The sequence below is a fragment of the Paenibacillus sp. PvR133 genome (assembly GCF_017833155.1).
Classification (GTDB): Bacteria; Bacillota; Bacilli; order Paenibacillales; family Paenibacillaceae; genus Paenibacillus; species Paenibacillus polymyxa_B.
On the sequence record NZ_JAFIBS010000001.1, the window covers coordinates 1470071 to 1585413 of the forward strand.

89 protein-coding genes, 11 tRNA genes, 3 rRNA genes and 2 other RNA genes are annotated in these 115343 nt (G+C 46.4%); 87 read left to right on the top strand and 18 right to left on the bottom strand.

The annotated features are described in order from the left end of the window. Window positions 1-294: 294 nt before the first annotated feature. The 52 genes from rpoE to JOE49_RS06765 all read left to right on the top strand — a co-directional run bounded on the left by rpoE (window position 295) and on the right by JOE49_RS06765 (window position 45204). Window positions 295-846: a DNA-directed RNA polymerase subunit delta gene (gene rpoE, locus JOE49_RS06510; RefSeq protein ID WP_013308216.1), complete on the top strand. Its 552-nt coding sequence runs from the start codon at window positions 295-297 to the stop codon at window positions 844-846. A gap of 403 nt (window positions 847-1249) precedes the next feature. Further along, a complete protein-coding gene (locus tag JOE49_RS06515; protein ID WP_028542570.1) occupies window positions 1250-2851 on the top strand; it encodes a CTP synthase in 1602 nt (533 codons plus the stop codon). A 213-nt stretch (window positions 2852-3064) separates the two neighbouring features. After that, on the top strand, window positions 3065-3433 hold the full coding sequence (locus JOE49_RS06520; protein WP_013308218.1) for a response regulator: 369 nt from the start codon (window positions 3065-3067) through the stop codon (window positions 3431-3433). A 247-nt stretch (window positions 3434-3680) separates the two neighbouring features. Beyond that, window positions 3681-4535, top strand: coding sequence for a class II fructose-1,6-bisphosphate aldolase (fba, locus tag JOE49_RS06525; RefSeq protein ID WP_013308219.1), 855 nt, complete (start codon window positions 3681-3683; stop codon window positions 4533-4535). Window positions 4536-4772: 237 nt separating this feature from the next. Beyond that, on the top strand, window positions 4773-6026 hold the full coding sequence (locus JOE49_RS06530) for a UDP-N-acetylglucosamine 1-carboxyvinyltransferase (RefSeq protein WP_013308220.1): 1254 nt from the start codon (window positions 4773-4775) through the stop codon (window positions 6024-6026). 258 nt (window positions 6027-6284) lie between these two features. Then, window positions 6285-7622, top strand: a complete 1338-nt coding sequence (gene rho / locus JOE49_RS06535; protein ID WP_028542569.1) for a transcription termination factor Rho — start codon at window positions 6285-6287, stop codon at window positions 7620-7622. Window positions 7623-7717: 95 nt separating this feature from the next. Beyond that, the gene (locus tag JOE49_RS06540; protein ID WP_076295929.1) at window positions 7718-8989 is read left to right on the top strand and encodes a radical SAM family protein; all 1272 of its coding nucleotides are present in this window, start codon (window positions 7718-7720) and stop codon (window positions 8987-8989) included. Window positions 8990-9145: 156 nt separating this feature from the next. Then, window positions 9146-9343, top strand: a complete 198-nt coding sequence (gene rpmE / locus JOE49_RS06545) for a 50S ribosomal protein L31 (RefSeq protein ID WP_025719104.1) — start codon at window positions 9146-9148, stop codon at window positions 9341-9343. 110 nt (window positions 9344-9453) lie between these two features. Beyond that, window positions 9454-9720, top strand: an RNA gene (gene ffs / locus JOE49_RS06550) — signal recognition particle sRNA large type. A 157-nt stretch (window positions 9721-9877) separates the two neighbouring features. Beyond that, window positions 9878-11629: a DNA polymerase III subunit gamma/tau gene (gene dnaX, locus JOE49_RS06555; RefSeq protein WP_209940761.1), complete on the top strand. Its 1752-nt coding sequence runs from the start codon at window positions 9878-9880 to the stop codon at window positions 11627-11629. A gap of 43 nt (window positions 11630-11672) precedes the next feature. Beyond that, entirely contained in the window at window positions 11673-11984 is a 312-nt protein-coding gene (locus JOE49_RS06560; RefSeq protein ID WP_013308226.1) for a YbaB/EbfC family nucleoid-associated protein, read from the top strand. Between the two features lie 27 nt (window positions 11985-12011). Beyond that, on the top strand, window positions 12012-12611 hold the full coding sequence (gene recR / locus JOE49_RS06565) for a recombination mediator RecR (protein WP_013308227.1): 600 nt from the start codon (window positions 12012-12014) through the stop codon (window positions 12609-12611). 214 nt (window positions 12612-12825) lie between these two features. Next, entirely contained in the window at window positions 12826-13137 is a 312-nt protein-coding gene (locus JOE49_RS06570; protein WP_025676300.1) for a DUF2508 family protein, read from the top strand. Further along, a complete protein-coding gene (locus tag JOE49_RS06575) occupies window positions 13134-13409 on the top strand; it encodes a pro-sigmaK processing inhibitor BofA family protein (RefSeq protein WP_209940762.1) in 276 nt (91 codons plus the stop codon). Before JOE49_RS06570 ends, JOE49_RS06575 begins: the two co-directional genes overlap by 4 nt. Before the next feature lie 360 nt (window positions 13410-13769). Further along, window positions 13770-15325, top strand: a 16S ribosomal RNA gene (locus tag JOE49_RS06580). 118 nt (window positions 15326-15443) lie between these two features. Then, window positions 15444-15560: ribosomal RNA gene (rrf, locus tag JOE49_RS06585) — 5S ribosomal RNA — on the top strand. A 38-nt stretch (window positions 15561-15598) separates the two neighbouring features. Beyond that, window positions 15599-15675, top strand: a tRNA-Ile gene (locus JOE49_RS06590). 21 nt (window positions 15676-15696) lie between these two features. Beyond that, a tRNA-Ala gene (locus JOE49_RS06595) sits at window positions 15697-15772 on the top strand. Window positions 15773-15960: 188 nt separating this feature from the next. Beyond that, a 23S ribosomal RNA gene (locus JOE49_RS06600) occupies window positions 15961-18885 on the top strand. The 16S, 23S and 5S rRNA genes sit together here with 10 tRNA genes alongside, the layout of an rRNA operon. Window positions 18886-19015: 130 nt before the next feature. Then, window positions 19016-19107 (top strand) — tRNA-Ser (locus JOE49_RS06605). A gap of 31 nt (window positions 19108-19138) precedes the next feature. Next, window positions 19139-19215: transfer RNA gene (locus JOE49_RS06610), tRNA-Met, on the top strand. Between the two features lie 10 nt (window positions 19216-19225). Beyond that, window positions 19226-19301, top strand: a tRNA-Val gene (locus JOE49_RS06615). 4 nt (window positions 19302-19305) lie between these two features. After that, window positions 19306-19381: transfer RNA gene (locus JOE49_RS06620), tRNA-Thr, on the top strand. Window positions 19382-19404: 23 nt separating this feature from the next. Continuing rightward, window positions 19405-19481: transfer RNA gene (locus tag JOE49_RS06625), tRNA-Asp, on the top strand. A 78-nt stretch (window positions 19482-19559) separates the two neighbouring features. Further along, window positions 19560-19632, top strand: a tRNA-Phe gene (locus tag JOE49_RS06630). A 9-nt stretch (window positions 19633-19641) separates the two neighbouring features. Beyond that, window positions 19642-19727, top strand: a tRNA-Tyr gene (locus JOE49_RS06635). Between the two features lie 7 nt (window positions 19728-19734). Further along, window positions 19735-19807 (top strand) — tRNA-Lys (locus JOE49_RS06640). A gap of 159 nt (window positions 19808-19966) precedes the next feature. Next, the gene (locus JOE49_RS06645; protein WP_160788563.1) at window positions 19967-21109 is read left to right on the top strand and encodes a helix-turn-helix domain-containing protein; all 1143 of its coding nucleotides are present in this window, start codon (window positions 19967-19969) and stop codon (window positions 21107-21109) included. Between the two features lie 102 nt (window positions 21110-21211). After that, entirely contained in the window at window positions 21212-22336 is a 1125-nt protein-coding gene (locus JOE49_RS06650) for an ABC transporter ATP-binding protein (RefSeq protein WP_028541867.1), read from the top strand. A gap of 349 nt (window positions 22337-22685) precedes the next feature. Further along, window positions 22686-23624 (top strand): HPr(Ser) kinase/phosphatase, encoded by a 939-nt coding sequence (gene hprK / locus JOE49_RS06655; protein WP_013308232.1) that lies wholly within the window; start codon window positions 22686-22688, stop codon window positions 23622-23624. 47 nt (window positions 23625-23671) lie between these two features. Continuing rightward, window positions 23672-24727 (top strand): prolipoprotein diacylglyceryl transferase, encoded by a 1056-nt coding sequence (gene lgt, locus JOE49_RS06660; RefSeq protein WP_209940763.1) that lies wholly within the window; start codon window positions 23672-23674, stop codon window positions 24725-24727. Further along, entirely contained in the window at window positions 24724-25377 is a 654-nt protein-coding gene (ppaX, locus tag JOE49_RS06665; RefSeq protein WP_028541868.1) for a pyrophosphatase PpaX, read from the top strand. Before lgt ends, ppaX begins: the two co-directional genes overlap by 4 nt. Beyond that, on the top strand, window positions 25374-25871 hold the full coding sequence (locus tag JOE49_RS06670; protein WP_028541869.1) for an acyltransferase: 498 nt from the start codon (window positions 25374-25376) through the stop codon (window positions 25869-25871). The genes ppaX and JOE49_RS06670 overlap by 4 nt, the downstream gene beginning before the upstream one ends. A 141-nt stretch (window positions 25872-26012) precedes the next feature. Continuing rightward, the gene (locus JOE49_RS06675) at window positions 26013-27164 is read left to right on the top strand and encodes an acyltransferase (protein WP_209940764.1); all 1152 of its coding nucleotides are present in this window, start codon (window positions 26013-26015) and stop codon (window positions 27162-27164) included. A gap of 339 nt (window positions 27165-27503) precedes the next feature. Continuing rightward, complete coding sequence (locus JOE49_RS06680) at window positions 27504-28709, top strand: ATP phosphoribosyltransferase regulatory subunit (RefSeq protein ID WP_053324368.1); 1206 nt, start codon at window positions 27504-27506, stop codon at window positions 28707-28709. Next, window positions 28706-29350 (top strand): ATP phosphoribosyltransferase, encoded by a 645-nt coding sequence (gene hisG, locus JOE49_RS06685; protein WP_023986475.1) that lies wholly within the window; start codon window positions 28706-28708, stop codon window positions 29348-29350. Before JOE49_RS06680 ends, hisG begins: the two co-directional genes overlap by 4 nt. 68 nt (window positions 29351-29418) lie before the next feature. After that, window positions 29419-30732: a histidinol dehydrogenase gene (gene hisD / locus JOE49_RS06690; protein WP_025720732.1), complete on the top strand. Its 1314-nt coding sequence runs from the start codon at window positions 29419-29421 to the stop codon at window positions 30730-30732. After that, entirely contained in the window at window positions 30716-31324 is a 609-nt protein-coding gene (gene hisB / locus JOE49_RS06695) for an imidazoleglycerol-phosphate dehydratase HisB (protein WP_013308245.1), read from the top strand. Before hisD ends, hisB begins: the two co-directional genes overlap by 17 nt. A 3-nt stretch (window positions 31325-31327) precedes the next feature. Further along, window positions 31328-31957 carry an imidazole glycerol phosphate synthase subunit HisH gene (gene hisH / locus JOE49_RS06700; protein WP_209940765.1) on the top strand — a complete coding sequence of 210 codons (630 nt, stop codon included), beginning with the start codon at window positions 31328-31330 and terminating at the stop codon, window positions 31955-31957. A 95-nt stretch (window positions 31958-32052) separates the two neighbouring features. Then, complete coding sequence (gene hisA, locus JOE49_RS06705) at window positions 32053-32784, top strand: 1-(5-phosphoribosyl)-5-[(5-phosphoribosylamino)methylideneamino]imidazole-4-carboxamide isomerase (protein ID WP_160788555.1); 732 nt, start codon at window positions 32053-32055, stop codon at window positions 32782-32784. Window positions 32785-32795: 11 nt separating this feature from the next. After that, window positions 32796-33554, top strand: coding sequence for an imidazole glycerol phosphate synthase subunit HisF (hisF, locus tag JOE49_RS06710; protein ID WP_023986479.1), 759 nt, complete (start codon window positions 32796-32798; stop codon window positions 33552-33554). Further along, on the top strand, window positions 33551-34282 hold the full coding sequence (hisIE, locus tag JOE49_RS06715; protein ID WP_209940766.1) for a bifunctional phosphoribosyl-AMP cyclohydrolase/phosphoribosyl-ATP diphosphatase HisIE: 732 nt from the start codon (window positions 33551-33553) through the stop codon (window positions 34280-34282). The genes hisF and hisIE overlap by 4 nt, the downstream gene beginning before the upstream one ends. 36 nt (window positions 34283-34318) lie before the next feature. Further along, window positions 34319-35143, top strand: a complete 825-nt coding sequence (hisJ, locus tag JOE49_RS06720) for a histidinol-phosphatase HisJ (protein WP_160788554.1) — start codon at window positions 34319-34321, stop codon at window positions 35141-35143. A 237-nt stretch (window positions 35144-35380) separates the two neighbouring features. Next, complete coding sequence (locus JOE49_RS06725; RefSeq protein ID WP_209940767.1) at window positions 35381-37150, top strand: tetratricopeptide repeat protein; 1770 nt, start codon at window positions 35381-35383, stop codon at window positions 37148-37150. A 39-nt stretch (window positions 37151-37189) separates the two neighbouring features. Next, window positions 37190-38143, top strand: a complete 954-nt coding sequence (gene trxB, locus JOE49_RS06730; RefSeq protein ID WP_013308252.1) for a thioredoxin-disulfide reductase — start codon at window positions 37190-37192, stop codon at window positions 38141-38143. Between the two features lie 406 nt (window positions 38144-38549). Next, window positions 38550-39500: an ROK family glucokinase gene (locus tag JOE49_RS06735; RefSeq protein ID WP_013308253.1), complete on the top strand. Its 951-nt coding sequence runs from the start codon at window positions 38550-38552 to the stop codon at window positions 39498-39500. 66 nt (window positions 39501-39566) lie between these two features. Then, window positions 39567-40466, top strand: a complete 900-nt coding sequence (rapZ, locus tag JOE49_RS06740; protein WP_013308254.1) for an RNase adapter RapZ — start codon at window positions 39567-39569, stop codon at window positions 40464-40466. 12 nt (window positions 40467-40478) lie between these two features. Further along, the gene (locus JOE49_RS06745) at window positions 40479-41465 is read left to right on the top strand and encodes a gluconeogenesis factor YvcK family protein (protein WP_023986485.1); all 987 of its coding nucleotides are present in this window, start codon (window positions 40479-40481) and stop codon (window positions 41463-41465) included. Window positions 41466-41470: 5 nt separating this feature from the next. Then, window positions 41471-42415: a DNA-binding protein WhiA gene (gene whiA / locus JOE49_RS06750; protein ID WP_013308256.1), complete on the top strand. Its 945-nt coding sequence runs from the start codon at window positions 41471-41473 to the stop codon at window positions 42413-42415. Between the two features lie 136 nt (window positions 42416-42551). Next, window positions 42552-42821 carry an HPr family phosphocarrier protein gene (locus JOE49_RS06755; RefSeq protein ID WP_013368811.1) on the top strand — a complete coding sequence of 90 codons (270 nt, stop codon included), beginning with the start codon at window positions 42552-42554 and terminating at the stop codon, window positions 42819-42821. A gap of 272 nt (window positions 42822-43093) precedes the next feature. Next, a complete protein-coding gene (locus JOE49_RS06760; protein ID WP_209940768.1) occupies window positions 43094-43855 on the top strand; it encodes an SIMPL domain-containing protein in 762 nt (253 codons plus the stop codon). Window positions 43856-44094: 239 nt separating this feature from the next. Continuing rightward, window positions 44095-45204, top strand: a complete 1110-nt coding sequence (locus JOE49_RS06765; RefSeq protein WP_069080714.1) for a PdaC/SigV domain-containing protein — start codon at window positions 44095-44097, stop codon at window positions 45202-45204. Between the two features lie 126 nt (window positions 45205-45330). On the opposite strand, the gene clpP is transcribed toward JOE49_RS06765, so the two are convergent. Together clpP and JOE49_RS06775 are read right to left on the bottom strand one after the other, a co-directional pair. After that, complete coding sequence (gene clpP / locus JOE49_RS06770; protein ID WP_013368815.1) at window positions 45331-45927, bottom strand: ATP-dependent Clp endopeptidase proteolytic subunit ClpP; 597 nt, start codon at window positions 45925-45927, stop codon at window positions 45331-45333. Window positions 45928-46137: 210 nt separating this feature from the next. Then, window positions 46138-46212, bottom strand: a tRNA-Arg gene (locus tag JOE49_RS06775). A 269-nt stretch (window positions 46213-46481) separates the two neighbouring features. On the opposite strand from JOE49_RS06775, the gene JOE49_RS06780 reads away from it, so the two are divergent. The 13 genes from JOE49_RS06780 to JOE49_RS06840 all read left to right on the top strand — a co-directional run bounded on the left by JOE49_RS06780 (window position 46482) and on the right by JOE49_RS06840 (window position 60378). Next, complete coding sequence (locus JOE49_RS06780; RefSeq protein WP_023986487.1) at window positions 46482-47519, top strand: sugar-binding transcriptional regulator; 1038 nt, start codon at window positions 46482-46484, stop codon at window positions 47517-47519. A gap of 94 nt (window positions 47520-47613) precedes the next feature. Next, window positions 47614-48624, top strand: a complete 1011-nt coding sequence (gap, locus tag JOE49_RS06785) for a type I glyceraldehyde-3-phosphate dehydrogenase (RefSeq protein ID WP_023986488.1) — start codon at window positions 47614-47616, stop codon at window positions 48622-48624. Window positions 48625-48744: 120 nt separating this feature from the next. Beyond that, a complete protein-coding gene (locus JOE49_RS06790) occupies window positions 48745-49926 on the top strand; it encodes a phosphoglycerate kinase (protein WP_023986489.1) in 1182 nt (393 codons plus the stop codon). 59 nt (window positions 49927-49985) lie between these two features. Next, complete coding sequence (gene tpiA, locus JOE49_RS06795) at window positions 49986-50738, top strand: triose-phosphate isomerase (RefSeq protein WP_023986490.1); 753 nt, start codon at window positions 49986-49988, stop codon at window positions 50736-50738. 1 nt (window position 50739) lies between these two features. After that, window positions 50740-52284, top strand: a complete 1545-nt coding sequence (gene gpmI, locus JOE49_RS06800) for a 2,3-bisphosphoglycerate-independent phosphoglycerate mutase (RefSeq protein WP_028541876.1) — start codon at window positions 50740-50742, stop codon at window positions 52282-52284. Between the two features lie 63 nt (window positions 52285-52347). After that, complete coding sequence (gene eno / locus JOE49_RS06805; RefSeq protein WP_013308266.1) at window positions 52348-53634, top strand: phosphopyruvate hydratase; 1287 nt, start codon at window positions 52348-52350, stop codon at window positions 53632-53634. Between the two features lie 339 nt (window positions 53635-53973). Further along, window positions 53974-54207 carry a preprotein translocase subunit SecG gene (gene secG / locus JOE49_RS06810; protein WP_013308268.1) on the top strand — a complete coding sequence of 78 codons (234 nt, stop codon included), beginning with the start codon at window positions 53974-53976 and terminating at the stop codon, window positions 54205-54207. A 188-nt stretch (window positions 54208-54395) separates the two neighbouring features. Next, window positions 54396-57020 (top strand): ribonuclease R, encoded by a 2625-nt coding sequence (gene rnr / locus JOE49_RS06815; RefSeq protein WP_209940769.1) that lies wholly within the window; start codon window positions 54396-54398, stop codon window positions 57018-57020. A gap of 279 nt (window positions 57021-57299) precedes the next feature. Further along, complete coding sequence (smpB, locus tag JOE49_RS06820) at window positions 57300-57779, top strand: SsrA-binding protein SmpB (RefSeq protein WP_013308270.1); 480 nt, start codon at window positions 57300-57302, stop codon at window positions 57777-57779. Between the two features lie 250 nt (window positions 57780-58029). Next, window positions 58030-58394: a transfer-messenger RNA gene (gene ssrA, locus JOE49_RS06825) on the top strand. A gap of 265 nt (window positions 58395-58659) precedes the next feature. Further along, on the top strand, window positions 58660-58887 hold the full coding sequence (locus tag JOE49_RS06830; protein ID WP_209940770.1) for a DUF896 domain-containing protein: 228 nt from the start codon (window positions 58660-58662) through the stop codon (window positions 58885-58887). Window positions 58888-58954: 67 nt separating this feature from the next. After that, window positions 58955-59353, top strand: coding sequence for a DoxX family protein (locus JOE49_RS06835; protein WP_209940771.1), 399 nt, complete (start codon window positions 58955-58957; stop codon window positions 59351-59353). A 74-nt stretch (window positions 59354-59427) separates the two neighbouring features. Next, on the top strand, window positions 59428-60378 hold the full coding sequence (locus JOE49_RS06840; RefSeq protein ID WP_209940772.1) for a ring-cleaving dioxygenase: 951 nt from the start codon (window positions 59428-59430) through the stop codon (window positions 60376-60378). 129 nt (window positions 60379-60507) lie between these two features. Here JOE49_RS06840 and JOE49_RS06845 read toward each other — a convergent pair whose 3' ends face one another. Beyond that, a complete protein-coding gene (locus JOE49_RS06845; RefSeq protein ID WP_209940773.1) occupies window positions 60508-61659 on the bottom strand; it encodes a glycosyltransferase in 1152 nt (383 codons plus the stop codon). 352 nt (window positions 61660-62011) lie between these two features. On the opposite strand from JOE49_RS06845, the gene JOE49_RS06850 reads away from it, so the two are divergent. From JOE49_RS06850 to JOE49_RS06885, 8 genes are all read left to right on the top strand, one after another. Continuing rightward, the gene (locus tag JOE49_RS06850) at window positions 62012-62734 is read left to right on the top strand and encodes a GntR family transcriptional regulator (protein ID WP_023986502.1); all 723 of its coding nucleotides are present in this window, start codon (window positions 62012-62014) and stop codon (window positions 62732-62734) included. Between the two features lie 294 nt (window positions 62735-63028). Further along, window positions 63029-65413: a phosphoketolase family protein gene (locus JOE49_RS06855; protein ID WP_209940774.1), complete on the top strand. Its 2385-nt coding sequence runs from the start codon at window positions 63029-63031 to the stop codon at window positions 65411-65413. Between the two features lie 278 nt (window positions 65414-65691). Beyond that, the gene (locus JOE49_RS06860; protein WP_209940775.1) at window positions 65692-66534 is read left to right on the top strand and encodes an aldo/keto reductase; all 843 of its coding nucleotides are present in this window, start codon (window positions 65692-65694) and stop codon (window positions 66532-66534) included. 183 nt (window positions 66535-66717) lie between these two features. After that, window positions 66718-67377 carry a PspA/IM30 family protein gene (locus JOE49_RS06865; protein ID WP_209940776.1) on the top strand — a complete coding sequence of 220 codons (660 nt, stop codon included), beginning with the start codon at window positions 66718-66720 and terminating at the stop codon, window positions 67375-67377. 26 nt (window positions 67378-67403) lie between these two features. After that, window positions 67404-68438: a TFIIB-type zinc ribbon-containing protein gene (locus JOE49_RS06870; protein WP_025718829.1), complete on the top strand. Its 1035-nt coding sequence runs from the start codon at window positions 67404-67406 to the stop codon at window positions 68436-68438. Further along, a complete protein-coding gene (locus JOE49_RS06875) occupies window positions 68435-69229 on the top strand; it encodes a TPM domain-containing protein (RefSeq protein WP_209940777.1) in 795 nt (264 codons plus the stop codon). Before JOE49_RS06870 ends, JOE49_RS06875 begins: the two co-directional genes overlap by 4 nt. Before the next feature lie 141 nt (window positions 69230-69370). Further along, a complete protein-coding gene (locus JOE49_RS06880; RefSeq protein WP_209940778.1) occupies window positions 69371-70363 on the top strand; it encodes an SPFH domain-containing protein in 993 nt (330 codons plus the stop codon). Window positions 70364-70621: 258 nt separating this feature from the next. After that, the gene (locus JOE49_RS06885) at window positions 70622-74371 is read left to right on the top strand and encodes an alpha-L-arabinofuranosidase C-terminal domain-containing protein (protein ID WP_209940779.1); all 3750 of its coding nucleotides are present in this window, start codon (window positions 70622-70624) and stop codon (window positions 74369-74371) included. A 102-nt stretch (window positions 74372-74473) separates the two neighbouring features. On the opposite strand, the gene JOE49_RS06890 is transcribed toward JOE49_RS06885, so the two are convergent. Both JOE49_RS06890 and JOE49_RS06895 read right to left on the bottom strand, forming a co-directional pair. After that, the gene (locus JOE49_RS06890; RefSeq protein ID WP_209940780.1) at window positions 74474-75871 is read right to left on the bottom strand and encodes a phytase; all 1398 of its coding nucleotides are present in this window, start codon (window positions 75869-75871) and stop codon (window positions 74474-74476) included. A gap of 110 nt (window positions 75872-75981) precedes the next feature. Continuing rightward, window positions 75982-76857, bottom strand: coding sequence for a helix-turn-helix transcriptional regulator (locus JOE49_RS06895; protein ID WP_023986520.1), 876 nt, complete (start codon window positions 76855-76857; stop codon window positions 75982-75984). A 192-nt stretch (window positions 76858-77049) separates the two neighbouring features. Here JOE49_RS06895 and JOE49_RS06900 point away from each other — a divergent pair, with 192 nt between their 5' ends. The 3 genes from JOE49_RS06900 to JOE49_RS06910 all read left to right on the top strand — a co-directional run bounded on the left by JOE49_RS06900 (window position 77050) and on the right by JOE49_RS06910 (window position 82058). Next, the gene (locus JOE49_RS06900) at window positions 77050-78993 is read left to right on the top strand and encodes a glycoside hydrolase family 127 protein (RefSeq protein WP_053324394.1); all 1944 of its coding nucleotides are present in this window, start codon (window positions 77050-77052) and stop codon (window positions 78991-78993) included. Window positions 78994-79020: 27 nt separating this feature from the next. Continuing rightward, window positions 79021-80391 carry a glycoside-pentoside-hexuronide (GPH):cation symporter gene (locus JOE49_RS06905; RefSeq protein WP_023986522.1) on the top strand — a complete coding sequence of 457 codons (1371 nt, stop codon included), beginning with the start codon at window positions 79021-79023 and terminating at the stop codon, window positions 80389-80391. 275 nt (window positions 80392-80666) lie between these two features. Then, window positions 80667-82058 (top strand): MATE family efflux transporter, encoded by a 1392-nt coding sequence (locus JOE49_RS06910; protein ID WP_209940781.1) that lies wholly within the window; start codon window positions 80667-80669, stop codon window positions 82056-82058. Window positions 82059-82146: 88 nt separating this feature from the next. Here JOE49_RS06910 and JOE49_RS06915 read toward each other — a convergent pair whose 3' ends face one another. Then, complete coding sequence (locus JOE49_RS06915; RefSeq protein WP_209940782.1) at window positions 82147-83136, bottom strand: zinc-binding dehydrogenase; 990 nt, start codon at window positions 83134-83136, stop codon at window positions 82147-82149. A gap of 135 nt (window positions 83137-83271) precedes the next feature. Between JOE49_RS06915 and JOE49_RS06920 the strand changes: the two genes are divergently transcribed. Both JOE49_RS06920 and JOE49_RS06925 read left to right on the top strand, forming a co-directional pair. After that, window positions 83272-84144 carry a LysR family transcriptional regulator gene (locus JOE49_RS06920; RefSeq protein WP_209940783.1) on the top strand — a complete coding sequence of 291 codons (873 nt, stop codon included), beginning with the start codon at window positions 83272-83274 and terminating at the stop codon, window positions 84142-84144. Next, a complete protein-coding gene (locus tag JOE49_RS06925; RefSeq protein ID WP_209940784.1) occupies window positions 84122-85270 on the top strand; it encodes an RDD family protein in 1149 nt (382 codons plus the stop codon). The genes JOE49_RS06920 and JOE49_RS06925 overlap by 23 nt, the downstream gene beginning before the upstream one ends. A gap of 160 nt (window positions 85271-85430) precedes the next feature. Here the strand turns inward: JOE49_RS06925 and JOE49_RS06930 are convergent, their stop codons facing one another. Then, complete coding sequence (locus tag JOE49_RS06930; RefSeq protein WP_209940785.1) at window positions 85431-87689, bottom strand: glycoside hydrolase family 127 protein; 2259 nt, start codon at window positions 87687-87689, stop codon at window positions 85431-85433. Window positions 87690-87819: 130 nt separating this feature from the next. On the opposite strand from JOE49_RS06930, the gene JOE49_RS06935 reads away from it, so the two are divergent. The 8 genes from JOE49_RS06935 (at window position 87820) to JOE49_RS06970 (ending at window position 97716) form a co-directional block, all read left to right on the top strand. After that, complete coding sequence (locus tag JOE49_RS06935; RefSeq protein WP_209940786.1) at window positions 87820-88713, top strand: AraC family transcriptional regulator; 894 nt, start codon at window positions 87820-87822, stop codon at window positions 88711-88713. A gap of 112 nt (window positions 88714-88825) precedes the next feature. Next, window positions 88826-89281, top strand: a complete 456-nt coding sequence (locus tag JOE49_RS06940) for a PTS sugar transporter subunit IIA (protein ID WP_071639109.1) — start codon at window positions 88826-88828, stop codon at window positions 89279-89281. Further along, window positions 89281-89598, top strand: coding sequence for a PTS fructose transporter subunit IIB (locus JOE49_RS06945; protein ID WP_023986530.1), 318 nt, complete (start codon window positions 89281-89283; stop codon window positions 89596-89598). Before JOE49_RS06940 ends, JOE49_RS06945 begins: the two co-directional genes overlap by 1 nt. Window positions 89599-89697: 99 nt before the next feature. Further along, window positions 89698-90813 (top strand): PTS fructose transporter subunit IIC, encoded by a 1116-nt coding sequence (locus tag JOE49_RS06950; RefSeq protein WP_209943552.1) that lies wholly within the window; start codon window positions 89698-89700, stop codon window positions 90811-90813. A 44-nt stretch (window positions 90814-90857) separates the two neighbouring features. Then, a complete protein-coding gene (gene mngB, locus JOE49_RS06955; protein ID WP_245248347.1) occupies window positions 90858-93533 on the top strand; it encodes a mannosylglycerate hydrolase in 2676 nt (891 codons plus the stop codon). A 46-nt stretch (window positions 93534-93579) separates the two neighbouring features. After that, window positions 93580-95547 (top strand): BglG family transcription antiterminator, encoded by a 1968-nt coding sequence (locus tag JOE49_RS06960; RefSeq protein ID WP_028541897.1) that lies wholly within the window; start codon window positions 93580-93582, stop codon window positions 95545-95547. A gap of 182 nt (window positions 95548-95729) precedes the next feature. Continuing rightward, window positions 95730-96668 (top strand): YwqG family protein, encoded by a 939-nt coding sequence (locus JOE49_RS06965; protein ID WP_209940788.1) that lies wholly within the window; start codon window positions 95730-95732, stop codon window positions 96666-96668. A gap of 229 nt (window positions 96669-96897) precedes the next feature. Beyond that, the gene (locus tag JOE49_RS06970; RefSeq protein ID WP_023986536.1) at window positions 96898-97716 is read left to right on the top strand and encodes an alpha/beta fold hydrolase; all 819 of its coding nucleotides are present in this window, start codon (window positions 96898-96900) and stop codon (window positions 97714-97716) included. Window positions 97717-97908: 192 nt separating this feature from the next. Here JOE49_RS06970 and lacZ read toward each other — a convergent pair whose 3' ends face one another. The 8 genes from lacZ to JOE49_RS07010 all read right to left on the bottom strand — a co-directional run bounded on the left by lacZ (window position 97909) and on the right by JOE49_RS07010 (window position 109423). Continuing rightward, the gene (lacZ, locus tag JOE49_RS06975; RefSeq protein ID WP_209940789.1) at window positions 97909-100953 is read right to left on the bottom strand and encodes a beta-galactosidase, LacZ type; all 3045 of its coding nucleotides are present in this window, start codon (window positions 100951-100953) and stop codon (window positions 97909-97911) included. Between the two features lie 52 nt (window positions 100954-101005). Then, complete coding sequence (locus JOE49_RS06980; RefSeq protein ID WP_023986538.1) at window positions 101006-101830, bottom strand: carbohydrate ABC transporter permease; 825 nt, start codon at window positions 101828-101830, stop codon at window positions 101006-101008. Continuing rightward, window positions 101827-102723, bottom strand: a complete 897-nt coding sequence (locus tag JOE49_RS06985) for a carbohydrate ABC transporter permease (RefSeq protein WP_013308301.1) — start codon at window positions 102721-102723, stop codon at window positions 101827-101829. Before JOE49_RS06985 ends, JOE49_RS06980 begins: the two co-directional genes overlap by 4 nt. Before the next feature lie 101 nt (window positions 102724-102824). Continuing rightward, entirely contained in the window at window positions 102825-104114 is a 1290-nt protein-coding gene (locus tag JOE49_RS06990; protein WP_053324404.1) for an ABC transporter substrate-binding protein, read from the bottom strand. Window positions 104115-104517: 403 nt separating this feature from the next. Then, entirely contained in the window at window positions 104518-106332 is a 1815-nt protein-coding gene (locus JOE49_RS06995) for a cache domain-containing sensor histidine kinase (protein ID WP_209940790.1), read from the bottom strand. Window positions 106333-106370: 38 nt separating this feature from the next. Continuing rightward, window positions 106371-107930, bottom strand: coding sequence for a response regulator transcription factor (locus JOE49_RS07000; protein ID WP_209940791.1), 1560 nt, complete (start codon window positions 107928-107930; stop codon window positions 106371-106373). Window positions 107931-108190: 260 nt separating this feature from the next. Then, complete coding sequence (gene udk / locus JOE49_RS07005; RefSeq protein ID WP_013308305.1) at window positions 108191-108826, bottom strand: uridine kinase; 636 nt, start codon at window positions 108824-108826, stop codon at window positions 108191-108193. A 75-nt stretch (window positions 108827-108901) separates the two neighbouring features. Next, window positions 108902-109423 (bottom strand): ClbS/DfsB family four-helix bundle protein, encoded by a 522-nt coding sequence (locus JOE49_RS07010; RefSeq protein ID WP_103744750.1) that lies wholly within the window; start codon window positions 109421-109423, stop codon window positions 108902-108904. A gap of 374 nt (window positions 109424-109797) precedes the next feature. Between JOE49_RS07010 and JOE49_RS07015 the strand changes: the two genes are divergently transcribed. Further along, complete coding sequence (locus JOE49_RS07015; protein ID WP_209940792.1) at window positions 109798-111891, top strand: pectate lyase family protein; 2094 nt, start codon at window positions 109798-109800, stop codon at window positions 111889-111891. A 91-nt stretch (window positions 111892-111982) separates the two neighbouring features. Here JOE49_RS07015 and JOE49_RS07020 read toward each other — a convergent pair whose 3' ends face one another. The 3 genes from JOE49_RS07020 to JOE49_RS26775 form a co-directional block, all read right to left on the bottom strand. Further along, a complete protein-coding gene (locus JOE49_RS07020; RefSeq protein ID WP_023986544.1) occupies window positions 111983-112327 on the bottom strand; it encodes a hypothetical protein in 345 nt (114 codons plus the stop codon). A gap of 147 nt (window positions 112328-112474) precedes the next feature. Beyond that, window positions 112475-114553 (bottom strand): DEAD/DEAH box helicase, encoded by a 2079-nt coding sequence (locus JOE49_RS07025; protein ID WP_226887850.1) that lies wholly within the window; start codon window positions 114551-114553, stop codon window positions 112475-112477. Window positions 114554-114677: 124 nt separating this feature from the next. After that, the gene (locus JOE49_RS26775; RefSeq protein ID WP_348635847.1) at window positions 114678-115061 is read right to left on the bottom strand and encodes a hypothetical protein; all 384 of its coding nucleotides are present in this window, start codon (window positions 115059-115061) and stop codon (window positions 114678-114680) included. Window positions 115062-115343 lie beyond the last annotated feature (282 nt).

The window sequence follows — 115343 nt, forward strand, 5'->3', positions numbered from 1 at the left end:
CAAAGTGACCGTGGACACATACGATACATGGAGGGCATAAGCTCTTGTGCAACAACTTTGGGGGGTTCTCCCGGAGCGGGTACAGTCGAAGACGGGGGGGACCCCGTCTTTTTATGTGTGCCGTCTTGTTTAGAGGGATATTACTGGAAATTATGACGATACCCATCTTTAACTTGCAATTTGCTTCCAAATAGGTTTTACTTAGTTTTGATAATGGATATGTTAGTATTGCATGTATCGTGTATGCTCTGAAACATGTTCTTGTGAATTACGTGTGAGAGGAAGTGTCCCTAGGTGAGTACCCCACTCAACTTGAAGATTGACCCGGAGAAAGTCCACGAGACTCCAATGGTGGATTTGGCATTTATGGTATTGAAAGCAGCCAATACTCCGTATTATTACCGTGACCTGATGAAGGAAGTCGCCAAATTGCGTGGCTTTTCCGACGAAGAAATTAATGACGTTATTGCTCAGCTATATACTGAAATCAACATTGACGGGCGTTTTGCCTGTGTCGGTACGAATCTGTGGGGCTTGAAACGTTGGTATCCGGTAGATAAATCCGAAGATGCCCTGACAGGAGCCAAGCGTCCTCGTATTATTAACGACGAAGACGATGACGATGAAGATGACTATCATGAGGAAGAAGAAACATACAACTCTGATGACGACTTCGATGCAGATAGCGAAGACGAGGATGGCGAAGATGAGCTGTTCGACGGAGAAGAAGATGATGATGATAGTGATGAAGACGTGGTTATAGACGATGAAGACCTCAGTGATGAGGAAGATTCAGAAGATGAAAATGACGATGAGTCGACGGAAGACGACGATTCGCTTCGTTAGGAAACAGGCTGTAAGGGGAGATGCGTTCTCCCCTTTTTCATGACCGTTTTCTTGAAAACCTCTTCTGATTTAAAGCTTTCAGGTGGATTCTCTCCAATCTGGTTCAATGGACAAATTAACACAGATAACTTCCTTGACAGCGGATTGGACACGGGGTAAACTATTGCTTGGGCTTATGATTGATTCACTTATATGTTTGCTTTTTGTATAAAAGTGCCCCGTACTACGGGAGTGCTTTTTTGTTTTTTATAGGGGTGTTTTCACTCATGAAAGAGGGCTAAGGGCGGCGGACATGGAAAATGATTCCGCTGCCTTCTTCATGGATGATAATCCGTGCAAACGGGTTACGATAACATCATAATGTCGCCTGAATTTTGCATCTTATCTAGGAGGGTTTTGAACAGTGACAAAGTATATTTTTGTGACAGGCGGGGTTGTGTCTTCCTTGGGCAAAGGGATTACGGCAGCTTCACTGGGGAGGCTTTTGAAGAACAGGGGACTGAAGGTAACGATTCAAAAATTTGATCCTTACCTGAATGTCGATCCGGGTACGATGAGTCCTTACCAGCACGGTGAAGTGTTTGTAACGGATGATGGTGCGGAAACGGACCTTGACTTGGGACACTATGAGCGCTTTATTGATATTAATCTGTCCAAGAACAGCAATGTCACAACAGGCAAGGTATATTCCAGCGTAATCAGCAAAGAACGTCGCGGAGAATATTTGGGCGGTACGGTGCAGGTTATCCCTCATATTACGAACGAAATCAAGGAGCGCGTGTACCGTGCAGGCCGTGAAGCAGGTTCGGACGTAATTATTACAGAAATCGGCGGTACTGTGGGCGATATTGAAAGCTTGCCATTTTTGGAAGCTATTCGTCAGCTCAAAAGCGAAGTTGGGCGCGAGAATGTAATGTACATTCACGTAACGCTCATTCCTTATATTAAAGCTGCTGGTGAGGTTAAAACCAAACCAACTCAGCACAGTGTAAAAGAATTGCGCAGCATCGGCATCCAACCGAATGTCATTGTTTGCCGTACAGAGCATGAACTGTCCTCCGATATGAAGGCAAAAATTGCATTATTCTGCGATATTGATGCGAATGCAGTGGTAGAATGCCGCGATGCATCAACCCTCTACGAGGTTCCGTTGAACCTGCGTGAAGAAGGCTTGGATGAAATCGTAGTTAACCACCTCAAGCTGACAACACCTGCACCAGATATGACCGAATGGGAAGGGTTAGTTGATCGAATCAGCAAGCTGGATAAAACGGTTGAGATTGCTATTGTTGGTAAATATGTTGCATTACATGATGCGTATTTAAGTGTGGTTGAATCACTTTCCCACGCTGGATTTGATGCGAATGCAGACGTAAAAATCCGTTGGGTGAACGCTGAAGAAGTGACGGACGAGAACGTAGCTGACATGCTGGGCGGCATTGGCGGCATTCTCGTACCGGGTGGCTTCGGCGATCGCGGAATTGAAGGCAAAATCAGTACCATCCGTTATGCACGGGAGCAAAAAATTCCGTTCTTCGGCATTTGTCTGGGTATGCAGGTATCTGTCATTGAGGTTGCCCGTTCCCTGGCTGGTCTCGAAGGAGCCAACAGTTCGGAAATTAACCCGGCTACGGATTATCCTGTCATCGACTTGCTTCCTGACCAAAAAGACATCGAAGATTTGGGCGGTACGATGCGTCTTGGCTTGTATCCATGCAAACTGGCGGAAGGTTCCTTGGCTTCGGCTTGTTACAACGACGAGCTGGTGTACGAAAGACACCGTCATCGGTACGAATTCAATAACGAATATCGTGAAGTTATTGAAAAAGCAGGTCTTCGTATTTCCGGTACTTCACCGGATGGACGCTTGGTGGAAATTGTGGAGCTCCCTGAGCATCCGTGGTTCCTGGCGGTACAGTTCCACCCAGAATTTACTTCCCGTCCGAATCGTCCGCAGCCTTTGTTCCGTGAATTTGTAAAGGCAGCATTGCAGCTTCAAGGTTAATGTTTGGGCTTGTAAGACCTCCTCAGGGAGGTCTTTTTTTATCCCATGCTTCCTGATTATGAAAGAATATTCCACAATTATGTATAAGAGCAGGATTTTCTTTTTGCAGGAGCGAATATAGTTTTAAGTATGGGACGGATATTGTACGTCATCGGACGCTGTTATGGCAATAGCTGCATGATCCTCGTTTTAAGATCTTAGGAGGTTAAAACATTGGAAAAGAAGAAAGTATTAATCGTCGATGACCAGAATGGAATACGGATTTTATTGATGGAAGTGTTCGGAAGTGAGGGTTATGAGACCTTTCAGGCGGCGAACGGAAAAATTGCACTTGAAATTGTTGAGAAGGAACCACCTGATCTGGTTCTGCTCGACATGAAAATTCCAGGTATGGACGGACTCGAAATTCTGAAGCATCTAAAAACCATGAATCCTGATATCAAGGTTATTATGATGACAGCATATGGAGAACTGGACATGATTAAAGAGGCGACGGAGCTAGGTGCGCTAATGCATTTTACCAAGCCCTTTGATATTGACGAAATGCGGATCGCTGTGAACAAACAACTCAGAGGTGATTAGGTGAGTCACTATGGTTGAGAACTCTGTTAACACAACAGGGTTTTTTGTTTGTGATTATGGGAAATACTGAAAGTAAATCCTCTCCTTATACAATTCTATGGAAAAACGGCGTCCTGGGCGTGATTTTTGTATGTGTTGATATGCAAAAGCTTGTTTAGTATTTAACATGGGTTGTGGTATAATAAGCCCGTATGTGATGTCGGCTAAAATATAGACAAACCCAAACACCTTTAGGAGGACTGTAACCATGCCATTGGTATCTATGAAAGACATGTTGAACAAAGCACTCGAAGGAAAATATGCAGTAGGTCAATACAACATTAATAACCTGGAGTGGACTCAAGCTATTTTGGGCGCTGCTGAAGAAGAAAAATCCCCAGTAATCTTGGGTGTTTCTGAAGGCGCAGCACGTCACATGGGCGGATTCTACACTGTTGTTAAAATGGTAGAAGGTCTTATTCATGACATGAAAATCACCGTTCCAGTTGCGATCCATTTGGACCACGGTTCCAGCTTTGAAAAATGTAAAGAAGCTATCGACGCTGGTTTCACATCCGTTATGATTGACGATTCCCACAGCCCGATCGACACAAACATTGCTACAACGAAAAAAGTGGTAGAATATGCTCATTCCAAAGGCGTTTCCGTTGAAGCTGAAGTTGGAATGGTTGGCGGTCAAGAGGATGATGTTGTCGGCGACGTAATGTACGCTAAGTTGGACGACTGTCTGCGTATCGTTAACGAAACAGGTATCGATACACTGGCACCTGCACTGGGTTCCGTACACGGACCTTACAAAGGCGAGCCAAACCTCGGGTTCAAAGAAATGGAAGAGATCTGCAATGCAATCAAACTTCCACTCGTTCTGCACGGTGGTACTGGTATCCCAACACATGACATTAAAAAAGCAATCTCCCTGGGAACTTCCAAAATCAATGTAAACACTGAGAACCAAATCGTATTTGCGAAAGTGGTTCGTGAAGTGCTTGCTGAGAAACCGGATGCTTATGACCCACGTACATTCATCGCTCCAGGTCGTGAAGCGATTAAACAAACCGTTATCGGTAAAATTCGTGAGTTCGGTTCCAACAACAAAGCGTAATAATGAATCAACTGGTCGTGCGTCTGCACAGGCTAGATGAATTTTTTAGTTGTAACTGTAGTTCTACTGCACAAAATATTTAAATCTGTACAGTTGAATAGTTTGGTATGGAAAGCACACCGCTTAGCCGGTGTCTTTCCATTTTCACCACTAAAAAAGTTAAAAGTTTATGATTTGAGATTATTGTGAGTTTATTGTTTGACCGACTGCAAAACACGTAGGGGGACCCTCAAGCTTATGGAAAAATTGATGATCACCGGTGGACGGCCGCTTCAAGGTACAGTTTCCATCAGCGGTGCCAAAAACAGTGCCATCGCCTTGATTCCCGCAGCCATTCTGGCAGAGTCGGAAGTCATTTTGGACAATTTGCCACTGTTGAGTGATGTGGCGGTGTATTCCGAAATACTAGAGGAACTTGGTGCAACGGTTACCTGGGAAGGTAGCCAGATGAAAATAGATCCTTCCTCTATTAAATCCATTCCTATGCCGAATGGGCCTGTTAAGAAATTACGAGCCTCTTATTATATGATGGGAGCCATGCTGGGCAGATTCAAGGAAGCGATCATCGGTTTGCCAGGAGGGTGCAATTTCGAACCCCGGCCCATTGATCAGCATATCAAAGGTTTTGAAGCGTTGGGTGCCACGGTTACGAACGAGCACGGTGCTATTCATTTGCACGCCAAAGAACTGCGCGGAACCAAAATTTATTTGGATGTTAGCAGCGTAGGCGCTACCATTAATATTATGCTGGCGGCAGCACGTGCCAAAGGCGCCACAATTATTGAAAATGCGGCTAAAGAGCCTGAGATTATAGATGTAGCAACCCTTTTAAACTCCATGGGGGCCATTATTAAAGGCGCCGGTACGGAAACGATTCGAATTGAAGGTGTGTCGGAGCTGCATGGCTGCCGTCATTCCATCATACCTGACCGTATACAAGCGGGCACATATATGATTGCCGCTGCGGCAACCCGTGGAAATGTATTGATTGACAACGTAATTCCCAAACATATGGAGGCTCTCACTGCAAAAATGCAGGAAATGGGCATCGGCATCGAGGAATATGATGAAAGTATTCGCGTACTGGGTGCACCTTCCTATGAACATGTCGACGTTAAAGCCTTGATATACCCCGGATTCGCCACAGATTTACAATCTCCCATGACCAGCTTGCTTACCCAAGCACAGGGTGTCAGTGTATTGAGCGATTTTGTGTACAGCAATCGTTTTAAGCACGTTCCTGAGCTGGTGCGAATGGGGGCTAAAATTCGCGTAGAGGGTCGGTCCGCCATTATAGAGGGTGGTCAACTGAATGCAGCTAAAGTAAAAGCAGCAGATCTGCGCGCCGGAGCGGCCCTTGTCATTGCTGGACTTACAGTAAGCGAAGGCGTAACCGAGGTGACGGGTGTCGAGTACATTGACCGTGGTTATGATCACCTTGTCTCCAACCTGCGTCTTTTGGGCGCGGATGTATGGCGGCAAACTGAATAATTAAACCGTGCAATTTTTTCGAACTCCCGGACGAAAGCAATAGAACGGGCAACACCTATGCAGCCGCTGCTTGATAAAAGATTGTGGTTCATACCTAACAATCTTTTATCGGAAAACCGGAATAATTCGGTATAATCCAGGCAGGTGGCTGCATAACTTTATTTGTTTTGGTTAAAATTATGTTAATGGTGTTTATGATATCATTGTCTATCATTTAGATGTATGAATGGACTTAATAATTGAATAGGTGGTTATTATATGGATCTGCAAATTTCCGATCTGGAAGAAATGAAGCTGACCGACCTGTACAAGCTGGCCAAGCAATACCAGATCCCGTACTACGGAACGCTCAAAAAGAAAGAATTAATTTTCGCCATCCTGCGCGCACAAGCTGAGAAGAGCGGATTGATGTTTATGCAGGGGGTTCTGGAAATCCTTCCCGAAGGTTACGGCTTTCTGAGGCCGATCAATTATCTCCCGAGTACCGAAGATATTTACATCTCTGCTTCACAAATCCGCAAGTTTGACTTGAGGACAGGCGATCTTGTTTCCGGTAAATGCCGAACGCCAAAAGAGAATGAACGATATTTTGGATTGCTTCAAGTTAACGCCGTCAATGGAAGAAGTCCTGAGCAAGCTGCTGAGCGGCTACATTTTCCTGCACTGACTCCACTGTATCCGCAAACCAAATTAGTCCTTGAAACTTCCCCCAACCATTTGTCTACGAGAATTATGGATGTACTGGCCCCTGTCGGACTTGGACAGCGCGGACTCATTGTAGCACCTCCCAAAGCTGGGAAGACGCTTCTCCTCAAAGAAATTGCCAATAGCATTTCTACCAACAATCCCGAGATCGAGCTTTTTGTCTTGTTGATTGATGAACGCCCCGAAGAAGTGACCGACATGCAGCGTTCTGTTAAAGGTGAAGTTGTGGCCTCTACATTTGACGAACTTCCTGAAAATCACATCAAAGTGGCAGAACTCGTGTTGGAGCGTGCACTTCGTCTCGTAGAACATAAAAAGGATGTTGTCATCCTGCTGGATAGCATCACACGTTTGGCTCGTGCGTACAATCTCGTTATCCCTCCTTCTGGTCGTACTTTGAGCGGGGGTATTGATCCGGCGGCATTTCACCGTCCAAAGCGCTTTTTTGGTGCGGCTCGGAATGTGGAGGAAGGCGGTAGCTTGACGATTCTTGCTACAGCGCTGATTGACACAGGATCACGCATGGACGATATCATCTATGAGGAGTTTAAAGGTACAGGCAACATGGAGCTGCATTTGGACCGCAAGCTGGCAGAACGTCGTATCTTTCCTGCGATTGATATTCGTCGTTCCGGCACACGCCGTGAGGAAGTGTTGTTGAATAAGGAAGAATTGGATACCATCTGGGCCATTCGTAAAAATATGACGGAAAGCCATGAATTTGTGGAAGGCTTCCTCAAAAAGCTGCGTAATAGCAAAACTAATGCTGAGTTTTTGGCTTCGTTTGATTTGACGGCACCTTCTTCCAGTGGCTCGCAAAGCAGTTCTGGTGGGCAACAACGGAGAACGGCGCGTTCTACCACAGCGTCAGTCCCGGCCACAACCAACTAAAACCCATCATGTATTTTATCTGTTCCGTAAGCACACAGTCGTTACCATTCATTTTGTTAATGGCGTAGGCTTAACGGAGCGAAAGGAGCTCCATAATGTATTTGGTGTATGCCGACGAAAAAGGCAATGTATATGATCATGCTTCTTTGTATGGGCTTGCCCGTAGTGCAGACATGATTGTTGAAATCATGGAGGATGAGCTTATTCCGTTACCGGAAGGAGCTACATTGGTAAGCCTACCCAGCACTCGCCCGGTCGGTATGAACCCTGAAACAGGGGAAATGGTTTCTCTTCCCGGAGATATGCAAGCAGTAGGGGCTTTATTGCCGCAAGGTTTTACACGCTTGTGCCTGCCGGGATATGTGAAGACCGATAAGGAGTACAAACTTCCCTTGTTCGGTTATTCGGCCGTAGTCTGGAAAGACGGGGCATTTTATGTAACGGCAGAGCAGAGTGACAGTCCATCCAAGTGGAATCCGGAAAACTGTGACCGTCATCAAGTTAAATTGGGTGTGCAGCGGATGACGGAGCAATATCCCGAAAATCGGCTGTACCAACATTTGTCTAACTGTGCGCTGGGCTACGAATGTCTTACTTCCTCGAACACATTCCTGAATCGCTGGGAAGGAGGAGTTCCGGTATCTTATTCTTGTAATGCGGGTTGCTTTGGGTGTATATCTGAACAGCCGGATGACAGTGGTTTCGTATCTCCGCAGACAAGAATGAACTTCCGTCCTCACGTCGAAGAAATTGTAGAAGTTATGCTGGAACATTTGAAGACACCGGAGTCCATCATCAGTTTTGGCCAAGGTTGCGAAGGTGAGCCTTCCACACAAGCCAAACTGATTATTGATTCGATCAAAGAGGTGCGTTCCATTACCGATATGGGATACATCAATATTAATACGAATGCGGGATTGAACGATCATATCCGGGGAATCGTGGATGCGGGTCTTGATCTGATGCGCGTCAGTACCATTAGTGCACTGGACGATCACTACAATGCGTATTACAAGCCGCGCGGCTACACGTTGGCTAATGTGGAAAAATCACTTCGTTATGCTTCTGAGCAGGGAGTGTATACGTCGATTAACTATTTAATTTTTCCGGGTGTAACTGACCGAGAGGAAGAAATTGAGGCAATGATTGAATTTGCCAAACGTACTAAGCTCAAGCTGATTCAAATGCGTAACTTGAATATCGATCCTGAAAGCTATCTGGAGTTGATTCCACCTGCTCAAGGTGAGATTCTTGGTATGAAGCAAATGCTTGAGATTTATCGTGAGGAGCTGCCTGATGTAGTCATCGGTTCTTACACTCATGTACCGCCACAAGGGCTGGCACGTCCCAAATTTGCCAAGGCCTAAAATGGTCGATGTAACTTGAAACACACCTATTTTATGCCATCTTTGAATGCAGAAAAGAGTTGTTGAAACGCTCATATTCAAGTGCTATAATGTGAACATGTGTTCATACAACTCTGGACTGATAGGACGTTCAGGGCGGAAAGAGGTGAAAGTTCAATGCAACAAGCTATTCAACCAAATTTTAACGTAACTAATGTCACTTGTGCTTGTGGAAATTCGTTTGAAACTGGTTCTGTGAAAGGATCTCTGCGTGTGGAGATTTGCTCCGCCTGCCATCCATTCTTCACAGGCAAGCAGAAATTTATTGATGCTGGTGGACGCGTGGATCGTTTCAAAAAGAAATACGGTATCTAATGGATTACCGCAGGTTATAAAGTTATTAGAGCCTTCTGCAACTGCAGAGGGCTCTTTTTGTAATAATGTGTATTTGCTTTTTATGCGGCCTTAAGATATACTTATTTTCACCGTGCTAGATGGGGAGGTAGCGGTGCCCTGTAACTCGCAATCCGCTATAGCGAGGTTGAATTCCTGTTAGAGGTGTTGTTGATGTGAGGCTGGTCCCTGCGCACAATGTTGACGGCTGGGTCCTCCGCAATGAGTACTTGTGAACCTGGTCAGGTCCGGAAGGAAGCAGCCATAAGCAGGTCCACTCTTGTGCCGGAGGGTTGCCTAGCCCGAGTTGCTGTTCAGGATTGCCGCTCGGATCACAACGATCAATAACAGGTGCACGGTATATATTGGTAATTAGAACATCTTGGCAATCATTGCGAAGATGTTTTTTTGTGTTTATAAATTGGAAGGTGTCTGGTTTAGATTCGGACGGGATTATAGTATAATGAAGTGACCATGAATGGTCATGAAAGTGAATGGGAAAGAGGGTAACGCGCATTGGAACATATAGCGTTGTACCGTGCTTGGCGGCCGCAGGCTTTCAAGGACATGGTAGGACAACAGCATATTATCCAGACATTGCAGAATGCCATCCGCGAAAATCGCACGTCCCATGCCTACCTGTTCAGCGGTCCACGAGGAACAGGTAAGACGAGTGCGGCCAAAATTTTGGCCAAGGCAATCAACTGTGAGCATGGACCTGCGCCGGAACCTTGCAACGAATGCGAAGCCTGTAAACGGATCACGGCCGGAGCGGTCATGGATGTACAGGAGATTGATGCAGCCTCCAACCGGGGCGTTGAAGAGATTCGTGATTTGCGCGATAAAGTCAAATATGCGCCCACAGAAGTGCGGCACAAGGTTTATATCATTGATGAAGTGCACATGCTGACGACGGAAGCGTTCAATGCGCTGCTCAAGACGCTGGAAGAGCCGCCGCCACACGTGATGTTCATATTGGCTACGACTGAACCACATCGGATTCCGGCGACAATTATTTCACGTTGCCAGCGGTTTGACTTCCGGCGGGTATCGCTGGAAGAACAGACAGAGCGGCTTGACCTGATATGTCAACAGGAGAACATACAGGCTGATTCGGATGCACTGCAGTACATTGCGCGTCTTTCAGATGGCGGGATGCGAGATGCGGTTAGCGTTTTGGATCAGATATCCTCGTTTACAGATGGTCGGGTTACTTATCAGCAGGTGCTGGATATGACAGGAGGTATTGCGTCCGAGCAATTCGGTAAGCTTGCCTTGGCATTGCTGAAAGAAGATGTGGGCACGGTGCTCCAAATGATCGAGAACTTTATGCAGGAAGGTAAAAGTGCAGATAAGTGCATGGAGAATCTTCTGTACTATTTCCGAGATCTGCTAATGATCAAGATGGTGCCTCAGGCGACCAAAATGACGGAGCGAGTGCTGGATCCAGAGCGATTTAAGGAAGTGGCAGATGCTTTTACCAAGGAGCAACTCTTTGCGATGATTGACACCCTTAATCGTTATCAGAGCGAGATGAAATATGCCGTACAGCCACAAACCTTGTTTGAGGTAGCTCTATTGAAGCTGTGCAGTATTCCGGGGGAAGCAGGAACTGTTGCTCAGCCGACCGCACAACGCTCTAGCGCTGCAGCTGATCAGGAAGATGTGGTAATGTTGAAGCGTCAGCTTGCTGAGCTGGAAAAGAAACTGGAGCGCGCGCTGCAAGGTGGATTGGGCGCTGGAGCGGGACAGGAAGCATCGTCGGGTGGTCGTCAGGCTTCCGGGGGGCGTGCCCCTGCTCCGCGGATTTCAGCGCCAGCCAAGCTTCCTTCTCAGTTGGATCGCTATATCGCTGAGAAGTCGAGCGAAGCATTCGCAGCAGCAGGACGTAAGTGGAGCCAGATTTTGCAAGGGGTAAAAGAGGCGAAAGTTACGGTTCATGCTTGGTTTATGGATGGTGAGCCAGTTTCTGTGTTAGAGGACAGTGTGCTGGTTGCATTTAAGAACAATATTCATCGTGAAACTACCGAAAAGCCTGCCAATAAGCAGGTCATCGAGAAGGTATTGCATGAGCAGTTGGGTCATCCTTATCGTTTAGTAACGATGATGCAAAAGGATTGGAATGCTGCGATTGAAGGAGTTTCCGACCAGCCTGCCGAAGAATTGCAACTGGAGCCGGAGCATGATGCGCCGGGAAAGTCCAAGGAGCCCTGGATTGATGAAGCTATTCAACTTTTCGGGGAAGACCTAGTAGTCATTAAAGATTGAATCAAGTTTCTAGATGTATACTTCATTAAAGGAGATGATTGAAATGAACAATATGAACCAAATGATGAAGCAAGTGAAAAAAATGCAGGAACAAATGCTGAAAGCCCAAGAGGAGCTTGGCGGAAAAGTAATCGAAGGAACTTCTGGCGGCGGTGTTGTGACGGTGGAGGTAAATGGACATAAAAAAGTGTTGTCCATCACGATCAAACCGGAAGCTGTAGATCCTGATGATGTAGAAATGCTGCAAGATCTTGTGCTGACTGCTGTCAATGATGCTTTGTCCAAAGCAGATGAACTGGCTAATGATGATATGGGTAAATTTACAGGCGGCATGAAAATTCCGGGCTTGTTCTAGTCTGCTGCATAAAGGAGAAACACGCTATTGTATTATCCGGAGCCGATTGCAAAGCTAATTGATGCTTTTACGCGCCTGCCGGGAGTAGGGCCGAAGACGGCTGCCCGGTTGGCTTTTCACGTACTGAAAATGAAGGAAGATGATGTGATTGACTTTGCCAAAGCGCTGGTCAATGTAAAACGCAATCTTCACTTCTGTTCAGTCTGCGGCAACATTACGGACACAGATCCTTGTCGGATCTGTCAGGATAAGACGAGGGATACCTCCGTCATTTGTGTTGTTCAGGATTCCAAGGATTTGGTGGCTATGGAGCGTACCAAAGAGTTTAATGGTTTTTACCATGTGCTTCATGGGGCGATATCTCCTATGGAGGGAATTGGTCCTGAGGATATCAAACTCAAGGAATTGCTGAACAGACTCAGTGATGAACGCGTCAAGGAGCTGATTTTAGCTACGAACCCGAACATTGAAGGAGAGGCCACGGCCATGTACATTTCTCGGCTAGTGCGTCCTTTTGAAATCAAGGTTACTCGTATTGCTCATGGATTGCCAGTGGGTGGAGATTTGGAGTATGCCGACGAGGTTACCCTGTCCAAAGCGTTGGAAGGCCGTAGAGAGCTCAATTAATAGGTGTATTTATACGTTATAAATAGGGAGTCTGAAATGTCCTTTGGGCATTCTCGACTTACTTGGGGGAGCCGCTATGGCTCCTTTTTTATTTGCGGTGATAGATGGCAGTATAGATCGTTCCTGGTTCTAAGTTTGTCCTTAGTTCAATAAGTATGAATAAGGTAGTCTTGCAGACTGTGCACATAATTCAGCTTGTGAGGAGGATGAACGGATGTGGGAACGGATGAAACAAAATTTCCGTCGTCAGGAGAATGGCAAATCAGAAGCGGAGTATCGGCAGGAGTTGTTTGCCCAGATTCGGGCTTCGCATGCGGAATGGCTAAGAGCGCATCGTTTATTTCATGAAGCTACGGGTAAAGATGAGATCGACTACGCTATATTTGTTCTAGAAGCTGCAGAACGTAAATATCAGATACATTTAAAAAGCGCGAAACAGCAAGGCCTGCATCGTTTCCATCTGCCTGCAGATGAACCTGGGTATGCCAATGATACGGATCGTGTTCACAAGCGGAGAGCTGAATGAAAGGGGCGGTCTGGCTTGTTCTGATTGCCTGTGTCGGGATGCTACTATTTCTAATCTTAAAAAAACGTTTGGGTATCGGCTGGCTTGTAGTATTCGGGGCGCATATGGGCCTGGCAGCCATCGCATTGTATGTTATCAATTATTCAGGGTGGATTACGCAGGTGTACATCCCGATCAATCCAGTGACAATGGGGGCGGTAACGATATTAGGTTTGCCTGGGATTATCCTTTTACTGGGATTGAAAATAGTATTATTCGGACAGGCCATATGAAAACTTTAATGTTATTGTTTCTATTTTTAAAATATAGTTGACGGCGAATTCAAAAATGTGATACATTAATTCTCGGCTCTTAAAGCCCGGGAATTTTTTGTGAGAACAACATTTGAATGAAATTAAAAAATAATTTTAAAAAAAGTGTTGACTTAAATCCCGAATGTGTGTTATATTAATCAAGTCGCCGCTGAGATGCGGTGGTGAAACAAAGTAAGACATAATGCAGGTTTGATCTTTGAAAACTGAACAACGAGTGAGTAAAACGATTTTGTTCGCAAAATCAAACAAGAGATATTTTATCTCGTCAGTTTCAAAATGAGCTCATCGCTCTTTCTATAAACCAACTTCGGTTGGTCTTTAATGGAGAGTTTGATCCTGGCTCAGGACGAACGCTGGCGGCGTGCCTAATACATGCAAGTCGAGCGGGGTTGATTAGAAGCTTGCTTCTAATCAACCTAGCGGCGGACGGGTGAGTAACACGTAGGCAACCTGCCCACAAGACAGGGATAACTACCGGAAACGGTAGCTAATACCCGATACATCCTTTTCCTGCATGGGAGAAGGAGGAAAGACGGAGCAATCTGTCACTTGTGGATGGGCCTGCGGCGCATTAGCTAGTTGGTGGGGTAAAGGCCTACCAAGGCGACGATGCGTAGCCGACCTGAGAGGGTGATCGGCCACACTGGGACTGAGACACGGCCCAGACTCCTACGGGAGGCAGCAGTAGGGAATCTTCCGCAATGGGCGAAAGCCTGACGGAGCAACGCCGCGTGAGTGATGAAGGTTTTCGGATCGTAAAGCTCTGTTGCCAGGGAAGAACGTCTTGTAGAGTAACTGCTACAAGAGTGACGGTACCTGAGAAGAAAGCCCCGGCTAACTACGTGCCAGCAGCCGCGGTAATACGTAGGGGGCAAGCGTTGTCCGGAATTATTGGGCGTAAAGCGCGCGCAGGCGGCTCTTTAAGTCTGGTGTTTAATCCCGAGGCTCAACTTCGGGTCGCACTGGAAACTGGGGAGCTTGAGTGCAGAAGAGGAGAGTGGAATTCCACGTGTAGCGGTGAAATGCGTAGATATGTGGAGGAACACCAGTGGCGAAGGCGACTCTCTGGGCTGTAACTGACGCTGAGGCGCGAAAGCGTGGGGAGCAAACAGGATTAGATACCCTGGTAGTCCACGCCGTAAACGATGAATGCTAGGTGTTAGGGGTTTCGATACCCTTGGTGCCGAAGTTAACACATTAAGCATTCCGCCTGGGGAGTACGGTCGCAAGACTGAAACTCAAAGGAATTGACGGGGACCCGCACAAGCAGTGGAGTATGTGGTTTAATTCGAAGCAACGCGAAGAACCTTACCAGGTCTTGACATCCCTCTGACCGGTCTAGAGATAGGCCTTTCCTTCGGGACAGAGGAGACAGGTGGTGCATGGTTGTCGTCAGCTCGTGTCGTGAGATGTTGGGTTAAGTCCCGCAACGAGCGCAACCCTTATGCTTAGTTGCCAGCAGGTCAAGCTGGGCACTCTAAGCAGACTGCCGGTGACAAACCGGAGGAAGGTGGGGATGACGTCAAATCATCATGCCCCTTATGACCTGGGCTACACACGTACTACAATGGCCGGTACAACGGGAAGCGAAATCGCGAGGTGGAGCCAATCCTAGAAAAGCCGGTCTCAGTTCGGATTGTAGGCTGCAACTCGCCTACATGAAGTCGGAATTGCTAGTAATCGCGGATCAGCATGCCGCGGTGAATACGTTCCCGGGTCTTGTACACACCGCCCGTCACACCACGAGAGTTTACAACACCCGAAGTCGGTGGGGTAACCCGCAAGGGAGCCAGCCGCCGAAGGTGGGGTAGATGATTGGGGTGAAGTCGTAACAAGGTAGCCGTATCGGAAGGTGCGGCTGGATCACCTCCTTTCTATGGAGAATCGTTTCCTGCAATGGAAACATTCAAATATGAAGCGTAAGCTTCAAAACTCAGGTTTAGGCCTGTTACTCACTCGTTGCTCAGTTTTGAGAGCTCAAACTCTCGAACGTTTGGTGGCGATAGCGGAGGGGTTCCACACGTACCCATCCCGAACACGACCGTTAAGCCCTCCAGCGCCGATGGTACTTGGACCGCAGGGTCCTGGGAGAGTAGGACGTCGCCAAGCGCAACCACTAAAGAAGAACTTCTTTGGTGGTTTATTATGGGCCCTTAGCTCAGCTGGTTAGAGCGCACCCCTGATAAGGGTGAGGTCGGTGGTTCGAGTCCACTAGGGCCCACCATATAATTTTATATTTACTTTTGGGGCCATAGCTCAGCTGGGAGAGCGCCTGCCTTGCAAGCAGGAGGTCAGCGGTTCGATCCCGCTTGGCTCCACCAAAAAGATTATTATCATTGCACCTTGAAAACTGGATACCGAAACGAAATTGCGTTTTAGAATATTCCTTTAAGCTGATCTTGTGTAAACAAGTGAAATAAAGGTAGCAGGTAAGGAAAGATCTTTTGCCTTTGGCAAAAATCATTCTTTATCGAACATCGACATTTTCTTTCTTTGAAAGAAAAGTCTAGGTTAAGCTACAAAGAGCACACGGAGGATGCCTAGGCGCCAGGAGCCGACGAAGGACGTGGCGAACAACGATAAAGCCTCGGGGAGCTGTAAGCAAGCTTTGATCCGGGGATGTCCGAATGGGGAAACCCGGCTGTCTTCATCGACAGTCACTTTCTGCTGAATACATAGGCAGAATAGAGGCAGACCAGGGGAACTGAAACATCTAAGTACCCTGAGGAAGAGAAAACAATAGTGATTCCGTCAGTAGCGGCGAGCGAACGCGGATTAGCCCAAACCAAGGAGCTTGCTCCTTGGGGTTGTGGGACGTCTCACATGGAGTTACAAAGGAACCGGTTAGATGAAGAGGTCTGGAAAGGCCCGCCAGAGAAGGTAAAAGCCCTGTAGTTCAAAACTTGTTCCCTCCGAGACGGATCCCGAGTAGTGCGGGGCACGTGAAACCCCGTATGAATCCGGCAGGACCATCTGCCAAGGCTAAATACTCCCTGGCGACCGATAGTGAAGCAGTACCGTGAGGGAAAGGTGAAAAGCACCCCGGAAGGGGAGTGAAATAGATCCTGAAACCGTGTGCTTACAAGAAGTCAGAGCCCTATTTATGGGTGATGGCGTGCCTTTTGTAGAATGAACCGGCGAGTTACGTTCCCGTGCAAGGTTAAGGTGAAGAGCTGAAGCCGCAGCGAAAGCGAGTCTGAATAGGGCGAATGAGTACGTGGACGTAGACCCGAAACCGGGTGATCTACCCCTGTCCAGGGTGAAGGTGCGGTAACACGCACTGGAGGCCCGAACCCACGCATGTTGAAAAATGCGGGGATGAGGTGGGGGTAGCGGAGAAATTCCAATCGAACCCGGAGATAGCTGGTTCTCCCCGAAATAGCTTTAGGGCTAGCCTCGGAAATAGAATCGTGGAGGTAGAGCACTGATTGGGTGCGGGGCCCGCAAGGGTTACCAAGCTCAGTCAAACTCCGAATGCCATAGATTTAGTTCCGGGAGTCAGACAGTGAGTGCTAAGATCCATTGTCGAAAGGGAAACAGCCCAGACCATCAGCTAAGGTCCCCAAGTGTGTGTTAAGTGGGAAAGGATGTGGAGTTGCACAGACAACCAGGATGTTGGCTTAGAAGCAGCCACCATTGAAAGAGTGCGTAATAGCTCACTGGTCGAGTGACTCTGCGCCGAAAATGTAACGGGGCTAAACACACCACCGAAGCTATGGCTTGATGCTTGCATCAGGGGTAGGGGAGCGTTGAATGCGGGTTGAAGGTGTACCGTAAGGAGCGCTGGACTGCATTCAAGTGAGAATGCCGGTATGAGTAACGAAAAGATCTGTGAGAATCAGATCCGCCGAAAGCCTAAGGGTTCCTGAGGAAGGTTCGTCCGCTCAGGGTAAGTCGGGACCTAAGGCGAGGCCGATAGGCGTAGTCGAAGGACAACAGGTCGAAATTCCTGTACCACCGTAATCCGTTATGAGCAATGGGGTGACGCAGTAGGGTAGTGACGCGGACTGATGGATGTCCGTCTAAGCAGTGAGGCTGGTGTGTAGGCAAATCCGCACATCGTTAAGGCTGGGCTGTGATGGGGAGCGAAAATTACAGTAGCGAAGGTCATGATCTCAGACTGCCAAGAAAAGCCTCTAGCCAGGAGAAGGTGCCCGTACCGCAAACCGACACAGGTAGGCGAGAAGAGAATTCTAAGGCGCGCGGAAGAACTCTCGTTAAGGAACTCGGCAAAATGACCCCGTAACTTCGGGAGAAGGGGTGCCTCGGTAGGGTGAATAGCCCGAGGGGGCCGCAGTGAAAAGGCCCAAGCGACTGTTTAGCAAAAACACAGGTCTGTGCGAAGCCGCAAGGCGAAGTATACGGGCTGACGCCTGCCCGGTGCTGGAAGGTTAAGGGGAGTGGTAAGCCTTCGGGCGAAGCTATGAACCGAAGCCCCAGTAAACGGCGGCCGTAACTATAACGGTCCTAAGGTAGCGAAATTCCTTGTCAGGTAAATTCTGACCCGCACGAATGGCGTAACGACTTGGGCGCTGTCTCAACGAGAGATCCGGTGAAATTTTAATACCTGTGAAGATGCAGGTTACCCGCGACAAGACGGAAAGACCCCATGGAGCTTTACTGCAGCTTGATATTGAATTTGGGTACGATCTGTACAGGATAGGTGGGAGCCGTTGAACTTTGAGCGCCAGCTTGAAGGGAGGCATCCTTGGGATACCACCCTGATCGTATCTAGGTTCTAACTTGGTACCGTAATCCGGTGCGAGGACAGTGTCAGGTGGGCAGTTTGACTGGGGCGGTCGCCTCCTAAAGAGTAACGGAGGCGCCCCAAGGTTCCCTCAGAATGGTTGGAAATCATTCGAAGAGTGCAAAGGCAGAAGGGAGCTTGACTGCGAGACCTACAAGTCGAGCAGGGACGAAAGTCGGGCTTAGTGATCCGGTGGTACCGCATGGAAGGGCCATCGCTCAACGGATAAAAGCTACCCTGGGGATAACAGGCTTATCTCCCCCAAGAGTCCACATCGACGGGGAGGTTTGGCACCTCGATGTCGGCTCATCGCATCCTGGGGCTGAAGTAGGTCCCAAGGGTTGGGCTGTTCGCCCATTAAAGCGGTACGCGAGCTGGGTTCAGAACGTCGTGAGACAGTTCGGTCCCTATCTGTCGTGGGCGTAGGAAATTTGAGAGGAGCTGTCCTTAGTACGAGAGGACCGGGATGGACGTACCGCTGGTGTACCAGTTGTTCCGCCAGGAGCACCGCTGGGTAGCTATGTACGGAAGGGATAAGCGCTGAAAGCATCTAAGCGTGAAGCCCCCCTCAAGATGAGATTTCCCAATTAGTAAGACCCCTTGAAGACGACGAGGTAGATAGGTTGGGGGTGGAAGTGCAGTAATGCATGGAGCTGACCAATACTAATCGGTCGAGGGCTTATCCTAAGAATAAAACGCAAATGAGTTTCGGATCCAGTTTTCAGGGTGTAACCTTGAAATTGCGCTTGATATTCCAAATCACTTTGTTGATTTAAAGAATAACTTGCGGAATTTTGCTAAGCGAGTCCATTTATATGGAGAGATACCCAAGTGGCTATAAGGGGACCCTCTGCTAAGGGGTTAGACTGCGAAAGTGGTGCGAGGGTTCGAATCCCTCTCTCTCCGCCATTTAGGACAAGCTAGCGAAATATTATGTTATGGCGGTGTAGCTCAGCTGGCTAGAGCGTACGGTTCATACCCGTGAGGTCGGGGGTTCGATCCCCTCCGCCGCTACCATACATATCCAGGAGGCTTAGCTCAGCTGGGAGAGCATCTGCCTTACAAGCAGAGGGTCGGGGGTTCGATCCCCTCAGCCTCCACCATTGTGCCGGTGTAGCTCAACTGGTAGAGCAACTGACTTGTAATCAGTAGGTTGGGGGTTCAAGTCCTCTCGCCGGCACCATTTTTGAATTTTGAAAAATCTAGGGAACTGTGGTGTAGAGGCCTAACATGCCTGCCTGTCACGCAGGAGATCGCGGGTTCGAATCCCGTCAGTTCCGCCATTTTTCAATTCAATAGTTTTTCCGTACTAAAGTGGGAAGGGGTATCCCTCCGCACTTTATTTTTTTGTTAATGGGTATGGCTCGGTAGCTCAGTCGGTAGAGCAGAGGACTGAAAATCCTCGTGTCGGCGGTTCGATTCCGTCCCGAGCCACCTTTATATGGAGGATTAGCGAAGTGGCCAAACGCATCAGACTGTAAATCTGCTCCCTTACGGGTTCGGTGGTTCGAATCCATCATCCTCCACCAGTTTTACGAGCCATTAGCTCAGTTGGTAGAGCACCTGACTTTTAATCAGGGTGTCGAAGGTTCGAGTCCTTCATGGCTCATCAGAAGTCATCAACTATAGGTTGATGGCTTTTTTTGTATTGTTTTAAGTTATGTTTTTATATAGCTTTTTTATTTTACGGTATCGACAGGTTATAATGAGTTCATTATGTTCGCTCAGTGCTTATTCTATATTCTAAAAAAAGTGAAGTGGTGATCGCGTGACTCTGGATACAGAATGGATTCAGCAACAGCTTCAGAATATTATTCAAGCGCCTTTTACCATAGTGCCTTGGTGCCCGGAAATGATGGCAGAGGGAGATACAGCCGATTCAGTTATTCCGGATAGATCGTTTGTCCGTGACAACAAGTTATATTTTCCGTTTCGTGCGTCGGCAGGTGAACTGGCTGCCTTTGTGGTAGAGGCCAGATATTTGACGGATCGAGAACGGAAACTGGTAGAAGCGCTATTGGGGAACATGGAGCAGGTCTGGCAGAACGGTCCACAATTGTCGGACAACCCGATTTATAGCGAGGAAGAGCGGATGAATCGTTTTGGACAATGGCTCATACAGCAGGCTGCCAATTTAAACAGGGAAGAAGAGGTTCCTGATGAATTGCAGCTTCGTGATTCGCTATCAGCGTGTATGGTTCCGATTTTACTGAATGGCGAGGGAACACAGGAGGGGGCTATTACTTATACGCAGCTTCATCGATTGTTCGCAAGCTATTTTGGAGGGGATGTGTTACTTACACCATTGGACGAACAGTCTTGGCTGATTATGGCTAAAAAGGAGCTTTTATTAGGAGCTGACGATGAACGGGATAAAGACACTGAGTCCAGGGATGCAGATTTTACGGAATCGCTGGAGGAGGTTCTTACGGCTTTTAGCTTGGGCCTATATGAGCTTATTGCGAATGAGTGGGTGGGTGTATTCCATTTGGCGGTTTCTAAGCCTTCGATCCCTTTGCAAAGTCTTCCCCAAGAGCTGAATTTGTTATGGGAGACGATACATCTGGGCAAGATTTTTCATGTAACAGAGCACATCCACTTTTCATGGGAGCTTCATTTAGAAAGGCTGTTAAACCGCATTCCCAAGGAACAACGCGTACTATTTTTAGAGCAGGTAATGAAATCATCTGTCATACTGGAAGACTCAGAAACGATGGCTACATTAGATATCTTTTTTCAATTGGATTGTAATGTGAGTGAGACAGCTAAGCGTCTGTATGTGCATCGAAATACGTTGATTTACCGTTTGGACAAGATCAAACAGGAGACCGGATTGGACGTGCGGACGTTTAATGATGCGGTTTTGGTCAAGCTCTATCTCCTATTGTACAAAGTGACAAAAAGGAAATAGCATCTTTGTGCAGTTTGCGAATAGCCACGCTACAAGGACTAGGGTAAGATACAAGTAAGAAATGTATTCGATTTCATAACTCGATCTTAGGAGGCAAAAGCTATGGCTGGTGTACGTTTAGAGCATATTTTCAAGCAATATCCGGGTGCAGATAAAGCTACGGTTGTTGATGTCAATTTGGACATTCGAGATAAAGAATTCCTCGTATTGGTTGGTCCCTCCGGTTGCGGGAAGTCTACTACACTTCGTATGATTGCTGGTCTGGAGGAAATTTCAGATGGTAAATTGTACATTGGGGATCGTGTTGTGAACGACGTGGCTCCAAAGGACCGCGATATCGCGATGGTATTCCAATCCTACGCCCTGTATCCGCACATGAGCGTGTACCAGAACATGGCGTTCGGTCTGAAACTGCGCAAAGTTAAGAAAGAAGAAATCGACAAGAAAGTACGCGAAGCTGCCAAAATACTCGATATCGAGCACTTGCTGGAACGTAAACCTAAGGCGCTGTCCGGTGGTCAACGCCAACGTGTCGCTCTGGGCCGTGCGATTGTCCGCGATCCTCAAGTCTTCCTGATGGATGAGCCGCTCTCCAACTTGGATGCTAAACTTCGTGGTCAAATGCGTGCTGAAATCACTAAACTGGTTAAACGCCTTGAAACCACTTGTATCTATGTAACACATGACCAAATTGAAGCTATGACGATGGGTGATCGGATTGTCGTTATGAAGGATGGTATCATTCAACAAGCTGCATCCCCGGATGAACTGTACAACCGTCCAGTGAATCTGTTCGTTGCTGGTTTTATCGGCTCTCCTACGATGAACTTTATCACAGGTCAGCTGGTTGAAAAAGAAGGTGCATTGCATTTTACTGCGCCGGGTCTGGATCTGTTCGTACCAGAAGGTAAAGGACAGATTTTAAAAGCGAAGGGATATATCGGCAAAGATGTGATCTTAGGTATCCGTCCTGAGGATATTCATGAAGAGCCTGTATTCTTGGAGGCTTCTCCGAATACAATCTTTACATCCACTGTGGATGTAACAGAAAATCTCGGTCATGAAATGCTGTTGTACCTGAGCGGTGCCGGAAATGATACGATTATTGCCCGTGTAGACGGACGTTCCAATACTCGTGATGGTGTCAAAGCGAAGTTGGCTGTTGATATGAACAAGGTTCATATTTTTGATAAGGAATCAGAATTGAGTATTCTGGTTGGCGAATAAAATTTGCCTCTGGAAGAGAGTCGCAGTTTTCCCCAAGCGGAGAACTGCGACTCTTTTTGTATATCGCATACGGCTACTAGCTTCGGCATTGCATTCATTGGAAAATTCCGATACGATGGGTACAATGGTACAGGTCTAGATGCAGGCAAGGTTCGTTGGCAAGGGTCCTAGATGGGATCAATCCAGCTGTCGGAATAGAGTTAGCCTGGAACCATAGTGTTAAATCAAATGGAGTGTGGATTGATGCAGTGCAGCATAGACTGGCGTTGGGCTGTATGGTTAATAGGGTAAAGCTACATAAATCAAATGACGTATAGAATCCGGTGTTGCAGATGAAGGGGAGAATACAATGGCTAAACAGGTAAAGGTATCCGAGCTTGTACAGCAGTTTCAAATGGAAGTTATTTCTGGTGAAAAAGGTCTGCGAAGACTGATCACAGTGGATGATTTGAATCGCCCAGGTCTGGAGATGGCCGGGTATTTTGAATATCATACACAGGAGCGGGTACAGCTTCTGGGAAGGTCTGAGTTGGCTTTTCTGGGGATGCTTCCTCCTGAGGAGCGTCGGGATCGGATGGAGCGTCTGTGTACAGAACTGACTCCATGCATTATCATCACACGTGGCCTGGAGGTACCGGCTGAGTTAGTGGAGGCGAGCGCAGAACGAGATATTCCTGTACTGCGCACTAATATGGCGACGACGATTTTATCAAGCCGCATCACAGGCTTTCTCGAAAGAAAGCTGGCTCCTACGGCGACTATTCATGGTGTACTGTGTGACGTGTATGGCGTGGGAATGCTTATCACAGGAAGTAGTGGAATTGGTAAAAGTGAAACAGCACTGGAACTGGTTAAACGTGGACATCGCTTGGTAGCAGATGATGCGGTAGAAATTCGGCAAACGTCCGATTTTCAGCTGCATGGTACAGCACCTGAGCTGATCCGTCACCTGTTGGAAATTCGTGGCGTGGGCATTATTAATGTGATGACGCTGTTTGGTGCTGGTGCAGTTCGTAATAACAAACGGATTACATTGGTTGTCCGTCTGGAGGCATGGCAGCAGGACAAGCAGTATGACCGTCTTGGTCTTGATGAGGAAACGACACGCATTATTGATACAGATGTTCCACTGGTTACGATCCCAGTTCGTCCGGGCCGAAACTTGGCTGTTATTATCGAGGTGGCGGCGATGAACTATCGTTTGAAACAAATGGGCGTTAATGCAGCCCTGCAATTTACAAACAAGCTGACTGCTACGATTTCTGAAGATATGGAAGAGATGGATTAAGGTTGGTTTGTTCGTTTGCAAGGAAGAACGAGGAGTGAGAGAAACATATGTCAACGGCAACATTACTGCTGAATCCGATCGCTTTTTCAATCGGGGCAATCAAGGTCCACTGGTATGGGCTTATTTTGGGGCTGGCGGCGCTTGTGGGTTTATATCTCGCCATCCGTGAAGGAAAAAGATTTGGTATTCCGCAGGACTTTTTTATGGATATGCTGCTTCTGGGTGTTCCATCAGCTATTATTGGAGCGCGTATTTATTATGTAGCCTTCAAATGGGAAGACTACCGAGATAATCTATGGGATGTTTTCAAAATTTGGAACGGCGGTATTGCGATATACGGTGCCTTGATCGGGGCCATTATATGTGCGGTCATTTATTTCCGGTATAAAGGGTATAACTTCTGGCGTATCGCTGATATTTGTGCACCAGGCCTACTGATCGGCCAAGCGATTGGACGCTGGGGTAATTTTGTCAATCAGGAAGCCTACGGTGGACCGACGGAAGAAACATTTTTGCGAAATCAGCTCCATCTGCCGGATTTCATTGTGAATCAGATGAACGTTAACGGGGTTTTCCATCACCCTACATTTTTATATGAATCACTGTGGAGTATTGTCGGTGTGATTTTGCTGCTCGTCATTCGTCGTATGAAATTTGTACGTGCAGGCGAAATGTTTGCGTTTTACTTCATTTGGTACTCGATTGGCCGTTTTTTCATCGAGCGTGTACGGACGGATAGTTTGGCTTTTCAGGGACCAGATTGGCTGGCTTCCTTTGTGAATGCTTTGTGGTCTCCTATGGTGTGGTTAGGGTTTGAACCAGGGCATCTGGACCCGAGTTACGGTAATGTACGGATCTCGCAATTGCTGCCTATTTTCATTGTGGTAGCCGCTGTGATTTTCATTGTGGTTCGACGCCGGAAGGGCACATCTGTTGCTCGGTATAGCGATCCGATTCTCTCCAGCAAAGCGGGGATTGATCAGGTACCTGACGTGATGCCAGAACAGGTATCCCGTCCAGGACAGGACGCGGTTCCTCCAACAGCTACGGCGGATAAGCTATCTAAGGAAGACACGGACGAGGACAAAAAGGAGCATCTATGATAAATACGATTTTGTTTGATTTAGACGGCACCATCATGGATACGAATGAGTTGATTATCAGTACATTTTTACACATTTTGAATCATCCGGATGCTGATCCGCTGACGCGGGAGCATATTATTCCTCATATGGGTGGAACGCTGGACGATCAACTCCGTACTTTTTCGGGATTAACGGATGTATCTGGGTTAGTTAAGGACTACCGTGCTTATAATCAGATTCATCATGATCAAATGGTGAAGCCATTTCCATATGTCATTGAGGTTATTCAGGAGTTGCGTGCGCGAGGAATTAAGCTGGGGGTTGTGACAACCAAAATACGACCATCCACGTTACGTGTACTTAACCTGTTCAATCTGACCTCCTCTATGGACTATATTGTGACGGTAGACGATGTGGAGCATCCAAAGCCACATGCTGAGCCAGTGCTCAAGGCATTGGCAGGTTTGAATGCTGAAGCAGAGCATACATTGATGGTCGGAGACAGTTCTTTTGATATTTTGTCAGCTCAGGCAGCAGGTGTGAAATCGGCTGGTGTAGCTTGGTCGCTCAAGGGTGAGGAAACTCTGCGCGGATATGGGCCAGACTACATGTTGCATGATATGCGGGATTTGCTGAAGCTGGAGCTTCAAGGTGTCAATGTATCGTGAGAAAGGTGAACCGCTATCCTGTAGAAGGTCCCAATGCGTTGTGGCAGATTTATCGGACGGTGAGCCGCTGGAAAGGCATCAAGAACTTTATTTTTATACAGATTGCCCGGTATTGTCCTGTGCTTTCTCTGAAAAACGTCATTTACCGCAGAATGCTGGGGATGAAGGTGGGGCAACATGCGGCCTTCGGCCTGATGGTGATGGTAGATGTTTTTTTTCCGGAGCATATTACGATAGGAAACAATTCGGTCATTGGATATAACACGACGATACTGGCTCACGAATACCTCATAGAGGAGTATCGTATCGGTAAAGTGGTGATTGGTGATCATGTGTTGATCGGCGCCAACACAACCATTTTGCCGGGTGTGACCATCGGTGACGGAGCTATCGTAGCGGCCGGAGCCGTCGTGCATAAAGACGTGCCCGCAGGTGCATTTGTGGGTGGCAATCCGTTACGTGATTTAAGACGCTCTGGTGTGAATGAGCAGTAAATAGCACAATAGAAAGGCCCCTTATGTATTAAGGGGTCTTTCTTGCATTGTTTTTCTGTATAATAAGTGGGTAATGCATGTTAATTATGTTTAAAAATTGATAACAGACATATTTGCAAGGCGATATGGGAGCGTGTTGATTTGATCAAAAAAGAACGTATACCAGAGCTTGATATTTACCGGGGAATATTAATTGCAGCCGTTGTTACCATTCATGCGACTTCAATGGCTTTAATTGATGCGCGTCATTCTCTATTGTTCTATCCTTTTTTATTTTTAAATGTGTTTAGTAGCTTTGCAGTGCCCGTATTTATTTTTGTGAGCGGGTTTGTTTTATTTTACAATTATGTCGATAGGCCGCTTCGTGGTAAGAATATGCTTATATTTTTCCGAAAAAGACTGATGTTTATTGTGTTACCGTACGTTTTGTTTTCTCTTGTGTATTATTTGACCTTGGTAACACGTGGGTTGATGCCGCTCAGTGATCTTCCGCTCGTGCTGTTAACGGGAAAGGCATACACGCATTTGTATTATGTCATCATCATCATCCAATTTTATTTGGTCTTTCCGCTGTTGCTGTGGGGAGTGCAGCGTTTACGCCATTCGATACCGAGTCCACGGAGAGTAGCCTTTGTCATTTTGATAGTAGGGTTAGTCATTCAATGGGGGTTTGTATTGCTGAACAAATACGTTTGGCAAGAGGAAAGAGGAAGTCTTGCGATTACGTATATCAGTTATTTTGCCTTGGGTGCAGCTGTAGCAATTGGATATGAAGGGTTTAAAAAGTGGCTTTTACCGGTGTCAGGTACGGCAATTAGTCGCAGTCAGTTGATCAGTTGGTGGGGCTTGTGGGTGGCTTGGCTACTCCTGGGTATAGCTTATGTGCAAATATGGTTTGTAGCATACCGCAAAGCCATCTATGCAGACTCGCTGATCTATGAACTGCTCCATAATGCATATGCCCTCGTCTCTGCGCTGGTGCTGTTTCAGTTCTCGGTCTTATTATATCGTCATACTAACGATAGGTTGCGAATGTTAATCAGTTGGCTGGGGGCATGCTCATTCGGCATTTATTTACTTCACCCAGCGTTATTGCGGGTGTATCGCAAGTTGGATTTCCAAGGAACGCCGGTAGAATATATCTTCTCTGTTGCGGGTGGATGGTTGTTGGCGCTGTTTGGCTCATGGCTGATTGTGACGTTGTGTTTTCGATATGTACCATTTGCATGGATCGGTTTGGGCACGGTTCCAAAGTTTCCTTCCCGGAGTAAAGATGAACAGATAAATAGCTAAATATTTTGATTTGGACTGTTAGCTTAAAGCTGGCAGTCTTTTTTTAGAGTATATAATTTATAAGTTTTCAGTGGAGCTGAACAACTCTATATGCACAAAAATTACCGTAAGCGCGGTCTTGCTCCGGAGAATACGTTGATAGATGTTTTTCATATAGGATTCATGTATTTTGCATTGGATAAAATATAGAGAGGGGCAGCCACTTGGCGAATCCGTAAAAAAAAGGGCTGCGCCGTTCGGTTGACGTTCACAAGTAGGGCATGATAATATATCGAATATACTTTAGTTTGTTAGCACTTTACCATGATAAAGATATTGTGAAATCATGAGGTGATAGAGATGTCTAAGCCAAAAGGATTTGAGATCCCTGTAGGGGTTCGAGATTATCTTCCGCGTGCAGTGTCGAAGCTGCGGGCCATTGAACTGAATGTACTCGAATGCATGGAGCGTTGGGGTTACCGCCAGATTATGACGCCTACGATGGAATACTACGATACGGTGGGAGTGGCTAGTTCTACTTCCGATCGGAAGCTGTTTAAATTGCTCAATAACCGGGGAACCACGTTGGTGCTGCGATCGGATATGACCGCTCCGATTGCACGGGTGGTATCTTCGTTGCTAAAGGAAGAGGAAGTACCACTCCGACTTTCCTATCACGCAAATGTATTTCGGGCAATTGAGGAAGAAGCAGGAAGAGAAGCGGAGTTTTTTCAGACGGGTGTGGAGCTGGTGGGTGATGATTCGCCTGAGGCTGATGCAGAAGTTGTAGCATTGGCAATTGCATCATTACAGGCAGCAGGGGTGACCTCTTTTAAAATTGCCATGGGGCATGTGGGATTCCTGAACGGCTTATTTGAGGAAATCATTCCCGGCCGTCAGGCTGAACAACAAGCGCTAAAGGAACTGTTGCTCAGTCGTGATGTAGTGGGCTACCGAACAGCGATTGAAGCTTTGGGCTTGGCTCCCGAACATCGGGATAAGCTGGAAGCTATTCTTCGGTTGCGCGGTGGAAAAGAAATTTGTGACCAGGCTACCCGTCTTAGTGTGGAGCAGCAGACGATTCGATCCATTGCACATTTGTGCGAGGTGTGGGAAGTGCTGGAGGCTTACGGCGTATCTGAGCATGTGTTAATCGACCTTACCATGATCGGGGATTTCTCATATTATACAGGAATGACTTTTGAGGGCTATGCAGCGGAGATTGGGTTCCCGGTATGCAACGGAGGCCGCTATGACAATCTGCTTCAGCAGTTTGGTCGATCCGTACCTGCAACGGGATTTGCATTGAAGACGAACCGGATCGTCGATGGTGTGGATGGTATCCAAATGGAGACGAAGCTTCCTGTACTTATCCGTTATGACGCACAGGGACGCCAAGAGGCGTTATCCGCAGCGGCACAGCTACGCGCAATAGGCCTTACTGTAGTGACAGGGCTCACGGGCGGAACGGAAGATCGACGTCGTGAACAGCATGGCCTGTACGCAGAGGTATACAGCTATACAGCCGAAGGAAGACAGCCAGTACAAAGGAGAGAATTGCCATGACGGAAACGTTGAAGGTAGCCATGCCAAAGGGACGGATTTATAAGCAGGCTTCCGAGCTGTTTCGCCAAGCGGGGGTTCCGATTCCACTGGATGTGGACGAAACGCGTAAACTGGTCATTCCACTGCCTGAGCTAGGCATGGAATTTATTATGGCGAAGCCCGTCGATGTTCCTACGTACGTAGAGTATGGGGCGGCGGACATCGGCATCGTGGGCAAGGATGTTTTGCTGGAAGAAAACAAGGATGTGTATGAACTGCTGGATCTCGGGATTGCTCGTTGCCGGATGTCGGTGATTGCTTTACCAGATTGGCAGCCAGGTATTCGTCAGCGGGTCGCTACAAAATATCCGAACGTGGCTTCCCAGTATTTTCGGGAGCAAGGTCAACAGGTGGAGGTTATTAAGCTGAATGGCTCCATTGAACTGGCGCCGTTAATTGGTCTGGCAGACCGTATTGTTGATATGGTGGAAACGGGGCAAACCTTGCGGGAGAACGGATTAGTCGAGCAGATCAGCATACTGGATATTACCAGTCGTCTGATTGCCAATCGGGTCAGCTACCGGATGAAAAACGGCCCGATTCAGGCGTTGTGTGACCGATTGCATCAGGTGATTCCAAATGCGGTGGCACCCCGTGAATAAATGAACTAAAGGAATAAGCCAATGGTTACAGGGCATTCTGCAAGCTGCAAGTAAGGGGGAATGGACAAATGAAGATCGTATCAGCCCGTGATTTCAGCCTCCAACGGGAGGTGGATTACGGCACACCTGAGCAAAATGAGGCTGTGCGTACCATTATTCAGTCGGTACGCCAAGAAGGGGATGAGGCTGTCCTGCGGTATACGCAATCGTTTGATGGTGTATCGCTGATAGCAGAGCAACTTCGTGTGACGGAGGAAGAATTGAAGGCGGCATATGACAAGGTAGAGCCTTCTTTTTTACAGGCGATTCGAGAGGCGGCGGATAATATCCGTGCTTTTCACATGAAGCAAAAACGTAATTCGTGGATGGATTTACAGCCGGATGGTAGCTTGCTCGGCCAAATTATCCGACCGTTGAAACGTGTAGGCGTGTATGTTCCGGGCGGTAAAGCCGCCTATCCATCCTCGGTGCTGATGAATGTCATTCCCGCTCAGGTAGCTGGTGTACCGGAGATTGTCATGGTGACACCCCCGGCGACAGGCGGCAAGGCAGGGATAGATCCATATACACTGGTAGCTGCGGCAGAGGCTGGTGTAACGGAAATATATAGGGTTGGCGGAGCGCAGGCGATTGCCTCTCTCGCTTACGGAACACATAGCATTGAACCAGTCGATAAAATTTGCGGTCCCGGCAACATTTATGTAGCGCTAGCGAAGCGAGAGGTGTACGGCGCGGTGGATATCGACAGTATAGCGGGACCAAGTGAAATTGTCGTGTTGGCTGACGACACGGCGAATGCCTCTTATGTAGCGGCCGACCTGCTTTCACAGGCGGAACATGATGAAATGGCCTCAGCCATACTGGTTACGCCCTCGCAACGCTTGGCCAAAGAAGTATCAGCTGAAGTACAGCGCCAATTGGCAGAGCTGCCGCGTAGAGATATTGCTGCTGCATCTGTGGAGGCATACGGGGCTATCATTGTCGTCGACACTTTGGAAGAGGGTATCCATATTGTAAACCAACTGGCGCCAGAACATTTGGAAATTATGACAGAGCAGCCGATGGAGCATGTGGGTCTGATCGAAAACGCGGGAGCTATTTTCCTGGGAGCGTACAGCTCGGAGCCGGTAGGCGATTATTTTGCTGGACCTAACCACATTATCCCGACGAATGGAACGGCGCGGTTTTCTTCGCCAGTGGATATTGATGATTTTATCAAGAAGTCGAGTATGATCTATTACAGCAAGGAAGCACTGCTGCGCAATGGAGAGACGATTATGCAGCTTGCCCGCCATGAAGGACTGGAAGGTCACGCACGGGCGATACAAGTTCGATTGGACAATGAAAAGAAGGCGGTGGATGGCGATGGGGAACGAAAATAACGTAACAGGACGTACAGGCAGCGTCAGCCGAAAGACGAACGAAACGGATATTCAGCTATCTTTTGCAGTAGACGGCACAGGGCAAGCTGAGATTGAAACGGATGTTCCTTTTCTGAATCACATGCTGGATTTGTTCACCAAGCACGGACAATTTGATCTTAATGTACAGGCCAGAGGGGATGTTGATATCGACGATCATCATACCGTGGAGGACATTGGTATTTGTTTGGGGCAAACCTTACTGGAAGCGTTGGGTGATAAAAAAGGAATTAAGCGCTATGCCAGCGTCTTTGTACCGATGGATGAGGCGCTCGCGCAAGTTGTCATTGATCTGAGTAACCGACCCCATTTTGAGTATCGTGCGGAGTATCCATCACAGCAGGTAGGGAGCTTTTCGACAGAGCTGGTGCATGAATTTCTGTGGAAATTTGCGTTGGAGGCTCGCATGACGCTACACGTCATCGTTCACTACGGGCAAAATACCCACCATATGATTGAGGCGGTGTTCAAAGCACTGGGACGTGCACTGGATGAAGCGACCTCCATTGATCCGCGAGTGACGGGAGTGCCTTCAACGAAGGGAGTGCTGTAGTCCATGTCCATTGCCATTGTGGATTACGGCAGAGGCAATCTGCATAGTGTGAGCAAGGCGGTTGAGCGTCTTGGCTATGAGGCTGTAGTAACGGGAGATGCCCAAGTGATTCGTTCCTCCAGCGGTGTGATTTTGCCGGGTGTAGGGGCATTCGGGGACGCTATGGAGCATTTGCGTTCCAGCGGATTGGATCGGGTGATTCAGGAGGTTGCAAGCGCTGGACAACCGCTGCTCGGTGTTTGTCTAGGAATGCAACTGTTGTTCACTCGTGGTGAAGAATACGGCAGTCACGAAGGACTTAATATTTTACCAGGCGAGGTCGTTCGGTTTGCTCCGGATCTGGGGGTTAAAGTGCCGCATATGGGCTGGAATCGTCTGCGTATGACTCAGCCGGATCACCCGTTGCTACAGGGCTTGGAGGAAGGACATGTGTATTTTGTGCATTCCTATCATGCGAAGCCGGAGGTCGAAAGTGACCTGCTGGCGGTGACCGACTACGGTGGGCCCGTAACGGCTATCGTGGGCAGAGCCCATGTATATGGCATGCAGTTCCACCCAGAGAAAAGCGGGGAAATGGGGATGCAACTGCTTCGTCAGTTTTTGGAACTAGCGGAAGCGGAAAAGCGAGCGTAACGATTCGTGAGTTTGCAGTTGGAGGTACGCCAACTTTGGTCGTTAATTGATGTAAAGGCATATAGATGTTGAATAGCTCACAAGGGGGTCATACTTTGTTCACGATATACCCGGCGATTGATATTCGCGATGGCAAATGTGTACGACTGGTACAAGGAGATTATAACCAGGAGACGATATACAACGAAAACCCGGTGGAGGTTGCCCAAGAATGGGAGCGTTTGGGCGGCTCCTACATTCACTTGGTTGATTTGGACGGTGCTAAAGCAGGTCAACCGGTGAACGATGAGCTCATTGGGCGCATCGCTTCTGCGGTGCAAGTGCCTGTACAAGTGGGTGGCGGCTTGCGTACACGAGAACATGTGGAGCGGCTGTTGTCGCTGGGCGTGAGCCGTGTGATCTTGGGTACGGCAGCGATTGAGGATCGTGCTTTTACGGAAGCGGTATTGGGTACCTACGGTGATCGGATCGCCATTGGTCTGGATGCACGTAATGGCTATGTGGCCACGCGCGGATGGCTTAAAACCTCGGAGGTTCGAGCGGACGAATTGGCTGCTGAGTTGGCCTCCAAGGGAGCGGAAACGTTCATTTTCACAGACATTTCCCGCGACGGAATGATGCAAGGCCCGAATGTTGAGGCTATCGTAGCCCTTGCGAAAAGCAGTGGACGAACCGTGATCGCTTCCGGTGGTGTCAGCAAGATGGACGATCTAATCACGCTGAGCACCTATGCGAAAGAGGGTGTAGGCGGTGCTATTGTGGGTAAGGCATTGTATACAGGCAGCATTGATTTACAGGTCGCCGTACAAGCTGTAGCAAAGGCATAGGGGGAGTAGGCATGCTGGCTAAACGTATTATTCCCTGCTTGGATGTAAAGGATGGCAGGGTAGTTAAGGGCGTTAATTTTGTGAACTTACGTGATGCAGGCGATCCGGTGGAATTGGCGGCGCTTTATGACCGAGAAGGGGCGGACGAAATCGTATTTCTGGATATTTCTGCTTCAGTTGAAGGGCGTGCCACCATGGAAGAAGTAGTGCGTCAGACAGCTGGGGAAATTGCCATTCCTTTCACCGTAGGTGGCGGGATATCTCATGTTGATGATATGAAACGCATTTTGCGTGCCGGAGCTGATAAAATCGGCGTAAATACGGCAGCTGTCCGTAACCCTCAGCTGATTGCGGAGGGTGCGCGCAGCTTTGGCTCACAATGTATCGTTGTTGCCATTGATGCCAAGTACAACAAGGCGTGGGGCGAGTGGGAAGTGTATACGCACGGAGGCCGCACGCCATCTGGTATCCGCGCCTTGGCCTGGGCCAAGGAAGCTGAGCAGTTGGGAGCCGGTGAGATTCTGCTGACCAGCATGAATGCGGACGGAACCAAGGACGGCTTTGACCTGCCACTGACTTCTGCGGTATCGGATACCGTCGGAATTCCAGTTATCGCTTCTGGTGGTGCAGGCAAACAGGAACATTTCTATGACGTGTTTACGGCGGGCAAAGCGGATGCTGGATTAGCAGCAACGATTTTTCACTATAAAGAAATAGGAATCCCTGAGCTAAAACGGGATTTGAAGCGCAGAGGAGTGGAGATACGATGAGCAACGAATTGAACCAACAGCTATCTCTGGAGCAGATATTGGATAATGTCCGCTGGAATGAAGCAGGTCTTGTCTCGGCGATTGTGCAGGATGATGCTACGCTTCAGGTGCTGACGCTGGCCTATATGAACCGCGAGTCGCTGAAACTATCTTTGGAGTCGGGAGAGACCTGGTTCTGGTCTCGTTCCAGACAGGAACTGTGGCATAAGGGGGCTACTTCGGGGAATACGCAAAAAATCACCTCCATCCAGCTGGATTGTGACGGTGATGCCCTGTTGGTACGTGTCATTCCGAGTGGTCCTGCCTGTCATACAGGAGCAACGAGCTGCTTTTTTCGTGATATTTCCGCGCCAGGAACGGCTGTAGCACCTGTTGCAGGAGATGCAGGAGACCACACGCTGGTAAATGATGTTTCCAATGCTTCAGCAGACCGCTTTGAGGTGCTTGCCCAGCTGGAGGCGATTATTAAGGAGCGCGAAGAGACACGTCCTGAAGGGGCCTATACGACTTATCTTTTTGATAAAGGTGTAGATAAAATCTTGAAAAAGGTTGGCGAAGAAGCATCCGAGACAATCATTGCCGCCAAAAATAAAGATAATGACGAACTGCGCCTGGAGGTCAGCGATTTGATTTATCACCTACTGGTGCTGTTGCAGGAGCGCAAGCTACCGCTCGATGACGTGCTGGCTGAGCTGAATCGCCGTCATGAACGTCCTCGTCGTGATTAGTACGGTTTGTTGTAGTGTTGAAAGGGGGAGGGTCGCATGAAAATCGACTATCATACGCATCACGCCCGCTGCGGGCATGCCATAGGGAGTCTGGAAGAGTATGTGCAGCAGGGAATTCGGCTGGGGCTAGATCAGCTCGGCTTGTCCGATCACATGCCACTACTGCATGTAAAACCGGCTGACTATTATCCGGAAATGGCGATGCCTATGGAGGAGCTTCCCCGATACGTGGAAGAATGTTTGGAACTGAAGGAACGTTTTAAAGGGCAAATTGATATTCGTGTTGGCTTGGAAGGCGACTACATCGAGGGCTGGGAACGAGAAATCGGAGACATCATCACCGCGTATCCCTGGGATTATGTGATTGGTTCCGTCCACTTTCTCGGTGAATGGGATGTCACGGACTTCCGTCAGGTACACCATTGGGAAGGCAAAAATGTGCTTGAGGTGTACCGCACATATTATGATGCGGTTTCTAAGGCGGCAGCTACCGGTTTGTATGACATCATGGGTCATCTGGATGTCATTAAGCGCTTCGGCTATCATCCGAAGCCGGAGGAAATGGAGGAGCTGCGTGAACTGGAGCGCTCCGCACTCTCAGCCGTTGCCCGTAGCGGTCGGGCGATGGAACTGAATGCATCAGGGCTTTCGAAGCCCTGTGCCGAGATGTTCCCGAGCCGCCGCATGCTGGAAGAAGCTTTTTCGCTAGGCATCCCGCTGACCGTAGGATCGGATGCTCATGATCCGGCGAAGCTGTCCGAGCACTTGGAGAAGGCACGCGCGCTTCTATATGAAGTCGGTTATCGCGAGCTTGCCGTATTTCAGCATCGCGAGCGCTCGCTGGTGCCGCTGACGCTTTAATTATTACGTTTATTGGGTCTAAGTATCATATCCAGTGGCTAGCCGAATGCTCCCTATTTATACAGGGAAAAAGCGCTCGGCTATTTAGCGTATTCTTGTATATATATCTATCGGTATACGAGCATGTATCCGTTTTTTGGAATGAGGTAGGATCGACTGTCAAGTCGTTTTGAAGTTGTGGTATACTGAAGGGTATGAACATGCCAGTTACTTTTAAAGGAGGTGCCTTGGTTATTTATGAAAGGGAAACATCTGCGAGTATCGGAACCTAGCCCTAAAATTATTGCTTTGCGTTTCGACGCATCTTTCTTTTTTGAGAAAGCTGTGCGCTCGCTTGATCGCAATCATTATGACAAGGCATTGAAATATTTTCGCAAAGCCGTTGAATATGAATCGGATAATCCGGTGAATCATTGCAATATGGCGGGTATATTATCAGAGATGGGGGATTATGCAGGTTCGAATGAGATCCTGTCCTCTGTACTGAGTGACGTAGACTCGTCGATGACAGAGTGTTATTTCTATATGGCGAATAATTACGCTAATATGGAGCAGTTTGAAGAAGCGGAGAAAGCATTGGTCACGTACCTGGAGGAGGACGAAGAAGGCCAGTTTCTTGATGAAGCGGAGGAAATGATGGAGCTGCTCTATTATGAGCTGGACCGTCCAACGAAGCTGAACCGCATTAAGGCCCGGCAGGGAGTAGTAGAGCATGATCAGGCTCGTGTCCTGCTGGAGGAGGGGAAATTTGCTCAGGCAGCCCAGTTGCTCAAGCAAATTTCAGAGGAACAACCGGATATGTTCGCTGCGCGGAATAATCTGGCGCTGGCGTATTACTACATGGGATTGTTCCAAAATGCTAAGGCTACCATTATTCAAGTGCTGGAAGATGAGCCGGGTAATTTACACGCATTGTGCAACTTGGCGATCTTTTATCAGCACGAGGGCGGCGGCCCGGAATTGGATCGTCTGGTGCAGACTTTGGCGGTTACTATACCGTTTCAGGAGGAGCAGGTATTCAAGCTGGCGACCACTATGGGGATTCTCGGACGCCACGAGGAGGCCTACAGACATTTCCGCAGGTTGCTTCATGGCGATGGAGAGAACAATGCGGACGCTTCTTTGTACCATTACACGGCGGTAGCTGCCAGCAATACGGGAAGATATGCGGAAGCTCGGCGGTTGTGGAGTCATTTGCAAAAGCAGGATGCTTCCTCGGAAGTTCCGCGGTTTTTCCTGTCCCGACTGGAGGAACTCCAGCAGGAGGGTACACCGCTGCAAGTGCTCAGCTATCATTATCATCTCCCGTTTGAGGAGCAATTCCGCATGTGGGAGAAGTTTGGTGCTGACCAGGTGCCTGACAGCATGAAGAAGGACCCGCTAATCCGATCATCCTTCTTCTGGGCCTTGCGCCACGGGGACCGGGCGACTCAGCTTCAGGTCATTCAGGCGTTAAGCCTGATCGGTGATGATGAGGTGCGTCAGGCACTGGAGTCCTTCGTAGAAGACCCGGACCAGGAGGATGAGCTGAAACGTCGTGCCTTGCAAGTATTGCAAGAGCTGGCGGAGCAGGGTGAGCAGAAAATGTACCCGGAAACGGAACATTCTGATCAGTCGGAGGTTGAGAACGATCCGCATATAATTGAAGGTGATGTATCTGCTTCCCCAGTCGATCCACAATGGCAGGCAGTGCTGGATAAGGTACTGACCGTCATGAGCAAGCCATCAGATCCGGCCATGCAGCACGATTTGAGATCGCTTTGGCTGGAGTATTTGGATCGGCTTGCCCCGGAAGTTCCGATGGTTCAGCATACTGAGGGATGGGCAGCGGCGCTAGAATATTTGACAGCCAAAATGCATCATCATTCAGTCACCTATCAGGAAGTAGCCGATCGTTATGGTATTTCCGTATCGACCGTAAGCCGCTATGCACGCCAGATTGACAGCGTGTGTGGTATCAAACAGAAGCTGAAGCAGCCGCTCTCCACGTTTAAAAAGCAGGTCTGAGACCTGCTCCAAACATCACTTAAAGGAGGCAACAAACGTATGTATAAATCCATAATTATTGGTACAGGTCCTGCAGGCTACACAGCGGCTATTTATTTGGCACGCGCTAACATGAATCCGCTGATCATTGAAGGGATGCAGCCCGGTGGGCAGCTTACTACAACGACCGAAATTGAAAATTTCCCGGGTTTTGAGCAAGGTATCCTCGGGCCTGAACTGATGGATAATATGCGCAAGCAGGCTGAACGTTTTGGCGCTGAATTTACTTCCGGATGGGTAGAGGAAGTAGATTTCAGCAAACGCCCTTTTAAAGTGAAGGTAGAGGGTAAAGGTATCATTGAGGCGGAGTCGGTCATTATTGCTACAGGTGCGTCCGCCAAATATCTAGGCATTCCGGGTGAGCAGGACAATGTAGGTCGCGGAGTCAGCACGTGCGCAACTTGCGATGGCTTCTTTTTCCGAGGGAAAAAGATTGTCGTGGTTGGCGGTGGCGATTCAGCCATGGAGGAAGCGAGCTTCTTGACCCGTTTTGCTTCCAGTGTAACCTTGGTCCATCGTCGCGATGAGTTGCGGGCATCCAAAATTATGCAAGATCGTGCGCGTGAGAACGAAAAAGTACATTGGGCATTAAACCGGACTCCTCTGGAAGTTGTGACGGGAGAAGCTGGCTTAAAGGGTTTGAAGGTACACAATAATGAGACCAATCAGGATGAGCTGATTGAGGTAGATGGCGTATTCGTAGCCATCGGTCATACACCGAACACAGGTTTCCTGAACGGACAAATCCATACCGATGAACACGGCTATATTGTAGTGAAGCCAGGCACAACAGAAACGAATATCCCCGGAGTTTTTGCCTGTGGGGACGTACAGGATAACCGTTACCGTCAAGCTATTACGGCTGCGGGAACGGGCTGTATGGCGGCTATGGACTGCGAGAAGTATCTCGAAGGCAGTGCTGTTCACGACTGGAGCGAAACGCTGGATCAATAAAAGCGTGTCTATGGTACACAAAAAGGCTAACGGGAGAGCGAAGGAAACCTCTGTTATGCCGCATCTTTTGTTCAGGAAGAGAAAGCCTGCTGCGTTTGCACAGGCTTTCTCCTTTTTATGATTATAGAATTTATAAGTTTTCAGCGGAGCTGAACAATCTATAATCGCAAGAAAAATTTCCGTTAAGCGTGGTCTGGCTTCCTTGAAAGTACGTCAATAGACGTTTTTCTTATGGGTGCATGAGGTTAAAAATTCCGCTAATCGTACACTTTTCAACAAGGAAGTGTCCTTGACCGTAACGGGGGCTTCAATTATAGTTGGAACGTAGGATTACTATTATGAAGTAGGAATTGTAAGCATATATTTCATACCAGGTTTTTAAGTAAACATAAAGGTGGCTTGGAACATGTCTGAAAGTATCTATGTAGGTGTCGATTTGGGCGGTACCGCGATTAAAGTCGGCATTTGTAATGAAAACGGACAGCTTTTGCACACATATGAGGGACCAACCGAAACCGATAAAGGTGTAGACGTTGTCATCGGTAATATCGAAAAATATGTGCGGCATATTGTTGAGCAATCTCCTTATGAGTGGGATCAACTAAAGGGTGTCGGTGCAGGCGTTGCAGGTTTTACGAATGTTCGTGATGGTATTATTGTCCTCGCTCCTAATATTGGCTTTCGTGACGTACCGATCCGTGCGCTCCTAGAGAACCGGATTGGCAAGCCTGTGAAAATAGACAACGATGCGAATGTTGCTGCGCTGGGTGAGGCTTGGGCTGGTGCAGGCAAAGGCATAGAAAACTGCGTATGCTATACCCTGGGAACAGGAGTAGGTGGCGGCATTATTATAAACGGTAAAATATACCAAGGTTCTTCGGGCATGGCCGGAGAAATTGGCCATATCAGTGTCGTACCTGATCTGGAGGCTATTCAGTGTGGATGCGGCAAAATGGGTTGCTTGGAAACTGTATCTTCCGCAACAGGCATCATTCGTATGGCCAAGGACGCTGTGGAACGTGGCGACCGGACCTCTCTGGCGCTGGAAGATCAAATTGCTGCCAAGGAAGTATTTGATGCTGCTAAAGCTGGAGATGAAGTCGCGCTTCGTATCGTGAACCGTGCTGCTTTCTATTTGGGGAAATCCATGGCAGCGGTTGCCGCTGTGCTTAATCCAGAGTTGTTTATTATAGGCGGCGGTGTTTCTAAAGCAGGCGACTTTTTATTTGAAGAGATGCGTCGCGTATACGCCAAGCTGGCACCTGAACCGCTTCAAAAGGGTGTATATATCGTACCAGCGGTGTTAGGCAATGACGCAGGTATCGTAGGGGCTGCAGGGTTGCTGCTACGCTCCTGATCCACAGGTTATTGATAATACGGGTACTGGCATAGAGCGAAGAAGCAAAAGGAGAGGGAAGTCCATATGACAGATAACCTAAAAAATGCTGCGCCGTGGGCAACGCTCATTATTATTACGGGGATGTCAGGCGCAGGGAAGACCATTGCGGTTCAGAGCCTGGAAGACTTGGGCTTCTTCTGCGTTGATAATTTGCCTCCTGTACTGATTCCCAAATTTGCCGAGTTGATTGAGCAGTCTAACGGTAAAATAGGCAAGGTGGCACTCGTAATTGATTTACGCGGACGAGAATTTTTCACCGCCTTGTCTGAATCGTTGAATTATATTAAAGATCATTTTACGATTCATTGTGAAATTTTATTCTTAAATGCGAATGATGGCGTTCTCGTACAGCGGTATAAGGAAAGCCGTAGACGTCATCCGCTGGCTCCAGACGGCATGCCTTTGGATGGGATTCGGTTGGAGCGCAAGATGTTGGAAGAATTAAAAAGCTCGGCTACACAGGTTATTGATACAAGTGTGATGAAGCCTGCAACCTTAAAGGCGAGGATTATTTCACGATTTTCTCATCTGGAGAGCAGTATGCTTTCCGTGAACATTACTTCTTTTGGCTTCAAGTATGGTATTCCCATTGATGCCGATCTTATATTCGATGTGCGCTTCCTGCCTAATCCCCACTATGTGGACCAACTACGTCCCCACACGGGACAGGATAGCGATGTATATGATTATGTCATGAAATGGCCCGAGACTCAGGCATTCTTGACCAAGTTGCTGGATATGTTACACTTTTTGATTCCGCAATATCGCAAAGAAGGCAAAAGCCAGGTCATTATCGGCATTGGCTGTACTGGCGGTAAGCATCGTTCTGTTGCAATATCGGAGTATTTAGGAAAAATGCTGGGTGCCAGCGAGACAGAATCTGTTTCTGTTTCGCATCGGGATGCTGATCGGGACCGGCATTAATGAGGTGAAATCATGAAAGAGACCGGATCACAACGGGAGCGCCCACGTATTGTTGTTATGGGCGGCGGAACCGGCTTGTCCGTCATGCTGCGGGGCTTAAAGCAAAAGCCGCTAGATATTACGGCTATTGTTACAGTCGCTGACGATGGCGGAAGCTCCGGGATTTTGCGCAGTGAGCTGCAGATGCCCCCTCCAGGGGATATTCGCAATGTGCTGACTGCCTTGGCTGACGTGGAACCAGTGATGTCAGATATGCTGAAATACCGTTTCGGTGCGGGATCAGGATTGTCAGGCCACAGCCTGGGTAATCTGATTTTAGCAGCGATGACCGATATATCGGGAGATTTTGTAACGGCGGTGCGTGAGCTTAGCCGTGTATTTGCTGTCCGGGGACGCGTGCTGCCGGCAGCTGAGGAAGGCGTTGTGCTAAGTGCCGAAATGGAGGATGGCACGGTGATTACCGGAGAGTCCAAGATCCCGGAAGCGGGCGGACGAATCAAACGCGTCTTTCTTGAACCGACTCACGTGGAGCCGTTGCCTGAGGCTGTAGAGGCCATTAATGAGGCTGATGCGATTTTGATTGGCCCCGGCAGTCTATATACCAGCATATTACCGAATTTGCTTGTACCTAAACTCGCTGAAGCTGTAGTAAAATCAGACGCTATCAAAATATTTGTCTGTAACGTTATGACCCAGCCTGGAGAAACCGATGGCTATACGGTAGGAGATCACCTGCAAGCTATTTTTGAGCATGTAGGGCATCATCTCTTCGACTATGTCATTGTAAATAACGGAGAAATTCCACCCCAAGTACAGGAAATGTATGCCGAGCAGGGCGCTAAGCCAGTTCAAGTAGACATGGGCGAGCTGACCGATCGGGGATATAAAGTGGTGGCAGATACATTAGTTTTGTTCCGTACGTATCTACGGCATGATGCCGACAAATTAAGCCAGCATATTTACCAATTGGTACAAAACTGGATATTAAGAAGGAGGTGAGTCCCTTGTCCTTTGCGGCACAAACGAAAAAAGAGCTTACGATGATTGAAAGCCAGTCCTGCTGTGAGAAAGCGGAACTATCTGCGCTCATACGTATGCTCGGATCCGTACAACTGTCGAATAAAAGGGTGATATTGGACGTGTCCACAGAAAATGCCGCGATTGCAAGGCGGATTTACTCCTTGATCAAGAAGCATTTTCAACTTCATATCGAACTGCTTGTACGGAAAAAAATGCGCTTGAAAAAAAATAATGTGTACATTGTCCGTATTCCCAATGGTGTGCAACAGCTGTTAAAGGATCTTTATATCGTCTCAGAAGGTTTCTTGTTCACTGACGGGATTAATCGGGATATCGTTCGGAAAAACTGTTGTAAGAGGGCTTATTTGCGGGGTGCCTTTATGGCAGGTGGCTCTGTCAACAATCCTGAAGGATCGTCTTACCACCTTGAAATTTCTTCGATGTATGAGGAGCATTGTCAGGCACTCGTTGATCTTGCGAATGAGTTTCACCTAAATGCTCGCTGTATTGAGCGAAAAAAAGGTTTTATTCTCTACATCAAGGAAGGCGAGAAGATCATTGAGCTGCTTAGCATCATTGGGGCGCATCAAGCCTTGTTCAAATTTGAAGATGTACGCATTATGCGCGATATGCGCAATTCCGTAAATCGCATTGTCAATTGTGAAACGGCTAATTTGAACAAGACGATCGGAGCTGCTGTCCGGCAAATTGAGAATATTAAGTTGCTGGAGAGGGAAGTTGGTTTGGAGACCTTGCCGGATAAACTGCGTGAAGTGGCAGAAATTCGTCTCGCTCATCCCGATTTGAATTTAAAAGAAGTCGGGGAAATGCTCAAAGGGGTCGTGAGTAAATCGGGTGTAAATCATCGGCTTCGCAAAATTGATGAGATGGCTGACAAAATCAGGGGCGAAAATGGCCTGATTCCATAAAAAGATTGTCCGTGGGGCTTTCAGCCCCGGTTTTTTTAGTTTTTTTTCTAGTGTCTGTCCCGGGTTAATGTTATAATGTGATAAATAAAATGGAGTAAGTAGTGTCCAGATTTATTTGATGAGGGGGTAAGCTGACATGTCAAAACATCCGGTAGTCGTACGCTTGAAAACAGGACTGCACGCCAGACCTGCTGCGTTGTTCGTACAGGAAGCGAATAAATATTCATCTGAGATTTTTGTGGAAAAAGAAGACAAAAAGGTTAATGCCAAGAGCATCATGGGAATTATGAGTCTTGCCATCAGTACAGGTACTGAAATTAATATTAGTGCTGAAGGTGCGGACGCCGAACAGGCTGTAAACGCTTTAGTAAGTCTGGTTAGTAAGGTAGAGCTGGAAAATCAATAAACAAAGATTTGCTTTGTGATATGGTGTATGCTCTTAGTGAAAAGCCCCTTTGGGGCTTTTTTTGTATCCAGAAAAAAGTCTTCGAAAACTCCTCCGTTAACTGTTTTATGGATGGATTTGTTGAATATAGAGACTGTATTAAGTTCAAACTATAAATAATTAAAATCCCCGTGGTCATGCTCTGTTTCGGAAATTTGTACGCTTGGCTGCAACCTTTTTCCGTCTTTTCCGTCTGGAAGGTACAAACATTTTCAAGAAAGAGGTTGAATTCAATGAGACTTTGGACAAAAACAGTAGCCACGGCAGTTCTCGCAGGAGCATTAATGGCAGGGGGAGTAGCAGGCGGATTATGGACGGGGGCAGATCGTGCTTATGCTGCGTCAACAGCTTCGACGGTAAACGGTGTAATTAATGTGACTGGAAGCGGGGAAGTATTGGCGAAGCCCGATATTGCTTATCTCTCTATCGGTGTACAATCGGAAGGGAATACGGCAGCCGCTGCTCAAAAAGCCAATGCTACAAAATTGAACAAGGTTACACAACTGCTGAAAGAAAAGTGGAGCATTAGCGCAGATGACATTCAGACCAGCCAGTTTTATGTACAGCCTAACTACACCTATAACGAAAAAGAAGGGCAGAAGCTCAAAGGCTACACTGCCAACCATACACTTTCCGTCAAATACCGCGATTTGGATAAAATCGGTCAGTTGTTGGATGAGGCGACCAAGTCCGGAGCCAATAACGTAGATAATGTACGTTTTTCCGTGGAAAATCCTTCGACTTATGAAGAAGAAGCCATTACTAAGGCATTGGGAAGCGTACAATCTAAAGCCAGTGCTGTAGCTAAGGCAGCCAAACGCGGGTTAGGTGCTCTTGTGAGTGTGACGGTAGATGGCGGAGAAGCACAAATCTTTACACAACGTGAAAATGCCATGTCAAAATCGCTCTTGGACGTAGCAGGTGGCGGGACAGAGATACAATCGGGGCAAGTAACAGTGAAAGTTCAAGTGTCGGCTCAATACGAAATGAACTAATATAGATCATCAAACGAAGCCACAAGCGGCCAGCATCATGTGCAGGCTGGCTTGCTGGCTTTTTTTGTATACCGAAACCTTTTTGTAATGAGTCTGTCATAGCTAAGGGTTATTAGGTGTACATATTGAAATCGGAGAGTGTACAGATTGTAAACTACATACAATAGGGTATAGATATAATAATAAAAGTAGTTATCACACATAGACAATACAGATCATTAACAGGAGGAATATTTAATATGAGTAAGCATGCAATAAAATGGGGTTCAGCACTGCTGGCGGCAGGGATTTTCGCAGGAGTCACAGCTGTTCCCGTTTCCTATATCCAGGCAGCATCGACGAAACAGCAGCAAGCGACAACACAGCAACCAGGAATCACCATCCAATGGAATGGTAAAACGTTGCCCGCTAAAGGTGTCCAAGTGAACGGGAGTACAATGATTCCGGTGGCCGCACTGCGCGACAGCTTGGGGATTCCAGTAAGCTATGATGCGAAAACAGCGACATATACCGTAGGTAGCGGGTACAATAAACTTTACATTATGGCTTCTTCCTCGGATGCCTACGTCAACGTCAATGGAATCAATACACGTAGTATGGATGCCAAACAGATCGCTGGGAAGCTATACATTCCTATGAGTTTGCTGAAAGACTATCTGGGCATAGATGCTCAATGGAATGCAGCTCAGAAAACAGTAACGCTGAGTAAAAGCCAGCTAAATCCGATTACAATTGCGTCTCAAACACTTCCAGCTTCGAGTAGTGCGAAGGTGTCCTACAAGATTAAGTACCCGCAAATCAGCGGTAGCCAGCTGAATTCTGAGGCTCAACAGGCCATTAACAATGTGCTTAAAAAGCATGCAGAAGGTATATTGGCAGCAGGCAAAAAGATGATGGCTGAGGGAGAGGCTACAACAGAAAGACCGTATGAGTTCGGAAATGATTTTGTGATTGCCTATAACAAAGATGGTATTCTGAGTGTGATTATGCAGGACTACTCGTATACGGGTGGCGCGCATGGCATGACGGCACGTAAAGGATATACGTTCTCGCTCGCTGATGGTAAACTGCTGCAATTGTCTGACGTATTGAAGGCAAATCCGAACTACAAAAAGTTCCTCAATGCTGATTTGAAGAAAAAAATCGATGCACTTCAGGCTGGCGAAGGATTCGGCAAATTTAAAGAGCTGGCGGCAGATCAGAATTTTTATGTGACGAACAGTGGAGTAACAATCGTGTTTGATTTGTATGATTATGCGCCATACGCGTATGGAATTCCTGAGTTCACCTACTCGTTCGGTCAACTGCTGCCTCAAGGTGGAAAGCCTTTTGCGGGACAGAATGAATAGTAGAAATAAATAAGTCCAATTGTCTATAACCTAAAAAACAATAAAGCAAAAAAGCTGCCTACCGGATAAGGACATCCGGAGCAGCTTTTTCATTTACCAGTTATCGAAAGAGGTAAATTTCTTCTCTTATACACCTTCTGGAGAGGAGCTAGTTAGCACTTTATCAATAATACCGTATTCCTTGGCATCATCAGCAGACATGAAGTAGTCACGGTCTGTATCTTTTTCAATGCGCTCCAGTGGTTGGCCTGTGCGATCTGCGAGAATGCGGTTCAGTTTATCACGCATTTTCAGAATGCGGCGTGCGCGGATTTCGATATCCGTTGCCTGGCCTTGTGCACCACCCAGGGGTTGGTGGATCATAATTTCACTGTTTGGCAAAGCGAAACGTTTGCCTTTGGCGCCTGCATTCAGCAAGAACGCGCCCATGGAAGCCGCCATACCTACGCAAATCGTAGATACGTCAGGTTTAATGTATTGCATCGTATCGAAAATGGCCATACCAGCTGTAATGGAACCGCCAGGGCTGTTAATATACAAGTGAATATCTTTTTCAGGATCTTCGGCAGCCAAAAACAGCATTTGCGCAATTATAGAGTTGGCTACAACGTCATTGACGTCCGAGCCTAACAAAATAATGCGATCCTTTAACAGTCTGGAATAAATGTCATAGGCGCGTTCGCCGCGGTTACTTTGTTCTACTACCATAGGAACATAGCTCACGTCAAAAAACCTCCCTTAAATATCGTTAGTGGATTTGGTGGACATGCCGATTACACGTCCCTTATTTATAAACTGTTACCGTAATAACCACATGATAAACAATTTCAAACAAAAAGTCAAAGAAAGTCAAACTAATGATTAAAAAAAAGAGCCCTCAGCGCTCTTATTGGTTAAAACATTATATAGAAGCATCTAAGCGTTCATTTAAAATGGCGCGCCCGCGAGGAATCGAACCTCGATCTCAGGCTCCGGAGGCCTACGTCATATCCGTTGGACCACGGGCGCATAGTTGATTCAATGCAAACAACTAACTAATTAAACAACTAATTGGAAACAAAGATGATTATATGATATACAGCAGTGAATTGCAAGCTTTTATTAAATGCGCATATTCAGATAAATGGTTGAGAAATATAGGTTCAGATAGACTTGCATATGGAGCAAATATTGGTTAAGATATACGTGGGACTTAAAAAGTTATCCCGGGACGTTTTAAGACCAGTTAGAGATAGAGCATTAGAGACAGAACTTAGAAGTGTGCGGGAGTGGAAAGCATGCGAAAGATATTAGAAATACAGAAGCAGCTTCTGCCCGACCTCATGGATGTTTTGAAAAAAAGGTACACGATCCTGCATCAGATTATGCTGTCCGATGTTGTTGGACGCAGAACACTGGCAGCTTCACTGAACATGACCGAGCGCGTGTTGCGCGCCGAAACCGATCTTCTTAAAGCTCAGGGGCTAATTGAGATTGAGAGTGTAGGCATGAAGGTGAGCAAAGCAGGACTGGATCTGCTGGAACAGCTGGAGCCGATTGCGAACAACTTGTTCGGCCTGTCCCAATTGGAAGACCAGATTCGTCAAGCCTATGGTTTGAGGAAGGTGGTTGTCGTTCCAGGGGATTCGGATGCTTCTCCGTTAACAAAGCAGGAGCTGGGGCGCGCTGGAGCAAAAGCGTTGCTGAGTGTTATGGACGACGAGGATGTGGTCGCTGTAACAGGTGGCACGACGATTGCCGACGTGGCGGAACAACTGGCACTACCTTCTAATGGCCCACTTAAGGGTGGGTGGTTTGTACCGGCACGCGGGGGTTTGGGAGAAAGCATGGAAATGCAGGCCAACACAATTGCTTCCACAATGGCTCGCAAGGTAGGCGCTCAATACCGTCTGCTCCATGTACCGGATTTGCTCAGCAATCATGCTTACAACTCCTTGCTTGAAGATACGAACATTCAGGATATATTGAACCTGATTCGCGAGAGTCGTATCATCATTCACGGGATAGGCAACGCCATAGCGATGGCACATAGACGTAAACTTGATCCCGAAACCTTTGCCCAGATCAGCAGTGAAGGAGCGGTAGCCGAATCGTTTGGTTATTACTTTAACGAAGATGGCGTCGTTGTTCACAGAATGCTGACGCTTGGACTCCGATTGGAAGACATTAGGCGTACCGATACGGTTCTAGGTGTAGCTGGAGGCAAAAACAAGGCGGCCGCTATTCATGCGGTACTGCGTTTCGGGCAAGAGGACATTCTAGTCACCGACGAAGGCGCTGCTGTTGAGATTGTAAGTCGTTATTTAAATGATTAATATAGGATTTATGAATAATGTTGTCTTGACGGGCTTTCGGGTCTGTCTTGAATATATAAAACTAAACTAAACGAACTTTGGGAGGAACTCACTCATGACAGTTAAAGTTGGTATTAACGGTTTCGGACGTATTGGACGCCTTGCTTTCCGCCGGATTCAAAATGTGGAAGGTATTGAAGTAGTAGCAATCAATGACTTGACAGATTCCAAAATGTTGGCACATTTGTTGAAATATGATACAACACAAGGTAATTTCCAAGGACAAGTAGAAGTACATGACGGCTTCTTCAAAGTAAACGGTAAAGAAGTTAAAGTTTTGGCTAACCGCAACCCTGAAGAACTGCCTTGGGGAGACCTGGGTGTAGACATCGTTCTGGAATGTACAGGTTTCTTCACAACTAAAGAAGCTGCTGAGAAACATTTGAAAGGCGGCGCTAAAAAAGTTGTTATCTCCGCTCCAGCTACTGGCGACATGAAAACTGTCGTTTACAACGTAAACCATGAAATTCTGGACGGAACTGAAACTGTAATCTCCGGTGCTTCTTGCACAACAAACTGCCTGGCTCCTATGGCTAAAACACTGCAAGATAAATTTGGTATCGTTGAAGGCTTGATGACTACAATTCATGCTTACACTGGCGACCAAAACACTTTGGATGCTCCACATGCTAAAGGAGACTTCCGTCGTGCTCGTGCAGCAGCTGAAAACATCATTCCTAACACAACTGGTGCTGCTAAAGCAATCGGTTTGGTTATCCCTGAGTTGAAAGGTAAATTGGATGGCGCGGCTCAACGTGTTCCAGTACCTACAGGTTCCCTGACTGAGCTGGTAACAGTTCTGGAGAAAAACGTAACTGCTGAAGAAATCAACGCTGCGATGAAAGAAGCTTCCGATCCTGAAACTTATGGATACACTGAAGATCAAATCGTTTCTTCCGACATCAAAGGTCTTACTTTCGGTTCTTTGTTTGATGCAACTCAAACTAAAGTTCTGACTGTTGGCGACAAACAACTGGTGAAAACTGTAGCTTGGTATGACAATGAAATGTCTTACACTGCACAATTGATCCGCACGTTGGAATACTTCGCAAAACTGGCTAAATAAGAACAGTCTTATTGAGCAACATCATAGAGCGGAAACAGGTTATTGTTTCCGCTCTTTATATATCAAATGTGCCTTGAATTCCTGATTCGTAAAATTATAAGGGTGCGGAGGAATATGGAGATGAACAAAAAGAGCGTACGTGATATAGAACTGAATGGAAAACGGGTGTTTGTTCGTGTAGATTTTAACGTTCCGGTTGAGGACGGTAAAATTACGGATGACAAGCGTATTCGTGAAACCTTGCCAACCATTAACTACCTGATTGAAAAAGGTGCAAAAGTTATTTTGGCGAGTCACTTTGGACGTCCAAAAGGTCAGGTTGTTGAATCCATGCGTCTGACTCCTGTTGGCGTACGTTTGTCTGAGCTGCTGAAAAAACCAGTAGTTAAAGTGGACGAATCGGTAGGCGAAGCTGTTAAAGCGAAAGTGGCTGAACTGCAAAACGGCGACGTGCTGTTGCTTGAAAATGTACGTTTCTATGCAGGAGAAGAAAAGAATGATCCTGAATTGGCGAAGCAATTTGCTGAATTGGCAGACGTTTTCGTGAATGACGCATTTGGTGCAGCACACCGTGCTCATGCTTCCACAGAAGGTATCGCGCATCTTCTTCCGGCTGTTTCCGGCCTGCTGATGGAGAAAGAATTGTCTGTAATCGGTAAAGCTCTTTCAAACCCAGATCGTCCTTTTACAGCCATTATCGGCGGTTCCAAGGTAAAAGACAAAATCGACGTGATCGACAACCTGCTGAATATTGCAGATAACGTAATCATTGGTGGCGGTTTGGCTTATACATTCTTCAAAGCTCAAGGTCATGAAGTGGGTCAATCCCTACTGGATGAATCCAAATTGGACGTAGCTCTTGGTTTTATCGAAAAAGCGAAGAAGCTCGGCAAAAACTTCTACCTTCCGGTTGATATTGTGGTATCTGACGATTTCAGCGCTACGGCGAACACAAACATTGTGGATATCGACGGCATTCCTTCAGATTGGGAAGGCGTGGACATCGGACCGAAAACACGTAAAATCTATGCAGATGTTATCAAAAACTCCAAATTGGTTGTTTGGAACGGACCAATGGGCGTATTTGAAATCGAGCCTTTCGCTGGTGGTACTCGTGAAGTAGCGGAAGCTTGCGCAACAACTGAAGCATACACCATCATTGGTGGCGGTGATTCAGCGGCTGCGGCTGAAAAATTCCACTTGGCTGACAAAATGGATCATATCTCCACTGGCGGCGGCGCATCTCTGGAATTTATGGAAGGCAAAGCACTTCCGGGTGTTGTTGCACTTAACGATAAATAATCAAACGCACTATGCGTGAATAAAGCTTTAGGGCACCTAATAGTTAGGAGTTGAAACCATTGAGAACACCGATTATCGCGGGTAACTGGAAGATGTTTAAAACCGTACCAGAAGCTAAAACTTTCATCGAAGAGATCAAAGGCAAAGCAGAGGTTGCAGGAGTGGAAAGCGTGATTTGCGCACCATTTACGAATCTTCCTGCTCTGGTTGAAGCAGTAAAAGGCACGTCTATTAAAATTGGCGCACAAAACCTGCACTTTGCAGAAGATGGCGCATTTACAGGTGAAATTAGCGGTGGAATGCTAAAAGATCTGGGCGTAGACTACGTTGTAATCGGACACTCCGAGCGTCGTGAATATTTTAATGAAACAGACGAAACGGTGAACAAAAAGGTTCATGCAGCATTCCGTCATGACCTGACTCCAATCGTATGTGTAGGCGAAAAGCTGGAAGATCGTGAAGCTGGACAAACCAAAGAGGTTGTAAAAGTGCAAACTGTAGCAGCTTTTGCTGGTTTGGCTAAGGATCAGGCTGCACAAGTAGTTGTTGCTTATGAGCCAATCTGGGCCATCGGAACAGGCAAATCCTCCACTTCGCAGGATGCGAATGAAGTGATTTCCTATATCCGTAGTCTGATTAAAGAGCTGTATGATGAAAATACAGCAAATGCTGTACGTATTCAGTATGGTGGCAGTGTAAAACCTGAAAATGTTACTGAGTACCTGGGTCAAAGCGATATCGACGGCGCGCTTGTGGGCGGTGCCAGTCTTCAACCGGCGTCGTACATCGCGCTTGTTGAGGGGGCGAAGTAAGATGACAGCACCAAAACCGGTAGCTTTAATTATTATGGACGGGTTCGGATTGCGTGACACCGTAGAAGGTAATGCGGTTGCGCAGGCCAACAAACCGAATTACGACCGGTATTTACAACAGTATCCTCATACAACGCTGACGGCTTCTGGCGAAGCAGTGGGTCTGCCTGAAGGACAAATGGGTAACTCCGAAGTAGGTCACTTGAACATCGGCGCAGGCCGAATTGTATATCAAGACTTGACTCGTATTTCGAAGTCCATTCGTGACGGTGAGTTCTACGACAATGAAACACTGGTTAAAGCAGTGCAACATGCTAAGAAGAACAACACGAAACTTCACCTGTACGGACTGTTGTCTGACGGCGGCGTGCATAGCCATATCAGCCATCTGTTCGCTATGCTGGACTTGGCGAAAAAAGAAGGCTTAACTGAAGTGTACATTCATGCTTTCATGGATGGACGCGACGTTATGCCTGACAGTGGCGTAGGCTTCATGCAGCAACTGATCGCCAAAATTCAAGAAGTGGGCGTAGGCAAAATTGCGACTGTACAAGGACGCTATTATGCTATGGACCGCGACAAACGTTGGGAACGTGTGGAGAAATCTTACCGTGCAATTGTATACGGAGAAGGCCCTCAATACACAGATCCAATGGAAGCATTGAAAGAATCGTATGAAAAATCAGTGTTCGACGAATTTGTGGAGCCAACGGTTATTGTGAAGGCTGACGGAAGTCCTGTAGGGCTGGTCGAAAGCAATGACTCTGTTATCTTCCTCAATTTCCGTCCTGACCGTGCGATTCAACTGTCTCAGGTATTTACAAACGCGGACTTCCGTGGTTTTGACCGTGGCCCGAAATTGCCTAAAGATTTGCACTTTGTTTGCCTGACGTTGTTCAGCGAAACGGTTGAAGGCTTTGTAGCTTACGAACCGAAAAACCTGGATAACACGTTTGGTGAAGTGTTGGTTCAAAACAACAAAAAGCAATTGCGTATTGCTGAGACTGAAAAATATCCGCACGTTACTTTCTTTTTCAGTGGCGGACGTGATGTGGAGCTTCCTGGCGAAACTCGTATTTTGATCAACTCGCCTAAAGTGGCTACATATGACTTGCAGCCGGAAATGAGCGCGTATGAAGTAGCGGATGCTGCTGTTAAGGAAATCGAAGCCGACAAGCATGATGCGATTATCCTGAACTTTGCCAATCCGGATATGGTTGGACACTCCGGTATGCTGGAGCCAACGATTAAGGCGGTAGAGACGACGGATGAATGTGTTGGACGTGTTGTAGATGCGGTTAAAGCCAAAGGCGGCGTGGTTATTATCATTGCTGACCATGGTAACGCGGATATGGAAATTGATGAGCAGGGACGTCCGTTCACAGCTCACACAACTAATCCGGTTCCGTTCATTTTGACTGACGAAAATATCGTTTTGCGTGAGCATGGAATACTGGCTGACGTAGCTCCAACGCTTCTGGATTTGATGCAACTTCCGCAACCTGCGGAAATGACAGGAAAATCTATGATTGCATCCCGCAAGTAAGCTTGATTTAATAAGTATAGGCTTGACCAATAAATCATGATTCACAAAGGAGATTAAGTACAAATGACTATTATTTCTGACGTGTACGCTCGCGAAGTCCTCGACTCCCGTGGTAACCCAACGGTTGAAGTTGAAGTATATCTGGAATCCGGTGCTATCGGTAGTGCTATCGTTCCTTCCGGTGCCTCCACAGGCGCTCACGAAGCTGTAGAGCTTCGTGATAACGATAAATCCCGTTACCTGGGTAAAGGCGTTCTGCAAGCTGTTAAAAACGTGAACGAAATTATTGCTCCTGAAGTAATCGGCTTGGATGCTGTGAACCAAGTAGAAATCGACACGCTGATGATCAAATTGGATGGTACACATAACAAAGGTAAATTGGGTGCAAACGCAATTCTGGCTGTATCCATGGCTGTAGCTCGCGCTGCTGCTGAAGCTCTGGGCTTGCCACTGTACACTTACCTGGGCGGATTCAATGCTAAACAATTGCCAGTGCCAATGATGAACATCGTTAACGGTGGCGCTCATGCCGACAATAACGTTGACGTACAAGAGTTCATGGTTCTGCCTGTAGGCGCTCCTACATTCAAAGAAGCTCTGCGTGTAGGCGCAGAAATCTTCCACAACCTGAAATCCGTACTGAACTCCAAAGGTTTGAACACAGCTGTTGGTGATGAAGGTGGTTTTGCTCCTAACTTCAAATCTAACGAAGAAGCTCTGTCCACTATTATCGAAGCGATCGAAAAAGCTGGTTACAAACCAGGTGTTGACGTATTCCTCGGTATGGACGTTGCCTCCACTGAGTTCTTCAAAGATGGAAAATACACTTTGGAAGGCGAAGGCAAATCCTTCACTTCTGCTGAGTTCGTTGACCTGCTTGCTTCTTGGGTTGATAAATACCCAATCATCACTATTGAAGATGGTTGCTCCGAAGATGACTGGGAAGGTTGGAAATTGCTCACTGAAAAATTGGGCAACAAAATCCAATTGGTTGGTGACGACCTGTTCGTAACAAACACAGAGCGTCTGGCTAAAGGTATCGATGAAAACATCGGTAACTCCATCCTGATCAAAGTAAACCAAATCGGTACGCTGACTGAAACTTTCGATGCTATCGAATTGGCTAAACGCGCAGGATACACAGCTGTCATCTCTCACCGTTCCGGTGAATCCGAAGACAGCACAATCGCTGATATCGCTGTTGCAACAAATGCAGGCCAAATTAAAACAGGTGCTCCTTCCCGTACTGACCGTATTGCGAAGTACAACCAATTGCTCCGCATTGAGGATCAACTGGGTGAACTGGCTCAATACCACGGCCTGAAATCTTTCTACAACCTGAAAAAATAATATTGCGCAAAAATGCTGATGGCGCCTCTGACTCATGGTTCATGATCACGAAGTCTCAACGCTCAAAGCTTTTACGCATTAAAAAACAGACCTACTCGCCACCGCGGGCAGGTCTGTTTTTTTGTTATTATGGATGTGTATGAGAATACATAACTTTGCAAAGGCTTAATGGCTGAGTGACTTGTATAACTGTTGTTATCTACTGGAAGCTGTGGTAGAATAAAAATAGTGTTTTGCGTTAATTTCCGGCTATTTATAACATGATATGTACATGTTTTCATAAAAGAGGCTGTGTTGTTTTGCAAAACAGATGTATAAGCTCAGGAGGTGGGATTTTTCATGGAAATCTTTTTGAAAGTGCTGCTCGTTGTGTTCTCGATTGCTGTTATTGCGGTTGTTTTACTGCAAAAGGGGAAAAGCGCAGGTTTGTCCGGTGCCATCTCTGGCGGTGCTGAGCATCTGTTCGGCAAAACAAAAGCTCGCGGTATGGATTTGATTTTACAACGTGCAACTGCTGTTTTGGGTGCGGGTTTTATGATCGTTTCTGTTTTAGTTGCATTTTTTGCAAAATAAGATAAATATGTACCTTAAGCCTTCGTTTCGCGGGAAACGGGGGCTTTTTTTAGATTTTGGACAGGCAGGGATGCCGTCGATTAAATTCGTGTATACTAGGGTATGAGTATATTAAGAGCCTTGTATCAGGAACAAGGACATGCGGATTTATTACTGAAAATTAAAGGTCACCCGAGGTGGACAATATTATGATAACAGAGCAACAACTACTCGATTTTATGCGCGAGACTGCATACAAACCCATGACTTACCAGGAGCTGGAGCAGCACTTTGATATTAAGGATGCAGAGGATTTTCGTGAATTTCTTAAGCTCTTGAATTCCTTGGAGGAAGAGGGGAAAATCCTGCTGACCAGCACAAACCGTTATGGCGTGCCGGAACGGATGGATTTGCAGCGTGGGCGTTTGCAGGCTCATGCCAAGGGATTTGCCTTTCTGATTCCAGAGGACCGGGAGCACCCGGATGTATATATTCATGCGAACGACTTAAAAAGTGCGATGAATGGAGATACGGTACTGGTAAGAGTGTCCTCGAAGGGACCTGCGGGCGGTCGATTAGAAGGTGAAGTTGTACGGATCGTGAAGCGTGCAGTGCTTCAAGTAGTAGGCGTGTTTCAGAGCCACGAAGCATATGGTTTCGTTCTGCCGGATGATAAGCGTATTAACCGGGATATTTTCATTCCAAAAACAAGCTTCAATGGAGCCGTAAACGGTCAAAAGGTCGTTGTGCGTATTGTGAGCTATCCAGAAGGACGAGCAGCGGCGGAAGGCGAAGTGTTGGAAGTTTTGGGTCATAAGGATGATCCGGGCGTCGACATTTTGTCAGTTATTCGCAAGCATCAGCTTCCGGAAGCTTTTCCAGATGAAGTTACAGAGGAAGCGGAGAATGCTCCCGACGCGATTACGGAAGAAGAGATTGTACGTCAGGGACGGCGCGATTTGCGTGATAAGATCATTGTTACCATTGATGGTGAGGATGCTAAAGACCTGGATGATGCTGTAAATGTAGAGCGCTTGCCGAACGGGAACTACCGTCTGGGCGTTCATATTGCCGACGTAGGGTATTATGTGCGTGAGAACTCTAAGCTGGATCAGGAGGCATATAACCGCGGTTGTAGCGTGTATTTGGTTGACCGTGTCATTCCTATGCTTCCACATCGACTTTCGAACGGAATATGTTCTTTGAATCCACAGGTGGATCGACTGACTTTATCCTGTGAGATGGAATTCAATGAGCATATGAAGGTTGTAAAGCATGATATTTTCACCAGTGTGATTAAAACGAAGGAACGGATGACGTACACTAACGTTCGCAAAATCCTCGAAGAGGAAGATGCTGAACTGATGGAACGGTACAAGGATCTCGTTGATGTATTCGGCACGATGAAGGAATTGGCATTGAAGCTGCGTGCTAATCGAATGCGCCGAGGTGCGGTTGATTTTGACTTTGATGAAGCTAAAGTGATTGTGGATAATGAAGGCAAAGCTGTAGATATTGTGAAGAGAGAGCGTACGATAGCTGAACAAATTATTGAAGAGTTTATGTTGGCGGCCAATGAAACGGTAGCCGAACATTTCCATTGGCTCAAAGTACCTTTCTTGTACCGGATTCATGAGGACCCAGATCCGGAGAAGCTGCAAAACTTTATGGCTTTCGCGGCTAATTTTGGGCATCAGATCAAAGGTAGAGGAAATTCCATTCATCCGCGTGCACTGCAAACGTTGCTGGAAGATATTCAGGGTACGAAGGAGCAAACCGTGCTTAGCACGATGATGCTGCGTTCGATGAAACAGGCAAAGTATGATGCGGAAACGACAGGACATTTTGGGCTAGCAGCGGAGTATTACTCTCATTTTACATCGCCGATTCGTCGTTACCCTGACTTGGTGATTCACCGTGTCATTCGTGAGGTATTGGAGAACGGCGGGGCTTTAACAGCCGAGCGTCAGGAATATTTGACTGCACGTATGCCTGATATTGCGCAGCAATCTTCTGAGCGTGAACGTGTGGCTGTGGATGCAGAACGTGATACAGAGCAGATGAAAAAGGCTGAATACATGCTGGACAAGGTCGGCGAGGAATTCGAGGGGATCATCAGCAGTGTAACCAGCTTTGGGATGTTCATTGAGTTGGACAATACAGTGGAAGGCCTGACGCGTCTGAGTGCGCTTACGGACGACTATTACCACTTTGACGAGCAGCATATGGCTTTGATTGGCGAACGCACCTCCAAGGTGTTCCGCATTGGGGATGAGGTTAAGGTTCGCGTCGCGCGTGTGAACATGGAAGATTACACAATTGACTTTGAACTTGTCGATATGAAGCAACGGCAACGCCGTGAACGGACGGGCGGTTCAGGACCGGGCGGAGGTTTTGCGCGTGGCGGTGAGGGCCGAGGTAAAGGCAAGCCCCATGAAGGGCGCGAACGTAAGGGTGGCAAGGACAAGACTGGCAAAGAGCGTAAAGGCGGTCGTGATGCTGCCGGAAAGCCTAAAGAAGCTGGTTCAGGCGTAGGTGGCGGAGGTATTAGCACCGCAGGTCGTTCAGGGCGCGGCGGTGGAAACGGAGCTGTAGCCGGCTCAGCTAGCAGCTTCGGCTTTGGTAGTGGCAAGGGCGGGTATAACTCGCCAGCATCCGGGGCAAGCAAGCGTCGGAAGAAGACGTCTGCCAGCGGTATTTTCATCGGCGGAGCAGCTACACCAGGTAGTGATGCCAGACCAAACGGTGAAGGCGCAGCACGTCGCAAGCGGAAGAATAAGGGCGGAAGTGGCGGTAATAGCACCGCGGGCTTTGTGCGGAAAAAGAAGAAGTAGGTAGCTAGAGCTTACTTACTTTGAAGGCTGGAGCTTTCATTGCAGTGTATGAAGCTGATTTGAAGCATAGGTATACGGGCGGTTTCTGTCTGCTGTATTGGATGGAAGCCGCTTGGTTCTAAGTGTGATATAAGTGCAGTTAGAAATGTAGAAGGCTTGACCTTTCTTGCTTTTACCATCTGAAATTTGTTACAATATATTTCTAGGTGGCTCTTTGTAGCCGGATTTTGATGCCTGGATTTCAAGAGTGAATTACGTTATTCATAAGGAGTGGTATTCATGGGTAAGAAGGCAGACGGGAAAGTGCTCGCCCAGAACAAAAAAGCTTCCCATGACTATTTTATTGAGGACACTTACGAGGCGGGCATGGTGCTAACGGGAACAGAAATTAAGTCTCTACGGAATGGTCGCTCTAATATAAGTGATGCATTTGCTACGATCCGTAATGGCGAAATTCATATTCACAATATGCATATCAGTCCTTTTGAGCAAGGTAATCGTAATAATCCTACTGATCCGACGCGTACGCGTAAGCTACTGTTGCATAAAGAGCAGATTCGCAAACTTATCGGATTGTCCAAACAGGAAGGCTACACGATTGTTCCGTTAAAGATTTATGTTCGCAATGGTTATGCCAAGCTTTTGCTCGGACTGGGTAGAGGTAAAAAGCAGTATGATAAACGTGATGCTGCCGCTAAACGCGATGCACAGCGTGATATCCAGCGCGCTTTGCGTGAGAAACAGAAAATTGCGAGATAAGTTACTGTATTATTGGGTATGGTACAAATTACGTGGAGAAGTTACTTGTTCCTGTAATGGTGCTATTTTATAAGGCTTAAATGGCTTCATTTCGTTTCGTAATGACCTGTAATATGGTATACTAACGAAGTAGTCAGTTTTAAAGCTTTTAACTTTGTTCGAGTGTTGAATCTCAGGATTCAGCTTTTGATATTATGCATGCTTATGCTCCGGTATTTCCGGTTTTATCCGTGGAGCCCTTTTATAATAAGGGGGCGTTTATGGATTCGACGGGGATAGTTCGAGCATGGGTAGCGGGTAGTGGGGACGCGTCCGCTTCATCAACGCTAAAGCCTATTAAACGGCAAACAACAAAACAACTACGCTTTCGCAGCCTAAGAAACTGTGTGCGTGCTTCTACCCAGCATCGTCCATGTGACTGGGATAGGGGCTAACAAATAGTGGAATACGCTGTCTCATCTCCGCCTGCGGTGAGCTGAAGAAGATAATCAGGCTGACCCGAAGGGAATCCGGTGACAGGGAGTTTCTAGGGTGACATCAAAACTGTCACTACACCCGTAGAAGCTTATGTGTCGTTATCTTCGGACAGGGGTTCGACTCCCCTCGCCTCCATTTAAGTAAGACAAGAAAGCCATCAGCCAGTGATTCTGGTTGGTGGCTTTTTATTATGGCTCTAGTAATTGAGTTGAAGAGGTTTTACACAACTTGTAGCTTAAAGGTATCTCTAAGTGTTCCTGCTGCTTTTTCTCCGTAAGCAACCCAAGCATTGATTTTCTTTTCGAAAAAGTATTGACACGGATAAAAAAATATTATATCTTTATATCAAGATAAATAAATTAAAGATAAACAACCAGAAAATTTTGAATAGGGAGGTATACACATGATCACCATTTTAGAAAGAATTAATCAGCTCGCAAAAAAAGCAAAAGAAGTTGGGTTGACTGAAATTGAAAAAACGGAACAAACGGATCTTCGCAAAGAATACCTTCAAATCTTTCGGGGCTCTGTACAAAGCATTCTCTTGAATGCTACGATCTATGATCCGCATGGAGATGATGTTACACCTGAAAAACTAAAAAAAGAACAGGCTCAAATCGCTAAACAATGAATTTAATTTTATCTAATATCTCTAATTTAATAATCTTTAAATAAGTATAATATGGAGGATGATTTTTATGTTGGCAAGTGGATTATTATTGATACGTTTGGTGGTTGGATTGTTATTGGTGGGGCACGGAGCTCAGAAACTTTTTGGTTGGTTTGGCGGCTATGGTCCAAAGGGTACGGGCGGTTGGATGGAATCGATTGGCATTAAGCCCGGAGTATTCATGGCAGTGTCTGCTGGGTTAATGGAATTGTTGGGAGGAGCTCTATTTGCTTTAGGACTATTCACTCCACTGGCTGCATTGTTGATTACGGTGACTATGCTCGGAGCAATTTTCAAAGTACATGGCCCAAACGGGATCTGGGCAACAGCTAATGGCTATGAATATCCGCTAGTTCTTATTGCAGTCGTAATTGGTATTGCGTTGACAGGAGCAGGTTCATATTCTATCGATGCATTACTTAGATAAAACATGATGTTTAGGTCATTAAAAGCCATTAACAACAAAAAATAAAGGTTCCTACGATTAAAGGAGGGTTTCATATGTCACTGCAAACTACAGGTATCCATCATATTACAGCTTTTGCCGGTAATCCGCAGGAAAATGTCGACTTCTATGCCGGCGTCCTGGGGCTTCGGTTAGTGAAGAAAACAATCAACTTCGATGCTCCTGAGGTTTACCACTTGTACTTTGGTAACGAGGCAGGAAGTCCTGGAACGATCATTACATTTTTCCCTGCACCAGGAACTCCCAAAGGACGAATCGGAGGAGGCCAGGTGGGCATAACCTCGTATGTGGTACCCCCAGGTTCACTTGATTTTTGGCAACATCGTTTGGAAAGCTTTGATATTCAAGTTACGAAAACGAGCCGTTTTTCTGAACAATATCTTCAATTCGAGGATAATGAGGGCTTACGACTTGAGCTTGTTGAACGTGAAGCGGGAGCGAATAGTACTTGGTCTTACGGTGGCATTTCGGCTGATAAAGCAATTAAGGGGTTTGGAGGTGCTGTGCTATTTAGCGTCAATCCACAGAGAACGATGGATGCATTGGAGAGCATACTCGGATTTACGAAAATCGCTGAAGACGCCGAATATGCCCGTTATCAGTCCGTAGGAGAAATCGGCAACATCGTAGATGTTCCGCTCGCCAAAATGGGTCTAGGCTTTGGTGGAGCAGGCACGGTACATCACATTGCATGGCGTGCAAAAGATTTCGAACAACATGAAGAATGGAGAAGCACAGTCCAGCATTATGGCTATCAGCCGACTCCAATCATAGACCGCCAATATTTTAATGCGATATATTTCAGAGAAGCGGGCGGCATACTATTTGAAATTGCTACAGATCCACCGGGATTTGCTAATAATGAACCTGCTGAATCTTTGGGGCAGAAATTAATGCTGCCAGAGTGGTATGAACCGCAGCGGGCTCAAATTGAGGCGAATCTGCATCCTATTGAAGTGAGAACATTAACGGAAAAACAAAAGTAAGAAAAAGTTGCATACGACTCTTCCATAAGACAGCTTGCCGAGTTTGGCCTGCTCTCATATGGAAGAGTCTTTTTATCTTGGGCAGAATCTCGCTTCAACCTATCTGTCTCGTGCCCTTCCGGCCTCTTGCTACTCCACCAGCTTTTCAGACTTCACCAGCATTTCTCGTAACACGTGAGCGACTCGACTTTTCCGGTTCTCTGCTTTCTTTTTTATCAAGTGTAATGATTTTTTGTATGCATGAGTATGGCTTTGATCGTAGAACTGTTTGGCTGCAATGCGTAATGTTCTTCTTAATAACAGTGCTGATGAGCGTGTTAACCTAGAGCGGAATCCCCTGCGCAATACCCGCAACGTATTTTTGTAGGTCTCAAAATCCTCGGATGGAGGGATAAGGGCAAATAAATTTAACGAGGAGTCATTGAATCCGTAAGTTTCATACATGATTCTCAGATTTTCTGTATTTAAAACGTTACCTCTGAGATAGGTTGGATGTTCCTGATGATATCCGACGACCCCTTTGATGCAATAAAAAGGGATCTTCAAGCGATGCAATCTATAGCCAAGGTCCCAGTCTTCGAGTCCATACAGCACAAACCGTTCATTGAAACCTCCAATACGAATCAAGTGGCTGCGTCTGATGGCTACACAACGAGTAACCAGCAGCATCCAGGGAGCGACATCCGTTGTGGCAAATTGTTTCTGCGTATTGGGGGGGACTCTTGTGGGACTAACTACTTTAGACAGTGCACCCGTTTGATGAAGGATATCTTCAGGCGTTATGATCGGAGTAATTTCGTTCGCTGCTTCATAGTCAGCATTCCATAAGTTGGACTGCGTAAGTATGTTGCGACATTGTTCTTTTTCTTCAGGAGAAAAGTCAGGGTAATAATGGGTAAAAGCATCGTCCCATGAGTGAGGAATGCCTGAGAGCACGGACTTGGGATATTTACGGTGATAACGGCTCACGATCCTAATGAATTCCGGTAATACTACAAAGTCAGCGTCGCAGAAGATGATGTATAGCCCTTTTGCACGGCGCAGTCCCAAATTTCGAACGGCAGATCGACCGCGTTGTTCCTGATGTGACACATAGATAAGAGGATAGGATGCTTTGAAGCCTTCAACCATTTCTTTCGTTCCGTCTGTAGAACCGTCATCAGCTACAATGACTTCGAATAGTTGCTTTGGATAGGTTTGTGTCTCAAATGAAGCGAGTGTGAGCAACAATTGCTGGGCTCGATTATAGGTTGGAATGATGACGCTGTAGCGGATAGCCAATATGATCTCCCCCCCACCATTCTTATTAGAAAACGTTTGAACAAGATGAATAATAACAATGTATTCAAGGATTGTAGCCTGGTCTAGTCAAACATCCCTCAAGGTTCGAAACAGGCTTGGTCTTATTACTGATGCTAAGGTGGGGGTTCTGTATTTTCTGCTGTTTTGCAGGTACGTTCAGTGGTGTTATATATGTGTAATCATGGTATTATGCATAGAGATGTAAAGTAAAAGCGACGGCGCTTCCTATCCGCTGAAAGCCCGCTCAGCAAACAGAAACAAACATGAGATGAAATGGGCAAGTTATGGTAAACTATATAGAGTTATAGAAGACCTGAAAGAGGAGTACTATATGACACAATTTGTCTATAAGCAAATTATTGACGATCTCAAGATGAAAATCTTTGCGGGAAAGTTTGCGGATATGAGATTGCCAGATGAACGTAGTCTTAGTGAGACTTACCAGGTTAGTCGTAGTTCAATTAAACGTGCTCTGACTAAAATGGAGAATGTCGGAATTATTTTCAAAAAACAAGGTTCCGGGACATTTATTAATCCATTATACATAAGAAATGAATCTATCTTTAACTACGAAGGCTCTAATCTAGGGGTCACTGATAATTTTCAAATGCATGGTAAAAAGCCTAAGATCAAAGTATTGAGTTTTGAGGTCATTCCGCCAACAGAAGAGTTACAGCGCGATTTGTTCTTGGAGACTCATGATTTTGTTTACAAAATTGTTCGCTTACGTCTGTTTGATGATGATCCTTTTATGATTGAAACGGGCTATATCCCCATTAAAATTGTCCAGAATTTAAATCAGACAATTATCGAGGGGTCCATTTTTAATTATTTGGAAGACTCGCGGAACTTGGCCGTCACCAAATCTTTTTTATCCATTTTTGCAGAACCGTCTCAAGAGAATGATCAAAAGCTGCTACATTTAAATGAAAATGAGCCTGTAGGTATTATGGAAGGTGTGTTCTTTTTAGATAACGGTACGCCATTTGAGTTTTCTCATATGCGATTTCATTACAAATATTTGAAATTTAATACCTTTGTATCGGTTCACTAATGATAAGACTGGAGAATTCTCCGGTCTTTTTTTTATGGTTTTGAAAAAAGGATTGAAGCCTGCAATTACCTCGTTTATTACAAATTTTATTGGTTTATACTTCTATATATTTTAATGTAAGAGCTTTTTTACTGTCTTTTTAATTTATATTTCATAGTATGTTCAAAATTTCACAAAATTGGACCGTATCACTTGTGAAAAAGGTTGAATTAAATTGGCGTAGCGTTATGATGGACATGTAGATGAAATTTCCGGAAATAAATTACAAACAAAACTACTTAGGGAGTGGACACCATGTCGTTATCACCCGTGTTAGCAGATTATTCATCTAAAACATATTTGGAAAAACTTGATGCATATTGGCGTGCAACGAACTACATTTCGGTAGGTCAGCTTTATTTAAAAGATAATCCTTTGTTAAGAGAGCCTTTAAAAGATTCAGATGTGAAGGTTAAGCCTATTGGACACTGGGGCACAATTCCAGGTCAAAACTTTATTTATGCACATCTAAATCGTGTTATTAATAAATATGATTTGAGCATGCTTTACATTGAAGGTCCTGGTCACGGCGGCCAGGTTATGGTTTCAAATTCTTATCTGGATGGAAGCTACACTGAAATCTATCCGCAAATTACGCAAGATATCCCAGGTATGAAGAAATTGTTCAAACAATTCTCTTTCCCTGGCGGTATTGCTTCACATGCTGCTCCTGAAACACCTGGATCTATCCATGAAGGTGGAGAATTAGGCTACTCCCTTTCTCATGGTGTAGGTGCCATTCTGGATAATCCTGATCTGATTTCGGCTGTTGTTATTGGTGATGGCGAAGCTGAAACGGGCCCATTAGCCGCTTCGTGGTTTTCTAACAGATTTATCAATCCCATCACAGATGGCGCAGTGCTACCAATCTTGCACTTGAATGGCTTTAAGATTAGTAACCCAACGATTATGTCTCGTCAATCGAAAGAAGAATTGACCTCCTACTTTAAAGGTTTGGGTTGGGAGCCGTTCTTTGTTGAAGGTGAAAATCCGGATCACATGCATCCAGAAATGGCGAAAGTATTGGATACGGCCATCGAGAAGATTGAAGCTATTCAAAAGAATGCACGTGAAAATAATGACCTTACTCGTCCGGCGTGGCCGATGATTGTATTTCGTTCACCTAAAGGCTGGACAGGTCCGAAGGAATGGGACAACGTGCCGAATGAAAATTCATTCCGTGCCCATCAGGTTCCAATTCCGGTTGATCAAAAGAATATGCAACACGCACCTGCTTTGTTAGAATGGCTGAATAGCTATAGACCAGAGGAATTGTTCGACGAAAACGGTCGTTTAAACTCTGAGCTTGCTGAAATTCTGCCTACAGGCGATAAACGTATGGGAATGAACCCTGTTGCGAATGCGGGTAACCTCATTAAAGACTTGAAATTACCGGATTTCCGTAACTATGCGCTGGATAATTCCGTACCTGGTAAAGTGATTGCGCAAGATATGTCGGTTTTAGGGAAATACGTTAAAGATGTGGTTCTTTTAAATGAAGAAAATCGTAATTTCAGAATCTTCGGACCGGATGAAACGATGTCTAACCGCTTGGCTCCTGTTTTTGAAGTAACCAAACGCCAATGGATGGACCAAATTATTGAACCTAATGATGAATTCTTATCATCCTATGGCCGCGTAATTGATTCTCAATTATCCGAACACCAAGCTGAAGGATTGCTGGAAGGTTATGTATTAACAGGTCGTCATGGTTTCTTTGCAAGTTACGAAGCCTTCCTGCGTGTGGTTGACTCGATGATCACCCAACACTTTAAGTGGCTGCGTAAAGCAACGGATCAAGGATGGCGTGCAGATATCCCATCATTGAATGTCGTAGCAACCTCAACAGTGTTCCAACAGGATCATAATGGGTATACACACCAAGATCCAGGCTTGTTAGGTCATTTGGCTGATAAAAAACCAGAATTTATTCGGGAGTATCTGCCAGCGGATGCCAATTCATTGTTGGCTGTTTTCGACACCATTTTAAATGACCGTCAAAAGATCAATTTGATTGTTTCGTCTAAACACCCACGTCCACAATGGTTTAGTGCTGATGAAGCGAAAGAATTGGTGGACAAAGGGTTGAAGATTATTGATTGGGCAAGTACAGATCAAGGTGGAGAACCTGACCTTGTCATTGCTTCTGCTGGTACAGAGCCAACTATTGAAAGTTTAGCTGCGATTTCCATTTTGCATGAAAAACTGCCTGACTTGAAGATTCGGTACATCAACGTGGTAGATTTGCTGAAACTGAGAAGTCAAAAACTAGACCCGCGTGGATTATCCGACGCCGAGTTTGATCATTTTTTCACAAAAGACAAGCCAGTTGTTTTCGCTTTCCATGGTTACGAAGGTCTGATCAAAGATCTGTTCTTTGATCGTCACAACCATAACTTGCATGTACATGGTTACCGTGAGAATGGCGATATTACGACACCATTTGATATGCGTGTATTGAATCAAATGGATCGTTTTGACTTAGTGAAGGAAGCTGTCCTCAACTTACCTAACGCTGAGAAGTACACCAACATTGTGGATGAAATGGATGCTACGGTTAAGAAACATCATCAATTCATTCGCGAAGAGGGTATTGATTTGCCAGAGGTAGAGAACTGGGTATGGAAAGGCTTGAAATAAAAACACAGACACTTCAACTTTGTGTTGGACAACCAAGCCATCAAGCATGAAGTGGAATATATGATCTGGTAGTGGTATACAAGTGCCTGACTCCTTTGACTTCAAGTATGATTTCAATGGGGATCAGGCGCTTTTTGATTTAGCACACAGAGAACTTGGTAGAGAATTTACAAGCTAGTGGGTATATACATATATAGGGAACGAAATGAATTTCTATATTTTGCCTGAGGATTAAAGAGGTGTTAAGGTATATGAGAATAGTAAAGGAGGCTGTTAATATGAACCACCAAATTCCGGAGAAGGTATTGAATGATGGCACTAAAGTGCCCGTCATTGGATTTGGGACTGTTGGATTTAAGGGTGCAGATGGAGTACAGGCGATTACCGGCGCAATTGATGCAGGTTACCGTCTGATCGACACAGCGTTCAACTATGAAAATGAGGGTGCTGTCGGGAAAGCGGTCCGGCAGAGCTCTGTGCCCAGAGAAGAATTGTTGATTTGCTCCAAACTACCGGGTCGCCGACATGCTTACCAAGAAGCCATTGTAACGATCGAAGAGTCATTATATAGAGGAGGTCTGGACTATTATGATCTTTATCTGATCCATTGGCCGAATCCCCAAATTGATCGATATGTTGAAGCCTGGCAGGCGTTGATTGAGGCGAAGAAAAGGGGCTATATTCGTTCCATCGGGGTCTGCAATTTTCTGCCCGAGCATAATGAACGTTTAATTCGGGAAACAGGTGTCGCCCCGAGCATCAATCAAGTTGAATTGCATCCATTGTTTAATCAGGAGCACCAGCGTGCAAAAGATGCTGAACAGGGCATCGTGACCGAATCGTGGAGCCCCTTGGGGCGTGGTCACAGCATACTGGAGAATGAAAAGATTGGGGAAATTGCTGCTGCTCATGGTAAAACGACTACACAAGCGATTTTACGTTGGCATATCCAACTTGGAGCGATCCCGATCCCTAAGGCCTCTTCTTTAAAACACCAGACGGAGAATTTGGATATTTTTGATTTTGAGTTGTCTACAGAGGAAATGAACGTGATTTCGGCATTTAGCAGTGAGGATGGGCGGATATGGGGTCAGGACCCCAAGTCCTATGAAGAACTATAATCAGGAACAATAAATAGAAGGGTTCAAAAATCTGTCGCGGGTTTTTGGACCCTTTGCTTTTATAATAAAACGAACACACATCCGAAAGTGATCAGTGGGCCAGTATATAGAGCTATGATGAACATTTTTTACCGGATTTGATGTATGATATGGTGGAATGTAGTCCTTTCGAAGGAGGTCATCATGGGAATTTTGTCGAGGTTTAGGGATATTATGAAAATGAATGTTAACGCCTTAGTGGATAAGGTGGGAGACCCGGAGAGAACCATTGACGATTATATGCGGAATTTAAACAGTGATCTAGGCAAGGTGAAAGCGGAGACGGCCTCAGTGTTGGCTGATGAGAGAAGGGCAAAAAGAGCACTGGATGAATGCAAAGCCGAAATCAAAAAGCTCCAGCATTATGCCAGTAAGTCTGTGGAAGCTGGTAATGAAGAGGAAGCTCGAAAGTTTCTGGAGAGAAAAGGTTTGCAGGCGGAGAAATTGGAACAATTACAAACGTCCTATGATTTAGCTTCGACAAACGCCGTAAATATGAAACAAATGCAGGAGAAGTTGGTGTCCGATATGGGGCAACTAGAAGCACGGCGCGCTGAACTTAAAGGGAAGATGGCGATTGCCAAAGCGCAGCAAACCTTGAACTCTATGGGCAGCAAGAATTCTGCTTTCGAAGTTATGGAAGAACAGGTGAACAGAGCGTATGATGAAGCGATGGCTATAGCCGAGCTTCGGGCAGGAACGAAGGACGACCTGGATGCTTTATTTGCACAATACGAGAAGAGTACGAATGCAGAGGATGAACTGGCTGCGATCAAAGAAAAAAGCAACCATAAGGAATTATAACAGTATCTACATGAAGAGGTGAGCAGATGCCGGTTATCGAATACAAATGCCCAAACTGCGGCAGCGGCATGGTCTTTGACGGTGAGACAGGGATGTTATCCTGTCATAGTTGCGGAAGAGAGGACAATATCGAATCTATTCCTGATCCTCTGATAAATCGTATTTTTTCAGAAGATGAGGCCCATGAGTATCATTGTAATAACTGCGGAGCAGTGATTATGACCGAAGTGGAGACGAGTGCAACGGTGTGCAGCTTTTGTGGTTCTGCCGTGGTTCTCGGGGATCGACTGACTGGGAAGCTGGCTCCAGCGCAGGTTATTCCTTTTTCAATCAGTAAGGAAGAAGCCATAGCTGCTTTCAAAAAATGGTGCAAGAATGGCCGTCTGACGCCGAACCGGTTCATGATAGCAGACCGAATCAAGGGAATAACCGGGATGTATGTGCCCTTCTGGTTATATGAATTACATAATAAAATTGAGGTTCAAGGTGAAGGTACCCAAGTGAGAACCTATACGAGCGGAGACTACGAATATACGGAAACGAAGCATTTTGATGTATATCGGAAAATCCGTTTGAATTATGTAAAGGTTCCGATTGATGCTGCGGAGAAAATGAACGACGAGCTGATGGATAAATTGGAGCCTTTTCCATACGATCAGCTAAAACCCTTTAAAACGCCATATCTAGCGGGTTATATTGCGGAGAAGTACAGTTATAACGAAGAAGAGCTTTTCCCGCGAGTTAAAGAGAAAGTGAAGGAATATATTGATGCTTATATTCATTCTACAGTGTCAGAGTATACGGCCGTGAGTTATACGGAAAAGCAAATTGATACTACATTAAAACAAGCGGATTATGTCCTGCTTCCGGTGTGGGTCATACACTATGACTATAATCAATTGGAGCATACGTTTGCTATGAACGGACAGACGGGCAAGGTAGTCGGTAAGCCTCCGATTAGCAAGTTCAAAGTGACAGCTTGGTTTGCAGGCATTTTCGGCATTACTCTCTTCTCATTAAGGTTAATCACTTGGCTGATGATGGGAGGGGAATTCTATTGAAAAAGCATAGAGCGATTATAGCCTTCTTGTTGTTCTTTGCTGCTTTTCTGGCAGTTCCTATGGAAATGAAGGGCGAACCAGCAACGACAGAAATGAAGCCATTGATTTATGATGAAGCGGGTCTGCTCAATCAGGAAGAGTATGATGTGTTGAACGCTATGGCTAATCAATACGGAGCGGAAAGAGAAACGGACATTATTATTTATACTACTCTCAATCCCGACAATATGGATGTTATGAAAATGACGCAGGACTTTTATGATGACCATGGCCCTGGGTATGACAGATCTCATGGGAACGCGGTCATTTTAACGATGGATATGAGAAATAGAGAGGTGTACTTGGCCGGATTTTATAAGGCAGAACGGTATCTGGATGATGACAGGCTTACTAAAATACGCCATGAGATTAGCCCGGACCTGACGAACGGCAACTATGGGCTTGCATTTCAAAAGTATATTCTGAGTGCGCACAAATATTTGGCCATCCGTCCAGGGGTGAATCCAGACAGTATATTTTTTAAAGGATGGCTTCATTTGGCGGTTGCCCTGGGATTGGCGGCGTTGATCGTGGGCAAGATGGTTTCCAATTCTGGCGGTCGGGTTACGGTAAATCGGCAGACCTACGAGGATGCGAACGCTTCAGGAGTTCTGGAGCATCGAGATCAGTATCTTCACACAACGACAACGAAACGGAAGATTGAAAAGAGCAGCAGTAGCAGCAGCTCAGGCGGTGGTGGCGGAACTACCAGCGGCGGTCATTCGCATAGCGGCAGCAGAGGATCATTTTAACTGAGGATTTTGTAAAAATCCAATAAGCGACTTTCAATGAACAATATATAGATCGAAATGGTCTAGTTCGTCTATATATTGCACTTTGGAGCGACTGGAATCGAATTTTGCAAAATCCTAAACTGAAAGGATGGATACAGTATGGGGTTCTTCAGAAATCAATTTGCAAATGTTGTAGAATGGGAAGAATTTAGAGATGATATGATTTTCTGGAAGTGGAGCAACCGTGAAATTAAAAAAGGCAGTAAATTAATCATCCGCTCCGGTCAAGATGCGATTTTTGTAAATAACGGCAAAATAGAGGGTATTTTCGAGAATGAAGGGTCGTATAACATGGACCCTGACATTATTCCATTTCTATCCACATTAAAAGGGTTTAAATTTGCTTTTAACAGTGGTATGAGGGTAGAGGTCTTATTCGTTAATACGAAGGAGTTTACGGTTAAATGGGGGACGCAGAATCCAGTGCTGATCCCGACCCCTCAGCTGCCAGGCGGTATGCCGATTCGTGCCAATGGCACATTTAATTTTAAAGTGAACGATTATGTTACGCTCATCGATAAGATTGCCGGAGTGAAGGACAGTTATCTAGTTGAGGATGTGAAAATAAGGATTACTTCGGTGTTGGATCAGTTATTGATGAAGTGGATTAGCAGAGAAGGAAAGGACATGTTCAATCTGCAGGCGAATGCTTCTGACATTTCAAAAGGTATTCAAGAAGATCTGGATATGCAAGTGATGGACAACGGTATGACGATTACTGGCTTTCATGTGATGAGCTTCAATTATCCTCAAGAAATCCAAGATATGATCACGAAGACAGCCTCTCATGAAATGATCGGTAATCTGCAAAAGTACCAACAAGTGACGATGACGGACGGGATTGCATCGGGTAATGTAAAAGGCGGCGGTGCTGCTTCAGATATGGCGAGTATGATGATGGGGATGAATATAGCAAATGAAATGATGAAAAATTTGAACCCGAACCCAAAGCCTTCGGCTGAGACTCAGCCTACACCTGCTGCGCCCTCTCCATCTGAAGACGGTAATAAGCCCAATTTTTGTCCGAATTGCGGTACAAAAAACGAAGGAGCTAACTTCTGTCCGAATTGTGGACAAAAATTGAACGGATAACATAGCTACGGTCAAACTTCTTTATTTCAGAAAAGTTCCGACTGGGTCAAGTAATCCTGTAAGCCAAAAGGCAGTTATCGCAGAGTATCTTCTGTGATGGCTGCTTTTTTATGTAGTTCGTTCAAGTATTTTCTTCATAAATCCGATTTATTGGATTGAAAAAGGTACTCAGGATAAGGTACTATAGCTATATAGTATGTATTTATATTAACTAATTAGTTATTACATTAATAAACTATAGGTATAGGAGCAACGAAGATGACCAAATTCCAAGATCAAATCATTGCGCGTTACAAGTTTGATGATGCAAAGAACGTCGGCAAAGATAGCTCAGGGCAAGGTAACGATGGGGTTGCTTCAGGCACAGTAACACCTACGATTTCCCATGCTACCGGTAGAGCAGCTTTGACGCTTGAGGGTGGCCCCAACGGTACATCGTATATCCAGCTTCCTTCCGATCTATTCAAAGATGTAAGCGATAACACCGGTGTGACGGTTACTGCGTGGGTCAACTTCGGCAGATTCACAGATATGTGGGAACGTGTCTTTGACTTTGGTAAAGCCCATACAGGACCCTATATGTTCATGACACGGAATCTGCGCGGAACCCTTTTCACCGAGGCGGATTTGTCCGTAGACCCGGGAAGAGGCTTTGTCAGGGATGAGTGGATGCACATAGCCCTGTCTGTGATCGGCACGGAAGGCGGCACATTAAGTAGTGCCGGTCCGGTGATATATGTCAATGGTGAAGTGGTAGCGGATGGTTCCATCAGCCAAACTTCCAGCGGTAACTATGCCAAGCTGCGTAAATGGTTCGAAACGTTTACAGACTCGTCCAACTACAGCAACAATTTTATCGGTCGCTCCCAGCATGCGGCGGATGTAGACTTTGCCGGCTCCGTTTCAGACTTTAGAATTTATAAAGCAGGCTTGTCGGCAGATGAAGTCATTGAGGTCATGTGCGATTCGTTGACAGATGAAGAGATCGTGAAGCTTGCTAGAGATAAATATTTGTCCTTTCCAACGACGATTGTGACCAAGGACTTATCTCTGCCAACCGTTCTGATGGGCGGTAGAGTAGAAGTGACCTGGAAATCCAGCCAACCTAGTATACTCTCTGACAATGGGCAGGTGCAGGCGATTACCTCCGCACAAGGGGTTACCGTCACAGCTTTATTAACGAAGGGCTTAAGCCAGATTGAAGAAAGCTTTGAAGTGTCCGTTCTTCCTGAACAGCTGCCTCCGTACACGCTGACCATTCATGGAAATAAGGAAGTACTGGATGTCAGCGAAGTGATGTACGGCTTGTTCTATGAAGATATCAATAACGCGGCAGATGGCGGGATTTATGCAGAACTCGTTCAGAATCGCTCCTTTGAATCTTTCGAGTTTGATACGTATTCCCATGCTTCCGGTGAATGCGGCTGCTCTACAGGACGGAACCGCAACCCGTTGTTTGCCTGGTCTGGTGATACGGACAAGATGACTCCACAACATAGCGGTGGATTAAATGAGTTTTTAGGCGCAAAAGACAAAGAAGTGAACTCTTATTATGTGACGGTAGCGGATGGTGCAACGATTCGGAACAAGGGCTTTACCGATTCTAACCAGAATTGTGCCATGTCCATCCAAGAGGGTGCCAAGTATGAGTTTACCATCTGGGCGAAGGCCGATTCAGCTGGCGCAATCACACTGCAACTGCAAGACTCGAATGAAAAGGCTATTAGTGATTCGGTTACGATACAGGTGGAAGGTGGCAACACGTGGAAGAAGTACGGCATCGATTCCAAACTTGTGCTGACAGGCTCAGCTACGGTTCTCGGGCAGCTGGCGCTTACATTTGAAGGGGACATTTCGGTTGATATGGTTTCTTTATTCCCACAAGATGTATGGGGTGCAGGAGAGGAAGCGCAATCCCCATCGGCACATGCTAACTTCCAGGGAAATCCTAACTACCGACTGAGAAAAGATTTGGTGAACGCACTGGTTGGCATGCATCCGAAGTTTTTGCGGTTTCCAGGTGGTTGTATTTCCGAGGGTTCGTTTATATGGGAAAACGTATACGATTGGAAGGAATCGATTGGGGATATCGAGCTGCGCAAGGAAAACTTTAATGTATGGGGCTATATGATGACCATGGGCCTTGGTTATATGGAGTATTTCCAGTTGGCAGAAGACCTGAATGCAGCTCCGCTTCCGGTTATGGCCTGTGGCGTTCTCTGCCAAGCCCGTTCCGATTACGCTCATCCGGCTGGAGGCGCATTAAGAGAATACTATATTAAGAACTTTACAGATCTGATCGACTTTGCGATCAGTGTGGATTTTGAACATAATGAATGGGCTGCTATGCGTAAAAAAATGGGCCATGAAGCTCCGTTCGATCTGCGTTATTTGGGTGTGGGTAACGAGAACTGGGGCACAGAGTTCTTTGCCAACTTTGAAGTGTTCAAGACGTCGATTGATGAGTATATGGAGAAAAACTATCCGGGTTATGAGCTGCATATCATCTCCACGGTTGGCGCTCAAGCAGACGACGATGCATATCAACAGGGCTGGAAGTTCTTAAGCGGTAATATGACCGGTTCGGCTAAGGTTGCTTTTGCAGATGGTGACCAGGTGACGGAAGAAACGGTAACCTGGTATGAGAAGCAAAAGGACTATATGGATACCATTGCAGACGAGCACTACTATCGTTCTAACGAGTACCTGCTGAATAACGTGGACCGCTATAACTACTACTACAGAGCTTATAACGTGGACGGCAGTATAAATTGGAAAGCAACATCAAAGGTTTTTGTCGGGGAGTACGCATCAACGGATAAAAATACTTTAGCAGGCGCTGTAGCAGAGGCAGCGGTGATGACGGGCTTCGAAAATAATGCCGATGTCGTTCGGCTAGCTGCCTATGCACCGCTGTTTAACAAGGTGCTGACAGATGGAACCTACAGATGGACACCAGACTGCATCTGGTTCGATGACGAAACGGTGTGGTTTACGCCTAACTACTATGTACAGCAAATGTATGCTAAATATTTGGGGAATAAAGTATTGAGCACTTCTTTCTCTACTTACAAAAACGGCAAGCCAACGGATCTCATTCCTCAGGGTGGAATTGAAATCGCGACAGGCAACGCCGAAGTTATGATTAAGCGTGTGACTGTTACTTCCAACCAGGACGGCAGTGTTTTGCTGGATCAAGACTTTACCCAGGAATTGAATTCGGCCTGGCAGGTCATTCCCGGTTCCGTGGGCTCTACAGTGGAGGAAGGCAAGGGGCTTGTCCTCAAAGCTCAGGATAGCGGTTTGAATGGTCTGTACATCTTGAACGACAGCTGGAGCAATTACAAGGTAGAGGTGGTCGCTTCCCGTATTTCCGGCACGGACGGTTTTTATGTGGGTGCGGGTCTCACGGATATTTCTGCGGAGAAAAAGGACGTTGTCGAATACGCGATCGGTTATGGCGGCAAGGCTACCGGCGTGAAGGTTTACAAGCAAGGCATAGAAGGCTACACATTGGGTGACTACTCTTCCAGTACAGCGGCAGGTAACTTGAGAGCAGCTAGCTATGAAGAGTTGGCTGACAACACGGACTACACCATAACAGTGAACTACGGCGGTGAAACGGGCAGTAATCTGATTTGCTCATACACCGACGGCGAGACGACCAGCAAAGTGCTGGACTACAAGCTGGAGGCTTACAACAGAGACGTGTTCAACTCGGTAACCCAAGATGCTGAGCATGTATACGTGAAGCTGGTGAATGCTGACAACGTAGATAAGGTAATACAGCTGAATCTACAAGATTTGAGTGTTGAGTCCATCGCTAAGCTGGTTACACTAACCGGCGATTCCTCGCTTGTTCATGTACCTAACGTGAACAAGAAGAATGACGAGAAGGTAGTGCCTACCGAACAACAGATTACGCTTCATACCGATTCTGTCCTCTTAGACTTACCGGCCAACTCGGTAAATGTGCTAGTGCTGGATCTTAAACCTTTTCCTGCTTAAAAGCAACAAGGGGTGTCCCAAGAAGCCGTTTTATGGCTTTTGGAACACCCCTTTTTTTCTATGAATAGAGTCGGAATGTTGAGTTGATTTCCCCGAAGGGCATTACTGCGTGCTTCTGTTTACCAATTCACGCGGGTTGATGCCATCGTCTATCGTTAGCGGAGTAGGGGCTCCCGTAGCGATTCGCTCCCAAGGCACCATTTTAAAGTTCTGATTTAACTTTTTGCCGTTTTGAAGATTTTCGTCATCTTGTGCAACGAAGATACCATGAGGGAAATTCTTGCCTAATCCGTAGCCAAGAACATCAATACCGTCTGTGACAGACGTACCGTCAACGGTAGGGCTCGCGCTGATTGTAAAGTTGCTTATATATGCATTGTCGCCTTGTCGTTCATAGAACGCATAGCTACTGTTTCCTTGACTGGAGGCCATGAGATACCCCTTGCCATCTTTACCGTAATACAATGTAAGTCCTTCTATGTCATCGTGGAGTCTACGCCCATCTGCAATATCAACACGTCGCAGCGGCTCGGATGAACCGTCTGGCTCGGCACTATACTTCCAAATGGCGTAATCCTCTTCAGCGATGTAGATCGTACCATATTCATCATCAGCAACCATGCCTTCGGATTGCGTATTCAGCTTGAACTGGCGGACAAGCTTACCTGCAATTTTGCCACTTCCGTCATCAGTCAGCTCATATTGTTCAAATTCACCCTCTTTGCCCAACACGAGCGCGTAAAATTTATCTGTCTTGAGGCTATGGTATAAGCTGAATCCGTACACTTCTTTCATAGATGCTTTAATGGGTTTGCCAACCACGTTGGTCAGCTTTCCTGATGCACCGTCAATGGCAAAGATATCGATCGTGTTGTTGGTTCGATTGGTTGCCCCTGCGATATCAATTTTTTTGCCGCCCAACGTGAAACCGTAACGAAGATCCACGTTATTCATTTTTCCGACCTTCATGTTTTGCAGTTGCTTGCCTTCCAGATCATAGACTAAAATCCCGCCGCCTTTATTGGTTGCTAAAATTCTACTTTTCTCCGGATCGACCGGGTTGAGCCAGATTGCAGGGTCGTCGGCTGCGTCTTCTCCATCCTCCACAGCTTCTGTTTCGGCAGAGGGGATTACTTTATAGGTGGGAACTGCGTCCTTAGGATCTGCATATTTGCTGTTCTCTGCTTCAAGCGCTGTAAGAAGTTTTGTAGGAAGATATACATTTCCATTCACTATTTTAATTTCCCGGTCCGCTTTTCCGGTTAGTCCAGCTAGACGATATTGCTTCTTACCCACTGTAAAGGTCCCGACAATGCCATTTTTCAGTTTGACCAAAACAGACTGGTCATCACTGTCCCATGTAATTGTCGCCCCCATTTTATCTGCCTGTGCTCGTAGTGGTGCATACCCGGATGGCTGAATGTCTGCCGCATGGGTCAGTTCTGGTGATACCAGAATCCCTGTTAAAATGGCTAATAATGCGAGTTTAGTTGACTTCATATGTATGCCCCTTTTCCGAAGTAAAAATGATATAACCGACTCAGTATAAAGCGAGAATATCAAAAGGATACAATGAAAATGTAAAAGGAATGTAAAGGCGGTGTAAGCATTCAATGGACTGGCTTCCAGTATTGTTGTCTGTAATTCTTTGGAGACATTCCGAACTTTTCTTTAAAGCATTTGGAGAAATAGCTTGCTTGGGAGAATCCTGTTTCCTCGGTAATTTGTTGGACAGACCAGTCAGTTTGCAGCAAAAGACTGCGTCCTTGATCCAGGCGATAATCCATTAAATACTCAAGCGGTGTGCGCTGGAAGGCGACCTTCATACATCTGGCGAGATAGTTCTGATGTACGTGAAAATGGGTCTCCAAATCCTTATTAGTGATTGTATTTTTGTAATTCTGTTTTAGGTATATTTCGATCTGTTCCGCCAACTTAGAGGAGCTGTCTTTATTATTCTGATCATACTCCAAACTCTGAAAAACATTCACAAACGTCTGTTGGGCCTCCCATAGTGCCAGCTTTCTAGGTTTTAAAGTAGAGGCTAGTAAATAGTCTAATTTCGAAAATAGCTCATGCGGATTCACCACTTTTTGAATTTTGGGCAAATGAATGGTCGTATGTTCTGAATGAAAATGCAGCTCGGGAATGGGGGTGCTGGGTATAATAGGATTGGGCGAGGATTGTGCGCACCACATGCTATTGGTTTGAAAATGGAACCAGTAAAAGGAGGTTTGTTCTGTACATGCCTCAATGGGAAAATGATGTTTATCCGGTTCAAGAATGAGAGCGTAATTTTCAGTTACCTTCCACACTTCGTCCTCTTCGCCAATGTGCAGCAATCCTTCTTTAATGATTATTACGTCAAAATAACCCAGATTATACCTATTCGGGTGCCAATCCCCTTTTTGATATGTAGTAAAATTCCCCTCAATGAAATAAGGCAGCGGAGGGACAAGGAATGATAGAAAGTCTGTTTTGCTCATGGAAGCCAGCTCCTTTGTGTGTGAAATCGTATAAGTTTTAGTTAAAGATCGCGATTTTTTTTATAAATTCAGGTTGATAAAATAAGGACGTAGCAAGGGGAGCTCAGGTTAGCTTGTACGATATTATCATTACTTTATCCTTATTTTTTCAAAAATGAAAGCGTTCTATTTCCAGGAAGGGATGTTTATCCAATGAAAACGGCAAAGCCAGTTAAGCATGTCATCATTGATGATTTATTTTGGAAAAAGTATAAGCAGGTTGTGGCGGAAGAGGTTATTCCTTATCAGTGGAAAGCATTAAATGATGAATTACCAGATACAGAACCCAGTCATGCGATTGAAAACTTTAGGATTGCAGCCGGGGAATCCAGTGGGGAGTATTATGGAACCGTTTTCCAGGACAGTGACATTGCCAAATGGCTGGAGACAGTTGCCTTTAGCTTAAGGGATCATCCGAATCCTGCGCTTGAAGAGCGGGCTGATGAAGTAATTGAATTGTTGGGAAGAGCTCAAGCTGAGGATGGGTATCTGAATACGTACTATCTGCTGAAGGAACCCAATAATCGCTGGACGAACCTAAGAGATAATCATGAGCTGTATTGTGCAGGGCATTTTATAGAAGCGGCTGTTGCTTATTATGAAACGACGGGAAAAACGAAGTTTCTTCACATTATGGAGAAATACGTAGACCTGATTCAGCAGATTTTTGGTACGGAAGAAGGGAAACGGAAAGGCTACCCGGGACATGAAGAAATTGAGCTGGCCTTGATCAAATTATACGACGTAACTGCAAAGGATCAATATCTCAAATTAGCGCAATATTTTATTGAACAGCGGGGACAGCATCCTATTTACTTTGCAGAGGAACAAGAAAAGAGAAAACATATTCAAACAGAGCCCACCTGGAATGATGATAACAACATTAATTTTGGCTTAGGCTTCGAATACCAGCAAGCACACCAACCTGTGCGGGAACAAAAAGAGGCAGTCGGCCATGCGGTGAGAGCGGTGTATCTGTATATTGCGATGGCGGACTTGGCCGCGAAAACAGGGGATGCTTCCCTGTTACAAGCCTGTGAAACGCTGTGGGATGATGTAACGAATCATAAAATGTACATCACCGCAGGGATCGGTTCTACTGTAAACGCGGAAGCGTTCACTTGCCATCACGATCTTCCCAATGACAGCATGTACTGTGAGACCTGCGCCTCTGTAGGGCTGGCCTTTTGGGCCAATCGTATGCTGCGCTTAGCGCCAGACCGGAAATACGCCGATGTTCTGGAGCGTGCGCTATACAACGGGACGATTAGTGGGATGGACCTGGACGGGAAACGATTTTTCTACGTGAATCCGTTGGAGGTTAATCCTTTTCAAAAATCCAGAAAAGATCAGGAGCATGTAAAAACAGAACGGCAAAAATGGTTTTTCTGCGCCTGCTGTCCGCCCAATTTGGCACGAATGATTGCATCAGTTGAGGACAATATGTATACCCAAACGGACGATACGTTGTATACGCATCTGTACATTGCCAGCAAGGTGAACATGACTTTATCTGGTCATGAGGTTGAAATTACACAAACTCATCATTATCCATGGGACGCGGATCTAACCTTTTCGATCCACGTAACAGAGCCGACTTCCTTCAAATGGGCACTACGGATTCCGGGTTGGTGCAAGCAGGCAGAGGTGAAGGTGAATGGGGAAGCTATGTCATTAGACCATCTGGAAAATGGCTATATCGAGATTCAGCGTACTTGGAAGGACGGAGATGTGGTAACTCTGCATTTGGCTATGCCAGTTGAGCGCATTCGGAGCAATCCACTTGTCTCCATGAACCAGCAGCAAATTGCTCTCCAACGCGGCCCAGTCGTGTTCTGTCTGGAAGAAGTGGATAATGGAGCGAATTTGGCAGGATTAAGATTGACGAAGGATAGCCTCATTACGGAAGAGTTTAGCGAAAACCTGCTGGGTGGCATTGTAAAGTTGACTATAGAGGGATACAGGGTAAAAAATTCGAACGCATTATATAGCTCGGAGCCTCCTGAATTTGTTCCTCAACAAATTACCGCCATTCCTTACTACGCCTGGTGCAATCGGGCTAAAGGGGAAATGCGTGTATGGGTTTATGAATCATAATTCATTCGCATGGGGAGAGGAAAGATCATGAGTACGAGAATTGTGAGTACGGAATCACCGGAAAAGGCAGCAAGTACCGTTCCTTTTCATCGTAAAATCAGCTATTCATTAACGGATACAGCAGGCAATCTACTATACTGTGTCATTTCCAGTTATCTATTATATTTTTATACAGATGTATTCGGTCTTTCTATCGGGATTGCCGGGACATTACTATTTATCACCCGTTTTATCGATGCCATTGATGCCCCGATTTGGGGCATCCTGATTGACCGAACCAAGTCGAAATACGGCCAGAGCAGACCCTATTTTCTATGGTTAGCTATTCCGTTCGCTGTGTTCATGGTCCTTACGTTTACGACACCCAATTGGAGTGAGTCGGGCAAAATTGCATATGCCGCCATTACGTATATCATAGCAGGTATCCTTTATACCGGAATCAGTACGCCGATTACGTCTATTCTGCCTAATCTGAGCACCAATTCTAATGAACGCGTAGTCTTGAACTCCTTCCGCATGGTCGGGGGGAATGTGGGTTTCTTCATCGCCACGACGTTTACGTTACCTTTGGTCGCTTTCTTTGGACAGGGAAATGATCAAAAAGGATTTTCCTTAACGCTCGTTTTATTTGGAATCATGGCGATTATTATGTTTTTCATAGCGTTTGCCGATTTGCGAGAAAATGCAGCAGTGAAAACGAAATCCGTTCCCATTGCTAAAAGCTTTACAGCCATCAAACGAAACTGGCCCTGGATGCTCGTTGTAGCTGCCAACTTGTGTTACTGGATTGGTTTGAATATTCGTTCAGCAACGCTAATCTTTTATCTGCAGTACAATCTGGACAGTAAGGACTTAGTACCTTTAATCAATGGACTGACCTCCTTGCAGTTGATCTCGATGGTTCTGATTCCGTTTTTCGCCAGAAAATTAAGTAAAAATGCGATTATGATTATCGGATTGATATTAGCTGCGCTGGGTCAAGTCGTGATTTTAATGGGAAGTACAGACTTAACCCTCATTATTATCGGCTGGATTATTGGTGCGTTAGGATCAGGCTTTGCATGTTCTATGCCGTTTGCGATGTTGTCAGATACAGTCGATTATGGGGAATGGAAAAATGGTATTCGGGCAAGTGGTTTCCTGACCTCGATTGGAAGCGCATTCTGTATTAAAGCGGGTAGCGGAATCGGCGGATTATTGCCAGCATGGATCATGGGCAGCACCGGTTATATCGCTGGGAAAGTTCAAACCCCTACGGCGTTGTCCGGCATTCAGTTTAGCTTTATCTGGCTGCCATTTATCGTCTTCTTGATCGGAATCATTCCTATGTTTTTTTATAAAAAATTCGAAAAGAATGAAGCTTCTATTCAACAAGATTTAATTGCGAGAAGATCATAGACATTCTTTTAACAAGGGTTTAATGATATATTAAAACATTATAATGCTGCTCCAAAACCTGCTCGCTGAGCTGAGCAGGTTTTTTTGTTTTTTTCTATTCAAATGTGAGTAAAGCCATTGACAGGATTTTCTTTTGGAGTAATACTTCTATGTAGAGAAAAGTGTACAGAATCAAGAACTAGACACATCTAGCCTTGCAACTTTATACATTTTTTCGCCATGAAGGCTCTTCTGTTGAAGGGTTTTTTTCAATTTGAGAAAAAGAATGTGATGATATGAGTCAACTGAGTGTAAGGATGAGAACACATGGCTTTCTGAATAAGCATTTTTCAGGAGAGTCTATCGATTATCGACAGATTATTGCGCTGTTTATCCCGCTTCTGATTGATCAGGCTTTTATTGTGGGTCTTAATTTGGTGAACACGGCAATGATTAGCTCGTCGGGGATGGCGGCAGTCAGTGCTGTAAATATGATCGATTCTTTGAATATTTTTCTGATTAATGTGTTTGTTGCAGTGTCTACCGGGGGAACGGTTGTCGTGGCACAGTATAAGGGGAGCGGTAACGACCTCATGGTCTCTAAAGCTGCATCCGGCACCATTTCCTCCGTTTCCTTGCTGGCCTTATGTATCAGTTTGTTTATGATCGTGTTGTACAATCCAATTTTAAGTGTTCTGTTTGGTTCGGCCTCGCCTGATGTATTAGCTAACGGTAAGGTATATCTGCTGGGAAGCTGTATGTCTTTTGTGGGGATTGCAATCGTTGAGGCAGTGTGTGGGGCGCTGAGGGGCATTGGGAAGACGAGGGCATCGCTGGCTCTTTCGCTCATCATGAACCTCTCGTATGTGCTTCTTAATGTGGTATTCATTAATGTATTGGATATGGGTGTGCTGGGCATGACGATTGCCGTCAATGTGTCCAGATATGCAGGAGCAGTATGCGCGCTGATCTATTTGGTCAGGGTAGATGATGACTTGCGTGTTCAGCTTAGAGATATGCTTTATTTTAATCTGGCTATGCTTAAAAAGATTCTGTTTATCGGGCTTCCCTTTGCAGCGGAACAGATGTTTTTTAATGGGGGCAAAATTTTAACCCAAATTTTCATTGTGAGCCTGGGGACAAATACGTTGGCGACGAATGCCATTTGCTCATCCCTAGCTAATGTGTTCCAAATCCCTGCAAATGCTTTGGCTCTTACGATTGTAACTGTGGTCGGTCAATGCATGGGGCGTCGAAATGTCGCGGATGCCCGGAAGTTTACCAAATCGTTTATTTGGCTGTCGTCTTGTTCATTTATTGTAATGGGATTAATCCTGATGCCTTTGTTTGAGCCGATGGTGGGGCTATTTCATCCGCCTGCCGAAATCGTAGATGACATTTTTGTTGTCATTCTGATTAATACGTTGGCCCAGATTCCGCTCTGGTCCATTGCCTTTATTACACCCTCTGCACTAAGGGCAGCAGGTGATTCAAAATTTACGTCCCTCACCTCGATGCTGTCCATGTGGTTATGTCGGGTGGTGCTTGGATATATTTTGGGCATAGTGTTCAATCTGGGGATTGTTGGTGTCTGGTTGGCTATGGATATTGAATGGGGCGTGCGGGGAATCGTCTTCCTTTGGCGCTTCCGCGGCAACAAATGGGTCCAGCATCGTTTGATCGACTGAATAGGTCCACTACCATAAAATTGACTTCTGGATGAAGGGATTTTATGGCAGTGGATTTTTTTCTATTCCTATACTTCGTTCAGACCCCTTACTCCATCCTGATTCCTATATTGCCTAACTGCGCTCCCTGCTGCATACGGTGGAAGGCTTGCGGTGTGTCTTGTAGAGGAAATACGCTATCTATAATCGGATGGAGTGCATGGCACTCCATAAACTGAAGCATAGCTGCGAATTCCTCGCCACTGCCCATAGAGGTGCCGATGATGCTGATTTGAGGGAAAAATATAGACCGCAGCGGAATCTCTACTCGATCTCCTGAGCTTGCGCCAAATGTAACGATCCGACCGTTCGGCTTGAGGATATCAAAATATTTATCGAATGTAGCAGGACCGATACTGTCAAGAACCAGATCCACAGTGTCTCCGTTCATACTTTCTTTCCATTCACTATGGCTGTCGAATGCATGATTAGCGCCATGGGCGAGGGCAGCCTGACTCTTTGCTTCGCTGCGTGATGTGACGGTGACCCGTGCACCTGCCGCTAAAGCCATAAGCATGGCATACGTGGCTACACCACCGCCAATACCGGGAATGAGGACGTGCTCACCCTGCTGCAACTGGCCTCTTGTGAAGAGCGCGCGATAAGCGGTCAAAGCAGACAAAGGCAGTACCCCTGCTTCTTCCCATGAAAGGTATGCTGGCTTGCTGACGGCATTTTGGACGGGGATGATAACCGATTCAGCGAATGTCCCGTCCGAAGGTCCGCCCAGAATGGCTGGAACCAAGGGAACATGATGCGTATTCTCCCATCCGATACAGGGATTGATAATTACATCGGTGCCTACCAGCGAGGTTGGGACACTAGCACCCACAGCCTCAATCACACCTGCTCCATCCGATCCGAGAATGAGTGGAGCATCGTTGGCAGCTCGATCTGCCATGAGGAATAGGTCCCGATGGTTCAAGCCTGCGGCTTTGAGTTTTACTCTCACCTCATCGTGCCCTGGCTGTCTGTCCGTAACGTCTGTATACATCAGACCCTCAGGGCCATTTTTGCTGGCATGTATCACGGCTTTCATTTTAAAACCTCCCGTGGTGCGAATTTAGATGCAATTGCATGTATATTGAATTGTACAGAGCGGCAAGCATCCGGTAAAATGGACAAAATCGAACGTGAGTATCACAAATGATCATACCAAGCAGGTGACGTATACATGGAAAGCAGTGATTTGAAAATTTTTCGGGCCGTCGCTCGCGAGGGCAGTATCACGAAGGCTGCGCAAGCCTTGAACTATGTACAGTCCAATGTGACCTCGCGGATTCAGCAGCTTGAGGCACAATTGAACGTACCGCTATTTCGCCGATCTAACCGGGGAATGGCGCTAACGCCAGCAGGAGAGAATCTGCTGGAATATGCGGATACCATACTGACCTTGCTGGACGAGGCTGAAAAGTCCACTCAATATTCAGACCAGCCTGCGGGACCTTTGCGACTGGGGTCGATTGAGACGGCGGCGGTTACGCATCTGACTTCTTTATTGACGGAATATCACGCTCAATATCCTGATGTCCATCTATCGCTTATGACAGGCAGCACCCATGATCTCGTACAAAAGGTATTAAATTACGAATTAGATGGAGCGTTCGTCTATGGCCCCGTCGATGATCCGCATATAGAGCATCTTGCAGCTTTTGAAGAGGAACTGGTACTCATCTCGGAACCAGGAGAAAGTGATATGAGCAAGTTGCTTGCCAAGCCTATGCTGTTCTTCGACGTAGGCTGCACGCATCGTACAAGAGCAGAAAGCTTTCTGAGCGAAGCAGGTGTGGATGCCTATCAGGTTATGGAGTTCGGAACCTTGGAAGTCATTTTGGGTGGTGTAGCCTCTGGTCTAGGGGTGTCCATGTTGCCACAATCGTCGATTGCAAAGGCAGAGGAGGCGGGAAGTATTGCTTCTCATCGTTTGCCCAAAAAATATCGCAAATTAGAGGTGTGGTTTGTTCATCGGCAGGATTCGGTTTACTCCAGTGCACTGGCAGGCTTGCTTCACTGGATGAAAAAGAATGCTATACTTAACCGGGATTAAACTGACAACAGAGGTGTATCATTTGGAGGAACATGGTGTAACGAACAATCCATCTACAGTCGCTCCGGGACCATATGCAACGAGAGGCAACTACCATCGACGAGAACCGGATAGGATGGCAGTATTATCAGAAACATACGGAGCCTCTATCTTCTTCAGAAGATGGGCGGCCTGGATGATTGACTTCATTCTTATCGTCTTCGGGTATGGAGGGCTGGTTTATTTTACAGCGAAAAAAGTATCTGAAGTAGGAACCCCAAATATGGGCCTGGTAGTGATGCTCTTCCTGATGGGCTCCTTCTGCTATTATCTGTTACTGGAAGGACTTACAGGCTATACGCTGGGCAAGTTTGTACTTCGCATTCAGGTCGTAAATGGAGAAGGGAAACCGCCGGGCATGGTTAAATCCTTGATCCGTACCCTTATACATTTGGTGGATACGAATCCGCTGCTTTTCTTCGGGCTGCCCGCTGGTATATGTGTGCTGGTGACACCTCGGAAACAACGGATTGGAGATATGGCTGCGAATACATATGTGGTTAAGGTACGGGATTTGGAGACAGTGAGCAGAAAAAAAACCGGAATTTTGTCCGGGGTAATCATCCTGATGACGATCATTTCGATTGTCTTTGCTGTATTTTTAATTTCTACGCTCATTACTCAAATCGTGAAGCCTGAGGTATTTACCAGTAAGGATAGCCAGTTTGCGGTTACGGCTCCGTGGAATTGGTCACGAGATAATATGATTAATGAGGAAGCGGATATTTCCATTAAAAATGAATTGACCGAAAGATATTTGATTGTATTATCTGAACCGAAAAGCGATTTTGACAGCAGTATGACTCTTCAAGAATATAAAGGAATCATTGAGGAACATTTGGTGTCAGGAATTACGGACTCTGAATTGGGGATTGCCTCCGACTTGGTGGTGAATGGATACCCAGCCATTGAGTTTACCCTAAAAGGAGAAGTAGACGGGACTCCGATCATGTATAACGTGACTACGATTGAAACGCCTTCACATTATCATCAGGTGCTTGCCTGGACCTACGCTTCCCGATACAGCAGGGCACAGCAAGAGCTACGCAAGATTAGAGACAGCTTCCGTGAAATGAACATGCTGTGAAGTGAACATGGAGCAATAACGATGAATCGAAGTTATAAGGCAGTAAGCAGAACAAGCAGACAGCTTATAGGAGCGTCTGCTTGTTGTTTTATAAGCTTCCTTTAAAAAACGAACATCAAAACGGAGTAGGCGGAATAGTAGATTTATATAGATAATTTGATCATACAATAGAATGTCTAATCACTCGTAATCCGGCGACTTTCGCCACTTTACCTTGTGGGTGGGCTTTGAATTGAATCGTCACTTCCTTCTTGTGGTTCGTCACAGATAGAGGAAGCTCATAGGCGAACGTTTCGAATTTATTCATTTCCTCAGACTCCAGCTTGCCTTCCCCTAAAATCTGACCATCCGCAGTGATGTCAAAGTCACCATGAGGACGGCTCAAGTCCTTCAAATAAGTGACCGCCAATTGGACAGGCTCATCCGAAAGCACCTTCATGACAAAAGAGAACCAGCCCCCAGGCCAGGTGTCGCGATATTTGCGGTTGTAGATGGACCCCAAACCTACATGCTCTCCAGTAAAGGCATGATCCCGTTCAGGCTGCATTTCGGCAGGCTGCACAACGTCCACTGTAAGTCGTTCCAGCTCTAGCTGATACGCTAACGCGGTACGATATTCTGCCTCTGTTGCTGCCCATTCCTCCTGGGAAAAGAGATCCCAATAGACGGTATATGAACGATCATACATTTGATAAAACGGACGAAGCTTCAAGTCTCCGATATAGCCTAAGTTGGTCGTATGGAATGTATTAGGCTCGTTCCCGTCAGCAATCAGCTTCGTTGTCAATGAGTCGGTCGCTCCGATCAGAACAGACGCAAGCAGACGTTCTTCGTTGGATTCCTGCTCAACAGGACCAAGGTCCCCAGCCAGCACTAGCGGCCCATACATAAAAGCAATTCGGCGTGGATTATCCGGCATTTCCTCGACTCTCACGGTCATAGGAATGTCATACTCGATCGTATCCCCATTGTTCCATTCCCGTTCAATTACAACGTAGCTGGTAGGACAAGCCTCTGTGACGTACTCTTCCCCGTTGATTTTAATCATCATCCCTTGCTCTGCCCAATGCGGGCATCTTAGCTTGATCGCGAAGGATTTGGGCTCCTTGCTGATGACGCGCAGCGTTCCCCGTCCATTTTGCGGAAAGAGAGTGTCTTGTTTGAGCTGTACGCCCATCTCGTCCCATGACACGGTAGAAGGGACATATTGATTGACATAGATCGTTTCTGGCGTGTGAAAATAAATCGCAGTGCCGTACATGGAGTGGCTTTCCATACCGGAACCGACACAGCATGTGAAATCCTCATATTGAGAATTAAAGGACTTGTGTCCTCCCATTTCCAGCGATACAAAATAGCACACACGTCCATCTACAGGCTGCTGTGAAGCCAGAATATGATTGAACATCGCTCGTTCATAGTAGTCGGCATAGGCTGCATAGGCGTCCCACTCGAACATATGTCTTGTTAATTTCAGCATATTGTAGGTGTTACAAGTTTCACAGGTACCTTCGCCCAAGCGGTCATTCAGCTTCCCGGGTTCACCAAAATGTTCATTATAGCTATTGCCGCCGATCACGTAGGAATGCTTGTGAACAACCCGATCCCAGAAAAAGCGAGACAGGTCCGCATATTGCGGTTTTCCCGTCATTTCAAATTGCCGTGCAGCGCCAATGATTTTGGGAATTTGCGTATTGGCATGTCGCCCTGCCAGCGTATCTTGGCTATCTGCGAGATCATTGAGCACCTCTCCGTGATAAAAGCGTTCCGCAAGGCTTAAAAAGCGTTCCTCTCCTGAATGCTCCGCCAGATCGGTCAGCACCTCGTTCATACCGCCAAACTCGCAATGCAGCACCTGCTGCACCTGATCATCGTCCAGCCCTTGAAGTACATCCTCCAGCCAGTTGCCGAGTTTGATTTCTATAGACAGGGCCTTGGGATGATGCGCCAGCAGATGTGCATCACGCAAGCCCGCAAAAAGCTTGTGCATGGTATATAGCGGCACCCACCCGCCGTTTAGATCAAAGCCCTGGGAGCGGATATCTCCGGCTTTTACTTCCTCAAAAATCTCTTTCCCACGTGGAATGCCGGAAATGTATCCGTTTCCATGACTGTTTTGGCATATTTCCAGTTCGTCGACCACATAGTTCACGCGTTCCAACAGTCTTTCGTCGCCTGTGGAGGCAAACATCAGTGCACAGCCGGACAGGTAGTGACCGAGTGTATGTCCGCTGATGCCACGCGCTTCCCAGCCTTCATAGTGAGCCGCTTTGGGCTCCAGTCCCGCATATTCACGAAAGCGTGATAATAAACGGTCGGGTTCCAAACTCAGCAGATAGGCCGTATTCAGTTCCATCGCATGTAAAAGTGGGCCGGAATCAATTCTTACTTTATGCAAGTCAAAAGCTTTAGCTTTCAAAATCATCGCTCCTTAGCTAAGATGAAAGTGTATATTTCTCCACTACATTAGCATTGCAATCGCGGTATGTCAGTAGCTTAACCATACAATGGGTGGACAAATCCGAACATGAATCTAAAGAGGCGATAACATGACCTATCTAAAAGTAAATGTAGATGCTCCGATTCAACTGATCTCGGCAGGCGAGTTTGTTAACGAGGTACCTTGGAAGCATATGAGTCGTTCCATTGAGAATTTTGAGCTGATCCTGGGCGTCCAAGAGACGGTATATATACGGGAGGAACGGGAAGATTTTGAAGTAGGCGAGGGAGATATTCTATTGCTGTACCCCGGTCGTACGCATAAAGGATACCGGGAATCGTTGCCGGGCGTGAAATTTTATTGGTTTCATTTCGATGTTCCCACGACCCCGAATGTATTATCTAATGAGGAAATGAAGCAGGAAACAAGTGTCATGGATGGGCTTTTGCAGCGACATGGTGTGATGCGTGATATCTATTTACCGCAATGTGTACAGGCAGACAACGGAGATCGGATTCATATTATCGTCAATCAGATTTTGCATGTAGCCAACTCACATTATCTTACGTATCACAGTGCAAATTATTTGTTCACCTCGCTGCTGATCGAAATATCGGAACTGGCACTGAGCCGCTTGCTTTCCAATCCTGTCAGTTCACAGGGGAATGTGAGTTTTAACAAAATTATCGAGTGGACCCGAATTCATGCTGAAGAGCCGCTGACCGTGACGGATTTAGCTCGAAAATTCAATTACAACAAGGATTATATATCTCGTTTGTTCAAGCAAAATACAGGCATGCGTCCCCTGGAGTTCATTCATAGTATTCGTATTAACAAAGCCAAAGAGTTGATTTCCCGTACAGATATGAGCATTAAGCAGGTTGCCGAAGAGGCAGGATATACCGATGAGAAATATTTTATGCGTTTGTTCAAAAAGAGAGTCCATATGACCCCTTCCCAATACCGGAATGCCTATCACAAAACATTTATGAACAATGTCTAGTGCATTTCCGCTTGGATAGGGAAATTTTATAGATAAAACATGGAGGAAGAGTCGGCTAAAATAAACTTGTAAGCGTTTCACCTATAGATAGAAGGGAGGAGAGACATCCACCATGATTACTAGAGAACAGATTTATTTGGATGAGAAGCTGGAGACCAAATCGGCTGTGTTTGAGTTTATTGCCCAAGAGGCTGAAAAGCTGGGTGTCACCGTCCATAGGGAGCAACTGGTGCAGGATTTGTGGGAGAGGGAAAAGGTATATTCGACAGGGCTTCAGGATCAGTTTGCCATACCTCATACGCAGAGCGAAGTGGTTACCAGACCAGCAGTCCTCGTAATCCGATTGGAACATAGCATTGACTGGGCCTCTCATGATGGCAAGCCTGTCCAGTATATTTTTAGTATTTTGGTGCCTAAAGGGTCCGTGGATGTATCCCATTTACAAATTATTTCCTCGCTCGCAACCCTGCTCTTAGAGGATTCCTTCAAAGAAGCGGTAGCGGGTGCTAATAGCAGCGACGATGTGTACCATTTGCTGGAACAGTATACAGAAGGGTTGGTGTCATAATGAAAATTGTAAGCGTTACATCCTGTATCGCAGGGTTGGCTCATACTCCAATGGCGGCAAAAGCACTGGAAAAAGCGGCGGCACAGCTCGGTCACCATATTAAAGTGGAACAGCAAGGCGCACTAGGCCAAGTGAACAAACTTACGGAGGAAGACATTGCAGCGGCGGATTTTGTACTGATTGCCTCGGATCAGACAGTGAAGGATGCAGAGCGTTTTGAAGATAAAAGAATCGTTCGCGTCAAAATCGGTCATGCGGTCAACAATGCGGAAGCGGTTCTTACCAAAGCGGTGGAGGCCATCTCTGCTCAAAAATAAGATTAGGAAGGCAACACGGACAATCAGCAGTGTAGATGATCTGAATGATATCCGATGAGCCTTTGGATAACAGTAGTATTCATAATGGGGGAGAACATGATGAAAAAATGGCTGAGTGAAGCTAAAAAGCATCTGATGACAGGCATTTCTTACCTGCTTCCGGTTATTATTGCAGGCTCCTTGATTGTTGCCGTGTGTAAAATTATCGGTCTGACAATGGGTGTCACTGACCTTGATCCATATGCTGACAAAAGTGGATTTCTTCATGTTTTATATTTAATGCAAAATGTAGGATGGCGCGGAATTGGACTGCTAAACATGGTTTTGGCGGGGTATATCGCCTATTCGATTGGTGATAAGCCTGCACTTGCAGCGGGGCTGATTGGCGGCGTATTGGCACAGGAGACGAATGCGGGATTTTTGGGTGCTCTTGTTGCAGGTTTTTTCGCGGGGTATGTCACCCTCTGGGTGAAAAACAAAGTGAAAATCACAGGTCCGGCCGCAGGTTCTGTTCCGCTAATTATTTTGCCGCTCATTACGGTAGGCTTAACCGGGATTCTCATGTCCGTCATCCTAGGTGGGCCGTTGAGCGCGATTAATGAAGGACTGGTCAACTGGATTAAGCATATGAGTGAGAGCGGAACCAGCACCTTGGCGCTAGCCTTAATTTTGGGAGCCATGATTGGGTTCGATCTTGGGGGTCCCGTCAATAAAGCTGCCTGGATGGCGGGAAATGCGTTATTCCTGTCGGGTGTGTATTTACCCAATATTTTCGTAAACATTGCCATCTGTATTCCACCGCTAGGCTATGGAATTGCAACCCTAATTCTGAAACATCGCTTTTCCAAAACATATCGGGAAGCTGGAAAAGGCTCCGTGATCATGGGCATTATCGGAATTACGGAAGGGGCTATCCCGTTTACACTGCGTAACCCTGCCAAGCTGATTCCATTAAATATGATTGCCTGCGCAGCAGGTGCAGCATTGACGGCTTTGCTGGGCGCACATGTCATCATGCCTCCAATTGGCGGTTTGTATGGCGCCATCTCCGTAGGTACTCCGTTTGCATATCTGGCTGGAGGGGTTACAGGCGCATTAATCATTGTGGCAGGAACCTTGCTCGTCAATTTCCGTGAGGAAGAACAGCAGCAGGCTGAAACGAAAGAGGCCTCTGTTAAGAAAAATGGAGAAGACATTGAGCTTGTATTTGACTAAATATCACTAGATAAAGAATAGACAGCATGGAGGGAGAACGAGATATGAGCCGTACGAAAGTGCATGTCATACCACATACTCACTGGGATCGAGAATGGTATTTTACCACTTCCAGATCCAAAGTCTACTTGGTGAAGCATGTGAAAGAAGTATTGGATGCGTTGGAGAATGGGGACGGTTTTAAATACTATCTTTTGGATGCCCAAGGGTCCTTGCTTGACGATTATACCCGCTGGTGCCCGGAGGATGAAGAGCGCATTCGCCGTCTGGTAAGCGATAAACGCCTGATGACCGGGCCGTGGTATACGCAGACGGATCAATTGGTGATTTCCGGTGAATCGATGGTCCGTAATCTGTATTACGGTATGGAAACGGCGCAGAAATATGGTCATGCCATGAAGGTCGGTTATGTGCCGGATGCCTTCGGCCAGTCGGCGCAGATGCCGCAGATTTATCAGGAGTTCGGTATTCGGCATTTTCTATTCTGGCGCGGGGTAGCCGATAATACGAATCCTAAAACCGAGTTTTTGTGGAAGGGGTCGGATGGCAGTCAGGTGTTTGCGGTACAGATGCCGTTTGGCTACTACTATGGTGGGAATATTCCAGAGGAAGCGGGAGAACTTGAGGCGTATCTCGACAGCCAGATCGGTGCGCTGGAAGAAAAAGCGTCTACCCGCCATGTTTATTTTCCCAACGGTTTCGACCAAGCACCTATCCGCCTGAACTTGCCAGAATTGATTCGCACATTCAACGAGCTGGACCCGGAACGGGAATATGTGATGAATGAGCCGGAACGTTTCCTTGAAGAGATTGAAAAGGACAGCAACGACCTTCCTGTACTGGAAGGAGAGCTTATGGAAGCCAAGCATATGCGTATTCATAAGTCGATTTTTTCCACACGAGCTGACCTTAAGCAGCAAAATAACGAGATTGAACATTTAATCGTGAACACGCTGGAACCTGTACTGTCGATCAGCCATGCACTTGGGCATGAATATCCACATTATATCGTGAAGGATATATGGAAGCTGTTGTTTGAAAATGCAGCCCACGACAGCATTGGTGGATGCAATAGTGATACGACGAATCGGGATGTGGCTTTTCGTTATAAACAGGCGCGAGATATCGCGGAGAATGTATTGGAGCTGCATAAGCGACTGATCGCGTCGAAGATTAAGCAGGAGGAGACTTTTGCCTTCACCATCTTTAATACGTTGCCTTACCCGCGCAAGGGAGTGACAGAAATTGATGCTTACTTGCCGGAAGGAAGCTTTGTCATTCGGGATACGAACGGTCAGCAGCTTTTGTATACGATTACCGAGAAAGTGGAACAAACAGACTACGTGCTCGGTCAGCATATTGATCTGAATCCGAGCAAAAAGGTGTACCTGCCTGAGCGTGTATTCCGTGCCAAGCTGTTGGTGGAGCTTCAGGAAGTACCTGCTATGGGGTACACACAAATTATATTTGATTTTAGTGCAACAGGGGATGCAACAGCAGAACGTAGCAACGGAAAACATATTGAAAATGAATTCTATAGCATAGCCGTACAGGAGAACGGGGCATTAAGCATCACGGATAAAATTTCGGGACGTGTGTACTCAGATCAGATGGTGTTCGAGGAAAACGGAGATGATGGAGATTCCTACAACTATTCTCCACCGGAATGTGATCTTACAGTTTCTTCGCTTGGTACTGATGTGGAGACGATAACATCCAAAAGTACGGTATCCGAAGAATTGTCCCTTCGGATGAAACTGAAGGTTCCGTATGATTTAAATGAGCGTTCCGCTGCTGGGACTTCAGCTGAGTTGCCACTGCAGGCATCGGTCTCCTTGCGGAAAGGTGAACGCCTGATACGTTTCTCGGTGGATGTGGACAACCGAGTGCTGAGTCACCGTCTGCGGGTGCTATTTGATACCGGGATTGCCTCTAAGCTATCTATTGCAGATCAGCCGTTCGGAGTCATTGCCCGTCCAACTACGCTGGAGGAAGTAAAGGTATGGGAACGGGAGCAGTGGACGGAAAAGCCGATCACCATTGAAGCTATGCAAAGCTATGTTGCATTAAACAATGGTTCCCATGGAGTAGCCGTGATGACTGAAGGAGTAAGGGAATATGAAATCATTGGACATGAACATGATACAATAGCGCTGACGTTATTCCGCACTTTTGGTTATATGGGCAAGGAGAATCTGCTATACCGCCCGGGTCGTGCCTCAGGAGAAAAGATCGTAGAAACGCCAGATGCACAGCTGCTCGGTGAGCTTTCATTTACGTTTGCTCTACATGTCCACGAGTCCGGGTTTGATGAGGCGGGCATTGCTCAAGCGGCCAAGGAATATTTAACACCATTGTCCAGCTACCAGCTGTCTGATTTTCTGAACGGCCGTTTAATTTTTGCCTTCCGAGACGAAGAAAGAATATTTGAGCAAAACTATAGCCTGTTATCTTTTAGCAAGGATTCCAATGTAATCTTGAGTGCATTCAAGAAAGCAGAGCATAGTGATGGTTATATCGTCCGTGTATTTAATCCTTATTTAGAGAAAAATGCGACTGCACATATCACATACAGTGAATCGGCCCATTACGAGTTGGTTTCGCTGGATGAGCGTTCCAAGGGAGAAACATTGGTTTCGTCCGATACGGAAGGTGCACAATTGCCGGAATTGCAGCATTGCAAGCTATTAACGGTACTGGTAACCCCGGAATTGAAATAACGTGGAAGTAAAATACGGTTTATCGGAAAGGAGGTCTTATATCTACATGATTTTTCCCTACAAACGCTTGAAAAAGCTGTACCAGCTCGTCAGTGGAAATGATCAAGGCTGGTCTTGGACCACCAAAGCGCTCGCTGAGCGGCTGGAGGTAACAGAGCGGACCATCCGCGATGATCTTAAGAAGCTGGACAGTATGCTGAATGAATATGGAGCATATCTGGAATCCAAGAGGGGTAGCGGCTATACGATTAGGGTTGATGACCGTGAGAAATACCATTTTTTTGCTGATGAAAGTCAGGAAGAAACAGAAGTAAGTCAGCAGCTACCGGGGGCTCCAGAAGAGCGCATACGGTATGAACTGTTCAAGCTGCTGAATGCGAGGGAATACGTGAAGATGGAAGATCTCGCCGATGAGCTGTATATTAGCCGGGCCACGATGAATAATGATTCTAAAATCATCCGTCGGATTCTGGAGGATTATAGTCTCACCCTGCGCACCAAGCCGGGACATGGTGTAAAGGTGATTGGGGAAGAAAAGAGTATTCGTTACTGCCTGGCTGAATATGCTGACGTCCGCGATGAAGAGGGACAACGCAGCGACATGCCCTTGGAACAACAACAGCTGTTTCAAGGATTGGATCTACCGCAGATCCGGACAATTATTCTAAAGCATTTGCGGAGCGTTGGGACCAAAATGGCTGATTTGGCGCTGAAAGATCTCATCACTCATTTGGCGGTCATGGTGCTGCGAGTGAAGGAAGGACATGGTTTAGAACGCTTTGAGGCGGTGGTGGGCAGTCCGCGGGATATTGAATTGGCTAGCGCCATGCTGAGGGAGATGGAAGAGGCCTTTGGCATCACCTGTCCTGAAGGAGAGTTCGATTATGTTCTGCTGCATATCGTCAGCAAAAAGATGGCCGAAACCGAGTGGGAGCGCCTCCAGTCCGATCGTCTCTTCTTAGCAGTGCGCGGGATGCTGACATTCGTCTACGAACGCTTTACCTATGACTTGCGTGACGATGAACGGCTGTCCAAGGATTTATTTGTACATTTGAAGCCAATGCTGACCCGGCTGGAGCATGGTATGAACATGCGTAATCCACTGCTTGGACATATTCGCAAGTATTATCCGCTTGCCTATGAAATCACAGTTGGTGCGGTAAAAGAACTACAAAAATCGTTTCCGTACGACATCAACGATAACGAAATCGGTTATTTGGCACTTCATATCGGGGCTGCATTGGAACGCAAATACAATATCCCTCATCGGCGTCGCAAAACCGTGTTGCTGGTGTGCGGATCCGGCTATGGAACCGCCCGGATTCTAGAATCCAGGCTGCGTTCGCTGTTCGCTGAGCTGGATGTATCCCGAGTGGTTTCACTTCGGGAATACGAGGAGATGTCCACCGTCGAGGAGGACCTCGTCGTTTCGACCATTCACTTGCAGCAACGTAAGGATAAACCGTCCGCGGTGATTAGCCCGATTCCTTCGGAACGGGATATGGAGACAATGACGCGGATGGTACGGGCCAGCGATGAGGAACAGGAAACTTCACTGCTACGGTATTTTGACAAGCAATGGTTTATGACCCGATCCGATCAGCCGAGCAAAGATACACTAATTGAAGAAATGAGTGGTATTTTAAAGCAAAAAGGAGTGGTGACTGACAAGTTTTTGCCAGCAGTCAAAGAAAGAGAGAAGCTGGGCTCTACTGCATTGGATCGAGGGATGGCCATCCCCCATCCCCTGGAGCTAAGCTCTAACCGAACGGTCGTAAGCGTGTGCTTGCTGGAAAATCCAATTCCTTGGGATGCCAACCATGAGGTTCATGTGGTATTCCTGCTTTCAATCTGCAAAGAGGACTACGAACAGGCCATGGGGATTTATGATTTGTTTGTAGAATTGATCCGCCAGGAAGAGACGCTGGAACGATTAAAGCATTGCCATTCCTTTGATGCCTTTATGCTAATCGCCCGTCAGGTGCTTGCAGTCAAGAGCAATGATTACCATTGAGGGCTGACCCTATTATCTACTCTCATATGAAACGAAAAAAGAGGCCCTAGGGGTCTCTTTTTAGCATGTATTTTCTTATATCTGCTAGAAAAATAGATTGTCAGGCTTTTATTTGGTAATCTGAGGTAAGGGTTTAAATGGTTGCAGGCTATATTATTACTTCATGAAAAGGGGCGAGCGAGATGCTACAACCACTATTAAAGGATGAACTGACTCGAATACTGGAAGGGCATTCACTGGATGAAGATTTAAAAGAAGAGATTCATCAGGAAGCTCAAGCTGCTATACAATTTCATGTGGATCATGAGGAAAATTACGAACACATTGGAAATAGTCGGATCGCCGGCTACCCGGATTTGCCGCCCTCGATCGAGTGGCCGTGTGATTCAGACGGAGAATATTATACGTTTATTGCTCAAATCAATTTGGGTGAAATGCCTTTTTCCCCATACGAGGGGTTGCCTCATCAGGGTATACTTTACTTTTTTCTTGGGCTGGATGAGCCCGCCTATGATATTGACCATAAAATCTTTTACTATAACGGTGACAGCAGCGCTTTGAAGAAAACCTTGCCACCGACCGGGAAGGTTGAAGTATGTGCTGAGAACAGGGGTTTCACATCTTATGCAATTTCTTTTCAGCCGATTGTTACCCTGCGGTCGGAGGGTGAGCTAGGAGATGTTCTTGTAGATCAGTATGAAGAGCTGTATGAGCTTGTTTGTGAACAAAGTGACACGGTGTGGGGTCAGCATCAATCTTTTGCAGGGAACACCCGGCGGGATGCTTATCTACGCCGAAACGGGCTGGAGGGTCTTCTGTTTAACTGGCATAAGAGTGAGAGTCAGATCCATAAGGAAATCGAGCAAGCTATGCATAGGGGAAGTACGGATTATGCGGAGCATTTACGATCCGAGGTGTTGTCTCAGCTGCAAGAATATCAGACGAATCGAGAGAAGCACGATCGAGCTTCGGAAAATTGGCATGTTCTGCTCTCGGTCTCTTCTTTGGACGAGGTTGGTATGTGCTGGTGGGACGCAGGGTATTTGGAATTTTTGATCGATCAAAGAGACTTGAAGAACCTTGATTTCACGCGAACGTATGTTAATTTGGCAACGAGCTAGCTAAAGTTCTAGACTGGGAAAATAAAGTATTAAAGCGACGTTGTTTTATTAAGCTAACGGGCAGGTTAGTTTAACTCCAGAAACAAGAATAGGGAACAAGTGTTCTTTACATGTATTATATATGAGTATATAATCAAAACGAACCGGAGATCTGGTTTGCTTGATAAAACAATGTAGATTCTTCTTTAGTGTAAGAATATTATAAATAAATCAATTTTGGAGGGTCTGTATGCCATATTGTAAAGTCAAGAATGCCAATATATATTACGAGGAAATTGGTAAAGGCAAACCAATTGTAATGATCCATGGTTTTACACCAGACCATCGGTTAATGAGTGGGTGCATGGAACCGATATTTGAAGATAATCCCGATTGGCGTCGTATCTATCTTGACCTGCCTGGAATGGGACAAACAAAGGACTACGATCAAATATGTAATTCAGATGATATGCTAGAAGCAGTTATAAATTTTATTGAAACTCTTGTCCCAAACCAAGATTATCTCATAGCAGGCGAATCGTACGGTGGATATATTACAAGGGGAATAATTAATAGACATAAAGATCGTATTGGTGGAGCTGCTCTGATTTGTCCATTAATTATTCCTGAACACAAAAGAAGAATACTGCCCGAGCATTTTGTTGTTCATTGTGATCGCGAGTTTATGGGCACCTTAAGTGAAGAGCAAATAAGTGATTTTAGCGCAAATCAAGTCGTTCTCAATGAATATAATTGGAAAAGGTATTCTGAAGAGATAGTGGCAGGTTGTAAGATCGCTGACTACGATTTTCTTAGCAAGATTCAAAGAAACTATGGATTTTCTACCAATATAGATAAATTAGTTTTTGATAAACCAACAGTATTTACCCTTGGGCGACAAGATGCAGTCGTTGGTTACATAGATGCTTTTAGAATTTTAGAAAATTATCCTAGAGCAACCTTCGCCGTTTTAGATCGAGCAGGGCATAATCTTCAGATTGAACAGGCTCTATTATTTGAGTCACTTATGCGTGAGTGGCTTGAAAGAGTAACAGAGTTTGGATTTTAGTTTTATATTAATCCATGGAACTAACGGGAGACGTTGATTCAATGAAACAACGACAACCTAGGACTTTATTTTCTGCTGACAGTATGATTGGAATGATAAAATACAAAAGCCCTTCCAGCTTTAGCTTCTCATGAGGGAAGCAGCGGAAGGGCTTTTGTTATATCTACTTGTCTATACAGTGAGCGTGCTTATTTATACTCGTTGCACGGTAAATTCGAATTCCAGCTTTTGATCGGCTGTAATTTGGTATTCTTCATGTACCGGAGCTCCCCAGCTATCGTCGCCGCCTACGCCCATTTGCTTGCCGGCTACGGTAACAACGGTGTAGTAGACGTTTGGCAGCTCATACTGATGGTAGGCGCTTTCCAGCTCGAACGCTGTGTACGGTGAAATATTGCATTCCACAGGTGCGGTGGCAGGAGCAGTAATGCGAATACCACGCTGAGAATCGTCGGTAATATCGACACGGCGCACGCCTGTACGGTTGCCGGATTCCTGCGGTACGACATACCCGGATACGTTATCCGCAGCTTCGTTGTGGAATACGCCTAGTCTCGCGCCAAAGGCACGGTCGATGTAATTCTCTTCCGGTCCCATCGCGTACCAGTCCAGATGGCGGTAGTCCGCCGGAACCTTGAACGAAAGAGCAAAGATCGGCAGGTTAGGCAGTCCTGAGACGCCTTCATAAGTTGATTTTACGTTCAGACTGCCATCCACCAAGACGGTGTAGGCTACCGTTACCTGTACGTCTGCATGGATGCTAAGCGTGTAGCGGAATGTAACGGTTACACGGTCTGTCTGCTCTTCCGTGACCTGAATGTCCACGCATTTACGTGTCAGACTTGCAGCGAACCAGCCACCGGCTTCGAAGCCCAGAGCAGTTCCCCGATCATTGTCTGTGGTCGCCCGCCAGAACAATGGGGCAGGAGGTATGGCGATCATCTCACGTCCGGCGTAGCGAAGTGAAGTCAGGCTGCCTGCTCCTTTGGAGAACATCATACTGAAATCTGCACCGTGAACGCCAATGTTAACATCACCATGAACCACTCGTAAGACACCGCCCGTAGGGATCTTTAGCGGATTTGGATCTTCCACGATGAAAATATGCTGTCCGAAGGCCACTTCATGCCCAGCCTCAGCCCAGAGCGTGGATTCTTTCAAAACTAGAGCGGTGTGAATGACGTACTCACCGGGCTTTCCGTCCGTAAGGGGGAACGTCAGTGGAATATAGGCTTCGGTCTGAGCCGCCACATCTACATGAATGGCATTACGTACGATTTCTTGGCCTTCATGCAGTAGACTGTATACTAGCTCATAGTCGCCCGTTCCCTCGAACAGGTTTTCATTGCGCAGGGTTACACCGCTGCGATCCGGGGTGAGCTTCAGATTTTGATACAGGAATTTGACCTCCTGCATCTTCGGCGAAACCTTCCGGTCCGCATAGACAATTCCGTCCGTACAGAAGCCATAGTCTGTGGCACGGTCGTCAAAGTCGCCGCCGATCGCGAGGTACTCGCGTCCGTAGCGATCTTTTTTCATAACAGCCTGATCAATATAATCCCATATAAAACCGCCCTGGTACAGCTCGTATTTGTTCTCCAGCTCGGTATACTTGTGCATGCCGCCTACGGAATTACCCATCGCATGCATGTATTCGCAACTGATATACGGTTTTTGCGGATTGTCGTTCAGATATTGCTCAATATCTGCAGGTTTGGCGTACATCCGACTCTCCATATCGCTGGTATCATCGTACGTACGGTTGTGAAACACGCCTTCGTAGTGCACCAAACGGCTCGGGTCGGTGGCTCGGAAATAGTTGGCTACATTGCGCAGCACTTCACCTGCATACGACTCATTGCCGCAGGACCAAATCAGAATGGACGCATGGTTTTTGTCCCGTTCCAGCATGGAAATGGCGCGATCCATGACGATATCCTGCCACTCAGGCAGATTGGCGGGAATATTCCACGATGGCTCGACGGCGCCGAGTTTTTGCCAGGAACCGTGTGTTTCCAAGTTCATTTCATCAATTACATAGACCCCGTACTCATCGCATAGCTCATACCACAGAGTCTGATTTGGATAATGAGAGGTGCGAACAGCGTTCATATTGTTCTGCTTGAGCGTCCGGATATCCCACAGCATATCTTCACGGGAAATCGCACGTCCGGTGCGAGCGTTAAATTCATGGCGGTTCACACCTTTAAAGACGATGCGTTTGTCATTCAAATGCATGACCTTGTTGATCAGCTCAAATTTACGGAAGCCAATTTTTTGTGGAATGACTTCCACGAGCGATCCACTGGCATCATAAATTTGAATGAACAATGTGTACAAATAAGGTTTCTCGGCACTCCAACGCTGCACTTGCTCCAAGGCTGCTGACAGCGAAGCTTTGCCATCAGTAAAGTCAGCTTTCAAAGAAGCTACAACATGGCCGGCAGCATCTTTCACATCGACAGTTGCATAGGCCGTTGCCGGCTTTTCCAAGGTCAATTTCAGCTCCAGAAGACCCTGCGTGTAGGAAGCATCCAGATCCGCCTTGGCATGCAGGTCACGTACGTGAACCGTAGGGATGGTATAGAGATATACGTCTCTGAAAATACCGGAAAAACGCCAAAAGTCCTGATCCTCCAGCCACGCTCCCGTACTTCTTTGATATACCTCCACTGCCAGCTTGTTTTCGCCTGCTTGCAGGAACGGTGTCAGTTCAAAATCAGACGGTGTAAAGCTGTCCTCGCTGTAACCGACAAATTGTCCGTTCAGCCATACATAGAAAGCCGACTCGACGCCTTGGAAAGAAATGAACACAGGCTGCGCGCCCGAAGCCATATTTTCCGGCAAAACAAAGCTTTTGATATAGCTCCCGACCGGGTTGTGGTCCTCCGGAATATGGGGTGGACGAACGTCCGAATGTCCGTCCCATGGATACATCGTATTCACGTACTGCATTTGGCCAAAGCCTTGCGTCTGAATGTGACCCGGCACTTGAATATCGCTCCAGCCGCCATACTCAAAGCCGGGCGCATAGAACTCTACCGGACGGCTGGCTGGATTCGTTGCATAGTTAAACTTCCAGCTCCCATTCAGGCTATGACGCCAAGCCATATCAGCATGCTGCTCCGCTTCCTGAAGCGTAGCGTAATATTTGTGATCGGAATAGGCGGGCAGCCGATGTACAGCAAATTTGGTTACGTCGGTCAGCCAGTCCAGACTAGGGGTATGGATGGTCAAGGCGAACACTCCTTATTTTTAAAATGAAATGAAGATATTACACAGTAATTTGTTATTTTACCGAACCAACCATGCCCGCTACAAAGTGTTTCTGCATCAGGAAGAATACCAGTGCAGTCGGCAGTGTGGACAGGACAATGGCGATCATGATGACACCGTAATCCGGTGCATAGCTGGAGCCAAGGTTCGAGATCAACAGCGGAATCGTTTGATTCTCCGGCGTTTGCAGCACAATCAGAGGCCAGAGGTAGTTGTTCCAGCTGGACATGAATGTGATGATTGCGGCAGCGGCATAGGTTGTTTTCATCGTAGGCATATACACCCGGAAGAACAGACCCAGCTCGGATAATCCATCCATACGACCTGCTTCCAGTAGATCCTTAGGAAACATCTTGGTGCTTTGACGGAAAAAGAAGATCAGGAACGCCGTAGTTACGGTCGGAATGACGACAGAAGAGAGTGTATCAATACCGATCCACGGTATGACATTAGAAATACTGCCGAACATCCGGTAGAGCGGGATCATGATCGCCGCAAACGGAATCATCATAGACATCAGCAGGATATTGAAGACAACGTCTTTCGCTTTACTTCTGTAAATTTCAAAGCCATAACCGGCCAGTGATGCGATTAGCATAGCCAGCAGCGTAGTTGAGATGGAGACTTTTGCAGAGTTACTTAGTGCGGTAACGATGTCTACTTTTTCAAGCAAATTGTGCATGTTATCCATCAAATGGGAGCCAGGCAGAAGCTTGCCTTTGGTCACATCGACCGACAGGTTCGTGGAGCTGGATAGCATCCAGAGGAACGGGAAAATCGAAACGAACGACACAAGGATCAGAAAGGCGTACGTAAATGCTCTTTTTGTTTTCATCATTTTTTCTCACCTGCCACTTTGAACTGGATAATTGACAAGATAATAATCATAATGACGATGGAATAAGATACGGTCGCCGCATAACCAAAGTCGGATGAATATTTGAAGGACAGATTGTAAATATATTGCGAAATTGAAGATGTCGCGTTCCCTGGCCCACCCTTGGTAATATTCATAATTTCATCGAAGAGTTGGAGTGTACCAATCGTTGATGTAATCGAAGTGAACAGGATAATCGGCTTAAGCAGTGGAACTGTAATGCTGAAAAACTGTCGGATAGGGGAAGCTCCGTCAATACGGGCCGCTTCGTAGATGGAACTGTCAATGTTCTGAAGACCGGATAGGTAAAAGATCATATTATAACCAGTCCAGCGCCATGTGATCGCGATAATAATCGTAACCTTGGCCCAGAAAGGATCTGTAATCCATTGGATGGGCGTGCCAATCACGTGCAGATTCAGCAATAAGGAGTTTACCAGACCGTCGGACGAGAACAAGTACTTGAAGACAACCGAATATGCTACAAGGGATGTGATACACGGCAAGAAGATAGCTGTGCGGAAAAAGCCCTTGAATTTCAGGTTTTTATCATTCAACAATACCGAAATGAACAGAGCCAGAATGACCATCAAAGGTACCTGGAAAATTAAATAGATAAACGTATTCTTCACGGCGGTTATAAACATTTTATCGGTGAAGAGTCGCTTGTAGTTATCAATGCCGTTAAAGCTCAGATTAGACCCTGTACCTGTCTTAAAGGACAAGATAAGCGCCTGAATCATCGGATAGAAATAAAAAGCGGCGATCATGATCACTGCGATGGATATGAACAACCATCCTGTCATACCTGCTTTGAGACGTGTTGTAGTTATTTTGGGCGCGGCTGTCTTCATACCATGTCAACTCCCTGTGCAGCAATAAAACCTTGAACTCGCAAGCCCAAGGTTTTAAGTGCTTATCGTTTTATTGTTTAGCCTTGGCTAGATGGACTGTCTTATTTAAGCTGTGCTTCCGCCTGTCCTTGAGCATCTTTCAGAACTGCGTCTACATCTTTTCCGTTCAGATAGTTTTGAATTTCAACGGTCATGATATCCTCAATGGCATACGTGTGCAGGCCATAATTGACTTTTGGAACTTGCTTAGTCCATTCTGCAAATTTCTTATATACTTTGTCGCCTCCGAAGTACGGATCTTCCACGTCATAAGCTTTACCGCTGGAAGCTGCGTTCAATGAACCGACAATTCCAATTTTGCTCAGCATATCTTGATACAGCTCTTGATCTGTTCCGAATGTCTCTTTCAGGAAATCAGCAGCGGTATCTTGACCGTCCGAGTTAAGGACATACCAGGAGCTGCCGCCGAGGCTGGAAGCATTCACGGATTCAGGTATATTTTTCAGCTTAGGGAAAGGAACAACGGCCCATTTACCCGATTGCGAAGCTTCTGCTTTGATCGAAGGTGTAATCCAGTTACCTGTAGGTACGGAAGCAACTGCACCGCTGTTGAATGCGGCCAGGAACTGACTCCAGTCGGCATTCATTTTAACAATGTTAGCGTCGAACAAGGATTTGTACGTCAAGAGTGCTTCTTTCAGAGCTGGATTACCAGCCAGGTTCGGTGTTTTACCGTCTTCTTTCAGGTACCATGAACCTGCAGTTTGGATCATACCACGGATCAGACCGAGGTCATTCGGATCTTGAGTCAGCATTTCTTTGCCTGTTTTTTGTTTTACGGCTTTACCAATTTCAATGAATTTGTCCCAATCAATATTAGTCAGGTCCGCTACTTTGTAGCCGGCTTGTTCCAGATAGTCCGTTCTTACATACAGTCCCATAACACCGGAGTCGAATGGAACACCATACTGTTTGCCGTTGTAGCTAGTCGGTCCGATTTTATAATCAGCGAAGTCGGATGCTTTGATCGTGCTGCTCATATCATGGAAAGAATCGGGATAGGCTTGCAGGAAGTTCTGTGCCCGATAATCCTCGATCAGAACCACGTTCGGCAATCCTTTGGTAGATCCGGAGTTAAGGCCGGCATTCATTTTTTGTACGATATCGTTTTGAGCATATTCAACAATGTTTACGGTTACATCTGGATGTTTGGCAACGTAGCGATCTTTTGCCAGCTTCAGGGCTGCGATATTAAAGTTCGGGTCCCAAGCCCAGACGGTGATTTCTTTTTTGCCTGAATCTGTTGTAGTAGCTGCTTTCTCGGAATTGCTGGAGCATGCGGATAGCAAGATCAAGCTTGCAATCAGCAGAAGGAAAGTCATTTTTTTCATTTTGTTCAACCCCTACTCTTTTTTTTATATGTTGCTTACTAGTTCTAAAGCTCTTAGATGAAAGCGGTTACCTCATTTATAAATCTAGTGTACCATCCATACTTTGTCGGTGTTAGGAATATCTTTATACGGTTTGGTTTTATTATTATGATTTATCAAAAAAGGTACCGCTTACAATTGTATTTTATTTTGGTTTAGGTACTTTTTTTAGGTTGAACTAAAAATGAAAAAAGTGGAACAAAAACGGAGTGGGCGGAATGGTGCTGTACAAGCGTAGCGGTCGCCTTTGTATCCGGATTTCAACCTTATATAATTTGGATAAAGAAATCTGGATACAACAGCGATGGGAAGCACCATCCGACCGCGCAGTGGCACTTCGTGCATCTTTAGTTCAGTGTATATATTATTTGCTGGAGTCGTTTGATTTCAAAATCAGGGGGAGGGTCATTCTTACTTTGGTGCCCTCGCCCTTTTTACTGGAGATGGTCACGCCGTATTCTTCTCCATATAAAAGGGTAATGCGGTTGTGCACATTCTGGATGCCGATGCCTGTGAACAGTTGGCGCTTGCTCTTGGGATTCGGAAGTCCGTCTTGCGCCGTATGCCCGTCCAAATCCATACCGTCTCCATCATCGACCACCTCACAGATCAATGTATGCTCCGTTTTGGACACCAATATATAGATGTGCCCTACGTTTTTTTCATTAAACGCATGGAAAAAAGAGTTTTCGATAAAAGGCTGAATGATGAGCTTGGGCACATGGTACTCCAGACAATCGGGTGATACAAAATAATTCACTTGTACCCGCTGCCCGTAGCGCACATGGTTAATGAACACATAATTTTGCATGTTGGCCATTTCCTGCTCAATGGTGATCGTTTCACTCACATTGCTGATTGTATTTTGCAGTAAGGAAATGAGTGCATTGATCGTCTCGGCGGCTGTTTCCTTATTTCCTTTGAGCACCAGCATTTTGATCGAAGCCAGTGTATTGTACAGAAAATGCGGATTGATCTGCCGTTGTAGTGCAGCAAGCTCTGCGTTCCGTTGACCCTTTTGCGTCTCTAAAAGCTTACGGATATAGTCATTTAGTTCATCCAGCATGTAGTTGTAAGCATGACTTAATTGTCTAACCTCATAGCTGCCCGTTACCGGGATATAATTATCAAAATTTTTCTCGCGTATGGTCGACATTTGCTTCACCAGTCGAGTCAGGGAACGAATCAGTCGACGGGATATCAGAAAAACGATCACCAAAGCAATCAGTACGATGGCAATGCAGATCCATACAACGGATTTAACGTCAATAATTTGTCCAATGGCGGCTTGTCTGTCAATCATGTTCACCAGATAAAAATCAAATGAAGGGATATAGTTGGAAAGGAGGATACTCTCCTTATTCATCACATCCGCATTAATGTAGTTAAGTCCCTGTTCATTGATTTTTGTGGCATAGCCTAGCAGCTCACTGGAGCGTTGTCCGATCAGGTCCTGGCGGTTGCTCGATACAATCAGTCCCGACTTGTCTAAAATAAGCACATCATTGCCGTTGCTCGTGAAATTGTTATAGAAACGGCGAAATTCAGGCTCTCGGATAGCGATGTAGATCATGCCGTACAGGGTGCCGCTGGTCCGCTCCATAAATGGTTTGGAGGCGATAATATAGGGTGTTGGCTTTTGCGCGGTATTATTCATTTGTTGCTGAAATAATTCAGTATCCAATTGATACATAAGCTGTGCCGGTCGTGCTACACTTCGGGCTGTAATAGCATTGCTTTTAAGTTCTTCCGCAGTTACAGGCCAATAGGACGAGTCGGAGTAAAAGCTCCGGCCGTTCAGACCTGTTACAGCGACACCGACATCATAGGCATCGACGTTCGATTTAATTTGCTTCATTTGCTGTGCCATTCCGAAGTAAATTCTTGCCGAGTTAATCGAGTCAGATTGACCGCCAGTCAGATAGTTTTTGACCGTTCCATTTTCCGAAGCATGGGTTACGGCATTCACGATAGAATCATTGAAGGATTCAAAGCTGGATTGAATCTGGCTGAGTACCTTGGCATTTGTAATACTGAATGTCTCAGCAAAAAGTCGTTCAGACATCCGAATCGTCACCAAAGAGGTCAGCAAGGACACCGCAGTGATGCTGACCACCATAACAATAAAGATTTTGAAGAACAGACCTTGATATTTGATCTTATGGATGTATCTTTTCATATTCAATCTCTTTTCTGCTGGCAGATGTGGCTTACTCCCTAATAGAGATGCTCCCGGCGGTACTGACTGGGCGAGTAACCCTTCACTTTTTTAAACACTTTGGTAAAATAGCTGGGGTCCGAATAACCTACCGTGCTGCTAATATCCGAAATGGACATCGTCCCCGACCGTAGTAACTCCGCGGCTTTTTCGACCCGAATTTTGTTTAGATACTCGCTAAAACCCTCTGTATGGTGTGCTGTAAAATAACTGGACAAGTAGGAAGGGTTAAAATGAAAATATTGCCCAAGTGTCGTCAAATTGAGCGTTTCAGCATGATGCTCCTCAATATACTCCAGCAGTTTTTTCATGCTTGCGCTACTTCCTTGCTGCGTTTTAGCCATGATCTGTCTGTTCGCTTCCTCCAAAAAAGTCTCCAGAAGGCGCACGGCTTCATGTACATGAGGGGCATCATTAATTGTTTTGAAATAGGAATATTTCGCCGCATCCAGCTCCTTCATATCATACCCCTGATTCCCGAGCAAAATCGTAATGTTAAACACGATATTTCCGAGAAGCGATTTGAATTCAAAAGCGGTAGAGGTATAGTTGCCGGACATGGCGGCTACATAGGATCTCAAATCCTGAAAAGCTGTATCAAAATGCTCACGCTTCATCTCTTCTGTAAACTGTTTTAAGTTGAACGAGCTGTCCACCTGTATAGGCGGAGGGAGTTCGTCTTCTATTAGCAGCGCTGTTCCTGGGAAATAAAAGCGGTAACTCAGCAGTTTTGGCAGTTCATCCTGATAGACGTCACTAATCTGATTGAAGTCATCAAATAAATGGCTAACTGCCCAGCCTGTCTGTGGATCGACCCGCTTTGTCTCCTGAGCAACTTCCCTAACCGCAGCCATCCAGGCGTCTACTTCCCGTGGATCAAGATTGGCTAAAATCACAGCTGCATAGACATCAGACGGCAGTTGTCGCAGTACGATGTGCTCACAGGCAGAGGATACTTGATCTGATAGCTTGGAAAATAGGTCCGAGGCAGAGATAGAGCGTCCTTTATTCTGCGGTGCTGACTGTTCCACGCCTATGAGCGCAAAACGGCTATAAGGAAATGCTTGCTTCAGCAACTCAGCGTCATAGTCCATGCTATACCCGGAGACCAGCTTTTCGATCACATGATCTATCGTAATTTTACTATTCTTAGCATCTGCCTGATATTGAATGGATGGAATTTTGCGAGCGGTTCTCTGGAGCACTTGGAGCAACTCATCCGTGTCCAGCTTGGGCTTTAAAATATAGTCAGCAACCCCTTGCTGAAAGGTAGATCGCACGTAATTAAATTCACCGTAACTGCTAAGCACGATGACTTCGATATCTGGATAGTTCTGTCTGACTATGCGCGTCAGCTCCTCGCCATCCATGATCGGCATTACGATATCTGTAATGACAATATGAGGGCGCAAGGTTTCAATCAGCTCCAATGCTTCTTTCCCGTTAGAAGCCTCACCTACAATTCGAAATCCATACTGTTCCCACGATAAATGGTGTTTAATCCCTTGCCGTACCAATATCTCATCATCGACAATCAAAATGTTGCATAGCTCATTCATGGCAGCACTCTCCGTAATTATACCTATTCGAGGATTTTGCAAAAATCCTGATTCAAAAAAGACCTCCATCACGTGGACGTCATATCATCTGAGGCACATATTTGACAACGCTTCCAACTTAGCTTAAATCTAAAGCATTTAATCTTTACATGCTAACATAAACCACACGGGGATTCCAAAATAATTTAGTCCAAATGGCATATAAAACAACAAAAAAGGCAGCCGAGAAAATCTCGACAGCCTAAACGACCAGGATTACCTTATACAGTACCCCATGTCCGATCTCCTGCCAAATATTTTTCAGTCAAAATAGACAGCAGTTGAATACCAACCTCATTGTGTCCTCCCTCAGGAAGGATCAGGTCAGCGTATTTCTTGGAAGGCTCAATAAATGCCTCATGCATCGGCTTAACCGTAGTCAAATAGTGATCGTGGATCGAATGGATGGTGCGGCCGCGTTCCTCAATATCGCGAAGAACCCGACGGAGAATGCGCACATCAGGGTCAGTATCCACAAATACTTTGATGTCAAGCAGGCTGCGGAGCTTTTCGTCTGACAGCACATGCAGACCCTCCAACATAACGATGTGATTTGGCAGAAGCTCTACCGTCTCGTCCGTGGAGCGTGCATGAACCGTAAAGTCATACACTGGCGCTTGTGTCGCTTGTCCTTTTTTCAGACATTGGAGATGCTCAATAAGCAATTCGTTGTCAAAGGCAAACGGATGATCATAATTGACCAAAGCACGTTCATCATAACTCAGATGTGAATGGTCTTTATAATAGTTATCCTGAGATATGAAAGTCACTTTATTAGATCCCAGACGCTCAACGACGGCGCGTGCTACCGTCGATTTACCGGAACCTGTACCGCCGGCAATACCAATAATAAGCATGGCGTTTCACTTACCCTTCCCTAAATGTATCCCGATACAACTCAAGTATTGTAGCACAATGCACACTTTTTTTCATCACTGTTGGACTTTGTATTTCTTCCATTTCCGTATCTTGGCTCTGAATGTTTTAAACGGTGCCACCGAGTTGATGTGAATCCATCTTGCCATGGGCCAGTTCGGGTTAGTACCCGTCCAGTTGTGAACGCCTTGAGTAAAGAGCTCTTCATGGCTAAGTGTGTCGATCCAATCCAGCCACTTTTGCTCAGTCAACTTGAACATATCGCGTAATTCACGTAAAGATTGGTGGGAATAGGTCTTGTAAAATGATTGATATAGTTCGCCTAGTCTATTCCATTTATAATTGGGAGCGGGCATGATGACGGTTTTTCCTTCCCGTTCGTCCCTGTCCCATGTCATGACAAGATGAAGCCATCCGAGCTGGTAGGCGATCATTTCTGCGGGTGTTTTATCTACTTCGGGGATACGAATATCCTTTTGGCTCTCGTCGATCTCCTGGAACTCACCGTCAAATCGTAAGTAGGAGGCATGAATGGCTTCTTTTAACTCCAATTTGGAAGCGTAGTCGTAGCTGGACATCTAATCGCTCCTTTAAATGATATGGATGATACTCACTCCTTTATATGTACCATTCTCAATATGACAGCTGTATGTCTTATTCAAAAATAAAAAAATATCGTTTTTTGTGATTTTATGAAACATCATTTGACGTGTTCACGAAACAGGATGCAAAATTAATAGAAAAATTAAGACAAAAGATAAGTAATTAGACATATTTTAATATTTATTTAAAAGCCTATAATTATTGGAGTATAGCGCTTGGGGCCCTCATTGGTGTTGGGATATTATTCCCTTCATCAGTACGTTATATACCGTTGGGGCATGTCATGTCCGATGAACGGTGCAACCTTTGCTTTAGTATTCATGAATCTAATCAAGAAGGGGATTGTTATATGAAGTCGAGTTTGTTAAAAAAATGTGCAAGTGTAATGTTAAGCAGTACGTTGGTACTGTCTTTATCATTACCGTTGCTAGGTCATGCACATGCAGATGGAAATTTACAGATAAGTGACGATTTTGAGCAAGGAGAAGCTCAAGGCTGGACCGTAGGTTCGGGGAACTGGTCTGTGGTCAAGGATGGGAATGGTTCTACATACCAACAATCTAGTCGAAGCGAAAGCCATTCCGTCAAAGGTAATGCCTCATGGACGAACTATAGCGTGCAAGCAGATGTATATGTAAATGATTTTAATGGCTCTAATCGAGTCTACGTTGCAGGTAGATACACAGATTCCAACAACTTCTATGCAGCATCGTTGTACAACAAGAAAGACGGAGCTCTTGAAATTCGAAAAAAAGTCAAAGGCTCTATGAAGACACTGGCTACCAATAAAAAATACAAACTGGACACGAATACATGGTACAGAGTCAAGCTGGAACTATCCGGTTCGGAAATCAAAATGTATGTCAATGATCAACTGGAGCTGTCCGCAACAGACACCAGCCTCACTGCTGGAGCCATTGGTTTGGTAACTTCTAAAACAGCTGCCCAATTCGATAATGTGATTGTATCCGGTGCTTCTTCTGAGGTAGATCCAGGAACACCGCCTGTGAACCCAACACCAGGTACAGAACAACCGACTCCTGGAGTGGACCCTGATGTAACCTCTAAAAATAACTATAATTTGACTGGCTTTTCGTATGGTAATACAGGTGGTGGCAATATTGCGGATACAGATGCCAACTACAAAAAGGTTTACAACGCTGTAGATCTCAACGAAGCACTGAAGAAAGGCAGCAAAGTCAAAGTGATTGAGATTATGAATGATCTTGATCTCGGTTGGAATGAAATTCCTAGTGCTGCCAAAGTAATGCCTTTTAGTGCCAACAACCCTGTACAGACGCATCCTGTTCTGAAAAAGACAGGTGTGAGCAAAGTCTATATCGAAAATATGAATGGGGTTACGATTTTCTCTGCCAATGGTGCGAAAATCAAACATGCCGGCTTTGTTATCAAAAGAAGCTCCAATTTGATTTTCCGTAACCTCGAATTTGATGAACTTTGGGAGTGGGATGAAGCAACCAAAGGGAACTATGATAAGAATGACTGGGATTATGTTACCATCGAAGGTACAAGTTCCAAGGTATGGATCGACCATTGCACATTTAACAAAGCCTATGATGGTCTGGTAGATGTGAAAAAAGGTAGTAACGGAGTTACGATTTCCTGGTCTTTGTTCAAAGGAGATGACCGCAGCTCCAACAGCTGGGTAACCCAACAAGTCAACGCGATGGAAGCAGACAAGTCTTCCTATCCTATGTACGCTTATCTGAGAAGCAGTGCAGTAGGCATGAGTAAAGAAGATATCATTGATATTGCAGCAGGACAAAAGAAGGCTCATCTGATTGGTGCTACGGAAATGGCTTCCGACAATGCAGACCTGGAGGTAACGCTGCATCATAATTACTACCTGGATATTCAGGATCGTATGCCTCGTCTGCGTGCTGGTAATGCTCATGCATATAACATCGTTATGGACGATGCTGGATTGGCCAGAGCCAAAAAAAGAATCACTTCTGACATGGCTAAAGCAATTGCCGCAAAAGGATACCATTTTGACGTCGTGGGTAACGGTGCGATTTCAACAGAAAACGGTGCGGTGTTGCTAGAAAAGTCTTATTTAATTGATGTGTTTTCTCCAGTGCGTAATAATCAAAAAGATCCTAAAAAAGATGACTACACAGGAAAAATCAAGGCTGAAGACGTCATCTTCTCCGACAACGGTACTGTATTCAGAGGAGGCAGCGAAGAAGCGAATAGCCCATTAGCCCCTTATCCTGCGAAGGCCAAGAGCTTCTCGTGGAATGGATTCACAACGTTGCCATACAGCTATACTGCCGAAGACCCTGCTAACCTGGTTGCTCAATTGCAGGCCAAGGATGGAGCGGGTGCAGGCAAGCTGAACTGGTCGAGTGAAAACTGGCTCAAAACGGTGTACAATACGTCCGTTACGAAAAATGCAATAGTGGAAGAAGATTCCGAATAGGTAGGCCATATAAAAAAGCAGCCAGGACAGATATGCTCTGTTTCTGGCTGCTTTTTTGGTTACCTACGTTAAGGCTGCGTTCGGTACGAACTTAACCAATAACGACAAACGAGGACACGCCAGCAGGTACGGTTCTAACCCGGAATAGCGTTCCATCGTCTCTAAAGGTACGCAGAATAAAAGCCTGGTTCGTAGGTGTACGGACTCTGCTGAATCGGGCAGTACCAAAACCATCGAAGCCTGCAGCTTGCACAAAGCTTCCATCTAGACGCCGGAGTATAGCAAAAAATCCGGTTGTGTTAAAAGGAACACCGTTGGTGTTAGCCCAGATGACTGTAAAACGGCGCAGGGTTTGTGTTGGGCTCACATTGCGATATCTCGTAACAGGAACCTTTCTGCCCGTAGATTTCAATGTTTGTGGAGGACGAATGGCCACTTCAAATCAACTCCTTTGTTGTGATGAGATAGTAAATGCAAACAAAGGAGTTTTGGACTGTGTTATAAACTACGACTTCTTAAAAATAGGTATATATCGAACTCAAAATGGCATTCCATGTACATTATAGTTCGATTTTGGACCTCCTTATGCCCAATCGCGTCGTAGCGTAAAGAGGTCTTTTAACGCGTCTGTAGACAACTCAGTAATCCAGCCCTCGGTACTGGTTATGATTTGGTCGCTAAGCTGCTGCTTGCTCTCCAGCATTTCATCAATGCGTTCCTCCAGCGTGCCTAGCGAGATAAATTTGTGCACCTGTACATCCTTCGTTTGTCCCATCCGATAGGCTCGGTCTGTGGCCTGATTTTCAACAGCCGGATTCCACCAGCGATCAAAGTGAAAGACGTGGTTGGCGGCCGTCAGATTCAGACCCACCCCCCCGGCTTTGAGCGACAAAATAAACACGGATGGCTGCTCGGCAGGGGGGAGCGTGTGAGATTGGAATTGATCAATCATTCGGTCACGCGCCGTTTTGGATGTGCTGCCGTTCAGATAGAGCACGGGCTCTTGCAGCTCCTGAGCGAGTACCCGCTGGAGCATCTGCCCCATACCAATATACTGCGTAAAAATAAGGCAGCGCTCGCCCTCCTCCCGCAGTTCCTTGACCATAGCCAGAATGCGCTCCAGCTTGGATGAACGGCTAATGACCGCTTCAAGATCGGCCTGACTATAACCGGAAGCCACGGTATCTGGGAGCGCCTCCTTGGTTAAGAGGGCAGGATGGTCACAAAGCTGCTTCAACTGGGTAAGGGCGGATAAAATGGCTCCTTTCCGCTCAATCCCTTCCAGCTTCTGCATCCGTTCCATCAACTCTTTGACAATCTGGTCATAGAGCGCGCCCTGCTCAGAGGTCAGATGAATGTAGGTTTTCATCTCATTCTTGTCAGGCAAATCAAGCTGTATAGCAGGGTCCTTCTTCTTGCGCCGCAGCATGAAGGGCTGAACCAGCTTTTGCAAATCTAACGTGCGCTGCTCGTTATGTTCCTTCTCAATAGCATTAATGAAGCGATTGCTAAAGGCGCGTGAGCTGCCCAGATAACCCGGATTGATAAAATCATAAATGGACCATAGCTCTGACAAGCGATTTTCAATAGGTGTCCCGGTCAACGCAATCCGATGACGTGCAGGAAAGCTGCGCACGGCTGTGGATTGCTTGGTTTGCGCATTTTTAATGTTCTGCGCTTCATCCAGGCAGACTGAATCCCAGGTCATGCTTTGTAGCAGCTCTTGATCCAGGGTTGCCGTAGCGAAGGAGGTCAGGATGACATCGGCCTGCTCGACTTCTTCGCGGAACAAGTCTCCCTGCTCCCGCTTGCTTCCATAGTGCAGCATCACCTTCAATGAAGGGGCGAAGCGGCTGAGTTCCTTCTGCCAGTTGCCCAGCACCGAAGTCGGGCAAATCAGCAGCGAACTGGAGCGGACGCCCGTCTCGGCGGCAATATCCTGTAGGTGCAGTAAATAAGTAATAAACTGCACTGTTTTACCGAGTCCCATATCATCGGCCAGACAGGCACCCAGTCCAAAGCGACGTAAAAAAGCAAGCCATGCATACCCGTCCCGCTGATACGTCCGCAGCTCGGCTTGCAGCCCGTCCGGCACGTCCAATGCAGGCCATTCCGACTGCCGTCCGAGCTGGCTGATCAGCTTCAGCAGATGGGCATTCAGCTCGACTTCCAGTCGGAAGCGTGCCGCATCCTCCGGCTGCTCGCCCGAGGCGTCGCCTTCAGGCTCGTCGGCGTTGCCGAGCAGGTGTAGCTGCAGGATGTCCTGAAAGGACAATCCCTGAGCGCTGTCGATCCCGGCCATGGCCCGGCGGATCTGCGCCAGCAACGCGGGGTCGAGCGCGATCCATTGCCCGCGGAAGCGCACCAAGCGCTCGTTGCGAGCGACCAGCTCGGCGAATTCCGACTCGCTGAGATCGGCATCACCGATGGCAACACGCCAATCGAACTGGACAATCGAGTCCAGTCCGAACAGCGAGCTACCCTTCGTGCGCTCTCCCGCCCCTTCGCCTGGGCGTACCTTGGCCCGCAGCTTTGGCTTCTTGCGGGTAGCTGCCTCCCACCAAGCCGGGAGCAGCACCTGCCAACCGCTTTCCAGCAGACGCTGGCTGTCGGTTGTCAGGAATTGCCACGCCGCTTCGTCGGAGAGCGGGCGATTCAGCACGTCATCGCGGCTTCCGGCACGCTGCCCGGCGGGCAAAATCGAGGTCAAACGTTCTAGCCACCCGGCAGAGCGCTCACGGACATGTGCTGTCCAGGCATCGGGCCATGAGCCGGATGCGTACCCATCATCGGCGAGCTGTACAGACACCAGCAACGCCGGGTCTTGCTTGTCCTGCAACACAAGCTTGAGCTGCCAGGACGGCTCGTCGTCCTCCAGCTCTGGCTCTAGCAGTTGCAGAAGTGGCCGAAATGGCGCGGTATCGGCTTTCCAGCCGATGGCGATGAGCCAGGCCCGCGCGTCCAGACCCGCCGCCGGGCGATTGGGGGCGAAGAGAATCGGATATTCTCTTCGCAAATCGGCGGCTTCCGCTTCGGTGCCGTACCAGCGCTGAAATACGGCAGCCGAGAACGCCGCTATCAGCCCATCCTGCTCGCCCTTCTCCAAGCTGCCTAGCAAAGCAAGCTCTGCCGGTTGGATGTTTTCCAGTGCTTCCGCATCCCACTTCCATTGCAGCTTCCCCGCCTGGAACGCTGTGAAGCTGGGCACATATGCTTTCGCCTCAATACAGTGAGCAAGTAAAGGGATCAGCCGGAGCCACGGGGCATTGGCCTCGTCCCAGATCCATTCGATATGCTTCAGGAGCTCGCGCTCTGCCAGAAAAGGAATCACCTGCTCCGAGGGCAGCAGGATAATATCCGTGTCTTGAACATGTTGAATCTCCAGCTCGGTTCCATAAAACGAAGCCTCATGCCAAGCAAACAAACGCTGCTTCAGAATTTGGCCGGAAATG

Bases quoted from the DNA above. Each gene is read 5' to 3' on its own strand.
- fba (WP_013308219.1), top strand. From the start codon at position 3,681: ATGCCATTGGTATCTATGAAAGACATGTTGAACAAAGCACTCGAAGGA.
- JOE49_RS06530 (WP_013308220.1), top strand. From the start codon at position 4,773: ATGGAAAAATTGATGATCACCGGTGGACGGCCGCTTCAAGGTACAGTT.
- rho (WP_028542569.1), top strand. From the start codon at position 6,285: ATGGATCTGCAAATTTCCGATCTGGAAGAAATGAAGCTGACCGACCTG.
- JOE49_RS06540 (WP_076295929.1), top strand. From the start codon at position 7,718: ATGTATTTGGTGTATGCCGACGAAAAAGGCAATGTATATGATCATGCT.
- rpmE (WP_025719104.1), top strand. From the start codon at position 9,146: ATGCAACAAGCTATTCAACCAAATTTTAACGTAACTAATGTCACTTGT.
- JOE49_RS06560 (WP_013308226.1), top strand. From the start codon at position 11,673: ATGAACAATATGAACCAAATGATGAAGCAAGTGAAAAAAATGCAGGAA.
- JOE49_RS06570 (WP_025676300.1), top strand. From the start codon at position 12,826: ATGTGGGAACGGATGAAACAAAATTTCCGTCGTCAGGAGAATGGCAAA.
- JOE49_RS06575 (WP_209940762.1), top strand. From the start codon at position 13,134: ATGAAAGGGGCGGTCTGGCTTGTTCTGATTGCCTGTGTCGGGATGCTA.
- JOE49_RS06650 (WP_028541867.1), top strand. From the start codon at position 21,212: ATGGCTGGTGTACGTTTAGAGCATATTTTCAAGCAATATCCGGGTGCA.
- hprK (WP_013308232.1), top strand. From the start codon at position 22,686: ATGGCTAAACAGGTAAAGGTATCCGAGCTTGTACAGCAGTTTCAAATG.
- lgt (WP_209940763.1), top strand. From the start codon at position 23,672: ATGTCAACGGCAACATTACTGCTGAATCCGATCGCTTTTTCAATCGGG.
- ppaX (WP_028541868.1), top strand. From the start codon at position 24,724: ATGATAAATACGATTTTGTTTGATTTAGACGGCACCATCATGGATACG.
- JOE49_RS06680 (WP_053324368.1), top strand. From the start codon at position 27,504: ATGTCTAAGCCAAAAGGATTTGAGATCCCTGTAGGGGTTCGAGATTAT.
- hisG (WP_023986475.1), top strand. From the start codon at position 28,706: ATGACGGAAACGTTGAAGGTAGCCATGCCAAAGGGACGGATTTATAAG.
- hisD (WP_025720732.1), top strand. From the start codon at position 29,419: ATGAAGATCGTATCAGCCCGTGATTTCAGCCTCCAACGGGAGGTGGAT.
- hisB (WP_013308245.1), top strand. From the start codon at position 30,716: ATGGGGAACGAAAATAACGTAACAGGACGTACAGGCAGCGTCAGCCGA.
- hisH (WP_209940765.1), top strand. From the start codon at position 31,328: ATGTCCATTGCCATTGTGGATTACGGCAGAGGCAATCTGCATAGTGTG.
- hisF (WP_023986479.1), top strand. From the start codon at position 32,796: ATGCTGGCTAAACGTATTATTCCCTGCTTGGATGTAAAGGATGGCAGG.
- hisIE (WP_209940766.1), top strand. From the start codon at position 33,551: ATGAGCAACGAATTGAACCAACAGCTATCTCTGGAGCAGATATTGGAT.
- hisJ (WP_160788554.1), top strand. From the start codon at position 34,319: ATGAAAATCGACTATCATACGCATCACGCCCGCTGCGGGCATGCCATA.
- JOE49_RS06725 (WP_209940767.1), top strand. From the start codon at position 35,381: ATGAAAGGGAAACATCTGCGAGTATCGGAACCTAGCCCTAAAATTATT.
- trxB (WP_013308252.1), top strand. From the start codon at position 37,190: ATGTATAAATCCATAATTATTGGTACAGGTCCTGCAGGCTACACAGCG.
- JOE49_RS06735 (WP_013308253.1), top strand. From the start codon at position 38,550: ATGTCTGAAAGTATCTATGTAGGTGTCGATTTGGGCGGTACCGCGATT.
- rapZ (WP_013308254.1), top strand. From the start codon at position 39,567: ATGACAGATAACCTAAAAAATGCTGCGCCGTGGGCAACGCTCATTATT.
- JOE49_RS06745 (WP_023986485.1), top strand. From the start codon at position 40,479: ATGAAAGAGACCGGATCACAACGGGAGCGCCCACGTATTGTTGTTATG.
- JOE49_RS06755 (WP_013368811.1), top strand. From the start codon at position 42,552: ATGTCAAAACATCCGGTAGTCGTACGCTTGAAAACAGGACTGCACGCC.
- JOE49_RS06760 (WP_209940768.1), top strand. From the start codon at position 43,094: ATGAGACTTTGGACAAAAACAGTAGCCACGGCAGTTCTCGCAGGAGCA.
- JOE49_RS06765 (WP_069080714.1), top strand. From the start codon at position 44,095: ATGAGTAAGCATGCAATAAAATGGGGTTCAGCACTGCTGGCGGCAGGG.
- JOE49_RS06780 (WP_023986487.1), top strand. From the start codon at position 46,482: ATGCGAAAGATATTAGAAATACAGAAGCAGCTTCTGCCCGACCTCATG.
- gap (WP_023986488.1), top strand. From the start codon at position 47,614: ATGACAGTTAAAGTTGGTATTAACGGTTTCGGACGTATTGGACGCCTT.
- JOE49_RS06790 (WP_023986489.1), top strand. From the start codon at position 48,745: ATGAACAAAAAGAGCGTACGTGATATAGAACTGAATGGAAAACGGGTG.
- gpmI (WP_028541876.1), top strand. From the start codon at position 50,740: ATGACAGCACCAAAACCGGTAGCTTTAATTATTATGGACGGGTTCGGA.
- eno (WP_013308266.1), top strand. From the start codon at position 52,348: ATGACTATTATTTCTGACGTGTACGCTCGCGAAGTCCTCGACTCCCGT.
- secG (WP_013308268.1), top strand. From the start codon at position 53,974: ATGGAAATCTTTTTGAAAGTGCTGCTCGTTGTGTTCTCGATTGCTGTT.
- rnr (WP_209940769.1), top strand. From the start codon at position 54,396: ATGATAACAGAGCAACAACTACTCGATTTTATGCGCGAGACTGCATAC.
- smpB (WP_013308270.1), top strand. From the start codon at position 57,300: ATGGGTAAGAAGGCAGACGGGAAAGTGCTCGCCCAGAACAAAAAAGCT.
- JOE49_RS06830 (WP_209940770.1), top strand. From the start codon at position 58,660: ATGATCACCATTTTAGAAAGAATTAATCAGCTCGCAAAAAAAGCAAAA.
- JOE49_RS06835 (WP_209940771.1), top strand. From the start codon at position 58,955: ATGTTGGCAAGTGGATTATTATTGATACGTTTGGTGGTTGGATTGTTA.
- JOE49_RS06840 (WP_209940772.1), top strand. From the start codon at position 59,428: ATGTCACTGCAAACTACAGGTATCCATCATATTACAGCTTTTGCCGGT.
- JOE49_RS06850 (WP_023986502.1), top strand. From the start codon at position 62,012: ATGACACAATTTGTCTATAAGCAAATTATTGACGATCTCAAGATGAAA.
- JOE49_RS06855 (WP_209940774.1), top strand. From the start codon at position 63,029: ATGTCGTTATCACCCGTGTTAGCAGATTATTCATCTAAAACATATTTG.
- JOE49_RS06860 (WP_209940775.1), top strand. From the start codon at position 65,692: ATGAACCACCAAATTCCGGAGAAGGTATTGAATGATGGCACTAAAGTG.
- JOE49_RS06865 (WP_209940776.1), top strand. From the start codon at position 66,718: ATGGGAATTTTGTCGAGGTTTAGGGATATTATGAAAATGAATGTTAAC.
- JOE49_RS06870 (WP_025718829.1), top strand. From the start codon at position 67,404: ATGCCGGTTATCGAATACAAATGCCCAAACTGCGGCAGCGGCATGGTC.
- JOE49_RS06880 (WP_209940778.1), top strand. From the start codon at position 69,371: ATGGGGTTCTTCAGAAATCAATTTGCAAATGTTGTAGAATGGGAAGAA.
- JOE49_RS06885 (WP_209940779.1), top strand. From the start codon at position 70,622: ATGACCAAATTCCAAGATCAAATCATTGCGCGTTACAAGTTTGATGAT.
- JOE49_RS06890 (WP_209940780.1), bottom strand. From the start codon at position 75,871: ATGAAGTCAACTAAACTCGCATTATTAGCCATTTTAACAGGGATTCTG.
- JOE49_RS06895 (WP_023986520.1), bottom strand. From the start codon at position 76,857: ATGAGCAAAACAGACTTTCTATCATTCCTTGTCCCTCCGCTGCCTTAT.
- JOE49_RS06900 (WP_053324394.1), top strand. From the start codon at position 77,050: ATGAAAACGGCAAAGCCAGTTAAGCATGTCATCATTGATGATTTATTT.
- JOE49_RS06905 (WP_023986522.1), top strand. From the start codon at position 79,021: ATGAGTACGAGAATTGTGAGTACGGAATCACCGGAAAAGGCAGCAAGT.
- JOE49_RS06910 (WP_209940781.1), top strand. From the start codon at position 80,667: ATGAGTCAACTGAGTGTAAGGATGAGAACACATGGCTTTCTGAATAAG.
- JOE49_RS06915 (WP_209940782.1), bottom strand. From the start codon at position 83,136: ATGAAAGCCGTGATACATGCCAGCAAAAATGGCCCTGAGGGTCTGATG.
- JOE49_RS06920 (WP_209940783.1), top strand. From the start codon at position 83,272: ATGGAAAGCAGTGATTTGAAAATTTTTCGGGCCGTCGCTCGCGAGGGC.
- JOE49_RS06925 (WP_209940784.1), top strand. From the start codon at position 84,122: ATGCTATACTTAACCGGGATTAAACTGACAACAGAGGTGTATCATTTG.
- JOE49_RS06935 (WP_209940786.1), top strand. From the start codon at position 87,820: ATGACCTATCTAAAAGTAAATGTAGATGCTCCGATTCAACTGATCTCG.
- JOE49_RS06940 (WP_071639109.1), top strand. From the start codon at position 88,826: ATGATTACTAGAGAACAGATTTATTTGGATGAGAAGCTGGAGACCAAA.
- JOE49_RS06945 (WP_023986530.1), top strand. From the start codon at position 89,281: ATGAAAATTGTAAGCGTTACATCCTGTATCGCAGGGTTGGCTCATACT.
- JOE49_RS06950 (WP_209943552.1), top strand. From the start codon at position 89,698: ATGAAAAAATGGCTGAGTGAAGCTAAAAAGCATCTGATGACAGGCATT.
- mngB (WP_245248347.1), top strand. From the start codon at position 90,858: ATGAGCCGTACGAAAGTGCATGTCATACCACATACTCACTGGGATCGA.
- JOE49_RS06960 (WP_028541897.1), top strand. From the start codon at position 93,580: ATGATTTTTCCCTACAAACGCTTGAAAAAGCTGTACCAGCTCGTCAGT.
- JOE49_RS06965 (WP_209940788.1), top strand. From the start codon at position 95,730: ATGCTACAACCACTATTAAAGGATGAACTGACTCGAATACTGGAAGGG.
- JOE49_RS06970 (WP_023986536.1), top strand. From the start codon at position 96,898: ATGCCATATTGTAAAGTCAAGAATGCCAATATATATTACGAGGAAATT.
- JOE49_RS06980 (WP_023986538.1), bottom strand. From the start codon at position 101,830: ATGATGAAAACAAAAAGAGCATTTACGTACGCCTTTCTGATCCTTGTG.
- JOE49_RS06985 (WP_013308301.1), bottom strand. From the start codon at position 102,723: ATGAAGACAGCCGCGCCCAAAATAACTACAACACGTCTCAAAGCAGGT.
- JOE49_RS06990 (WP_053324404.1), bottom strand. From the start codon at position 104,114: ATGAAAAAAATGACTTTCCTTCTGCTGATTGCAAGCTTGATCTTGCTA.
- JOE49_RS06995 (WP_209940790.1), bottom strand. From the start codon at position 106,332: ATGAAAAGATACATCCATAAGATCAAATATCAAGGTCTGTTCTTCAAA.
- JOE49_RS07000 (WP_209940791.1), bottom strand. From the start codon at position 107,930: ATGAATGAGCTATGCAACATTTTGATTGTCGATGATGAGATATTGGTA.
- udk (WP_013308305.1), bottom strand. From the start codon at position 108,826: ATGCTTATTATTGGTATTGCCGGCGGTACAGGTTCCGGTAAATCGACG.
- JOE49_RS07010 (WP_103744750.1), bottom strand. From the start codon at position 109,423: ATGTCCAGCTACGACTACGCTTCCAAATTGGAGTTAAAAGAAGCCATT.
- JOE49_RS07015 (WP_209940792.1), top strand. From the start codon at position 109,798: ATGAAGTCGAGTTTGTTAAAAAAATGTGCAAGTGTAATGTTAAGCAGT.
- JOE49_RS26775 (WP_348635847.1), bottom strand. From the start codon at position 115,061: ATGGAAGTGGGATGCGGAAGCACTGGAAAACATCCAACCGGCAGAGCT.